Raw genomic sequence first — 113728 nt, forward strand, 5'->3', positions numbered from 1 at the left:
TGGGCGATACCCCGGCCATGCGCGCGTTGTTCCGGGCCATCGGGCGACTGGCGCAGGCGCCGTTGTCGGTGCTGATCAACGGTGAAACCGGCACCGGCAAGGAGCTGGTGGCGCATGCGCTGCACCACGAATCACCGCGCGCGCAGGGGCCGTTCGTGGCCCTCAACACGGCGGCCATTCCGTCCGAACTGCTGGAAAGCGAACTGTTCGGCCACGAGGCCGGCGCGTTCACCGGTGCCCAGCGCCGCCACGTGGGCCGCTTCGAGCAGGCCGATGGCGGCACGCTGTTCCTCGACGAGATCGGCGACATGCCGCTGCCGCTGCAGACCCGCCTGCTGCGCGTGCTGGCCGAAGGCGAGTTCTTCCGGGTGGGGGGGCGCGAGCTGATCCGCGTCGATGTGCGCGTGATCGCCGCCACCCACCAGGACCTGGAAACGCTGGTGGCGCAGGGCCGCTTCCGCGCCGACCTGCTGCACCGGCTGGACGTGGTGCGGCTGCGGCTGCCGCCGCTCCGCGAGCGCCGCGACGACGTCGCCCAGCTGGCCGATACCTTCCTGGCCGCCGCCGCGCGCAAGCTCGATACGCCGCCCAAGCGGATGACCGCAGCGGCACTGCAGGCGCTGCGCGAACACGACTGGCCGGGCAACGTGCGCGAACTGGAGAACGTGTGCTGGCGGATGGCCGCGCTGGCCGCGTCGGACACCATCGGCGTGGCTGACGTGGACAGCGCGCTGCATCGCGGCCCCGGTCCGCGCATGCGCGCGCACGGCGATCCCGGCCAGTGGGAAACCCTGCTGTCCGCCTGGGCGCGGCAACGCCTGGCCGAAGGCGCCGAAGGCCTGCACGCGCAGGTGCGTGAGCGGGTCGACCAGGCGTTGCTGGAGGCCGCGCTGCAGATCACCCATGGGCGCCGGGCCGAAGCGGCCGCGCGCCTGGGCATGGGCCGCAACACCCTGACCCGCAAGCTCGGCGCCGGGCGCCGGCGCGGCGGATGAATCCCCTGTCCACGCCGCGTGGGCACCGCGTCGCGGTGCCTTTCATGGTGCGTGGACGACCGTAACGTTAGTTTGCAGACAAGGAGTTTCCGATGCGTCGTTCCCAACTCGCCCTGCTGATGCCGTCCCTGCTGGTGCTTGCCGCCTGCGGCACTGCGCCGAAGCCGGCCCCCGCGCCGGCCCCCAGCGTGCCGGTGGTCAGCACCGCGAAGATGGCCGAAGCCAATCTGGCGCCGGCCTCGGCCAGCATCGTCAGCGGACGTCTGGCGCTGGTGCCCGATGCGCGCGGCGTGCACATCACCGGCACCATCGGCGGCCTGCAGCCACTGCAGACCGCCGCGTTCCATGTACACGAGCGGGGTGACTGCGGTGCCGTTGACGCCAGCAGCGCAGGGCCGCATTTCAATCCGGCCAACCAGCCACACGGCCGCAACAGCGCCGGTGCGCATCACGCCGGCGACATGGACAACCTGCGCGCCGACGCGCAGGGCCGCGTCAGCGTGGATGTGCGCCTGCCGGGCGTCACCCTCGGCGGTGGTGCGCCGACCGATATTGCCGGCCGCGCGCTGGTCGTCCACGCCAATGCGGACGACTACCGCAGCCAGCCCGCCGGCAACGCCGGCGCCCGTATTGCCTGCGGCGTGATCCGGGTCCTGCGCTGACCGCGCACCCGCTGACCGTCGCTTCTTCCATCGCACACTGCAAGGAGATCCACATGCGCCTGATCCATACCGCCCTGTTCGCGGCCATCGCCACCCTCGGCCTGACCGCCTGCAACAAGCCGGCCGACGCGCCAGCCGATGCCGCCACGGCCACCCCGCCCATCGCCGAAACCGCACGCACCACCGAGGCCCCGCCGGCCATGACCAGCGAAGCCCACGCCAACCACAGCGCCACGGCCGAGCTCGCGCCCACCCAGGGCAATGAGGTCAAGGGCAACGTGACCTTCAGCGTCGTCGACGGCAAGGTCCACGTGAAAGGCCAGGTCAGCGGCCTGAAGCCCAACAGCGAACACGGCTTCCATATCCATGAGAAGGGCGACTGCAGCGCGCCGAACGGTGACAGCGCCGGCGGCCACTTCAACCCGGCCAAGGAAGACCACGGCAACGTGGCCACCACCCCGCACCACGGTGGCGACATGCCCAACATCAAGGCGGACGCCCAGGGCAACGCCGTGGTCGATGCCGCCGTCTCCACCAACGTCAACATCGGCGAAGGCAACGATGCCGACATCGTCGGGCGTGGCCTGATCGTTCACGCCGACCCGGACGACTACAAGACCCAGCCGACCGGCAATGCCGGCGCGCGTCTGGCCTGCGCCGTGATCCAAGCCGCGCCCTGATCATCGTTCAGCCACGCAGGGCGTGGCGCTACGGTGGGTTCGCAGAATTAAGAACGCCGGCATCGCCGGCGTTTTTCATTCATCGGTAGAGCCACGCCCTGCGTGGCTGCGCGACGGCAGATCAGCGGGTCAACAATTCCCGCGCGTCCTGCCCGGCTTCGCAATGCACGAACAGCACCGGCAAGCCGTGGGCTTCCAGCACCGCGGCCATCTGCCGCTGGCGGATCAGGTACTGGTCGTAGATGCCCTGCAGGCGATCGCAGTCGCCGGTGCCGTGGTTGTAGAACGCGCACCAGCCGGCCGGGTCGAACAACGCCATACGCACTTCGCCGTCAGCGTATCGAAGCAGCGGCTCCGGCGCGGCGTCCAGCCATTGTTCCGTCTGCGGCGCCATCAGCGCCGTCTCGATCAACGGCCACAATGCGGCCAGGCCCTGGTTGTCGTACTGCATCGACATCATCGCGGCGAGGTCGTTCACCGTGAAATAGCGGGCGTGTTCGATCTGCGCGCCGAACGCATTCTGCGCCTGCAGGGCGGTATCGGCCTGGGCCATGCCCTGGGCCAGCAGCACCTCCTCCAGCGCCTCGGCGACGGCGGCGGTGGTGGCCACTTCGGTGCCGGTCAGCAGGAACGGCACTACCCGCAGGCCGCCGCCGGTCAGGCTGGCATCGGCCTGGAAGGGCAGGGGCACCTCGCCGTCCGCACCGGCGCCGAACGCCAGCAGGCGCGGCCCTTCATTGCGGCCCGGCGCACGCATCTGCAGTTCTTCCAGGCGGCGGTGGATCGGCCAGCCCGGGCGCAGCACTTCGGCCGGGTCGAAATGGGCGCCGGCGAACACGAAGTCCAGCCCGCTGACGCCGGGGACGAGTTTGGCCAGGTCGCGGCCAACGCGGTCGGCCAGTTCACCGGCCTGTTCGGACGACAGCGCCGCATGGCGCGGGGCGTCTCCTCCAGCCAGTTCCAATGCCAGTACGCCAAGGGCATTCATGCCGGGGTCGGGTTTGCTCATGGGTTCACGGTTGGCCCATCACAGGGCGGCAGCTACACTTGCCCCCATTATGCCTGCTCCTTCGTGCAGGCCATGTTGCAGACACCCCTCCCATGCCAGGTATCTCCATGCCCAACGCTCGTCCCGTCGCCATCCTCGGTGGCGTCCGCATCCCGTTCTGCCGCCAGAACACGGCCTATTCGGACGTCGGCAACCTCGGCATGTCGGTGCGCACGCTCGGCGCGCTGGTCGAACGCTTCGGCCTGCACGGCCAGCAGTTGGGCGAAGTGGCGATGGGGGCGGTGATCAAGCACTCCAGCGACTGGAACCTGGGCCGCGAAGCCACGCTGTCCTCGGGCCTGTCGCCGCTTACCCCGGGCATCACCATGCAGCGCGCCTGCGGCACCTCGCTGGATACGATCATCGCGGTGGCCAACAAGATCGCGCTGGGCCAGATCGAGTCCGGCATCGGCGGCGGTTCGGACACCACCTCCGACGTGCCGATCGTGTACGGCAAGAAGCTGCGTGCGCGCCTGCTGGCGGCCAATCGCGCCAAGACCACCGGCGACAAGATCAAGGCCATCCTCAGCGGTTTCAAACTGGGTGAGCTGAAGCCGGAATTCCCCGGCGTGGCCGAACCGCGTACCGGCAAGAGCATGGGCGACCATTGCGAGGACATGGCCAAGGAGTGGAACATCTCGCGCGACTCGCAGGACGAGTGGGCGGTGTCGTCGCACAAGAAGCTGGCCGCCGCCTATGAGCGCGGCTTCTTCAATGACCTGATCGCGCCGTTCCGCGGCGTCGAGCGCGACAACATCCTGCGCGCCGACACCTCTCTGGAGAAGCTGGCCACGTTGAAGCCGGCCTTCGACAAGGTGTCCGGTCGCGGCACGCTGACCGCCGCCAATTCCACCCCGCTTACCGACGGCGCCTCGGCGGTACTGCTGGCCAGCGAGGAATGGGCGCGCGCGCGCGGCCACGAGCCGCTGGCCTACCTGCGCGATTCGCAGGTGGCTGCCGTCGATTTCGTGCATGGCGAAGGCCTGCTGATGGCGCCGACCATCGCCGTGCCGGAAATGCTCAAGCGCAACGGCCTGACCCTGCAGGACTTCGACATCTACGAAATCCACGAGGCGTTCGCCGCGCAGGTGCTGTGCACGCTGCGGGCGTGGGAGAGCGAGGACTACTGCCGCAACCGCCTGGGCCTGGATGCACCGCTGGGCCGCATCGACCCCGCCAAAATCAACCTGGTGGGTTCGTCGCTGGCCACCGGCCATCCGTTCGCCGCCACCGGCGCGCGCGTGATCGCCACGGCGGCCAAGCAGCTGGCCGAACGCGGCGGTGGCCGTGCGCTGGTGTCGATCTGCACCGCCGGCGGCATGGGCGTGGTGGCCATCGTCGAGCGTTGACGGTCGGCATCGCGGATGAAAAAAAGGCCGCCCTTCGGGGCGGCCTTTTTCGTTCCGGGAGTGCGACCTCTGATAGGCGGCTTCGGTGGGGTCTGAACGTCGGTTGGATGATCGGGGCGGCGTTGCGTTACCGAAGCGGGTTGCCGAATTCATCGCGCGCTGGCAGGGGTTCGCTCATGAGCGACTGTTCCTCGACGGTGGCGCGTTCGGGCACTAACGCGGCCAACGGCGCCACCGGCGCGGCGGGATGCGCAAGCACCACGCTGTCTTCGCCGCGCTGGCGGCGCAGGGCATTGGTGTAGCACTGCGCGGCCAGGGCAGGTTCGCCGCGCGCCTGGAATACCTCGCCCAACGCTTCCCATGCTTCCGGACCTGCACCGGCGGCGATGGCGCGGTGCAGGTAATCCTCGGCCTGCACGTGCTCGCCCTGGCGTACCGCAATCCGGCCCAGCGCCAGCAGCAGTGCCGGGCTCGACGGTTGCTGGCCCAGCCAGCGCTGCAGGTTGGCATGTCGGGTGGCCAGCTTTTCCACCGGCATCTGCCCGTACAGCGTCACCAGCGATTCGTCCCAGCGCGTGTCCAGTGCCTGCTCCAGCGCCAGCAGCGCCGGTTCGTCCCAGTCCAGCGCCACGGCACGCAGTGCATAGGCAGACACCACGTCCGGGTCACTGCGCAGCGCCTTCGGCGTGGTCTCCCACTGTGCAGCCAGTGCGTTCACGTCGCCGGCTTCCAGCAGCGACTGCGCGGCCAAGCGGATTTCCAGTTCGGCCACGGCCTCATCCGGCAGCACCTTCTGCTTGCGCAGCGCACCCAGCTGCCCGTAGGCCTCATGGGCACGTTCGGCCCGTGCCAGCGCCTCGGTGCGCAGCCACAGGCCGCGCGGCGGCAGCGGCTGGATGCCGGGCGCGTCCAGCGCGTTGATCGCATCCACCGGCCGCTCCTGCTGCAGCAGCCGTTCGGCCTGCACCAGCGCGTGCGAGGTGGCATCCGCACCGGCCAGACGTTGCAGGTACTGATCCACCGCCGCCTGGTCGTCACGCGCCTGCGCGCTGCGCACGGCGGTGACATAGGCAACGGCGCTCACTTCCTCGTCTTCGGCGGCGGTGGTCAGCAGCTTTTCCGCGCGTTGCCAGTGGCCATACTCATGCGCCTGCAGGCCTTCGATCAGGCGTGCGCGGCCCTGCTTGCGGCGGTAGCGGCCCCAGGCCCGGAACGGCGACGCGGCCAGGCTCCACAGCAGCCACAGCACCAGCAGGCCCACCAGCGCCATCAGCGCCACCTGGGGCACGGTGGAACGGTAGTCGTTGCCGCCCGCGCGGTAGATCACCTCGCCGTATTGGCGCAGCGAATCGGCGCCCAGCCACTGCGCGGCGATTACGCCCAGCGCCACGGCCAGCAACAGCACCACCAAGGATTGAATCGGCTTCATCGGTTAACTCCCATCGCGCATCGCGCGCAGTTGCTGCAGGGTGCTGCCCAGTTCGGGCAGCGGCGGGCGCAGCACGCTGGTGCGCAGTTGGTGCAGTTCAGCACGCCGCTCGCGCAGAGCGGGTGAATCCGGCCACAGGCGCGGCAGCCAGATCGCCACGCGATCGAGCGCCTGCTCGAAACCCGCCTGGTCGCCGCGCTCCACCGCCGCGCGCGCCAGGGTCAGTTCCAGCTGCAGTGCGTTCCACGCGGTCAGTCGCTCGGCCTGGGTGAGCGGGCCCTGGGTGCGGGTAGGGGTGATGGTCACAAACGGGGCCAGCACCTGGTGCCACCACGGTGCGGCCGCTTGGCCCGGGGCCGTTTCCACCTGCTCGGGAAGCGCTGCAAGCGCCGTGGAGAAGGCGCCCAGGCGCTGGTTGACGCCCGCGCGTGCGCCGATGCCCAGCGTGTCCACCGCATTGCGCTCCTGCATCAGGGCCTGGCGCAGGTTGAGGAACTCGCCACCCTGCACGTCGTCCAGCGCCCCGGCCGCCAGCGCGTAGAGGCGCTTGGCCCCTTCCACGTCATCGGCGAACGCCAAGCGCTGCCCGGCCTGGCTGAGCAGCAGCTCGGCCTCCTCCAGCTGCAGGGCCTGCGCACCGTGGCGGGTACTGTCGGCCAGCCGGGAGAGGTTCTCTTCGAGCAGTGCGTTGCGCTGGCTCAGCCCCAGCATTTCATCGCGCAGCACCCGGTTGGTCGCGGCGGCGTCCTGGACCCGTTGCGAGGTGGAGCGCTGGTCGCGACGCAGCGACTCCACGCTGCTGGCCAGGCCCTGCACCAGCACGTCGGCGTCGGCCTGGCGCTGGGCGCTTCGCAGCTGTTGGGCCTGCCACTGGTTCCAGCCCCAGCCGGCACCGCCCACGATCACGACCACCGCAGCAAGCGGCACTATCCAGCGCAGCGGTCGGTGGGTCGGCGGGGGCGGGGCAACGTCGTTCATCCAGTCATCCTTGTCGATCGCGCCGGTGCATTCACGAGCTGGCGATCGATCAGGCGCACAGCATCGCCGCCGCCCGCGCGGCCTGCAAGGCCGGAAGCGACCCCTGTTCAGGAAGTTGTAGCGGTGGTGATCGCGGCGTGTGCGGCGTGGACCAGCTGAAGCGGCAACGGCCCCTCGGCCAGGCTTACGTGGAGGAACCCCGCCTCGGCCGCGAGCGCACCCAGACGGGCGCTGGCGGCGACCACGTGGGCTTGGCGCAGGCGCGCCAGCAGGTCCGCCGGCAGCTGCGCCAGCAACAGGTCAAGCGCCTCGGCGCTGCTCAGCGCCAGGACCCACGGTGGCGGCCGGTGGCGCAGCCGCTGCAGCTGGCGGGGCGGCAGGGTGAGGGCGACCCTGCGGTACACATCCACCCGCTGCAACTGCGCACCGCGCGCCTCCAGGGTGGTCGCGATGATGCCGCGGCCACCGGGCGCGGTGACCAGCGCCGCGCGCAGGCCCTGCAGCTGCGCAAGTTCCGGCAGGTCGAGCAGGCCTTCGCTGTCCATCCGGCGGGGTGACAGCACGCTGTCGGCGCCATGGCGGTGCAGTGCCGCTGCCGTGCCCGCGCCCACCGCCAGCCAGCGTCCGGCATGCGGCGCGTCCAGCGGCAGCAGGCGGGCCGCCGCATGCACCGCCGCCGGGCTGCTGAACACCACCCGGTCGGCGCGCAGCGCCTGCGCCAGCGCGGCGCGGGTGGCGTCATCGTCGCGGGCCACCAGCGCCCACGGCGACAGGGCCAGCACCTGCGCGCCGAGCGGCCGCGCCGCACGCCGCAGCGCGGCATGCTGGCCGCGTGGGCGCAGCGACACCAGGGTCCATTCCGGCACATGTGCGGAGCTGTTCATTGCGGGCATTATGCGAGGCCTTCGCCGCAACGTCGCCGTACCGATGTCCGATTCCGATTCCATGCCCGCGCACCTGGCTGCGCTCCAGCAGGTCCTTGAGCGCATGCCGCCGGTGGCCGCCATGCAGATCCGCGTGGATGGCCATGCCGACGGGGTGCTGCACCTGCGCGCGCCGCTGGCCGCCAACGTCAACGACAAGGGCAACGCCTTCGGCGGCAGCCTCGCCTCGGCGCTGACCCTGTCCGGTTGGGCGCTGGTCACCCTGCGTCTGCGCCTGGCGGGGTTCGACGCGGACGTGTACGTGGCCGACAGCCACGTGCGCTACCTGGCCCCGGTCTACGAGGACCTGCACGCCCAGGCCCAGGCCGCCGACGAGGCCGACTGGGCCACCTTCCTGGCCACCTTCGCCCAGCGCGGCAAGGCACGCATAGAAGTGGTGGCCCGCCAGCCCGGCGAGGCCGGCAAGCCGGCCGCTGAACTGACCGGACGTTTCGTCGCCTTCGCAAGACGGTAGGATGGGCGCCTTGCCGATTGGGGAATTCGCATGCGCCGTACGTTCCAGATCCTGCTGCTGACCTTGCTGGCGCTGACCAGCGTTACGGCTGTGGCCGCCGAAAAGATGTCGAAGAAGCAGCGCAAGCAGCTGGAGGAAACCCAGGTCAAGTACGACTCCACCATGCGTTGGGGCACCGTCGAAGACGCGCTGCCGTACCTGGACCCGGAGTACGCCAAGGAGCACCCGCTCACCGACCTGGAACTGCGCCGCTTCGAGCAGGTGAAGATCTCCAGCTACCGCGCCAGCGACAACGTGCCGATGCCCGATGGCCGCGTTGGCCGCAATGCCGAGGTACGCGTGATCAACAACAACACCCAGTCCGAGCGCTCGGTCCGGGTCAAGGAAATCTGGCGCTGGGATGCCGAGGGCAAGCGTTGGCTGCAGGCCAACGGCCTGCCGGACCTCTGGCAGGACCCCAACTGAGCCCCCACCGCCTCGCTGGACGCCGGTTCGCCTGCATGTGCGACAATCGGCGCCCGCTTATCGACCCGTGATCCAAGTGAATTACGAAGAGTTGCTGGCTTTTGCCGGCCGAAACCCGATGTTGTCGATGGCCTTCGTGGGCCTGACCGTAGCCATCATCGTCACCGAAGTGCGGCGCCTGCTGCGCGGCTACAGGTCGCTCAAGCCGGCAGAGCTCACCCAGCTGATGAATGCGGGGGGCGCGGTCGTGGTCGATCTGTCCTCCAGCAGCGACTTCGAAAAGGGCCACATTGCGGGCAGCCGCAACGTGCAGCCGGCCCAGTTCGGTCCGGAGCACAAGCTGGTGGTCAACGCCAAGCAGAGCCCGGTCGTGCTGGTGTGCCGCACCGGCACCGCCTCGGAAACCGCCGCCAAGGCGTTGAAGAAGGCCGGTTTCGAGCACGTCAACGTGCTCGACGGTGGCATTCCGGCCTGGCAGCAGGCCGAGCTGCCGCTGGTCAAGGGCCGCAACTGATTTTGCCCCGATTGCACGGTGCGCCTTGTGCGCGCCGCCACACGCCCCCATCGCAGGGCATGTAACAATCGTTTTTACAGCATTCATTGCATTCATTCTGGAGCAACAGGAAATGTCCGAAGAGAACACCAACGGCGCCATCGCGCCGGCCGACGCCGCCACCGGCCCCGCGTTCACCGTCGAGAAGATCTACGTCAAGGACGTTTCCTTCGAATCGCCGAACGCTCCGGCCGTGTTCAACGAAGCCGTGCAGCCCGAACTGCAGCTCAACCTCAACCAGCGCGTGCAGCGCCTGGGCGAGAGCGCGTTTGAAGTGGTGCTGGCCGTCACCCTGACCTGCAAGGCCGGTGACAAGACCGCCTACGTGGCCGAAGTGCAGCAGGCTGGCGTGTTCGGCCTGGTGGGCCTGGACCCGCAGTCAATCGACGTGCTGCTTGGCACCCAGTGCCCGAACATCCTGTTCCCGTACGTGCGTTCGCTGGTCAGCGAGCTGATCCAGGCCGGTGGCTTCCCGCCGTTCTTCCTGCAGCCGATCAACTTCGAAGGCCTGTACGCCGAAACCCTGCGCCAGCGCCAGGAACAGGGCGAGACCTCGCTCGCTGATTCCGAGCCGGCCGGCAACGCCTGATCGGCGCTGCAGTCGTACGGATGAGCAATAACGCAGACAAGATCGCCGTTCTCGGCGCCGGCTCCTGGGGCACGGCCCTGGCGAGCCTGCTTGCGCGGCACGGTCACCCGACCGTGCTGTGGGGCCGCGATGCGGCGATGGTGGACGCCATCGACCAGCGTCACGAGAACACCCGCTACCTGCCGGGCATTCCGCTGCCGGAGTCGCTGCGCGCCACCACCGACCTTGCCGCCGCCGTCAAGGACGCGCAGTGGATCCTGGTCGTGGTGCCATCGCACGCCTTCGGTGAAACCGTGCGGACGCTGGCACCGCTGCGCCCGGCCAATGCCGGCGTGGCATGGGCGACCAAGGGCTTCGAGCCCGGTTCCGGTCGTTTCCTGCATGAAGTGGCGCGCGAGGTCCTCGGCCCCGACGTGCCGCTGGCGGTGGTGACCGGTCCGTCGTTCGCCAAGGAAGTCACGCTGGGCCTGCCCACCGCGATCACCGTGCATGGCGACGACCCGGAGTTCGCCCAGCAGGTGGCCGAAGCGATGCACGGCCCCGCGTTCCGCGCCTATACCGGCGATGACATGGTGGGTGCCGAACTCGGCGGCGCGATGAAGAACGTGCTGGCCGTGGCCACCGGCGTGGCCGATGGCATGCAGCTGGGCCTCAACGCCCGTGCCGGCCTGATCACCCGCGGCCTCAACGAGATGCTGCGCCTGGCCGCTGCGATCGGGGCCAAGCCGGAAACGCTGATGGGCCTGGCGGGCCTGGGCGACCTGGTGCTGACCTGCACCGGCGACCTCTCGCGCAACCGTCGTCTCGGCCTTGCGCTGGGGCGTGGCCAGAGCCTGCAGGATGCGGTGAGAGAAATCGGCCAGGTGGTGGAATCGGTGCAGACCGCCGACGAAGTCATGCGCCAGGCACGCCGGCATGGTATCGACCTGCCCATCTCCGACCGCGTCCGCGCCGTGCTGCACGGCGAACAGACGCCGGAAGAAGGGCTGCGCGCGCTGCTCGCACGCGAGCAGAAGCCGGAATACCCGGACACGCTGTTCAAGTGACCCACGAAAAACCCCGGCACTGCCGGGGTTTTTTTGGCCGGTGGATCCGGTTGGGTGAACAACCGACTGGGTAGAGCCGACTGTTAGTCGGCTGCTCTCCGCGTCAGCCTCCAAAACGCAAAAACCCAGCCTGGGCTGGGTCTTTGCGTGGCACACCGACGAGGTGGGAGCCAGATAAGTGAAGCCCGGCCTGAGCCGGGCTTCATGGCGTGAGGGAGAGAGAGATCACGCCATCAAACAACGTACCTTGCAGCTACCGACTTACCAGGTGAAGCGCGGGCCGACGAACCATTCCTTGTCGCCACCCTTGGCCAGCTTCACTTCGCCGCTCAGGCCCCAGTTCGGGGTGAACTTGGCCTGGGCGCCGACACGGCCGTAGAACTCGCCGTCCGGGTTGATGCCGTGCTTCTTGCTGAAATCTTCGTAGCCAGCCAGCGCGTAGCCTTCGAACATCGGGGTGAACGCGGTGCGCACGCCCACTTCGGTCGAGTAGCCGTTGAAGTCCAGGCCGTGCTTCGGATCGAACTTCTGGTACGCGACGCGGGCCACCAGGTCGGTGGTCGGCGCGATGCCGTAGTTGTAGCCGACGCCCACGCGCCACTGGTCAACGTCGGCGTTGCCGCGCTTGGTTTCCTGCGAGTTGTAATCGCCAAAGATGTGGAAGTTCGGCGCCACGGCAACCGAGCCCTTCGCGGCCCAACCGTCAGCGTCGCCACCCTTGGCATCGGTGTTCACGTAGCCGCCTTCAACGTAGTTGTACGACAGGCCATCGGCGGCCGAAGCAGCAAACGGCAGCGCAGCGATCAGGCCCAGGGCAAGCAGGGAAGTCTTCATCATCGGGAACACACCTTTATTATTTTTGGTTTTGCCGACCGTCCCCCTTGGGGAGGGGAGAGAGAAGGACGGTCGACAGGTGTGAATTATCCGTTAGGCGTTCTAATCAACCCTGAATATTGAACTGACCGGTACATGAATGAAGCGCGCGTTCAGGGAACTACCGGACGGCCGCCGCGCAGCCTCCGGACCACCGCCTCACATGCCGCCTGCGGCGGAGCAAACGTGCCCGCGCCTCGCAGCCCCGGCTACGGTCAGCCTGCCTCAGCGACCTGTTCTACCCACGCATCCATGACGGAAGCCCATGAACGAGCAGACTGCCATTCCCGTATCGGTTGAGACCGACACCCACCGGGGCGAATTCTTCGTCATCACCTCCAGCTTCAAGCCGGGCGACAGAGTGGACATGGCATTGAACGACGCCACCGACGCCCGGGCCGCAGGCACCACGCTGCTGGTGATGCGCTCGGGGCAGGGGCGCCTCGCCAGACCCCGCGGCCAACCGGGCGCAGATGCCGACGCAGGAAGCCTTGGCCGCACCACCCGAACAGCAGTATGCGGTTGCCAACCAGAGCCGCGAATCACAGGAACAGCGCCGTGTGCAGGAACTGGCCCAGGCGCAGGAACCGCAGCGCGACACGCAGATGGTGCAGGGACCGAGGATGGCGTGGTGGCGGGTAGCGGCACCGCACACGAATGACCCGCGGTTGGGTTGAGGTGCTGCCTCACGTGTTCGATGCATCCGTCAGGCGCGCGAGTGCGTCTGCCCGACACGCATCGAGGATTTCGTCGGCCAGCGGCGCGTCGTCCGGGCAGGACCTGGACAACACCACGGCGCCCACCGCCATGGCCATCAAGGAAATCCGGCGCGCACGCGCCTCGGCGCTGGTGCTCTCATTCGGCTGGGCAGCGTCCGTGGCGGGGCGGCTCAGCTGCGCATCAATACCGGCTGCAAACGCCGCTTTGACGGAGTCTGGCTGACGCGCGGCGTCCGCGCACAGCGCAGCCATCGTGCAGCCCTGCCCGGGGTTGTCCCGATGCTCCCTCGACAGGTAATGGTCAAGAAAATCCGCCAACGAATGAGCTGCTGCGGCATCTGCCGACTGCGCCAGCCCGCAGGTGGAGGATTCAGCAATCAGGTCCGTCTTCGAGGCGAAATGCTTGTAGAAGCCGCCGTGTGTAAACCCCGCGGCTCCCATCAGGTCTGCAACACCCACGCCATCGTATCCCCGCTCCCGGAACAGCGCGGAGGCGGTTTCGACGATGTGCGCCCGGTTGGCCTGCGCTTGTGCCTTGGTGACCTTCATGACCGATGCCTTGCAACGCTGTGCTGCGGAAGTACGCCACCTTATCACACTTAGATTATATGCATCATCAAACCATTGACATTTAAGATTACGGTCATCATTATTGCGTCGCAGCAGCGGAAGACCGGGTTTCGGCCCCTCGGCAACAGTCCCCTCCACGATCACGACGCCCCGATACCCCATGACGAACACGACGCTCTTTCAGCCTTACCTGCTGGGGTCGCTGACCCTGGCCAACCGCATCGTGATGGCACCGCTGACGCGCAATCGTGCCGGCGCCGGCCTGGTGCCCGACCCCCTCGCGGCGACCTACTATGCCCAGCGCGCCTCGGCCGGCCTGATCATCACGGAGGCCACCCAGATCTCGGCCCAGGCTCAGGGCTATCAGGACACGCCGGGGCTTTACACGCAGGACCAGATCGACGGTTGGCGCCAGGTCACTGAGGCTGTGCATGCCCGCGGCGGGCGCATCTTCGTGCAGCTGTGGCACGTGGGCCGCATCTCGCACGTGGATCTTCAGCCGGGCAACGCCGCGCCTGTCTCGGCGTCGGCCATCCGTGCGCAAACCAAGACCTTCGTCAACAACGGCTTTGTCGATGTGTCCGAGCCGCGTGCCCTGGAGATCAACGAACTGCCCGCCATCGTCGATGATTTCCGCCAGGCAGCCGCCCATGCGATCGCGGCCGGGTTCGACGGCGTGGAGATTCACGGCGCCAACGGCTACCTGCTCGAACAGTTCATCAAGGACGGCGCCAACCAGCGCACGGACGCCTACGGCGGCTCGATCGAGAACCGCGCGCGGCTGTTGCTGGAGGTCACGGCGGCCGTGGCAGCCGAGATCGGCGCGGAACGCACTGGCGTGCGCATCTCGCCGGTATCGCCGGCCAACGCAATTGCCACGGTCAGCGACCCGCAGCCGCAGTACGACTACATCGTCGATCAGCTCAGCGCGCTGGGGATCGTCTATCTGCACGTGGTCAAAGGCGCAACCGGTGGCCCGCGTGACGTCGCGCCCTTCGACTTCGACGGGCTGCGCGGGCGTTTCAAGGGGACGTATCTGGCCAACAACGGGTACGACCTGGAACGGGCCAGCACACACCTCGCCGAGGGCAAGGCAGACATCTTCGCCTTCGGTCGCGCCTTCATCAGCAATCCCGATCTGGTCGAACGCCTGAAGACGGGCGCGCCCTTGAATGCATTGAACCCGGACACGTTGTACGGCGGCGGCGCGGAGGGCTACACCGACTACCCCGCGTTGACCGATACGACGCAGAAGTAACCCGTCCAATAGCGCCGCGCTGCACAGCCCCCAACTGACCTTCAAGAGAGACACCATGAGCCATCTCCCCACCGTACTCATCACCGGCGCCTCCAGCGGCATTGGCAGCGTCTACGCCGAACGTTTCGCCCGCCGTGGCCATGACCTGGTGCTGGTCGCGCGTGACAAGGCCCGGCTGGAGACGTTGGCCGCACGTCTGCGGGAGGACAGCGGAGTAACCGTTGACCTGCTGCCGGCCGACCTCACCCGGCCCGCCGACCTGGCCACTGTCGAAGCGCGCCTGCGCGACGACGCCCGCATCGGCATCCTGATCAACAACGCCGGCATTGCCCAGTCCGGCGGCTTTACCGAGCAATCGGCCGACAGCATCGACCCGTTGGTAACGCTGAACATCCTCGCCCTGACGCGCCTGGCCGCAGCCGTTGCGCCGCGACTGGCGAGCGCGGGCAATGGTGCGATCGTGAACATCGGCTCGGTGGTTGGGCTGGCGCCGGAGTTCGGCATGTCCGTGTATGGTGCGACCAAAGCCTACGTCCTGTTCCTGTCGCAGGGGCTAAGCCTGGAACTGTCGCCCAAGGGCGTCTACGTGCAGGCCGTGCTGCCCGCAGCCACGCGGACCGAGATCTGGGAGCGTGCCGGCATCGACATCAATACGTTGTCGGAGGTGATGGACGTCGGCGAGCTGGTCGATGCCGCCCTGGTCGGCTTTGATCGTCGCGAGACCGTGACCATACCGCCGCTGCATGTAGCCGAACGCTGGGACACGCTCGACGCCTCGCGTCAGGGTCTGCTCTCGGATATCCGCCAAGCGCGCGCTGCAGAACGCTATCGCAGCGCTGATTGACGCCGTGCCCGCCCAGGCACCCCCTCGTGATGCTCACTATTCAACCAGAGGCACACCGCCCATGAGAGCTTTCCTCATCGATCGTTATGGCAAGAAGGAGAGCGGCCGCATCGGCGACCTCCCGCAGCCCGCGCTGCGAGACGGCGATGTCCTTGTCCGTGTGCATGCTGCCAGCGTCAATGCGCTGGACAACAAGATCAGGACGGGCGAGTTCAAGATGATCCTGCCCTATCGCCTGCCGTTGATCCTTGGCAACGATATGGCGGGGACGGTGGTGAGCGTCGGGTCCGGGGTGAGCCGGTTCAAGCCGGGCGACGAAGTCTATGCACGCCCGGACGATGATCGCATCGGCACGTTCGCCGAGTTCATCGCCGTCAACGCGGGCTCCGTGGCGCTCAAGCCGAACAATCTGGACATGGTGGAGGCCGCCGCACTGCCCCTGGTTTCGCTGACGGCCTGGCAGGCCTTGGTGGAAACAGCGCAGTTGAAGCCGGGGCAGAAGGTCTTCATCCAGGCCGGCTCAGGCGGTGTTGGCACCATTGCCATCCAGCTCGCCAAACATCTGGGCGCGTTCGTTGCCACCACCACCAGCACAGCCAACGTCGCGTGGGTGAAGGCGCTGGGGGCGGATGTTGTCATCGACTACAAGCAGCAGGACTTCGCCGCCGCACTGCGCGATTACGACGTGGTGCTCAACAGCCAGGGCAACGACGAGCTGGAGCGCTCGCTGGCGATACTCAGGCCAGGTGGCCATCTCATCTCCATCTCCGGGCCGCCCACACCCGCGTTTGCCACCGCGCGCGGGCTCCGCTGGCCGCTGAAGCAGGTACTTCGTCTGCTCAGCCGTGGCATCCGGAGCCGCGCAAAGCGGATGGGGGTGACGTACACCTTCCTGTTCATGCGGGCAGAAGGGAAGCAGCTGAGCGACATCACCTCGCTGGTCGAAGCCGGCGCGATCCGCCCGGTCATCGACCGGGTCTTCCCGTTCCAGGACACCCACAGCGCGCTGGCGTATGTGGAGAGCGGCCGAGCGAAGGGCAAGGTGGTCGTCAAGATGGTGTAGGTTTCAGTCAGAGCATCCGCTCCCACCTGGTCTGCTACCGCCGCCCAGCGGGAACGTCGCTCGAGCCTTCCGACCCATGAGGTATCTGCGTGAATCAAGGAAGATCGCTACGCCAGCGCGTGGTGCAGGCGCTGCCAATGTTCGCGGTGCTCCTCGTTGCGGGTTGCACGGACATCGTGAAAAGCCGCTACGAGACACTCGCCGATGCACGTGCGGACGAGCTGTTCGGTCGGGGTTGGCTGCCGGATGTATTGCCGCCGTCAGCCGTCGACATCGTGACCATCAACAATCTGGACATCAATGAATCCCACGGTGAATTCTCGTTCGACCCGGATGAAGCACCCGCACTGTTCCGGCAGCTGCAACGCGGCGTGCCCGGCAAGCTTCGCCCGCATGTGTCTGATGAGGTGAGATCGGCGCAGGCGCGGAAAGGCAGTTCCATTTGGTGGCTGGAACAGAACGACAGCACGTGGGTATTCATGTGCACGGCCGCCAAGGGGCACTGCGAATACAGCATGTGGTCCGACTGGACCCCGCCCGGCGTTTGAGGAACCAACGGCACCGGCCAGTGCCAGCCGTCGCGCTATTCAGTCCGTGCATCAGCCACGTGCGGCGAGCGCTGTTGCGGCACCGTCACCACGAAGCATGCGCCAGCGCTGTCGGTGTCTGGCGCGAGCGCTATCTCCCAGCCGTGCGAGAGGCAGATTTCCAGGCAGATCGCCAACCCCAGTCCAGCCCCACCGCTGTCTCTGGCATTGCCGCGCCAGAAGCGCTTGAACAGATGGGGGCGGTCGGCGTCGGCGACGCCGCTGCCGGCATCACGGACGCTGAAGCCTTCGGCGCGCAGCTCCACGTGGACCACGCTGTCGGCGGGTGAGTGATGCAGCGCGTTCTCAAGCAGGTTTTTGACCAGCACGAAGACTGCCGCTGCATCGGCCTCCACCGGCGGATGTGCGGTGTTCGTGCTTTCCACCACCACGGTGACCGCGCGTTGGGTGGCCAGGCGGTCCAGGTAGTCGACCGCATCGAGTACCACCGCACCGAGCCGCACGGGTGCGAACGCGTAGTTGTGGCCTTCGCTCACTTCGGCCAGATGCAGCAGCTGGTGCACCTGGCGCGCCATCTGCGCGGTGTCGCGTAGCAGCAGCTCGGTGTTGGGCGCCCCGCTGAGTTCGATCTCCGCCTGCAACAATGCCAGCGGCGTCTTCAGTTCATGCGCGGCCGAGGCCAGAAACTCCTGCTGTACCCGGAAACCCTGTTCCAGGCGCGCCAGAGCGGCGTTGAACGCCTCGATCATCGGCACCACCTCCGACGGTAGCCCTTCGCTGCGCAGGCGCGACCCCAGATTGCGCGGCCCGATCCGCGACGCGACGCGCGAGGCCTGGCGCAGCGGTCGCAGCATGCGGTTGACGATGATGGCGATGACCGCCATGAACGTCAGCAGCGCCAGCACCGCAACGGCCGTACCGGCACGCAGGTACAGCCGGGAGGCATGTTCCTTGAGGGTGATCACCAGCCGGTCGCTGCGCGCGATGCGCAGGCCGTAGACCTGTCCGGCATGCTCAAGCCGCGCATGGGTGACCTGCAGGTGGATATCGCCCCCCGGGTTGGCAAGGGTCAGGGAGGTGGCATCGGCAGGCAGTGCCTGCAACGCCTCCAGCGCGGGGCTGGCCGGGCTGCTGGCCACGCGACCCCCGCGGCTGTCGGTGAGCAGGAAGGCCGCATCGCGGGGCATCGCGTCGTAGACGTTCCCCACCTCCGGTGGCAAGGAAAGCCGCACGGTGCCGGCCGCATCCACCTGCATGCCGGCGCGGAGTTCGGCCACTTCCTCCATCAGCTCCTCACGCACCATGTCATCGGGGGCCGCATGCCGGACCAGCAGCATGACCGCCGCCGCAGTGAGGGCGCCGGCCAGCAGCGCCAGCAGCGTGGCCAGCATCAAACGCGCGCTGAGACTACGCGGCAGCATCGGTGGGCCGCAGGGCGAAGCCAAGGTTGCGCATGTTGACCACCGACAACCCCGCATCGATGGCGGTCAGTTTTCGCCGCAACCGATGCAGCGCCACGTCCAGCGCATTGGGTGTCACGGCCTCACCCACCCCCCAGGCGGCACGCTCCAGTGCCCCCCGTCGCACTACCTGCCCCGCCGCGCGCACGAGCAGGATGATGATCTGCAGCTCGGCCGGGGCCAGGCTGACCTGTTCGTCGCCGCACTGCATGCAGCTGCTCTCGGCCAACACCTGCAGCCGATGGTGGACCAGCTGTGGGTCGCGCAGCGCTGCCGGGCGGCGCATCAGGGCGCGCACCCGCGCGCCCAGTTCCTCGATGGCGAACGGCTTGGGCAGGTAATCGTCCGCCCCCGCATCCAGTCCTTCGACGCGGTCGTGCAGCGCATCGCGCGCGGTCAGCATCAGGCACGGGATGCGGTTGCCAACCGCGCGCATGCGCCTTACCAGTTCAAGCCCATCGCCATCGGGCAGACCGCGGTCGATCACCGCCAGTGCATAGCCATGCCGGGTCAGCCCGTGCCAGGCGCTTTCCAGCGTGGCGAAGGTATCCACCGCGATGCCCGCCGCACCCAGCCCACGCTCGACCAGGCTGGCCAGTCGCGCATGGTCTTCGACCAGCGCGATCCGGTTGGGCAGGGCAGGGGGCGTTGTCTGGGACATGGCGAAGGCAGGAGTCGGTAGGGGTCAGAAGCCGCGGGTGATGCCGATGCGCAGCGCGGCCGACCCATCGGTATCGGGCTCGCTCAGCGGGCTGTCGGTGATCTCGTCGGGCAGGACGTCGTAGCTGATGCCGCCCAGCAATCGCCACTTCTCGCCCAGCGGGCGCGAGAAGGCGATGCTGACGTGCGGAACCACGGCGGCGCCGGGCTGGTAGCGCACTACGCCACGTGCAACTTCCTCGTCCAGCGTGCCATGGTAGTAGTTGACCATATCATCGGACATCCAGCGCACGCCGACGCCGGGCACCACGGTGGTGCGGCCCCACTGCAGGGCATAGGCATAGTCGGCCGAAAGCTCGTAGCCGCCGCTCGCATCGGTGACATCGGCCAGCGCGCTGAGCTTGAATTCGCCGGCCGCGCCGCTCCAGGTGGCGGCGATGCCGGCGTCCAGTGCGTCGTCGCGATCCTCCAGCAGGGCCGGATCCACGCCGTTGGCCAGCAGTTCGCGGCGGCCGAGATCCTTGATGTCCACGCCATCGAAGCGCCCGGCCAGCACCGCATCCAGGCTGAAGGTATCGCCCTGGACCAGGTGCACGCCGCCGGTGAGACCCCGCCAGAAGATGCGCTTGCCCTCGAACGTAAGCAGCGGAACCGGGCGCACGCGCGTTCCCTCGCCGGCATAGGGGCTTTGGCGCACGGACGCGGCCACACCGATCGACCAGCGGTCATCGTCGGCCTTGGCCAGCAGGTCGCCGGTGCTGGAGGGGCTCTGTGCCACGGCCAGCGCAGGCAGCAGGAAGGGAACGGAAACAACGTACTTGAGCATGGGGGACTTCCTTGAGAGGGCGCGGCGAGCATTGCGGGCGCGGACTTACAGGCGACTTACCGCCGGCCGATGCGTCGCCTGCCGTTCAGCCAGCGGCCGCGTTCGAGCCTCGCGGCATGCAGCGCCAGTAAGAAGCAGGTAACCCGTGCCGCCGCACACTCGGCACCGCCCCTGCCAGGCGCGGCCGTTGTCGTCGTTCCGGCAGCACCGCCCTACCTCTCCGAGCACCTGCATGGTCCCGCATCGTCCCCCGTCCTCTCGCAGCCGTCTTCTGGCCGCCTCGCTTCCCCCCATTCCTGCGCGCGCCAGCGGTCGCAGCAGCCTGTTGTTCAAGGCGGTGCTTACTGCGGTGGCGCTGCTGGTCGCCGGTCTGGTCACGCTGCTGGTCGCGCGGTCGGCGCGCAGCGGCGCCACCGCCGGCAATGATGTGGTCCAGGCACCGCCCGCGATGACCGTCACCACGGTGCAGGTAAAGCAGCAGGACTGGGACGAGGCCCTCACCGCCTCGGGCGCCATTGCCGCCTGGCAGGAGTCGGTGGTGGGTGCGCCGCTTGCGGGCCTGCGCCTGGTCAGCGTGGACGTCGACGTGGGGGCGGTGATCCGCAAGGGCCAGGTGCTGGCGCGTTTCGATGATGCTCTGCTGCAGGCCGACGCGCAGCGATTGCAGGCACTGTTGGCCCAGGCCGACGCCGAGTCGGCGCGCGCCCGCCGCGATGCGGAGCGGGCCCAGGCGCTGCGCCCGAGCGGGGCGCTGAGCGAGCAGTCGGTGCTGCTCACCCTGACCGAGGCAGAGAGTGCGGCTGCGGCCGTGCGCTCGGCGCGCGCGGCATTGAAGGCCAAGCAGGTGGAGATCGATTACGCGGTGGTACGGGCTGCCGATGACGGTGTCATCAGCGAACGCAGTGCAACCTTGGGTGCAGTGCCCGAGCGTGGCGAACCGCTCTTCAGGTTCATCCGGCAGCAGCGGCTGGAGTGGCGAGGTGAGCTGGGCGCGGCGCAGCTGGCCAAGGTCCGCGTCGGCCAGCGCGTGCGCCTGACGCTGCCGGACGGCAGCAGCGCCAACGCACAGCTCCGCCAGATCGCCCCGACGCTGGACGACGCTGCACGCATGGGACGGGTATACGCCGATCTTCCTGTCGGCAGCGCCGCGCGCGCAGGCATGTATGTCCAGGGAGAGATCGGCCTGGCACGCTCGCCCGCGCAGGTGGTACCGGAATCGGCACTGGTCGTCCGCGATGGCCGCAGCCTGGTGTTTACGGCAAACGCCGATGGGGGCGCCGGGCATGTCAGCGCACGCACGGTCACGGTGGCGCGCCGTCGCCAGCGCCAGGTTGACGTGGGCGGAAGTCTTGAACCGGGTGCTTGGGTCGTCGACCAGGGGGCCGGGTTCCTCGCCGAGGGTGACCGCGTCCAGATCGTCGCGGGGCGCGCCGCTACCGCGCCGGTCGCAGCAGGCACACGATGAACCTTGCGACCTGGTCCATCCGCAATCCCGCCCCCGTGCTTCTGCTGTTCGCCCTGCTGGTGGTCGCCGGCGCGATCGGTTTTGCTCGGCTGCCGATCCAGAACCTGCCCGAGATCGAATTGCCCACGGTCAACGTGGCGCTGGCCCAACCCGGTGTGGCGCCGGCGCAGCTGGAGACGGCCGTGGCCCGGCCGGTCGAGAATGCCATCGCGGCGGTGGTCGGTCTGCGTCACCTGCGCACGCAGGTGAGCAATGGGGTGGTTCACATCTCGGCCGAATTCGAGATCGGCACGCCGTTGTCCGATGCGCTGGATGACGTCAAGGCGGCCGTCGACAGCACCCGCGCGGCGCTGCCCGACGACGTACTGCCACCGGCGGTAAGCGCGGACGTGGTGGGCAGCAGCCCGATCCTGACCTACGCGGTGGAATCGGCGACGCTGGCACCCGAGCCGCTCTCGTGGTTCGTCGACGATACGTTGGACAAGGCCCTGCGCGGTGTTCCCGGCGTTGGACGCGTCGAGCGGCTCGGCGGCGTGCAGCGCGAGATCCGGGTAGAGGTGGAACCACTGCAACTGGACGCGCTGGCGGTGACCGCCAGCGATGTCTCACGGGCGTTGGGTGCCGTGCAACGCCAAGCGTCAGCCGCTGGTGTGCGGCTGGGCGGCGGCGAGCAGGCGCTGCGGACGCTGGCGACGGTGAACGAGTCCGCTGCGCTGGCCGATCTGATGCTGGCGCTGCCCGACGGGCGGCATCTGCGGCTGGGCGAGCTGGCTACGGTCACCGACGGGGTGCGTGATCGTGACCAGGCGGCGCTGCTGGACGGAACCGAGGTAGTGGGCTTCCACGTGTACCGCGCCCGCGGCAGCGACGAAACCCGCACCGCCGAGCAGGTGGCGGCGATGCTCGAAACCCTGGCCACGTCCCACCCGGGGCTGGTGTTCACCCCGGTGGCCAACCGGGTGGCCTACACCTTGGAGCAGTACCACGGTTCGATGCAGATGCTGTTGGAAGGCGCGGTGCTGGCGGTGCTGGTCGTGGCCTGGTTCCTGCGCGACTGGCGCGCGACCGCCGTGGCGGCAATGGCGTTGCCGCTGTCCATCCTGCCCACCTTCGCCGTGATGCCCTGGCTGGGCTTCTCGCTCAACACGCTGACGCTGCTGGCACTCGCGGTGGTCGCCGGCATCCTGGTGGACGATGCGATCGTGGAGATCGAGAACATCGAAACCCATCGGCGCCGAGGCAAATCGATCACGGTGGCCACCGCCGATGCGGTGAACGAGATTGCCTTGGCGGTCCTGGCCACCACGCTCACGCTGGTGGTGGTGTTCCTGCCGACGGCATTGATGCCGGGCATCGCGGGACTGCTGTTCGCCCAGTTCGGTTGGACGACGGTCATTGCCGTGCTGGCGTCGCTGCTCGTCGCGCGCCTGCTGACGCCGCTGCTGGCCGTGCACTGGCTGCGCGCGCTGCCGCCGCGCCCGCGCCCCGAGGGCCGGGTGATGCCGCGTTATCTAGCGGCCGTGCGCTGGGTTCTCAGCCACCGCCGGACCACGCTGGCCGGGGCGCTTGCCTTCCTGGTGGGGTCGTTCGCGCTGCTGCCGCTGCTGCCCACCGGCTTCATGCCCGCCGCCGACCTGGGCTACGTTGAGGTGGCACTGGAATTGCCGCCGGGTGTTGCGCTGGCCGACGCGGTGCAGGCGGCCGAGCAGGTGCGCCACGCGGTGGCCGGCACGCCGGGTGTGGCGCAGGTATTCACCCGCGTAGGCGAAGCGGGTGGCGAGGACGGAGCGTCACCGGAGGTGCGCCGCGCGCTGCTCACGTTGAGCCTGGCACCGCGCCGACAGCGGGCGTCTCAGCAGGCGATGGAAGCGAAGCTCCGCGAGCGCCTGGCGTCCGTGCCCGGCATGCGTTTCAGCGTGGGCGGCGGCAGCCTCGGCACCGCGCTCACGCTGATCCTCGCCGGGGACGATGCGCAGCTGCTGCAGGCTACGGCGCAGACCCTGGAACAGCAGATGCGGGGGATTCCGGGCCTGGCCAACGTCACCTCGACGGCCAGCCTGGAACAACCCGAACTGACCATTCGACCCGACGCGCACCGTGCCGCGGAACGCGGGGTGTCCACCACGGCGATCGCCGATACGCTGCGGATAGCACTCGGCGGCGATGTCGACGCGGACCTGCCGCGGCTGGACCTGGACACGCGCCAGTTATTGATCCGGGTGCAGGTGCCGCTGCGCGTCCGCGAGGATCTGGACGCCATCGGGCGCCTGCGCGTGCCGGCGCGCGACGGCACGGTGCCGCTGGCGAGCATCGCCCACCTGGGCATGGAAAGCGGACCGAGCCAGATCGACCGGTTCGACCGCCAGCGATACGTCACGCTGGGCGCTGGCCTGGCCGGCATGCCACTGGGCGATGCGGACGCAGCGGTTGCGGCACTGCCGATCAGCCGCGCCATGCCGGCAGGCGTAAGGCCCATCGAAGCGGGTGACTCGGAACTGGCGGCCGAGCTTGCCAGCGGCTTCCTGATCGCCATCGCAGCTGGGCTGGCCTGCATGTTCTGTGTGCTGGTCCTGCTGTTCAAGGACGCGTTCCAGCCGCTGACGATTCTGTCGGCCGTGCCGCTGTCGCTGGGCGGCGCGCTGCTGGCGCTGCTGGTGACCGGCAGTGCCTTGGATGTGCCGGCCATGATCGGGCTGGTGATGCTGATGGGCATCGTCACCAAGAACGCGATCCTGCTGGTGGACCACGCGGTCAAGGCGATGCGCCATGGCGGCCTGCTCCGCGACGCGGCGCTGGTGGAGGCGTGCAGCCACCGCGCACGACCGATCATCATGACCTCGTTGGCGATGGTGGCAGGGATGCTGCCGATCGCGCTGGGACTGGGCGCGGATGCCAGCTTCCGGCAACCGATGGCGATCACCGTCATCGGCGGCCTGGTCACCTCCACCCTGCTCAGCCTGCTGGTCGTGCCGGTGCTGTTTACCTGCATCGATGATGCGCGGGTCTGGCTGCAGCGCCGGGGCAACAGACGTGGCGAACCCGGATGAAACGGACGGGTCAGGACAGGTCCACGAACCGGCTGCGCAGTACACCGTCAACGCTCACGATGGCATCCAGCCGTAGCAGGCGCCCGTCGTCCAGCTGCATGTACTCCACCGCATCGCGCGCCTGCAGATCGGCAATACATGCAGAGACGGTCTCGTGCTGGCCGGCGCCGGTGTCGAACACGATGACGACGCGCCGGCCAACGGTGGCCGTTGCCTCCAGCACGTCATGGAACTCGCAGTTGATGGGAACGTAGGTTCGGTTCATGGCGCGGTCTCCTAAAGAATGGCGGGCGTGGCGCATCGCGAGGCGTTGAGCCTGATGTCGGATGTGGCGCGGATCGCCCATGGTTCGAGGGCTGATCCGCTCCCCACCCTGCCGATCACTTGTCCAGAAACGCTACCAGCGCAGGAATGGTCTGCTCCGGCGCTTCTTCCATCAGCCAGTGGCCGGAGCCCTTGACGATCACGCCCTGGACATTCGTATCCACCAGCTTCGCCTGGTCGATCAGGAACTGGCCACCGGCCTTCTCGCCGGAGAGCACCAGCATCGGCATGTGCAGCGGGGTCTTGGCGAAGCCGGCGAAATCCTTGGCGTCCTGCTCGAAGTTCTTGAAGTACTCGAAGCCCGCGCGCATGCCGCCGGGACGCGCATATTCGGACGCGTAGAACTGGCGGTCGGCCTCGGGCACCGAATGCGTGCGGTCGGCGGCGAAGTCGTTCCAGAAGTGTTCGAAATACGTCCGTTCGCGGCCATCGACCAGCTTCAACGGCGTTTCACCGTAGAAGTGGAAATGCCACAGGTCGCGCAGCAGCCACACATGGGTCCAGTCGCCCACGCCCGGCAGGAACGCGTCCATCAGCACGACGCTCTCCACCTCGTCCGGGTACTGCGCCGCGTAGGCATACGCCACCATCAGGCCGATGTCGTGGCCGACGATCTTCACCTTCGGGTAGCCAAGCGACTTCACCAGCGCGTGGATGTCCTGCGCCAAGGTCTTCTTGTCGTAGCCACCGACCGGCTTGGACGATTGGCCGGCGCCGCGCAGGTCCGGCGCGATCACGACGTGCTGCCCGACAAGCTGCGGCATCAGCGGCCGCCACATGTGGCTGGTTTCGGCATAGCCGTGCAACAGCACCACCGGCGATTCGGTGCCTTGCCCGGCTTTCAGGTAGTGCAGGGTCACACCATTCACATCGGCGGTGTGGCTCTGGATGGCAGTGGTGTCGGCTGCCTGGGCGGTGGCGTGCACCGCCAGCAGCACCAGCAGGGCGGCAACGGTACGGAAGGGTCGCGGCAGCAGCTTCATTGGAGTCTCCATGCGGTTACGGGGATGCAGCGTCGGCAGGAAGATGGCGCTCGATCCACCGCACGAAGTCGCCGACCACGCCTTCCCGCCCCGCATCATTGAGCAGGTCGTGGGCGTGATCCTTGTACAGCAGCAACGTCTTGTCGGCCGATCCCGCGTTGTCGTTGAACAGCTGGCTGCCGGCAGGCACGGTGACCTTGTCGGCCGTGCCATGCGCGATCAGGACCGGCAGCCGCAGGCTCGGAAACCCGCGCCGCAGCCGGTCGATGCCCACCAGCATCTGCGCGACGGTCAGCGCGGTCTGCTTCTCGCCGGCAATGAGCGGATCGGCATTGAGCGCGGCCACCACCTCGGGCAATCGCGAGAATTCCTTGTTGGGCAACTTCAGCACGCGCAGTTTCGGGAACGGGCCGCTGAGCCAGCGCACCAGCGCCAGCACCAGGGGTGGCGCCGGTACCTGGAACGCGTAGCTCTCGCAGATCAGCCCGGCCAGTTCGTCCTGGTGCGACAGGGTGTACGCCGAGGCGATCACGCCGCCCGCACTGTGCCCGAGCAGGAACACCGGCAGGCCCGGCTCGCGCGCACGCGCCACGTTCAACAGCGACTGTACGTCGGCCAGGTAGTCGTCGAAGTGCTCCACGTGGAAACGTTCGCCACTGGACTTGCCACGCCCGCGCAGGTCCACGGCATAGACGGCCAGGCCGATCGCCGTGAACTGGGCAGCAGCCCACTGGTAGTGACCGCTGTGCGAGTTGAAGCCGGGCACGATCGCCAGCACTGCGCGTACCTTGCCGGTGGGGCGCCAGCTGCGGATGAACAGCTCGCGCTCACCGCCGGTGATGAACTCTTCGCTGCGCGTCGGCCCGGTGTCGCGGGGGTCGGATGGCACGGCATGCAGGGCTGCAGGGGGAGCGTTCATGGCAGGTCCTCGGTAAGAAAACACGCGCCGACAACGCCGGCGCGGAAAAGTGCGCGGGGGAGGGCGCTCAGGGGGTGAGGAAGGCGAGCAGATCCTGGTTGAGCTGCTCCTTGGCGGTGTCGCCCAGGCTGTGGCCACCGCCGGGATAGATCTTCAGCTGCGCGCCTTTGACCAGCGTGGCCGAGCGCAGTGCCGCCGCCTTGATCGGCACGATCTGGTCGTCGTCGCCGTGGATGATCAGGGTGGGAACATCGATCCTGCCCAGGTCGGCAGTGAAGTCGGTTTCGGAAAACGCCTTGATGCAGTCGTACGCATTCTTGTGGCCGGACTGCATGCCCTGCGTCCACCACGCGCGGATCAATCCTTCGGAGACCTTCGCGCCGGGGCGGTTGAAACCAAAGAACGGTCCCGTTGCCACCTCCAGGAAGAACTGCGCACGGTCGGCCAGGTAGGCGCTGCGGAAGCCGTCGAACACCTCGATGGGCAGGCCGTCGGGGTTGTCGGCGGTCTTGAGCATGATCGGCGGCACCGCGCCCATCAGCACCACTTTCGAGACGCGCGCGGTGCCATGCCGACCGATGTAACGCGCCACTTCGCCGCCGCCGGTGGAGTGGCCGACCATCGCCACCTTGTCCACGCCCAAGTGGTTGAACAGCGCCGCCACGTCATCGGCATAGGTATCCATGTCGTTGCCGTGCCACGGCTGGCTGGAGCGGCCGTGCCCGCGGCGGTCGTGGGCGATGCAGCGGAAGCCCTTGCTGGCCAGGAAGAACATCTGCGCCTCCCACGCATCGGCGTTGAGCGGCCAGCCGTGGCTGAAAGACACAACCGGACCGCTGCCCCAGTCCTTGTAGTAGAGGGAGGTACCGTCGGCGGTGGTGAAGTAGCTCATGGCGGCCTCGATGCGGTGGGCGTGGGGAAGGGATGAGGGTGCAGCCTCACATGCAGGTGCGGCGTCGGCATCGGGCGTTCGGGCGCGCACGCGCTCCCCCATCCGGGGGCCGTTGTACCTGCCCGTCGGCATCCTGATCGCCAGTGACCCCCACATGGGGGTACTACGGATGCCCCGACCGGCAGCGGCCAACCGCGCGGCTGGGGTTACCCTTCGCCCAGCGCGCCATGCCGGCGTGCGTTCGGGAGAACGGCATGCTTGACCGGCTGGCGGTGCTCGACACGATCCTGCAGGACCATGCGCAGGCGCTTGGCCGGGATTACCACCCCTACCGCAACCACGCCTACCGCGTGGCCAACTTCGCCTGGTGCCTGCGGCCCGGCAGCGTGCACGACCTGTACGTGCTGTCGGTGGCGGTGGCCTTCCACGACCTCGGCATCTGGACCGCGGGCACCTTCGATTACCTGGCGCCGTCCGAAGCACTGGCGCGGCAGTACCTGCTGGACCAGCAACGTCCCGAGCTGGTGCCCGTGGTGCTGGCGATGATCAGTGAACACCATCGGGTGTCCCACGTGCCGGGCGACCAGGACCCCTGCATCGAGGCGTTCCGCCGTGCCGATTGGATCGACGTGTCACTCGGACTGCGCCGCTTCAACCTGCCTGGCGACGCGTTCACGCGGATCGTGAAGCAGTTCCCGCGCCTCGGCTTCCATCTGCGCCTGGTGCAGTTCTCGCTGCGCCACGGCCTGCGCCATCCGCTGCGGCCTCTGCCCATGCTGAAGCCCTAGCACCGCCGCGCGTCACCCCTCAAGGCGCACCAGCCCACGCCGCAGCGCGATGTGGATGGCCTCGGTCCGGGTGCGCGCGCCGACCTTCTCGAAGATGCGCGCCAGGTGCGATTTGACCGTCTCCGCCGAGATGCCCAGTGTGTTGGCGATGCGCTTGTTCTCCCAGCCATGGGCAAGCGCGGAGAGGATCGAGAGCTCACGTGCGGTCAGCGCCTCCTCGCCCACGTGCTGGGCGATCTCTTCGGAAATCTCCGCCGACAGGCAGCGCTTGCCCTGATCCACGCGGCGCAGTGCATCGATGAGCTCACCGCGCAGCGAGCTCTTCAGCAGGTAGCCGCAGGCACCGGCCGCCAGCGCATCACGCGCATTGGCATCGCCGCGGTAGGTGGTGAGGATCACCACGCGGGCCTGTGGGAACTCCGCGCGCAGGCGGCGGGTAAGTTCAATGCCACCCACGCCGGGCATCTGCAGGTCGACCAGTGCGATATCCGGGAGCAGGCGCCGGAACTGTTCCATGCCGCTGTGCGCATCGGCCGCTTCGCCCACGACGACCATGTCCGGCTCCACCTCCAGCATGGACGCGATGCCCTGGCGGATCAGCGGGTGATCGTCGATGGTCAGGATGCGGATGGTCATGGCTAGCCCCCGGGCAGGGCACCACCGTGCATCGTGGCGCGGCCCAACGCAAGCGTGGCGCGCGTGCTTGTCCGCCATGCGACCGACGGCGCCGCCGACGCCCCCGAATGGGGGGCGCCGACGTGGCCGGAACACGCCACGACAGCCGTATGGCGTGCGCCGACACTCTGCGTGAAGGGACGTCCCTCGGCCCGGGAGCCGCCGCACCATGAGCGCCAGCGCACCTGCCTATCCTGCGGGGCATACCGCCCTGCTGTTCGTCGACCCCTACAACGACTTCCTCGCCGACGGCGGCAAACTCTGGCCGGCAGTGGTCGAGGTGGCGACCGCCGTCGACCTGCATGCCAATCTGCGCCGCATCCGCGACGCGGTGCATTGCGCGCGCTGGCCACTGTTCATCGTGCCGCACCACCGGTCCACGCCGGACGATCTGCATGCGTGGCAGCACCCGACGCCGTATCAATGCGGCGCCTCCGAAGCGCAGGTGTTCGCGCGCGACGGTTGGGGTGGCGAGTGGCACCCCGACTTCGCGCCGGAGCCGCATGACATCATCGTCAAGGAGCACTGGGGCGGCAGCGGCTTCGCCAACACCGACCTGGACCTGCTGCTGAAGCAGCACGGCATCAGCCACGTGATCGTGGTTGGCCTGATCGCCAACACCTGCATCGAAACCACCGCGCGTTTCGCCAGCGAACTGGGCTACCACGTCACCCTGGTGCGCGATGCCACGGCCGCCTTCAGCCAGGCCGCCATGCATGCCGCGCACGAGATCAACGGCCCCACCTATGCCCACGCCATCGTGAGTACGCGCGAGCTGCTTGCCCGCATTCCCTTCAGTGCCGATCCCTGACCGCATCGCGGTCGTCGCCCGTCGAGTCAGCCCGGGTCGCTGCCGCGCGTGACCCGCCAGCGCGGCAGGCGCAGCCGTACCCGCGTGCCACCGTCGGGCCGCGGCTGCACCAGCAGCGTGCCGCCGCAGAGCGCGGCGCGCTCGCGCATGCCGGGCAGGCCCCAGTGCCCCTCGCTGCCGCCGTGCGCAAGCACGTCATCGCCGATACCGCAGCCGTCGTCCTCGATCTCGACGACCGTGCGCAGCAATGCGTAGGTGATGCGCACGGTAATGCGGGATGGGGTGGCGTGGCGGTGCGCATTGGCGACCGCCTCGCGCACGATCCGCTGCACTTCACCCAGTTCCGGGTGGCGCCAGCGCCGTGGTTTCCCGTGCACTTCGACCGCAAAGCCGGTCTCTGCCGGCAGCTCCAGCTGTGCCGGCAGTGCGCGCACGGCCGATTCGAGGTCGTCGAAACGACCCTCCTCGCGGCGCAGTGCGCGAATGCGGTCGCGGCCCTCCACCAGGCCCGACTCCGCCTCCTCCAATGCATGTGCCAGGCCCGCATCGGCCGCCGCCGTGTCGCCCGACGCCAGCCGACGGCGCGAGGATTCAATGCGCAGCATCAGCGCCTGCACCGACTGCAGCAGGGTGTCGTGCAGGTCGCGCGCGATGCGCTCGCGTTCGCCCACCCGCGCGCGGTAGACGCGCTGCACGCGTTGGCGCGCCACGGATACCCGCCAGCGCACGAACGCCCAGATCAATGCGGCTGCCGCGGCTACCAGCGCGAGCGCGAACCACGTGGTCTGCCAGAACGCGGGCAGTACCGTGACGTTGAACGACGCCTCCTGTGCCGACCACGCGCCGGTATCGTCGCTGGCGATCAGCCGGAACCGGTAACTGCCCGGGGCCAGACGGCTGTAGATCGCCTGCCGTTCTGTGCCGGCATCCATCCAATCGTCGTCCACGCCGTCGAGCCGATAGCGGAACCGCACCCGTTCGGGAATGCGCAGCGCCGGGGCCGTGTAGTCCACGCGCAGGTCACGGCTGCCGGCCGGCAGGCGCAGGTGCGGTGACAGCGGCACGGGTGCGTCGTCCACCTTGACCGCCAGCAGCGTCGGAGCGGGGGGCGCAGCGGCCGGGTTGCGGGTGATGTGGCGCGGGTCGATCCAGTGCACGCCGCGGTTGGTGGCGAACCAGATCCGGCCCTGCGCATCGCTCAGCACGGAGGGCACGCCGCCGGTCTGCTCCGACGTGCCGCGCAGGCCGTCGAGTACGCCGAACCGTTCGAATGCCACGGCATGGGTGGGATCGCGACGCCACTGCGCCATCTCCGCCGCGGGAATGCGGGCAAGCCCACCGCGCCCGCCCAGCCACAGTTCGCCATCGGGCAGCAGCACGATGCCGCTGGTGCGCTCGAAGGTCTCACCCGCACGCCCCAGCAGGCGGTGGAACGTTTCGTTGCTGCGCATCGCCACGCCCCTGGCGCCGCCGGCCCACAACGTGTCGCCGTAGTTCTGCAGCACCGCAATGCGGCCGATGCCCGGGCCGTCCTCCTTGAGGTCGCGGCGGCGTCCGTGTTCGAACACGCCGATGGTCTGCCCCGCATCAGTCCAGATCCGTCCGCGCGCATCCTCTGCCAGCGCCCGCGGGGTGACCCCCGGCTGCATGCCGTACTTGCTGTTCTGCACCTCCCATGCGCCGTTGTACAGGCGCAGCAGCCCGCCGTTGAGCCGGCTCACCCACAGCCCCCCGGCGCGATCACTGGCGATCATGTTGACCACGCCATCGCCTTCCAGGTCCGGCGGCAGTGCCACACGCTCCAGCCCATTGGCACCGACCCGCGACAGCGATCCGCGGCCGCTGCCCACCCACAACGTGCCGCCGGCGTCGCGATGCATGGCGCTGACGCCTTCCATCTCCAACCCGCCCAGTTCCTGCACGCGCCCGCCCCCTGACGCCGACGGGTCGGGGGTGACCCACAGCGGGCCGCGGTCCGGGTTGCCCACCAACAGGCGACCGTCCTTGCCGAGCGCCATCGAGAACGACTGGTCGCGACGCGGCAGGGTGACCGCCGCCAGTGCGTTGTCGCGGAACCTGTCCAAGCCGTTGGCCGTGCCGGTCCAGAGATTGCCCTCGCGATCCTCGAACAGCGTCCACACCACTTCCGAGGTCAGGCCCTGGGCGGGTCCGAAGTACTCCGGCTGCGGTGCCACCACGCCTCCCCCGGGCGCGCGCAACGCGTGGGCGTCACGCACGCGGGCGATACCGCCCGCCGTGCTGAGCCACATGCCGCCATCGCGGTCGAAGCGCAGGCCTGCGCCTTTGAACGCCGGGTCCAGCCAGCTCACGGTCGCCCGGTCATGGCGACGGTCGCGCTCGGCCCGTGCCAGCGGCCGCACCCCCCAATAGTCGGCCGCCCACAGCGTGCCGTCGGCGGCCTGGTCGAAGAACGGAATCTGGACCGGCGTGGGGGTGGGTTGGAAGCGCGATGCGCCCGGGGCGAGGTGCACGATGCCGAACGCCTCGTTCTCCGAGTACGCCACCCAGATTCCGCCCTGGCGGTCGGCGAAGATCCGCTCCGGGCGCCAGCCCGCGTCGAAGCCCATCGGCTGCGCGGTCTTCCAGGTATCGCTGGCCGGATCGAGCCAGACCAGCGATACCGGCGTGATCGCCCACAGCCGCTTGGCGGCATCGCGCGCAAAGCCCATCACCGAGCCCAGCGGCACGTCATCGCGCTGGTAGGCGTACTGGCCCGGGTGCGGTCCACCCAGCCGGCTCATGCCGCCGTTGAAGTAACCCACCCACAGTGAGCCGTCGGGCTCGGCCAACAGGCTCAGCACGTCTTCCTCGATCAGCGGGTCGTCGCCCATGCGGGTGATGCGCTCGAAGCGCACGCCGTCGAAGCGGTACAGGCCCTGCCTTGAGCCCAGCCAGAGCAGACCGTCGGTCGTCTGCGCGATGGAGAAGATCTGTGCCGGTGCGCCGTCATCGGGTGTCCAGCGGTCGTGGCGCAGCTGGGTCAGGGCGCGGTCGGGCGAGAGCGCATGCGCTGCTGGCACCGCACCCGCGCTGATCAGCAGACCGAGCAGCAACAGCCGGCAGAAACCGCCGAGGCTCCTGTTCGTGACGTGCGCGGATGCATGACGAACCGGAAGCCTGGGCATGGAGGCAGACCAATGGGGCAGGGTGCGCACTGCGCAGCCCGCGGCCGGGTGGGGTTTCGGCGGAGTATGCCATGCGTGGTGCGGTGCGCCGGGAGGCTTGGCAGGGGATGGGGCGCTGCGCGATCATGCGCGCCCACCCCGGTACACCTCACGGATGAGCAGATGCGATTCAACTTTTATGGGTTCGAGGTCGTTCCGCAAACGACGCGGGGTCGCTGGCTGATGTTCGGCGCGATCGTGTTGAGCGTGCTGATGCTTTATCCCGGCATCAAGAAGCGTGGCGAGCAGATCGCCAGGCAGACCGAACGCGTGGCGGGTTTCGACATGCCGGCCGGCATGAAGCCGGCCTGGACCGAACACCCCAAAGAGAACACCATCGAGCTGGACCCCCGCGGCAGCATCGAAGTGGGCAAGCCCCTGCGGCGCGGCTATCGCCTTGAACCAGCGCAGGCGCAGGCGCTCATGGAGAGCTGCACCGAACGCGGCGGACAGGTCATCGACGGCAACGACGCCGCCAAGGCGTATCCCCGCCTGATGGGGCGCCTCCACGGCAATGGCCCGATCTGCATGCGTACCGACAACGCGCCGAGGCGCGCCGTGTCATTGCTTCAAGGCGACACCCTGGTCATCCAGATCGCCAACTACTGAGCGCCGGCGCTGACGCCGGGCCCCGTCAGTAGCGCCACGCCCCTGCGTGGCTTCGCCGTGCCCGAACGAAGTGCAGCCACGCAGGGCGTGGCGCTACTTGCAGGGTGCAACCTAACACTGTTAGATTCGCCCCTAACAACGTTAGGTAGAAGCCCCCAGTGCGTCAACCCATCGCCCGGGACAACATCGTCGGTGCCGCCTTCAAGATCCTCGACGAGGCCGGCATGGAGGGCGTGACCCTGCGCAAGGTGGCCTGCACGCTGGGCATCCGCGCGCCGTCGCTCTACTGGCACTTCAAGAGCAAGCAGGCGCTGGTCGATGCCATGGCCGACGCCATGATCGTGGACGTGGCCCGGCACATCCCCGACGGCCAGCCCTGGCGGGAGACCCTGCTGCAGATCGCCCGCGAGTTCCGCACCGCGTTCAAGGCCCGCCGCGATGGCGCGCGGGTCTACGCGGGCACCTTCCTGGCCACCGAGAACGTGCTGCGGGTGGGCGAAGCCAGCATCGCCGCGCTGGTCGGGGCAGGCGCCTCGGTGCGCTTTGCCGCCACCGCCTCGATGGACCTGGTGTATTACGCGATGGGCTTCGTCATCGAAGAACAGTCGTGGCCCGGCGACGGCAGCATGGAGGCGCTGGGCGAGGTCTTCATGGCCCTGGCCGAGGCACGTTTTCCGCAATGCTGGGCGGCCCGCGATGTCTGGAGCGAGGTCGATTTCGACACGCGCTTCGAGCAGGGCCTGGGGCTGATGCTCGATGGCATCGCACTGCGCCTGGCCCGCGCGCCCTGATTCGTTTTCCCTTTCCTTTGTTCCCGCTGTTCCGACACGGAAGCTCATCCATGCGTGCACCCCTCCTCCGCAGCTCGCTGCTCCTGCTCACCCTCGCACTGCTCACCGCGTGCGGCGACAAAGACGACAAGGCCGCTGCCGACGCAGCCGCCACCTCGGCATTGCCTGTCTCCCTCGCCACCGCCCAGCAGCAGCCGATGGCGCGCACGGTGCTGGTCTCCGGCCCGGTCACCGCGTACGAGGAAATGCAGCTGGGCGTGGAGATCAGCGGCCAGCGCGTGACCGCGTTGCCGGTGGACGTGGGCCAGTGGGTCAAGCAGGGCCAGGTGCTGTTGCAGCTGGACCACCGCACGCTGGACAGCGAACTGGCCCAGGCCGACGCCTCGTTGCGGCAGGCACAGGCGTCGCAGGAACTGGCGCGCCTGAACTACGAACGCAGCGCCAAGCTGGCCGCCCAGCAGCTGATCAGCGAAAGCAGCCTGGATGAGCTGCGCGCGTCGCGCATCAACGCCGAGGCGCAGACCGCTACCGCCCGCGCCGCCCGCGACGCGGCCAAGCTGCGCCGCGATTTCGCCGACCTGCGCGCCCCGGCCGACGGCCTGATCTCCAAGCGGCTGGTGCAGCCGGGCCAGGTTGTCTCGGCCGGCACCGAACTGCTGCGCCTGATCCGCGACGGCCGCCTGGAATGGCGCGCCGAGCTGCCCGAAGACCAGCTCACCGGCGTGGCCGTGGGCAACACGGTGGAGCTGCCGCACGCCGATGCGGTGGTCAACGGCCGTATCCGCGCAGTGACCCCGGGCGTCGACGCGCAGACCCGCACCGGGACGATCTACGCCGACCTGCCGGAGCCGGGCACGCTCAAGCCCGGCATGTACATCGAAGGCCGCATCGTCACCGGCGAGGGCCCGGCGCTGACCATTCCGACCGCCGCGATCGTGCAGCGCGACGGCCACAGCTATGTGTTCACCGTGAACGACACGCAGCAGGCCGCGCGCCTGCGCGTGCGCACCGGCCAGGCCGTGCAGGGGCGCACCGCGATCCTGGAAGGCCTGAAGGTGGGCGACCGGGTGGTGGTGGAAGGTGCCGGCTTCCTGGGTGAGGGCGACCGCGTCCGCGTGGTGGCCGACGCCAAGGCGACCGCCAAATGAATATCTCCGCCTGGGCCATCAAGCGCCCGCTGCCGGCGCTGCTGATCTTCTTCGTGTTGTGCGTGGCCGGCTTGTGGGGCTTCTACCAGCTGCCCGTGGCGCGCTTCCCCGACATCGCCTTCCCGATGACCACCGTGACCGTCACCCAGCCGGGCGCCTCGCCCAGCCAGCTGGAGGCCGAGGTCACCCGCAAGGTCGAGGACTCGGTGGCGACGGTGAACAACGTCAAGCGCGTGATCTCCTCGGTCAGCGAAGGCGTCAGCACCACTACCATCGAATTCCAGCTGGAGGCCGACCTGGCCACCGCGCTGGATGACACCCGCGACGCGGTCACCCGCATCCGCACCGATCTGCCGCAGGACATCCAGGAACCGGTGATCTCCAAGGTGGACATCGGTGGCTCGCTGATGACCTACGCCCTGGTCGCGCCGCACATGACGCCCGACGAAGCCAGCTGGTTCGTCGACCGCGACATCTCGCGCGCCATGTATGGCGTATCGGGCGTGGCGCGGGTCACCCGCGTGGGCGGCGTGCAGCGCCAGGTGCGGGTTGACCTGGACCCCAATGCATTGATCGCGATGGGCATCACCGCTGGCGACGTATCGCAGCAGCTGGCGCGCATCCAGGTCGAGCGCGCCGGTGGCAAGGCCGAGATCGAAGGCGCACAGCAGACCATCCGTACCCTGGGCACCGTGGGGGACGCGCAGGCCCTGCGTGACTATTCCATCGCACTGCCGGACGGGCGTGCGGTGCGCCTGTCCACGCTGGCCACTGTCACCGATGGCGCCGCCGACCCGACCGAGGCGGCCCTGCTGGACGGCGAGAAGGTGGTGGCCTTCTCGATGTCGCGCACGCGTGGTTCCAGCGAGGTCAAGGTGGAAGCCGGCGTGCATGCCGCGCTGGACCAGCTCAAGGCCGCGCACCCGGGCATCGATTTCCGCCTGGTCACCACTGCCATCGACGAAACCCACCGCTCCTACGACTCGTCGATGACCATGCTCTGGGAGGGCGCGCTGCTGGCCCTGCTGGTGGTGTGGCTGTTCCTGCGTGACTGGCGGGCGACGTGGGTATCGGCGCTGGCGCTGCCGCTGTCGATCATTCCCACCTTCGCGGTGATGTACTTCTTCGGTTTCACGCTCAACATCATCACCCTGCTGGCGCTGTCGGTGGTGGTCGGCATCCTGGTGGATGACGCGATCGTGGAAATCGAGAACATCGTGCGCCACCTGCGCATGGGCAAGCCACCGCTGGAGGCCGCACGCGAAGCCGCCGGCGAAATCGGCAACGCGGTGATCGCCACCTCGCTGACCCTGGCCGCCGTGTTCGTGCCGGTGGCGTTCATGCCCGGCATCGCCGGCAAGTTCTTCCGCGAGTTCGGCTGGACCGCTGCAACTGCGGTGCTGTTCTCGTTGCTGGTGGCGCGCCTGCTCACCCCGATGATGGCCGCCTACCTGCTCAAGCCGCATGGTGAGGAGAAGCCCGAATCGAAGTTGATGGGCTGGTACCTGGGCTGGGTGGACAAAGCACTGCGCCACCGGGGCTGGACCCTGTGGCTGGCCTTCGCCATGTTCGTAGGGTCGCTGGCGCTGGTCCCGTTGATCCCGGCCACCTTCATTCCGCAGTCCGACCTGGGCCGCAGCAACCTCAATCTGGAGCTTCCACCGGGCACCCGCCTGCAGGAAACCGTGGCGGTGGCCGAACGTGCGCGTGCGCTGCTCAAGGACATGCCCGAGCTGAAGCAGGTCTACACCGCCGTCGGCGCCGTGCTCGACCTGGGCGACCCCAGCGCCACCGGCGTGGGCGAACCGCGCAAGGCGACGCTGATCCTGGATTGGGGCGTGGCCGATGACCGCGACCGCGACCAGCGCGCGCTGGAACGCGATGCGCGCGCACGCCTGGCCAACCTGCCCGGCGTGCGCGTGAGCTATGTCAGCTCCGAGCCGGGCAACCTGCTGCAGCTGGTGCTGTCCGGCGATGATCCGCAGCGCCTGCAGGAAGCGTCCACGGCGTTGGAGCGCGACCTGCGCGGCATCCAGGGGCTGGGCAGCGTGACCTCCACGGCCTCGCTGCTGCGCCCGGAAGTGCAGATCGTGCCGCATCCGGCGCGTGCGGCGGACCTTGGCGTGGCCACGCAGGACATCGCCGAAGCCGCCCGCATCGCCACCGCCGGCGATTACGAACAGCGCCTGGCCAAGCTCAACCTGCCCGACCGCCAGGTGCCGATCCGGGTCGGATTCGCCGAGGCCACGCTGGCCAACCCGGCGCTGATCGGCCAGCTGCGCGTACCGGGCCGCAACGGGCCGGTACCGCTCGCCGCCGTCGCCGATATCCAGCAGGGCAGCGGTCCCTCGCAGATCTCGCGCTACCAGCGCCAGCGCAACGTGACCCTCACCGCCGAGCTCAACGGTCGCCCACTGGGCGATGTGATGACCGAGGTACAGGCTCTGCCCAGCGTGAAGCAGCTGCCGCCGGGCGTGACCTTCCTCAATACCGGCGACGCGGAAGTGTTCGTGGAGCTGTTCATCGGCTTCATGCTGGCGATGGCCGCCGGTTTGATCTGCATCTACATGGTGCTGCTGCTGCTGTTCAACCACGCGCTGATGCCGGTCACCATCCTGGCGGCGGTGCCGCTGTGTGCGGGCGGTGCGTTCGGTGCGCTGCTGATCACCCAGAACATGCTTTCGCTGCCGGCGTTGATCGGGTTGCTGATGCTGATCGGCATCGCGACCAAGAACTCGATCCTGCTGGTGGACTACGCGGTGATGGCCGAAGACGAACATGGCATGAGCCAGCACGACGCGCTGATCGACGCCTGCCGCAAACGCGCCCAGCCGATCGTCATGACCACGCTGGCGATGGGGGCGGGCATGATGCCGATCGCGTTGGGCTTCGCGGGCGACTCCAGCTTCCGCGCACCGATGGCGATTGCCGTGATCGGCGGCCTGATCACCTCCACGCTGCTGAGCCTGATCGTGATCCCGGCCGCGTTCACGGTAATGGACGACCTGGGCGAGTGGATGTCGCGCAAGTTCCGCCGCCGTTCCACGCACGGCGCACATTGACCGAACGAGACGACGAACCAACACGACGAAAAAACACGACAAACCAACACGACGGGGTAGAGCGGACTGTTAGTCCGCTGCCCTACGCGACCACGTTCGTCATCGCGCGAACGGCAGCGGACTAACAGTCCGCTCTACCCCGTCGGGCGTCCCCGGCGCACCCGTCGGGCGACCGCAGCGTACCGCTCGCGTCGAAGCGATGTCATGGCGACGTAACCGCAGCTGCCAATACTGCCGGCCGACCCCACTGCCGCGCACATCACCGATGCCTACTGGCCGTTATCCCCGCGTCTCCCTGCTTGCCCTGATGCTCACCGCCACCGTACAGGCCATGGCCGCCGAACCGGCCCCGGCCGACGACGCGCGCACCCTGGACCAGGTACAGGTCATCGGCCAGGCCACCAGCTTCGCCAAGACCACCGTCAGCCAGGAAACGCTCAACCGCCAGCAGATCCTGGGCAGCGTCAACAACGCACTCAATGAACTGCCCGGCGTGGTGGTGAGTGAAGCCGACGCCACCGGTTCGTCGGTGTGGGGCACGCAGATCAGCATGCGCGGCTTCGTGACCAACCGCGATACGCAGCAGATCGGCACCACCATCGACGGCCTGCCCAATGGCGGTTCCGGCTATGGCGGCGGCTCGCTGGCCAACCGCTACATCGACACGCTGGACCTGGAGACCATCGAGGTCAGCCAGGGCACGGCCGATATTTCATCGCGCTCCAACGAAGCCCTCGGCGGCACGCTGAACTTCCTCACCAGCGACCCGCTGCTGGAACAGCGCCTGCGCATGGTGGTCGGCGGTGGCGACAACGATGCCCGCAAGTACTACGTGCGCTACGACACCGGCGTGCTGGGCGGCAACACCCGCGCATGGGTCAGCGCGTCGTCCGCGCGCGTCAACGACTGGATCGACGGCAGCGGCCATGTCAGCAACGACCACCTGGCGGCGAAGTTCGTCACCGAGCTGGACCGCTGGACGCTCAGCGGCTATGCCTCGTACAACGACGCCGACGAACCCGAGTACACCAGCGTCAGCCCCGAGGCGTTCGCCACCAACCCGGACCGCGACGGCCTCACCGGCACGCTTACCGGCATTCCGTACCTGGACCAGAACTTCCGCTCTGGCTCGCGGGCGCTGCGCGAGAACACCTTCGGCTACCTGCGCGGCGCGTTCGACAGCGGCAACGGCTTCAAGGCCTCGCTGACCGGCTACGCGCACAGGATGGAAGGCCGCGGCGACTGGCTGCCGCCCTACCTGGTGCAGGCACGCGCCGACGGCGTGGGCGCGCCGGAGTCGGAGTACCTCGGTGGCAGCACCGTGTACGGTGGCAGCGCGCTGGGCCAGTTCTACTTCGTCAACCCCGATGGCAGTGCCGCGCAGCTGCGTGCCGGCTGCGTGCCGCGCGCCGGCTTCAGTGCCGAGTACGATCCCAACTGCTACGCGCCGGGCGTACAGGGCGTGCAGTCCTACCGTCATTCGCACTACGACAACGACCGTGCCGGCGTCACCGCCGACGTGGAATGGAAGCAGACGCTGGGCGCAGTGGACAACACCGTGCGTGCAGGTGTGTGGCTGGAGACGTTCGACCGCAGCGTGCGCCGCGACTGGCACCGCCTGCTCAACGTCGGCACCGACATCAGCTTCGATCACCAGCCGTACTGGGTGCAGTTCGAGGATCGCTACACGACCGACGAGCAGATGTACTACGTCGAGGACGTGGCGCGCTTCGGTCCGTTCAGTGCCCGCCTGGGCGTCAAGCAGTTCTTCGTCGACCAGAAGCGCAACCGCGTGATCGGCAGCGCCGAGAACGTGCGCTCCGATTCCAGGTCCGACCCGTTGATTTCCGCCGGTGGCACCTGGACGCTGCCGGTGGAAGGCCTGGAACTGTTCGGCGGCTTCTCGCAGAACTTCGCTGCCATTCCGTCCGGCGTGCTCGGCGAGACCGATGCACAGCGCTTCTCGCGGGTGGAACCGGAAACCGCCGACAACATCGAACTCGGCCTGCGCATAAGCCGCTGGCCCTTGACCGGCTCGCTGACCCTGTACAACATCAAGTTCGACAATCGCATCGTCTACCTGCCCGCGCGGCTGGCCGATGGGATCGACTACCTGGACGAAACCGATGGCGTCTACGAAAACTTTGGTGGCGTGGAAAGCACCGGCCTGGAGGCCGCGCTCGGTTACGGCTGGGACAACGGCTGGCGCATCAACGGTGCTTACACCTACAACCGTTCAAAGTACCTGGGCAGCGGCAACCTCGCCCGCGACACCGAGCTGGGCATCGTCGATGGTGCCCAGGTGATCGGCCAGCCGAAGCACGTGCTGGTGGTATCAGCTGACTGGCAGGGCGACAGCTGGAACGCCGGCCTGTCCGCGCGCTACCTTGGCGAGCGCTATCTCGATGCCTCCAACGAGAACCGCCTGCCGTCGGCCACGGTGTTCAACGCCAACATCGGTATCGACCTGCAGGGGTTGTCGCCGAAGCTGAAGGGCGTGGGTGCCAACCTGGTGGTCAGCAACCTCACCGACCGCCGCTACCTGGCGGGCGTGGATGGCAGCGATTCGGCCTTCATCGGCGCGCCCCGCACGGTTGGCTTCTCGGTCCGGGTCGACCTGTGAGTGATGCCCGCCGGCCGATCGTGGATGGTGGCCGGCGACGGCTGCTCCAGGCCGGGCTGGCCGGTGGCATCAGCGCGCTGTTGCCCAGCATCGCGCGTGCGGCGTCGATCGCGCCGCACGCGCGCAGCCGCAGCCTGGAGGACCTGCAGCACATCGTGGTGTTCATGCAGGAGAACCGGTCGTTCGATCACTACTTCGGCACGTTGCCGGGCGTGCGGGGTTTCGGCGACCGCTTCGTGGTGCCGGCCGCGCCGCTGGCGGCCGGGCAACCGCGCCGTTCGGTGTGGCTGCAACCCAATGCGGCCGGCACGCACGGCATCGCGCCGTTCCCGCTGGATACCGCCGCGCACTTCGGCTACATGCGCGTCGAGGGCACCCCGCATACCTGGCCCGACGCGCAGCGTGCGTGGGACCACGGGCGCATGGGGCATTGGCCGGCGGCCAAGCAGGACCACGCGATGGGCTACTTCCGCCGCGATGACATGCCGTTCCAGTTCGCGCTGGCCGAGGCGTTCACCATCTGCGACGCCTACCACTGTGCGATGCAGGCCGGCACCAACCCCAACCGGCTGTTCCTGTGGACGGGGCACAACGATCCGCACGCGCGCGGCGGCGGCCCGGCCGTGGCCAACTCACACGACAATTTCCCCGAGCTGGGCGGCAACCCCGAGTCCTACACCTGGACCACCTACGTCGAACGCCTGCAGCAGGCGGGGATCGACTGGCGGATCTACCAGGACATGGCCGACAACTTCACCGACAACCCGCTGGCCGGCTTTGAACCGTTCCGTCAGGCATGGCGGAACGCACCTGGCCATGACCCCGCCCTGCGCGAGCGTGGCGTCAGCACGCGCGGCCTGGCGCAGCTGCGCGAGGACGTGTTGAAAGGGCAGCTGCCGCAGGTGAGTTTCATCATCGCCGACGCCGCCGGCAGCGAGCATCCCGGCCCGTCCAGTCCTGCGCAGGGGGCGGCCTACACGGCGCGCGTGCTGGATGCGCTGACCGCCGACCCGGCCGTCTGGCGCCGCACCGCGTTGCTGCTGATGTTCGATGAGAACGACGGCTTCTTCGATCACGTGCCACCCCCGGCCCCGCCCTCCGCCGACGCCGGCGCGCCCGGTGGCTGGGCCGGCGCATCGTCGGTGCGCACCGACGGCGAGTATCACCAACACCCCTCGCCGGGCAACGAGAAGGCCGATCCGCTCGACCTGCGTGGCCGTCCGTACGGCCTGGGTCCGCGCGTTCCGCTGTACGTGATTTCGCCGTGGAGCCGCGGCGGCTGGGTGGACTCGCAGGTGTACGACCACACCTCGGTGATCCGCCTGATCGAGCGCCGCTTCGGCGTGGCCGCGCCCGAACTCTCACCCTGGCGGCGCGCGGTGTGCGGCGACCTGACCAACGCATTCGATTTCGCCACGACCGATGCGCGGCCGTTCGTCGCCTCGCTGCCGGCCACCGCCGCCAGTGCGGCACGCGCGGCGGCGCTGCCCGGGCGTACGGTGCCGGTGCTGCCGGAAGGCCTGCTTCCCGCGCAACAGGAACCGGGCGTGCGCCCCGCACGCGCGCTGCCCTACCGGCCGCAGGTGGGTATCGAGGTGGATGATGCCAACGCCAGCGTGCGGCTGATGCTGGCCAGTGACGGCGCGGCGGCGGTGCTGCAGGTCTACGATCGCCTGCGCCTGCACGCGGTCCCGCGCCGCTACACGGTGGCACCGGATGCGCCGCTGCAGGACACCTGGGCGTTGGACAAGCAACACGGCTACGACCTGTGGCTGTTGGGCCCGAATGGCTTCCACCGCCACTACCGGGGCACCACCGACGCCGCGTCACCGGTGCAGGCCAGCGTGCGCGGCGCCGATGGCAGGCTGCACCTGCAGCTGCGCAACCACGGCGCGCTGCCGCAGGCGGTCAGCGTCCGTGCCGCCGCTTACGCAGGTCAGATGCCCGAACGCGAGCTGCAGCTCGAGGCCGGGCAGACGCTGGACATCGGCTGGGATGGCACCGCCACGGCAGGCTGGTACGACCTGGTCATCGAGCAGCCGGGTGCAAGCCAGCGCCTGGCCGGACGCATCGAAGACGGCCGACCGGGCAGTACCGACCCGGCGCTGGGCACCGAGGCGATGCGGTTCCTGCTGGATTGACCGTCGCTCAGGCACTTGCCCCGGCGCTGCGCTCGATCATCTTCCAGCCGTTGCCGGAAGGATCGCGGAAGCCGGCATCCACGGTGCCGTAGCCCGCCATCCGGTCCTTCGCCTGCAGCAGGCGGCGCAGCAGTTCGGGGGTCTGGCTCATCGCCGCAGCCTAGCGCGGTTTCAGTTCCGCCCCTGCATGGCCGGCGGCCGTCCACGCGCGCAGCCCCATCACCGCCATGCCGACGAACACCAGGTACAGGCCCGCGGTGACATCCAGCGACTTGGCCAGGTACATGGCCACGTACACCACATCGACCACGATCCACAGCCACCACGTGGCGACATGGCGCCTCGCCTGCCACCACTGCGCCACCAGGCTCAACGCCGCCAGCATCGCGTCCAGCCAGGGCAGGGCCGCGTTGGTCCAGGTGTGCATGGCCGCGCCGAGGGCGATGCCGAACACGATGCCCACCGCCAGGTCACGCAGCAGCTGGCGGCGCGGCAGCGGCGCAATGACGATCGCGCCGTCCTGTTCGGCATGCCGGTGCCAGCTCAGCCAGCCGTACAACAGGAAGCCGCCGAAGGCGACCTGCAGCAGGGTGTCCGAGTACAGCCTGGCCTCGATGAACACCACCGCGTACAGGCCCACCGCCAGCAGCCCCACCGGCCAGGCGAGCATGCGTCGGCGCGCCATCAGCCACACGCCCAGCAGGCTGGCCACCACCGCCGACCATTCGAGAACAGCCGGGTTCATAGCCCGACCGTGACCGACAGGCGCGCCTGGCGCGGCGCGCCGGCGAACAGGTAGTAATCGCCGTAGCTGCTGCCGGTGTCACGCCAGTAGAAACGGTCGAACACGTTGTCCACCGACAGGGTCCAGGTGACCGGATGCGTGCGCAGCGCGTGCCGGAAACGCACGCCGGCATCGAACACCGAGTAGGACGGTGCCTTTACGCTGCCATCCACGGTGGCGGCATTGGAGGAGGCGTAACGCCAGCCGCCGCTCACGTCCAGGCCCGGCGCGAAGGGCAGGGCGTAGTCCACATGCACGGCGGCCCGCACCTTGGGCACGTTGACCAGCTGCTGGCCGTCGTAGAACGCGGTGCCGGCATCGCGCGCGCGCGCCTGCAGCACGCTGGTGCTGGCGGTGAGCGCCAGGCGTTCGGTGAGCTGGCCGTTGGCGGTGAGTTCCAGCCCGGTGTGGGTCTGCTTGCCCTCCTGCACGAAGGTGTAGCCCGCGTCGCTGTCATCCGGCTTGGCGTACTGGAACGGCTGGGTGGTGCGGAACAGCGCCGCGCCCAGCGTGAGCGCATCGGCGGCGGCGTACTTCACGCCCACTTCGAGCTGGCGCGAGCGCATCGCCGGCAGGAAGGTGCTGCCGTTGCTGGTCCAGAACGGCGCTTCCTGGCCCAGCGACAGGCCCTCCACGTAGCTGGCGTAGACGTTGAGCTGGCCGGTGGCCGACCACACCAGCGCGGTCTGCGGCAGGAACCGGGACATGCGGCTGTGCCGTTCGGGCGTGCCGCGCTTGTCGTAGGCGCGTTCGTCCAGGCGCACGTAGCGGCCGCCGGCCAGCCACTGCCAGTCATCGCCAAACTGCATGCGGTCCAGCGCGAACAGCGCGCGCTGCCAGCTGTCCAGGCGGCGCGCGGACGGGCCCGGCTGCAGCGGCGAGGGGTCGAACACCGGCACCTGCGCATCGCCGATGTTGGACGTGCCCACGTATTCGTTGACGTTCTGGCGCTTGTCCACGGTGCGGTGGAACGCGCTCAGCCCGACAGAGAGTTGGTGCGTGACCGCGCCGGTGGCGAAGCGTCCGCGCAGCTCCGCGCGCAGCTCGTCGTTGCGGCGGGTGTCGTCGGGGCTTCGGTAGTCGTAGATGTCGTAATCGCCATTGGGCGCGAAGTAGTTGCCCGGCACGCTGCCATCGGCGCATTCGGCGGCGTAGTAGCAGCCGTAGGCGAACGCGACGTTGTCGTCGATCACCGAACGGCTGTGGCCGAGCGACACGCGCGACTGCCAGTCCGGGCTGAAATCGTAGGTGTGCAGTGCCGTGACGTTGGTGCTGTCGATGCCCACCGGCTGCTGCCATGGCTGGTGGCCGAGCATGCGGCTGCGGTCCACCCCGCGCGGCAGTGCGCTGCCGCCCAGCAGCTGGTAGCCGGACGCCGAGCGCTGCGCGCTGGTCTGGTAGTTGGCGTCCACTTCCAGCTTGCCGTGTTCGCCGATCAGCCAGTCAGCCGCCAGCGAATAGAAGTTGCGGCGGCCGTCGGCGTGGTCGATGTAGGACGCGCTGTCATCCCAGGCGGCATTGAAGCGCAGGCCGAACCGCGGCGTCAGCCAGCGGCCCACGTCCACCGCCGCATAGCGCGACCCTTCCGAGTCGGTGCCCAGGGTGACGGTGGTGACCTCGGCCGGGCGCTTGCCGACATAGTTGATGATCCCGCCGGGGGCCATCACGCCGGCGGCCAGGCCGGCTTCGCCCTTGAGGATTTCCACCTGCTGCACGTTCTCCAGCGCCAGCCGCTGTTCACCGGCGATGGACAGCCCGTTGAAACGGTAGCCGGTGGCCGGGTCCAGCGCGAAGCCGCGGATGGCGATGTTGTGGTAGTAGCCGACCGGTGCGTAGCTGTCGCCCAGCGACGCATCGTGGCGGGCCAGCTCCGACAGCGTGCGCACCTGCAGGCGGTCCAGGAAGGCGCTGTCCAGTACGTTCACCGAGGCCGGCGTGCTCTTCCAGTCACTGCTGCCGAAGCTGCTCGACGGCGGGATCGCGGCGGCGGGCTTGCGCGCCTGCACACGGACACCGGCCAGGTCGGTGGGCGAACGGTCGCCCGTGACGGGGTCGGCTTCACTGGCATGCAGCGGCAGCGCGGCGCAGAGGGCGGCGGTCAACAGCGAGAGGCGGTAGCAGCGGTTCATTCGATTCGTCATCAGCCAAAGGAGACGAAGCGAAGGCGCACGCGCGCACCAGGCCGGACGGGCGGTGCGTGCGCTGCTCAAAGCTCCCTACGCCGGTGCAAACCGGATCAGGTTCCAAGGGACTCTCTCAGCCTGGTCATCCAGGCACCCCCGCTTCAGCGCTCATGTTCCCACCAAACGGCCGCCGTTGCGAGCCTGGACCTCAAGCGGCGGCGTGCAGGGTGTCCAGCAGGGCCCGGCCAGGAGCGGTGCCGAACCAGTCGGCATGGCCGAGCAGGAAGGTGTGGTAGGCCACGTCGGCGTTGGCAGTTGAGCCGGTAACGCCCTGGAAATACTCCACTTCGGACAGGGCGAAATCCAGGTGGACCACCGGCAGCAGGTCCGCCAGCAGGTGCACCTGGGCCGCCGACAACGCCCGCTCCTGCCGGTAACCGACGAGCAGGGCCAGGGCGATGTCCGGGTGCGCGGCCGGGCCACCCGGGTCTGTTGCCAGCCAGGCGATGGCGTTGCGCTCGATGGCGGTGGCCAGGTCGAACAGTGCGCTGGCCGGCGAGGCCAGGCCGAAGTCGAAGATGGTGCCGATCGTGGCGTGCGGGTCCTGGCCGTTCCACAGCAGGTTGGAGGCATGCCAGTCGTTGTGGCCCCACAGCACCGGTTCGGCCTGCAGGCGTCCCGCCAGTGCGTCATGCCACGGCAGGACCGCGCGCTGCAGGTCCTGTTCCCAGTGCTGGCGCGACAGGTAGGCGGCCAGCCCGGGGCGGGTGGCCAGATCGCGGCGCAGCGCGTCCACGGGATCGGCGGCGCGGATCAGATCGTCGCGTGCCACCAGCAGGTGGGTGCCGCGCTGCGGTGCGTGATAGCTGGCGGACGCGTGGTGCAGGCGACCGAGCATCGCGCCGGCCGCGTGCGCCTGCGCGAGGTTGGCAAGCGGTGTCCACGACGGCAGGTCGCGGTACAGATCCTGGCCGTCGCCCTCGGCATGCAGCTCGTAGGTCCAGCCGTCGTGTTCAAGCGCCGTGGCGCCGTCATGCGCGTGCAGTACCTGCACCACCGGCAGGCCGGCACCGGCCAGGTGCGCGATGAAGCGATGCTCCTCCTCCAGCACGCCCGGCGTGCGCACGCGAACGCCATGACGCTTGACGAAGCAGCGTTGCGACCCACATTCCACCAGCGCCGCGGCGGAGAAGGGCCGCGGGCTGTGCCACAGCACCCGGCAGTCGCCGTCCAGCGCCGCGTAGCGTCCGCGCAGCCAGGCCAGCGCAGCGTCGCCGATGGCGGGCCAGTCGGCAGCCACCTCGTCGTTGTCGAGGCCCTGTACGCGGTGATCGTTCAAAGATGATCGTCGCGCAGGTAGTCGAACAGCTCGGCGTCGCCCTTGAGGCCGAGCTTGAGCATGGCATCGCCCTTCTGCCGGCTGATGGTGCTGACGCTTTTGTGCAGTTGCTGGGCAATCTGCTTGACGGTCAGCCCACGGCCGAGCAGGCGCAGCACTTCCACTTCCTTCGGCGACAGTTGCCGGGTGCGGTCGTCGTCCACCCCTTGTGTGCCGATTGCGTCAATGCGGTCCTTCAACGTGCGGCTCACATACGGCTGCCCGCGATGCACAGCCTGGATCGCCTGGGGCAGCTCATCCATCGACGATGCCTTGTCGACCAGCCCCAGCACGCCGGTGGACACCACCATGCGCAGGATGGCCAGATTGTTGGAGACGCTGAGCATCACCACCGGAAGGTCGGGGAAACGGCGCCGGATCATCCCGACCATGGCGAAACCGTCAGCCTGCTGGCTGCCCGGCATCGAGTAATCCGTCACCAGCACATCACACTCGTGCGCGGCCAATGCCTGGAAAAGCGCATCGGCGCTGCTGGCTTGGGCCACCACCTCGCCCACGCCACTGGCTTCGATCACGGCCTTGGTGCCGATCAGGACCACCGGGTGGTCGTCGGCGATGATTATGCGCAGTTTCATGGACTAGTATTGCCTGTGAGGCAGCGGCCCTTGCAGGCACGTTGCGGTGGGCGGTTCATTCCAGGGAGATCAGACAGCATGCGTACCTCCGTTGTCCGCTGGCTGGTCGTGCTGGGGCTGGCGATCATGCTGGTCACCTCGGCCAACGCGTCTCCTGCACCTGCGCCGTCGTTGTCACCGCGCCAGTCCGAGTGGATCGAGCGGAACCCTACCATCTTACTGGGCCTGTACGACAGCGGCTGGCCACCCTTCGAATTCATGCAGAACGGTCGACCGGATGGGCTCGGATACGACTATCTGACGCTGCTTACGCGGCAGCTGGGCGTGCAGGTCAAGGTTCGCATGTATCGCGATTGGGCCGACGTGCTCGATGCGGCCTGCCGTGGCGAGGTCGATGTGGTGATGAACATCACGCTCACTCCCGACCGCACGCGCTGCATGGTGTACACCGGCGCTTATGCCGATGCGCCGCTGGCCCTGGTCGGACGCGTCGGCGACAGCCGCACCTCGGCCGACCCCGAGCTTGTCGGATTGCGCGTGGTCACCGAGCGGGAATTCCTCACCAGCGGCCAGGTGCGCGCGCGGTACCCGGCCGCGCGCCAGGTGATGGCGGCCGACACCCGTGCGGCGCTGGCGATGGTGGCCGAGGACAAGGCCGACGTTTACATCGGCAACGCGCATGTGGCGAGTACGCTGATCCGCCAGCAGGACATGGACGGCCTTGCCCTGCTGCGTCCCAGCGACCTGCCGCCGGAGCGGCTGCACTTCGGCGTGCCCAATGCCCGCCAGCCGCTGGCCGAGGCGCTGGACAGCGCGCTGTCCACGCTGACCACGGCGCAGCGCGAGGCCGTGTCCAAACGCTGGCTGCCGCCGCTGAAGTGGTCGGCGCAGTCGCGCCTGATCCTGGGGGAAGCCGAACGCCGCATCCTGGCCACGCCACTGCGCATGGGCTATGCGCCCAATGGGGCGCCGCTGTCGTTCATCGATGCGGCCGGCGAGCCCAGCGGCGTGGCCGGCGACTACCTGCGCCAGCTGCGCATGGTCGGCGCGCAGCTCACGCGCGTGCCGGCGCATGACTGGTTCGAGGTGCGCGAGCAGATGCGCCGCGGTGACGTGGACGTGGTGATGGGCATGCCCAACGACGCCCACTATCTTGGTGACGAATGGGTCTTCAGCCAGCCCTTCATCAGCGTGCCCAATGTCATCGTCACCCCCAACAACAGCCGTTCGGTGCTGGGCCTGGGCGACCTGGACGGGCGCAGCATCCTGCTCTCCGATCCCGAGCGCCTGCGCGGCTATGTGCTGCAGTACGCGCCGCGTGCGCGCATCGTGCCCGCGCGTGGCGTGGAACAGGCGTTGGCACGCTTGGCCAACGGCGACGCCGACGCCTATGTCGGCAACCTCGCGATGGTCGACCGGGTCGTGCGCGAGCTGTACCCGGCCAAGCTGCATGTGGCGGCACCGGCCGGGTTCAACGACCAGCTGTCGCTTGCCGTGAAGCGCCAGTACGCACCGCTGGCGACTACCTTCGACCGGGTGCTGGCCAACCTCACCCCGCGCGAACATACGGCGATCCGCGGCGACTGGCTGCTGGCCGAATACCGCAGCGGGCTGGACTGGCGGTCGGTTGCGCGCTGGGCCGTGCCGCTGTCGCTGGTGCTGCTCACCGGCATCGTGGTGCACGGCTGGGGGTATTGGCGCCTGCGTCGCGAGGTGGGCATGCGCCGGCGCCTGGAGCAGCGCCTGGTGGAAGTCACCGACAACCTGCCGGCGATCGTCTACCAGGCCCGGCGTGACAGCGATGGGCGGGTGACCTTCCCGTACATCACCGGCGACCTGCAGGCCATGTTCGGGGTGAGTGCGGTCGAAGTGATGGCCGACCAGACCCGGCTGGCCGCACAGCTCGACCCGCGCGACCGCGACGCGGTGAGCCGCGCGATGGCCCAGGCGGCACGCGACTTCTCCGCGCTGGACATGGAATTCCGTACCAGCCCGCATGGCGTGGTGCGCTGGGTGCGGTCGCGCGCGCTGCCGTATGCCGCCGCCGATGGTGCCGTGATGTGGAGCGGGTACTGGGTCGATGTGACCGAGGCGCGCGCGCAGGCCGATGCGCTGGCCGCAGCCAAATCCGATGCCGAACGCGCCACCGCCGCGAAGTCCAACTTCCTGGCCACCATGAGCCACGAGATCCGCACGCCGATGAGCGGCGTACTGGGCATGGTGGAGGCGTTGTCGCATACGGGCCTCGACGGCGAGCAGCGGCGCATCATCGGGGTCATCGAGGACTCGGCACAGATGCTGCGCCAGATCCTCGATGACATCCTGGACTACTCACGCATCGAAGCGGGCGCGCTGCCGCTGGAACCGCAGCCGGTCGCGCTGCGCAGTCTGCTCGACAACGTGCAGCAGCTGCTCTCGCCACAGGCGTCAAGCAAGGGCCTGGCACTCAGCCTGGACGTGGATGCGGCGGTGGCACCGCAGCACCTGGTGGACGGCATGCGCCTGCGCCAGATCGTGTTCAACCTGCTCAGCAACGCCATCAAGTTCACCAACAGCGGCGCGGTCGGCATCACCCTGGCGGTGGACCGCGACGACGAGGCGGCACAGACCCTGCGCCTGACCGTCACCGATACCGGCATCGGCATTTCGCCCGAGCAGCGCGAACGCCTGTTCAAGCCGTTCGCGCAGGCCGATGTGGCCATCACCCGCCACTACGGTGGCACCGGGTTGGGCCTGAGCATCTGCCAGCGTCTGGTGGGGCTGATGCGCGGTCGGCTGGACATGCACAGCGTGCCGGGCGAAGGCACGCGCGTGGCGGTGGTGCTGACGCTGCCCCTGGTGCCGGGCGAAGAGGCCATCAGCGACGAACAGCGCCCTGGCACGGAGGTGGCACCGCTGCCACCCGGGCAGGCGCGGCGCCGCGTGCTCGTGGTCGAGGACCACCCCACCAACCAGGCGCTGATGCGCTGGCGGTTGCAGCAGCTGGGCCTGCAGCACGAGCTGGCGGTGGATGGCGAGGCGGCACTGGAACTGCTGAAGGCCCAGGCGTTCGACCTGGTCATCACCGATTGCCGCATGCCGGTGATGGATGGCTACACCTTGACGCGGCACATCCGCGAGGGCGAACGCGGCAGTGGAAAGCGACTCCCGGTGCTTGCATTGACCGCCAGCGCGCTGGCCGAAGACCGGCAACGCTGCCGCGAGGCCGGCATGGACGATCTGCTGGCCAAGCCGGTGGCGCTGGCCACCCTGCGCCAGGCGCTGCGGCGCTGGCTGCCGTCGGACGACGCGGACGACGAGCCGTTCGTCGCCGCCGCGGCACCGACGGATGCCAACGTGCCGGTGGCCGCGCCGACGCGCGCGGCGATCGTGCGTCGCTTCGGTTCCGAACACGTGGCCGCGGTGCTCATCGACAGCATGCGCCAGGCCACCGCGGATGACCTGCAACGCGGCCTGGAAGCGCGCGAGCAGGGCGACAGCAACACGGCGGTGGAGGTCCTGCACCGCATCGTGGGCGGGCTGGGCACGCTGGGTGCCGAAGCCCTGGCCGCGCAGGCGCGCGAGGTGATGCAGCAGATCCAGACCCAGGGCACCGCGGCCAGCGCGGCCGACATCACCGCGTTCGAGCATGCATTGCAGACCTACCTGGATACGCTGGACGCCTGACCGTCGTAGAGCGACGCCATGCGTCGCTGCACGTCGATCGGCGCCACGGCTTACATCGCCGGGTAGTTGGGACCGCCGCCGCCCTGCGGGGTGACCCACACGATGTTCTGGGTGGGATCCTTGATGTCGCAGGTCTTGCAGTGCACGCAGTTCTGCGCGTTGATCTGCAGCTGCTCGTGCCCTTCGGTGCCGACGAACTCGTACACGCCGGCCGGGCAGTAGCGCGCCTCCGGCCCGGCGTATTCGGCCAGGTTGACCCGCACCGGGATGCTGGCGTCCTTGAGCGTCAGGTGGCTGGGCTGGTCTTCTTCATGGTTGGTGCTGCTCAGGAACACCGAGCTGAGGCGGTCGAAGGTGAGCACGTTGTCCGGCTTGGGGTACACGATCTTCGTGTGCTGCGACGCCGGTTCCAGGCACTCGTGGTCGGCCTTGCTGTGGCGCAGCGTCCACGGCGGGTTGCGGATGCCCAGCTTGGGCAGCAGCCACTGCTCGATGCCGGTCATCAGCGTGGCGATGCTGCGGCCCTTCTTGAACCACTGCTTGAAATTCTTGGACTGCTTCAGCTCGTCGTGCAGCCAGCTGCTGTCGAAGGCGGCCGGATAGGCACTGAGCTCGTCGCGCTGGCGGTCCGCAGCCAGCGCATCGAACGCGGCGTCGGCGGCCAGCATGCCGGTCTTGATCGCCGCGTGGCTGCCCTTGATGCGGCTTGCGTTGAGGTAGCCGGCTTCGCAGCCGACCAGTGCGCCGCCCGGGAACACGGTCTTGGGCAGCGACAGCAGGCCGCCGGCGGTGATCGCGCGGGCGCCATAGGCGATGCGCTTGCCGCCTTCGAGGTGCTTGCGGATCGACGGATGCGTCTTGAAGCGCTGGAACTCCTCAAACGGGCTCATCCACGGGTTGCGGTAATCGAGCCCGACCACGAAGCCCACCGCGACCTTGCCGCCGTCGGCGTGGTACAGGAAGGAACCGCCGTAGGTGTCGCTGTCCAGAGGCCAGCCGGCGGTGTGTACCACCAGCCCCGGCTCATGCTTGGCCGGATCGATCTGCCACAGCTCCTTGATGCCGATGCCGTAGGCCTGCGGGTCCTTGCCCGCGTCCAGCTGGTAACGCGCGATCAGCTGGCGGCCGAGGTGGCCGCGCGAGCCTTCGGCGAAGATCGTGTACTTGGCATGCAGTTCCATGCCGCGTTCGAAGTTGGGGCCGTGCGAGCCATCCTTGCGGATGCCCATGTCGCCGGTGGCCACGCCCATCACCGCGCCGTTCTCGTCGTAGAGCACTTCGGCGGCGGCAAATCCGGGGAAGATCGACACTTCCAGCGCCTCGGCCTGCTGCGCCAGCCAGCGGGTGACCTCGCCCAGGCTGATGATGTAGTTGCCTTCGTTGTGGAAGCACTCCGGCAGCAGCGCATGCGGCGTGCTGCGCGCGCCCTCCGGGCTGAGGAACAGGAACTCGTCGCGGGTGACCTTCTGCTTCAGCGGCGCGCCACGCTCGGCCCAGTCCGGGAACAGTTCGGTCAGCGCGCGGGTGTCCATGATCGCGCCGGAGAGGATATGGGCACCGGGCTCGGAACCCTTCTCCAGCACGCACACCGACAGTTCGCGGCCCGCCTCGATGGCGCGCTGGCGCAGGCGGATCGCGGTGGCCAGGCCGGCGGGGCCGGCGCCGACGATCACCACGTCGAACTCCATGGCTTCACGCGGGGGCAGGGCAGTGGTCTCTTCGCTCATGTGCTGCGTAACTCTTGGGTAGTGCCGCCCGGCCGAGCCGGCGGCGGTTGCCTGGGAATCGCGCGCGACGTGTCACTGCGCAACGGCTGGATCAGTGCATCAGGGTACCGGCACCCGGCGTTTACGCCTAGTTCGCCGACGTTGGGCACCGGATGGTGCGGTGCATCAATCCAGCGCGGGTGGCCATGGTACGGGCATCCCCGAGAACACGGGGCCGCGTCGGCGCCGGCCATGCGGAACCCCACACGGTAGTGCCGGCCGCTGGCCGGCTCCTCATGTTGCCGGCACCATGCGCAGCCGGCCAGCGGCCGGCATTACCCGGATGCATCACAATGGGGGCTCCTGTTCCCGCCCGCGATGTCGCCGCCCATGGCCCTCAATCCCTACGATCTGTTCGATGTCCGCTCCCTGCTCAGCGAGGAGGAGCGCGCGGTGCAGGCCATCGTGGCGCGCTTCACCGACGAACGGGTGCTGCCGATCATCGGCGATGCATTCGACCAGGGCCGCTTCCCGGATGAACTGATCCCGGAAATCGCCTCGCTCGGCCTGCTCGGCTCCAGCCTGCCCGAGCAGTACGGCGGCGGCGGCCTCAACGCGGTCAGCTATGGGTTGATCTGCCAGGAGCTGGAACGCGGCGACTCCGGCCTGCGCAGCTTCGTTTCGGTGCAGAGTTCGCTGTGCATGTACCCGATCTTTGCCTACGGCAGCGAAGAGCAGCGCCAGCGCTGGCTGCCCGACATGGCGGCCGGGCGCGTGATCGGCTGTTTCGGCCTGACCGAGGCGCACGGCGGCTCGGACCCGGCGGCAATGAAGACACGTGCGGTACGCGACGGAACCGACTGGGTCATCAACGGCAGCAAGATGTGGATCACCAGCGGACCGGTCGCCGACATCGCGATCATCTGGGCGCACACCGACGATGGCATCCAGGGCTTCGTGCTCGAGAAGGGCATGGCCGGCTACACCACCCAGGAAATCAAGCACAAGATGAGCCTGCGCGCCTCGCTGACCGGCGCGCTGTTCTTCGACAACGTGCGCGTGCCCGACCGTAACCGCCTGCCCAACGTGCAGGGCCTGAAGGGTCCGCTGGGCTGCCTCAACCAGGCGCGCTACGGGATCAGCTGGGGCCCGATCGGCGCGGCGGTGGCCTGCCTGGACGAGGCGCTGGGCTACACCAAGGAACGCGTGCTGTTCGGGCGGCCGGTGGCGGCCACGCAGAGCGCGCAGATCAAGCTGGCCGACATGGCCCGGCGCATCACCACCGCGCAGCTGCTGTCGCTGCAGCTGGGGCGCCTGAAGGATGCCGGCCAGCTGCAGCCCCAGCAGGTGAGCCTGGCCAAGTGGAACAACTGCCGCATGGCCATCGACATCGCGCGCGAATGCCGCGACCTGCTCGGCGGCGCCGGCATCACCACCGAACACGTGGCGATCCGGCACGCGCTGAACCTGGAATCAGTGATTACCTACGAGGGAACCGAAACCGTGCACCAGCTGGTGATCGGGCGCGAGCTGACAGGCATCAACGCGTTCTAACGTCAGGCGCCGCCGGCAAAACCGGATTGGCGCCAGGCCTCGTACATCACCACCGCCACCGTGTTGGACAGGTTGAGGCTGCGGTTGTCGGGCTGCATCGGCAGGCGCAGGCGGCGGCCGTGCGGCAGTGAATCGAGCACGTCCTGGGGCAGGCCGCGGGTTTCCGGGCCGAACAGGAACGCATCGCCGTCTTCGAACTGCTGGGTGTCGTAGCGCACGCTGCCGCGGGTACTCAAGGCGAACAGGCGGTTGGGTGCAATGGCCTGCAGGGCGGTGTCCAGGTCTGGATGCACCTGCAGTCGAGCGTATTCGTGGTAATCCAGGCCGGCGCGCTTGAGCTGCTTGTCGCTCAGGTCAAAACCGAGCGGCTCGATCAGGTGCAGTCGCGCGCCGGTATTGGCGCAGAGCCGGATCACATTGCCGGTATTCGGGGGAATCTCCGGCTGGAACAACACAACATGGAACGTGGGCGTGGCGGTCATTCACGCAGTGTAACTGCGCCGGATGATGGTAGGTAACGCCCGTTGGTCGTTACGCCTCGATCAACGCGCTTACGGACGAACCAACACCGACGCGGTTTCCAGCGCCAGCGCCTGCAGGTCGTTCGGCGACGGGCGCACCTGCAGGGTCGGCAGGTTGATGATCACGTCGCGCGCCACGGCGGTGGCGGCCGCAGCCAGCGCACCAACGTAGTCGCGGTGATCGGCCTGCTCGGCGGCCAGCGCTTCACGCTGTTCGGCGGTCGGGCGGACTTCGACGGCGGCCAGCGTGGTCACGTGGCGGCTGTCGGACAGTTCGTTGCGGTACTCGGCGATCTGGCCGGCGCCCGGACGGACTTCAACCAGGGCCAGGGTGGGGATGGCGCTGCTGCGCTCGACGTCGGCCTGGGCGATCTGGTCGGCCGACGGGCGGACCTGCACGGTGTCCAAGGTGGTGATGGCGGAAGCGGCATGCACGTTCGAAACAAACGCGGAGCCGGCGACGAGGGCGATGGCGATTGCGAGGGTCTTGGTGTTCATGACGTGGCCTGTTTAGTGTGGGTGAGCAGTGGTGTGGTAGTAAGGTAGTACACCGAATCTGGGGATGCAAGAAGAATGTGCAGATTTCGGTTGTTGTTCAGCGATCAGTCATATTTGGTTTGATCGCCTTCCTTTCGCACCCAGTACCAAGCAGGTCCCGTGCCAACTCTTTGTTGTTGATTTACAAGGATTTCAGGGTCGATCGACAGTGTCCGCTGTCCGGACACCTGTCCGATTCGCCGGCGTAACACTGTCCGCAAGGCGATTCAGCCCGCGGCCATGCCGTTCGCGACAGGTGGCGCCTTGCCCGGAACGTTCCCCTACCTGCGCAGTGACTGTTGGCGGATGCCTTTTGCCGAGGTCCCGGGCTAGCATCTGTCTTCACTTTCATGACCAAGGAACCGGAATGACCGTCCAACTTCGACCGCGTGCCGCGCTGCTGGCTGTCGCGCTCTCCGCCGCCCTGGGCAGCCTTGCCCCGGCGCCGGCCATGGCCAAGCCGGCCCAGGTCGCCAAGGTCGACATTCCGTTCGAGGCGTTCACCCTGCCCAACGGCCTGCGCGTGGTGGTGCACACCGACCGCAAGGCGCCGATCGTGGCGGTGAACGTCTGGTACCACGTGGGCAGCAAGGACGAGCCGGCCGGCCGCACGGGCTTCGCCCACCTGTTTGAACACCTGATGTTCCAGGGCAGCGAGAACCACGCCGGCGAGTACTTCGAACCCTTCAAGCAGGTGGGTGTCACCGGCCAGAACGGCACCACCAACACCGACCGCACCAATTACTTCGAGAACGTGCCCACCACCGCGCTGGACATGGCGCTGTGGATGGAATCGGACCGCATGGGCCACCTGCTCGGCGCGATCGACCAGGCCGCGCTCGATGAGCAGCGCGGCGTGGTGCAGAACGAGAAGCGCCAGGGCGAGAACCAGCCCTATGGCCAGGTGTGGGACAAGCTCACCCGCTCCATGTATCCGGAAGGGCACCCGTACCACCACGGCGTCATCGGCTCGATGAACGACCTCAACGCCGCCTCGCTGGACGACGTCAAGAACTGGTTCCGCACCTGGTACGGTCCCAACAACGCGGTGCTGGTGCTGGCTGGCGACATCGACGTGGCCACCGCCAAAGAAAAGGTCGCCCGTTACTTCGGCGACATCCCGGCGGGCCCGAGCATGGCCCAGCCCAAGGTCAACGTGGCCAAGCGCGACACATCCACCCGCGAGACCATGACCGACAAGGTGCCGCAGGCGCGCATCTACCGGGTCTGGAACGTTGCCCAGACCGGTACCACCGATATCGACCAGCTGCAGCTGTTCGCCCAGGTCCTGGGCGGCGCCAAGTCGTCGCGCCTGGACCAGCGCCTGCTGCACCAGGACAAGCTGGTGGACAACATCAGCGCCGGTGCCTACACCTCGCAGCTGGGCTCGAACTTCGTGATCATGGCCACCGTGAAGCAGGGCGTGGACCCGTCCAGGGTGGAAGCGATCATCGACGAGGAAGTGCGCCGCCTGGTCAAGGATGGCCCCACCGCCGATGAACTGAGCCGTGGCAAGACCGCCTTCCGTGCCGGCTTCATCCGTGGCATCGAGCGCATCGGCGGGTTCGGCGGCAAGGCCGACGCACTGGCCGAATGCACCGTGTTCGAAGGCGACCCGGGCTGCTTCCGCCGTTCGCTGGCCACCATCGATGCGGCCAGCGCCGCCGATGTGCGCGCCGCCGGCGCCAAGTGGCTGGGTCCGGGCGACCACACCCTGGTGGTGGAGCCGGGCGCCCGCGTGGCGCTGCCGGAACTGCCGTCGGCCACGCCCAAGCCGTTCACCGTGCCCGCCGTGGACCCCACCTTCACCGCAACGGCCACCCAGGTGGACCGCAGCAGCGGTGTGCCGCAGACCAAGACCTTCCCCGAACTGAAATTCCCGCAGCTGCACCGGGCCACGCTGAAGAACGGCACCCAGGTGATCCTCGCCGAGCGCCACGACATTCCGGTGGTGCAGTTCAGCTATGAATTCCCGGGCGGCTTCACCGCCGACCAGGGCCGCAAGTCGGGCACCGCCAACTTCACCATGGACCTGATGGGCGAGGGCGCCGGCAAGCTCGGCGCGCTGCCCTTCGCCGACGCGGCCGATGCGCTCGGTGCCAACCTCGGGGCCTCGGCATCGCTGGACAGCGCCAGCGTGTACCTGTCGGCCCTGAAGGAAAACCTCGCCCCCTCGCTGGCCTTGTATGCGGACATGCTGCGCCAGCCGCGTTTCGACCAGGCCGAGATCGACCGGGTCAAGGCGAGCTGGATCGCCGGCATCCAGCAGGAGAAGGTCAACCCGAACGCCTCGGCGATGCGCGTGCTGCCCACCCTGCTGTACGGCGCGGGCCACCCCTATGCCATTCCTTTCACCGGCAGTGGCAATGAAGCCGACATCCAGTCGCTCACCCGCCAGGACCTGGTGGACTTCCACCGCGACTGGCTGCGTCCGGAGCAGGGCACCCTGATCGTGGTGGGTGACACCACCCTGAAGGAGATCGTGCCGCTGCTGGAGCGCCAGCTCGGCGACTGGAAGAGCAGCACCGCCGCACCGCAGGCCAAGGCCCCGGTCGACGTGGCCCGCCCGGCCAAGGCCCGCGTGTACCTCATCGACCAGCCGGGTGCCGTGCAGGCCAACCTGTTTGCCGGCCAGGTAGTGCCCTCCACCATGGATACCGGCGCCACCCGCTTCGACATCGCCAACGGCGTGCTGGGCGGCGACTTCACCTCGCGCCTCAACATGAACCTGCGCGAGGAAAAGCACTGGTCCTACGGTGCCCGCACCATGGCCAGCAGCACCCTGGGCCAGCGTCCCTGGATGGCCGTCGCGCCGGTGCAGATCGACAAGACCGCCGAGGCGATGAAGGAGATGCAGAAGGATATCGCCGACTTCGCTTCCGGCGCCGAAACGATCACCCCGGCCGAAGTCACGCGTATCCGCAACATCCAGAACCTGAGCCTGCCCGGCGCCTATGAGACCGCCAGCGCGGTCCTCGGCACCATCAGCGGTATCGTCCGCTACCAGCGTCCCGACGACTATGTGTTCAAGCGCAAGGACGAAATCGAGGCGATGACGCCGGCCCAGGTCCAGCAGGCGGCGGCCACCCTCGATCCCAAGACCCTCACCTGGGTCGTGGTGGGCGACCTCAAGCAGACCGAGGCCCCGGTGCGCGCGCTGAACCTGGGCGAGGTGATCGTGATCGACGCCGATGGGAAGCCGGTCAAATGATCGGACGGGTCGCCGGCCCATGGCCGGCGACCCATCCCTGTGCACCCGCGATTCAGCCTGTTCAGGCAGAATCGGACCCATGACCTTCACGAGCGTCCCCGCCATGCGCCTTCTGCTGCTTTCCGTTCTGACCCTCAGCGCCACCGCCTGCACCTGGGTGCCGATCGAGCCGGTGGGCAAGACCGTGCGGGTATTGCCGGGCGGGGCCGTGCCAGCCGCCTGCCAGAACAAGGGCGAGGTGGTGGTCACGGTCAAGAGCAAGGTGGCCTTCTACAACCGCAACCCCCTGCGCGTGCAGGAAGAACTGGAGACCCTGGCGCGCAACGAGGCCCCCAGCGCCGGTGCCAATGCGGTGCAGGCCGTGGGCCAGCCGGCCGACGGCAGCCAGCGTTTCCTGGCCTTCCAGTGCCCGCCGCGCTGAACCCTTCACGCCCCGGGCGACCATACGCCCGAAGCTGAATCCGTAAAGGTGCGGTGAACGGCCGTGGGGCTTACAATAGCGCCCCCTTTGCCTGAGCCTTGGCGCTAACTGATGCTCTTCAAGAATGTATCGATCGCCGGCCTGGCGCATATCGACGCGCCGCATACGCTGACGTCCAAGGAAATCAACGAACGTCTGCAGCCGACGCTGGATCGCCTGGGCATTCGCACCGACGTGCTCGGCGACATCGCGGGCATTCACGCCCGCCGCCTGTGGGACGCGGACATGCTCGCCTCCGACGCCGCTACCCTCGCCGCCCGCAAGGCGCTCGAAGATGCCGGCATCGGGGCCGACAAGATCGGCCTGCTCGTCAACACCTCGGTCAGCCGCGACTATCTGGAGCCATCCACGGCCAGCATCGTCTCGGGCAACCTGGGCGTCGGCGACCAGTGCATGACCTTCGACGTCGCCAACGCGTGCCTGGCCTTCATCAATGGCATGGACATCGCCGCACGCATGCTTGAGCGTGGCGAGATCGACTACGCGTTGATCGTCGACGGCGAAACCGCCAATCTGGTGTACGAGAAGACCCTGGAGCGCATGGCCCTGCCGGGCGTGACCGCCGATGACTTCCGCAACGAGATGGCGGCCCTGACCCTGGGCTGCGGCGCTGCGGCGATGGTCATGGCGCGCACCGAACTGGTGCCCGACGCGCCGCGTTACCGCGGTGGCGTCACCCGCTCGGCCACCGAGTGGAACCAGCTGTGCCGCGGCAACCTGGACCGCATGGTCACCGACACCCGCATGCTGCTGATCGAAGGCATCAAGCTGGCCCAGAAGACCTTCGTGGCCGCCCGCGAAGCGCTGGGCTGGGCGGTGGAGGAGCTGGACCAGTTCGTGATCCACCAGGTCAGCCAGCCGCACACCGCCGCCTTCATCAAGAACTTCGGCATCGACCCGAAGAAGGTGATGACCATCTTCGGCGAGCACGGCAACATCGGTCCGGCCTCGGTGCCGATCGTGCTGAGCAAGCTCAAGGAACTGGGCAGGCTGAAGAAGGGCGACCGCATCGCACTGCTCGGCATCGGCTCGGGCCTGAACTGCTCGATGGCCGAAGTGGTCTGGTAAACCGCAGCGGACCAGCCTCAGTGCACTGAGGTTGGTCCTTGGCGCGTTATTGACGAGGCCAAGTCGGGCTCGAACCCGTCAAGACGCGTCGTAGTCGCCCTCAAAGGTGCGCATTCATGTATTAATTTGATGCATGATTCGACATGTAAGAGGCATCATGACGATCATATCGACATGAACGCTCCTGCAAGCGCAAGCCAGTTCAGAGATCGAGAACATCGTCACGATGGCTGACGAGTTGTTTCGAATTGCTGACCATGAGGCTGCTGCCACTCCCGCGACACGGGAAGCGTTCCGCTACCGAAGCGCGCTGGCAAGGTGATCTACACGCCCCCGGTGGGCGAGACGCTGCTGCGTGAAAAGCTCGCCAACTGGGAGCGCTTCATCCATGAAGAGCGCGACGTCGATCCACTGATCAGAATGGCGGTCGCGCATTATCAGTTCGAAGCGATCCACCCCTTTACCGACGGCAATGGGCGCACTGGCCGGGTTCTGAATTTACTGATGCTGGTAGAGCAGGATTTGCTGGATCGGCCGGTCCTGTATCTGTCGCGGTACATCATCGAGCGCAAGGCCGAGTATTACCGATTGCTGCTTGGGGTCACTGTAGACGGCGCGTGGGCAGACTGGATTGCCTATATGCTTGAGGCTGTCGCCGATACCGCAAGATGGACCGGGGCCAAGATCGACGCCATTCGTGGATTGCACGAACAGGCGTGCGAATGGATTCGCGCGCAGCGACCCAAGACGTACAGCCGCGAACTGGTCGATGTGCTGTTCAGCCAGCCGTATACCCGCATCCAGAACATCGTTGATGCTGGCATAGCCAAGCGCGAAACCGCAGCCCGCTATCTGCGCGATCTCGTTGAAATCGGTGTGCTTGAAGAACAACGCATGGGCAAGGAAAAACTATTCCTGCACCCGGCGTACCTGAGATTGCTGTCCGACGACAGCCATGCCACCCAGCGTTACATGCTGCCGCCGACCACGTAGATAGCGCTCCCTCTATCCCCCATGGCGGTTGTGCCCGACAATGCGCACCAGTGCCCGGGACATCCCTGCGGGCAGCATGCAGCCCCATACGCGACCCAGATCAATGCCCAAGCTTCCCGGTTACCCCGCCCATCCCCAGCGTTTCGAGGTCCGCCCCGGCCTGTCGATGAGCTACCTCGACGAAGGCCCGCGCGATGGCGAGGTGGTGGTGATGGTCCACGGCAATCCGTCGTGGAGCTATTACTGGCGCACCCTGGTGGCCGGTTTGTCTGACCGTTACCGCTGCATCGTGCCGGACCATGTCGGCATGGGGCTGTCGGACAAGCCCGACGACGCGCACTACGAGTACACCCTGCAATCGCGCGTGGACGACCTGGATGCGCTGCTGGCGCACCTGGGCATCACCGGCCCGGTGACCCTGGCCGTACACGACTGGGGCGGCATGATCGGTTTTGGCTGGGCGCTGTCGCACCACGCGCAGGTCAAGCGGCTGGTGGTGCTCAACACCGCCGCCTTCCCGATGCCGGCCGCCAAGCAGATGCCGTGGCAGATCGCGCTGGGCCGCCATTGGAAGATCGGCGAGTGGATCATCCGCACCTTCAACGCGTTCTCCGCCGGTGCCTCGTGGCTGGGCGTCGAGCGGAAGATGCCGGCCGACGTGCGCCGCGCTTACGTGTCGCCGTACAACAGCTACGCCAACCGGATCAGCACCATCCGTTTCATGCAGGACATCCCGCTGAGCCCGGCCGACAAGGCCTGGTCGCTGCTGGAACGCGCCGGCCAGGCGCTGCCGTCGTTCGCCGACCGCCCGGCCTTCATCGGCTGGGGCCTGCGCGACTTCGTGTTCGACCACCACTTCCTGAAGGGTTTCCAGGCGGCGCTGCCGCAGGCGCAGGTGCATGCCTTCGAGGACGCCGGGCACTACGTGCTGGAAGACAAGCACGAGGTGCTGGTACCGGAAATCCGCGCGTTCCTGGACGCCAATCCGCTGTAACGGGTGTCACGACCGTTGGTCGTCACGCGCCCGCTCACGCGGCGCGATTGCCGCCGTCGCCCTCACCATCCCGCCAGGTCCAGCTTTCCAGGCTCAACGCCGGCAGCCCGTGGATCGCCCGCGCCTTGTCGCACTGCGGGCTGGCCTTGCCGTACTCCCACGACGCATCCACCTCGCGGCACACGCTGGGGCGGTTGGGGTGGATGCTGCAACGCGAATACACGCCGATCTCCGCATCCAGCGCCACGCAGCGCACCGGCGCGGAATGGGTGCCGCGCATGCACAGGCGGTGCGGGTCGAGCGGTTCGGTCAGCGGGTGCGGGACCCCGCCAGGGGTGACCTCGTCCGATTCCATCCAGTGGAAGGCCACACGGTACTGGGTGCAGCAGGCGCCACACGTCATGCAGGGATGGGACATGGGTACCGGCCGGAGGGGGGGTGATCCACGCCAGGCGCGGATACAGGAAGGGGGCGAATTTTCCACGCCAGCGGCCGCCGCGCAAGATTTTTCTGCAGCGGCGACAATGAACGGATGAACAGTCCGATCAACATCGCCGCGCGCCTGCCCGAACTGGCCCGCGAACGCCCCGACCAGATCGCCATCCGCTGCCCCGGACGGCCCGGTCCGGACGGCATGGCCCGCTATGACGTGACCCTGGATTACCGCACCCTGGACGCCCGCAGCGATGCGATGGCCGCCGGCCTGGCCGCGTACGGCATCGGCCGCGGGGTGCGTGCGGTGGTGATGGTGCGGCCCTCGCCCGAGTTCTTCCTGCTGATGTTCGCGTTGTTCAAGAACGGCGCGGTGCCGGTGCTGGTCGACCCCGGCATCGACAAGCGCGCGCTGAAGCAGTGCCTGGACGAGGCCCAGCCGCAGGCCTTCATCGGCATCGGCCTGGCCCACGTGGCGCGGCTGGCGCTGCGCTGGTGCCCGGGCGCGAAGACCCAGGTCACCGTCGGGCGTCGCTGGGGCTGGGGCGGCACCACCCTGGCCCGGCTGGAAGCCGACGGCGCCCGCCAGCCGCAGCCGATGGCCGCCACCGACGGTGACGACGTGGCCGCCCTGCTGTTCACCAGCGGCTCCACCGGCGTGCCCAAGGGCGTGGTCTACCGCCACCGCCATTTCGTCGGCCAGGTGGACCTGCTGCGCGCGGCGTTCGGCATGGAGGCCGGCGGCATCGACCTGCCCACCTTCCCGCCGTTCGCCCTGTTCGATCCGGCGCTGGGGTTGACCTCGGTGATCCCGGACATGGACCCCACCCGGCCGGCGAAGGCCGACCCACGCAAGCTGCACGACGCCATCGCGCGCTTCGGGGTCACCCAGTTGTTCGGCTCGCCCGCACTGATGCGGGTGCTGGCCGACCACGGCCAACCGTTGACCGGCGTGCGCCGGGTGACCTCGGCCGGCGCCCCGGTGCCGCCGGACGTGGTGGCACGCATCCGCCGCCTGCTGCCCGATGACGCGCAGTTCTGGACGCCCTACGGCGCCACCGAATGCCTGCCGGTCGCCGTCATCGAAGGCCGCGAACTGGAAAGCACGCGCGATGCGACCGAGGGCGGCGCGGGCACCTGCGTGGGCCGGGTGGTGCCGCCCAACGACGTGCGCATCATCGCCATCGACGACGCACCGCTGCCTGCGTGGTCGCAGGTGCGCGAGGTCGCGCCCGGCGTGGTCGGCGAGATCACCGTGGCCGGCCCGACCGCCACCGACAGCTACTTCAACCGCCCCCAGGCCACCGCCGCGGCCAAGATCCAGGAGACGCTGGCCGACGGCAGCACCCGGGTGGTGCACCGGATGGGCGACGTGGGCTATTTCGATGCGGACGGCCGGCTGTGGTTCTGCGGCCGCAAGACCCAGCGCCTGGAAACCGCGCAGGGCCCGCTGTACACCGAGCAGGTCGAGCCCGTGTTCAATGCGCTGGACGGCATCGCGCGTACCGCACTGGTCGGCGTGGGCCCGATGGGCCTGCAGGTGCCGGTGCTGTGCTACGAACTGCAACCGGGCACGGCCGATTCCCCCGCGCTGCGCGAGCGCCTGCGCCGCGAAGCAGGCGCGCATGCCGGCACTGCCCGCATCGCGCACTTCCTGCCGCACCCGGGCTTCCCCGTCGACATCCGCCACAACGCCAAGATCGGCCGCGAGAAACTCGCACCCTGGGCCGCAACCCGAATGGAACAACACGCATGAAGATCCTCGTCACCGGTGGCGGCGGTTTCCTCGGCCAGGCGCTGTGCCGCGGCCTGGTCGAACGCGGCCATGACGTACTGAGTTTCAACCGCGGCGATTACCCGCCGCTGGCCGCGCTGGGCGTGGGCCAGATCCGCGGTGACCTCGCCGACGCCGAGGCGGTGCGCCATGCGGTGGCCGGGGTGGATGCGGTCTTCCACAACGGCGCCAAGGCCGGCGCCTGGGGCAGCTACGACAGCTATCACCAGGCCAACGTGGTGGGCACCGACAACGTCATTGCCGCCTGCCGCCAGCATGGCGTGCGCACGCTGGTGTACACCTCCACCCCCAGCGTCACTCACCGGGCCACGCATCCGGTGGAAGGCCTGGGCGCGGACGAGGTGCCGTACGGCGAGAATTTCCAGGCACCGTATGCGGCCACCAAGACCATCGCCGAGCAGCGCGTGCTGGCCGCCAACGGTCCCGACCTGGCCACCGTGGCGCTGCGCCCGCGCCTGATCTGGGGGCCGGGCGACCAGCAGCTGGTGCCACGCCTGGCCGAACGCGCGCGCGCCGGCCGCCTGCGTTTCGTCGGCGACGGCAACAACCTGGTCGACACCACCTACATCGACAACGCCGCGCTGGCGCATTTCCTGGCACTTGAACACCTGGCACCGGGCGCGGCCTGCGCCGGCAAGGCGTACTTCATCTCCAACGGCGAACCGCTGCCGATGCGCGAGCTGCTCAACAAACTGATGGCGGCGGTGGGCGCGCCGGCGGTGGAGAAGTCGATCAGCTTCAAGACCGCGTATCGCATCGGTGCGGTGGCCGAACGCGTGTGGCCGCTGCTGCGCCTGCGCGGCGAGCCGCCGATGACCCGGTTCCTGGCCGAGCAGCTGTGCACGCCGCACTGGTACAGCATGGAACCGGCGCGGCGCGACTTCGGCTACGTCCCGCAGGTGAGCATTGACGAAGGGCTCACGAGGCTGAAGGCTTCATCGCGCGTCGAGAAATCCATCACTTCCTGAACACCGGGCGTTGGTGAAGATGGCAGCACGCCAATCCGGCACGCACTACGCGAGGATCGACATGCTGCACTACGCCGTAATCTTTTTCGTTATCGCCATCATTGCGGCGGTGCTCGGCTTCTCCGGCATCGCCGGTGCCGCCAGCAACATTGCCTGGATCCTGTTCGTGGTGTTCCTGATCCTGGCTGTGGTGTCGATGTTCCGTAAGCGAGGGTAGTGCGCGGGGTCATGCGCGCCCCCCTCTCTCCGGGAACGCATGACCCAGCGCAGTCTCCGACGGCCTGGCGCTCGCAGGAGCGCCAGGCCGTCGTTGCATCTGGCACCCGCGCAATTCCCCGCGTAGAGCCACGTCCTGCGTGGCTGGAACTGCCGACGGTGCGTCAGCCACGCAGGGCGTGGCTCTACCGGTCAGGACGGGGTCAACTCACGGCGGTGATCGAGCTGCGCAGCGCGCGATCGCTGGCATGCCGCTCCAGCGCCAGTTCCAGCAGCCGGGTGATCAGGGCCGTGTAATCCAGCCCGCTGGCTGCCCACAGCTTGGGGTACATGCTGATCCGGGTGAAGCCGGGCAGCGTGTTGATCTCGTTGATGACCACGCCACCGTCTGCGGCAAGGAACACGTCCACGCGTGCCAGTCCGGCGCAGTCCAGTGCCTGGTAGGCACGTACGGCAATCCCGCGGATACGCTGCTGGTCGACATCGCTGATGTCGGCCGGCACCACCACGTCCGCGCCGCTCTCGCTGATGTACTTGGTGTCGTACGAATAGAACTCGTCGTGCACCACCACCTCGCCGCAGACGCTGGCCTCGGGCGCGTCGTTGCCCAGCACCGCACACTCGATCTCGCGTCCGTCGATGGCCGACTCCACCAGCGCCTTGTGGTCGTAATCCAGCGCCAGTGCCAGCGCCTCCTGGAACGCCTGTGCGTTGCGCACCTTGCTCACGCCCACCGATGAGCCCTGGTTGGCCGGCTTGACGAACAACGGCGTACCCAGCTGCGCGACCAGCGTGGCGTAGTCTGCCGATCCGACCGTGGCCCGGCTGAAGCACGCGAACGGCGCAACGGCGAGACCGGCATCGCGCAGCAGGCGCTTGGCCACGTCCTTGTCCATCGCCACCGCCGAACCCAGTACGCCGGAGCCGACGAAGGGCAGGTTGGCCATGCGCAGCAGGCCCTGGAGCGAGCCGTCCTCGCCCAGCGTGCCGTGCACGATCGGGAACACCACGTCGATCTGCGCCAGCGCCGCGTCCGGTGTGGCCGGCACCAGTTGCCGCCGCTCGGCGCCGGGCAACACCGCCACGCCTCGGCCGGAACGGTTCAGCGCGATGCGCGACGGGTCGTCGGCGTGCAGCAGGAACCGCTCCGGGTCGCTCACATGCCACTGGCCCTGCTTGTCGATACCGATCAGGGTGGCCTCGAATCGCGACTTGTCCAGCGCATCCAGAATGTTCCTGGCCGACTGGAGTGAGACCTCGTGTTCAGCCGAACGGCCACCGAAGATGATGCCTACCCGGATCTTGCCCATGCCTGCTGCCGCTCCTGCCATGCGTGTGAGGATGCCCATCATGAAAGCATTTCCCCCGTAGAGCCACGCCCTGCGTGGCTGGAACTGCCGACGGTGCGTCAGCCACGCAGGGCGTGGCTCTACGGGGTAGCGCTGTAGAATGTCGCCATGGCCCGCTCCCTGCTCTCCTCCCTCAAGCCCCTGGCCGGCAATGCGTTGCAGCTCGCGCTCAACCGTACGCTGGCGCTGGACCCCGATACCCGCCGCGCGCTGGTCGCGCTGGATGGCCGCCACATTGCGCTGACCCTGGAGTCGCCGGCACTGGCCATGCGCATCGGGGTGGACGGTGAACGCTTGACGGTGGGCCCGGTGGACCCCCAGCAGGAGCCGGACCTGGCCGTGCGCAGCACGCTGGGCGGGGTGCTGGCGCAGCTGCCGTTCCTGGCCAACGCGCGCCGTGGTGGCGATGCCCCGGCGGGCCGGGTGAAGGTCTCCGGTGATGCCGAACTTGCGCGCCGCCTGCAGCAGCTGGCCAGCCGCTTCGATCCGGACTGGCAGCAGCCCTTCGTGCGCGTGTTCGGCGACGTGCTTGGCGTGCAGATCGCCAATGCACTGCGCTCGGCCCTGCAGCATGCGCGCCGTGGCGCGTCCGACCTGGCGCACAGCGCCGCTGATTTTGTCACCGAGGAGTCGCGCGACGTGGTAGCCCGAGCCGAACTGGATGCCTTCCATGACGACGTGGATGTGATCCGCGACGACGTCGAGCGCATCGCCGCCCGGGTACAGCGCCTGGCGCAGGTGCGCGCATGAAGGCGGTGTTCCGCGCCAGCCGCATTGGTCGGGTGATCCTGCGTTACCGTCTGGACGATCTGCTCGAGGGCACCCAGGTCGAGCGCTGGCTGCGCGTGGCCAAGCCGTTCGTGCCTCGCGCCTCGGCCGACATCGCGGCGCAGTCGCGCGGTGCCCGTCTGCGCCTGGCGCTGCAGGACCTGGGCCCCATCTTTGTCAAGTTCGGCCAGATCCTCTCCACCCGCCGCGACCTGATTCCGGCCGACATCGCCAACGAACTCACCCTGCTGCAGGACCGGGTCAAGCCGTTCGATGGCGCCGCCGCACAGCGCATCGTGGAAGAAGCGCTGGGCCGCCCGGTGAGCGAGGCATTCGCGACCTTCGACCTGCAGCCGCTGGCGTCGGCCTCGATCGCGCAGGTGCATGCCGCCACGCTCGCCGATGGTCGCCAGGTCGTGGTGAAGGTGCTGCGGCCGGACATCGAGAAGCAGATCGATGCAGACATCGCGCTGCTGAAGTCGGCCGCCGCGCTGGTCGAGCGCACCCATCCGCGCGCCGACAGGATCCGCCCGCGCGAAGTCGTGGCTGAAGTTGAAAACACCCTGGCCGCCGAGCTGGACCTGCAACGCGAAGGCGCCAATGCCAGCGTGCTGCGCCGCAACTGGGTGGATTCGGACGACCTGTATGTGCCCGAGGTGATCTGGAGCCACACCGCCGAACGCGCGCTGACGCTGGAGCGGGTGTGGGGCATTCCGTCGGACGACATCGCCGCGCTGGACAAGGCCGGCATCGACCGCAAGGCGCTGGCAGCCAAGGGCGTGCGCGTGTTCTACACGCAGGTGTTCCGCGATAACTTCTTCCATGCCGATGCGCACGCCGGCAACATCTGGGTCGACACCGATCCGATGCGCCGCGACAACCCGCGCTTCATCGCGCTGGACTTCGGCATCATGGGCCAGCTGTCCGAAGAAGATCAGTACTACCTGGCCGAGAATTTCATGGCCATCTTCAACAAGGACTACCGGCGCATGGCCGAGCTCCATGTCGAAGCCGGCTGGATGCCCAACAACGTGCGCATCGATGAGCTGGAAGCTGCCGCGCGTTCGGTGTGCGAACCGTACTTCACCCGCCCGCTGTCGCAGATCTCGCTGGCCGAGGTGCTGATCAAGCTGTTCCGCGTGGCCCAGCGTTACGAGCTCACGCTGCAGCCGCAGCTGATCCTGCTGCAGAAGACGCTGCTCAACATCGAAGGCGTCGGTCGCCAGCTCGACCCCGAGCTGGACATCTGGGCGGTGGCGCGGCCGGTGCTCGAGCGCATCCTGCGCGAGCGTTACAGCCCTCGCCGGGTGTTGAAGGAACTGCGCAAGCGCCTGCCGGAAATCATGACCCACACGCCCGACATGCCGCGCCTGGTGCACGCCTGGCTGCGCCAGCAGGTGGAAGGCGGGCACGAACTGTCGATGCGCTCGCAGGACCTGGTGGCACTCAACACCAACCTGCAGAAGCTGCAGAAGCGCGCCGTGGCGGCCATCGCCGGCGTGGGCCTGCTGATCGTCGCGGCGGTGCTCTACGGCATGCAGCCGGGCGGCTGGTACGTCGGTGATGCGCCGGTGTGGAGCTGGGTGAGCGGCGCGGCGGGCCTGTTCTCGCTGGCCAGTGCGTGGTGGCGGCGGTGAGCCATATCGATCTGCTCGACGAGGCCCTGGTTGAAGCGCCGGCGGCGCTCCCGCCCCTGCAGCTGCTGCACGTCGACGACCGCCTGGCGGTGGTGAACAAGCCGGCCGGGCTGATGGTCCACGACAGCAAGCTGGCCCGCGGCGAGGATGACTTCCTCGCCGACCGCCTGCGCGACCAGTTGGGCAAGCCCATATTCCTCGTGCACCGGTTGGACCGCGCCACCAGCGGCTGCCTGCTGCTCGCGTTCGACCGTGAGAGCGCCAGCGTGCTGGGCAAATCGCTGATGGGCGGCGATGTCACCAAGGACTACCTGGCGATCTGCCGCGGTTGGCCGGCCGAAGAGGCGTTCACGGTGGACCATGACCTGGACGGCGGACCCGGCAAGCCGGTCAAGAAGCAGGCCATCACCCATTTCCAGCGCGTGGCAGTGGGCGAGATCGCCGTGCCGGTGGGCGAGTTCGAGACGTCGCGCTATGCGCTGCTGCGCTGCCAGCCGCAGACCGGGCGCTTCCGCCAGATCCGTCGTCACCTCAAGCACCTGTCGCATCACCTGATCGGCGACACCAGCCATGGCGATGGCCGCCACAACCGCAGCTTCCGCATGCAGGGCATCCACCGCATGCTGCTGCACGCCGAGCGGCTGCGCTTCCCGCATCCAGACGGCACGCCGATGGATGTCAGCGCCCCGGTGGAAGGCGAGTTCCGCAAGGCGATGGATCTGTTGGGCTGGTGACAAAACCGTAGGGACACGCCATGCGTGTCCGCTGGACCCTGACCGGCTATGAACCCGGAAGGGCGGCTTCGGCGGGGCTACCACCCGGAGGGGGCCTCGGCACGGCACGGGCGTGTCTTCGGACGCTTGTGCCGCGCTTCGCGCGGTGGACACGCATGGCGTGTCACTACGAATGTTCACGTGCGCAGGACGATCGCGCCGCTATTACTTTGTCGGCGGTGCCTGTTCTTCATTCACGATCGCCTCCAGGTCCTTCTGCAGGTCCACGAACAGCGGCTGCATCTTGTCCTGGATGGCCACCATCACGTTCTGCATCAGCGCCGGGGTCTTGTCGAGCAGGCTCTGCCCGGCCGAGCTCTCGTAGAACTCGGCCATCGCCAGCACGTCTTCCTTGCTGAAGGTCTTCTTGTAGAGGTCCACGTACATCGGCCGCAGCTGCTGCCACGACAGCGCCTGGCGGATGGTCTGGTTGGTGCGCTGCTCGATCCGCTGCAGCTGCGCCTTCTGGGTGTCATCCAGCTTGCGCTGCTGGGCCACCTGCTGGAACTGCTGGCGCTGCATCGCCTCGATCTGCGGCAGCATGGTGTCCAGCATGCTCTGCGCGCGCGAGGCGGCCAGCAGGCGGTTGATGTCCGCGTCCGACGGCGGCGCGGCCAGGGCGGGGGCGATGGCCGCCAGTCCCAGCGCGAGGGTCAGGGCCAGGCGGGTCAGGCCACGGCGGGCCGGCGAAGGGGTCAACATCATCGGGCAGCATCCTGCGTTGCGTGAAAGCCAGAGCATACCTGCGATGCGGTGATGGGTCAGTGCCCGCACCTCCTGCTTTTATGCGCCTTATCGGCGCCATTGGCGTACGTTGTGGTCACCAATGGCGGCGTTACTGCCTTTACAATGCGCCCCATGGCAAACGGTCCTGTCACCATCACGGCACACCTGGCGATTCCGGACACGGAGATCGTCGAGCGTTTCGTGCGCGCCAGCGGCGCCGGCGGGCAGAACGTGAACAAGGTGTCCACCGCCGTTGAACTGCGCTTCGACGTGGCCGGCTCGCCGTCCCTGCCCGAGCCCTTGCGCGAGCGCCTGCTGGCGCGGCGCGACCGGCGCATGACCGGCGAAGGCGTGCTGGTCATCGATGCGCAGCGTTTCCGCACCCAGGACCGCAACCGCGAGGACGCACGCGATCGCCTGGCCGAATTCATCCAGGCCAGCCTCAGCGTGCCCAAGCCGCGTGTGGCCACCAAGCCATCGTACGGGGCCAAGCTGCGCCGGCTGGATGAAAAGAAAGGTCGCGCGCAGATCAAGCGCGGCCGCACCACACGCAATTGGGAGTGATTGCTTGAACAACCGAAGTCCGCTGTTGCCGCCTGTGCCGCCCAACATGCCGCAGGTCAAACCGAACCGCTTCCTCCGCTGGCTGGCCCGGTGCACGTTGCGTCTGGGCGGCTGGAAAGTGACCGGCACCTTCCCGGACGTGCCCAAGCTGGTCTTCATCGTCGCCCCGCACTCGTCCAACTGGGACGGCTTCTGGGGCATGGCGGCCAAGATCGCACTGGGCATGCAGGTGAAGGTGCTGGGCAAGGCCTCGCTGTTCTGGTGGCCGCTGTCGCCGCTGCTGCGCGCCCTGGGTGTGATCCCGCTGGACCGCAGCTCGCCGCAGGGCACGGTGGAGCAGGCGGTCAGCCTGCTCCGTGGTTCGGAGCGCATGTGGTATGCCATCACGCCCGAGGGAACCCGCAAGGCGGTGACCCACTGGAAGGCCGGGTTCCTGAAGATCGCGCGCATGGCCGACGTACCGGTGCTGGCCTGCTACTTCCATTACCCGGAAAAGACCATCGGCATTGGTCCGCTGTTCTATTCCACCGGCGACGACGTGGCCGACATGGCCACCATCCGCGAGTATTACCGGCCGTGGCACGGCAAGAACCGCGGCACGGTCTGAACGCCCGCGGGCGCGGCGCTGCCCCTGGCCGGCAAGGCCAGGCGCCACGTCCGGCACATGCCGGGCGGGGCCAATGGGAGTAGGGTTATCGGCTGCGGTTCTGAGCCGCTTTACCTCATTCCAGGAGCCCGTTTCATGTCGCGTACCGTAATCTTGGCCGCTGCCATCAGCCTGGCGCTGGCGGCCTGTTCCGGCAAGGAGTCCACCCCCGTGTCCGACACCCAGACCCCCGCCGCGCAGCAGCCGGCCGATGCCTCCACCAATCCCCTGTTGAGCGCCAGCACGCTGCCGTTCCAGGCGCCGCCGTTCGACCGCATCAAGGACAGTGACTACCTGCCGGCCTTCAACGAAGGCATGAAGCAGCACCTGGCCGAAGTGCGCAAGATCGCCGACAACGTCGAACCGGCGACGTTCGACAACACCATCGAAGCGCTCGAGCGCAGCGGCGAGACCCTGACCCGCGTCTCGCGCGTGTTCTTCGGCCTGGTCCAGGCCGACACCAACGACGCGCGTCAGAAGATCCAGGAAGAAGTCGCCCCGAAGCTGGCCGAGCACCAGGACGAGATCAACCTCGACCCGAAGCTGTTCGCCCGCGTGAAGAGCGTCTATGACCAGCGCGATGCGCTGGGCCTGGACCCGGTGCAGAAGCGCCTGGTCGAACGCGATTACCAGGAATTCGTGCGCGCCGGCGCGCAGCTGTCCGACGCTGACAAGGCCAGCCTGCGCAAGCTCAACGTGGAAGAAACCACGCTGGCCACGCAGTTCCACACCCGCCTGGTGGCTGCCACCGCCGCCGCCGCCGTGGTGGTGGACGACAAGGCCAACCTGGCCGGTCTGAGCGAGGAAGAGATCAACACGGCCGCGTCCGATGCCAAGGCGCGCAACCTGGAAGGCAAGTTCCTGCTGCCGCTGCAGAACACCACCCAGCAGCCGGTGCTGGCCTCGCTGAGCAACCGTGAGCAGCGTGCCGCCGTGCTCAAGGCCTCGGAAACCCGCGCCGAGCGCGGCGATGCCAACGACACCCGGCAGACCGTGCAGCGCCTGGCCCAGCTGCGTGCGCAGAAGGCCAAGCTGCTCGGCTTCGAGAACTACGCCGCGTACAGCCTGGCCGACCAGATGGCCAAGACCCCGGCCGCCGCGCTCAAGCTGCTCACCGACACCGTGCCGGCGGCCACCGCCAAGGCGCGTGGCGAGATCGGCGAAATGCAGAAGGTCATCGACGCCCAGAAGGGTGGCTTCCAGCTGGCCGCATCGGACTGGGACTTCTACGCCGAACAGGTGCGCAAGGCCCAGTACGACCTGGACGAGTCCCAGATCAAGCCGTACTTCGAGCTGGACAACGTGCTGCAGAATGGCGTCTTCTACGCCGCCACGCAGCTGTACGGCGTGACCTTCAAGCAGCGCACCGACATTCCGACCTACCACGCGGACATGAAGGTGTATGAAGTGTTCGACAAGGACGGCACCTCGCTGGCGCTGTTCTACACCGACTACTTCAAGCGCGACAGCAAGTCCGGCGGCGCGTGGATGGACGTGTTCGTCGAGCAGAACGGCCTCACTGGCGACAAGCCGGTGGTCTACAACGTCTGCAACTTCACCAAGCCCGCCGCCGGCCAGCCGGCGCTGCTGAGCTTCGATGACGTCACCACGATGTTCCATGAGTTCGGCCATGCGCTGCACGGCATGTTCTCGAACGTGAAGTACCCGTCCATCGCCGGCACCAGCACCTCGCGCGACTTCGTCGAGTTCCCGTCGCAGTTCAACGAGCATTGGGCGCTGGACCCGAAGGTCTTCGCCAACTACGCCAAGAACTACAAGACCGGCGAACCGATGCCGCAGGCGCTGGTGGACAAGATCCTCAAGGCGCGCACCTTCAACCAGGGCTACGCGACCACCGAGTATCTGTCGGCCGCACTGCTCGACCTGGCCTGGCACACCCAGCCGGCCGACGCCAAGCTGCAGGACGTGGCGCCGTTTGAAGCGGCCGCGCTGAAGAAGTTCAAGGTCGACCTGCCGCAGGTGCCGCCGCGCTACCGCACCACCTACTTCGACCACATCTGGGGTGGCGGTTATTCGTCCGGTTACTACGCCTACTTCTGGGCGGAGGTGCTCGACCATGACGCCTTCGAGTGGTTCAAGGAGCATGGTGGCCTGAACGCCGCGAACGGCCAGGAATTCCGCGACAAGATCCTCTCGCGCGGCAACAGCGTGGAGCTGGCCGATCTGTACCGCGAGTTCCGCGGCAAGGATCCGTCGGTGGAACCGCTGCTGGTGAATCGTGGGTTGAAGTGATGCCGCAGGCATCACGGTAGGTACCAACTGTTGGTTGGTACGTGACCGGGTTGAAGACGAACGGCAGGGGAAACCCTGCCGTTCGTGCGTCTACGTCCCCACGCGGCATCCCACCTCGCTGCATCCCAGGTGATCCAGCGCGATCTCCAATGCATGCATGTAACTCTGCGCGCAGTACCCATGCGCCACGCCGATGCGCTGGCCGACGTCGGCCGGCAGGCACGCTTCCGGTGCGCTGCTGTCATCGTCATGCACCTCCACGTACGCATTGTGCAGGTGCGGCAGCAGGCGCTGCAGGCGCGGGCTGTCCACGCAGGCGCCGGGGTCGAGCAGGGTGATCTCGCCACGGCTGTGATCGGCCACGCGCAGCGCATCCAGCAGCTCCTGTTCCGAGCCGCAGGCGCGGATCGCCACCGTGGTGCCCGCGTCGATCGCGCGGTGCACCAGCGCCTTCAGCACCGGCGCCGGCAACGGCTGCGCGGTGCGGATCAACAGGCCGCTCGCTTCGGGGCCACGAATGATGAAGATCGACATGGCTCAGGCGCTCCCTGCAGGCGTCTGCAGGCGTCGTGCGGCAATGGCCAATGACAGCCGGCAGGCGTCATCGCGCCCGCTGCTGCACACCACCCGTGCCGCCGGCGCGTGCAGCGGGTGCAGGTGCGCGTCCAGGCCGTCGTCATCGTTGGCGGCCATCTCGATGTACGGCGCCGGCAAGGCCTCCAGCGCCGCGCACAGGTCGCGGCCATGGGCGGCCCACTGCGCAGGGTCGGCGGCGGCCGTTTCGATCAGCACCCACGCCGGCTGGCTTTCCCGGGCCTGGCGCAGGCACTGCAGCAGCGCCGGCAGGCTGGCGCAGTCCTGGCAGTGCACGGCGTGGCCGGCCAGCTGGGCCGGCACCGGCAGCGGGTCCGGCGATGCCTGCCGGATCAACAGGATGGTCATGGAACACCTCGACAAAACGCCCGGGGGCGCGGTGTCGACACGATGCGCGCGGGGGGCATAAAGCAGCGATGACCCGCATACCGGAGACGCGTAAACAATGCGTAGCTTTTCCGTTGGTCGTCACTATGGGAACTCGGGGCGCACACCACCAGTCAGACCCAACTCATACCCGCAAGGATCGCCCACATGACCGCTGCCGCCGCCGAACCCCGCTCTCAAGGCGTGTTCCACTGGCTGAAGAAGGAGGCCCTGCCACTGCTGGTCATGCTCGGCCTGCTGGCCGCCGCGCGCGACAGCCTGGCCAACCACTACCAGGTGCCCAGCGGCTCCATGCAGCACACCCTGGAACCGGGCGACCGCGTGGTGGTGGACATGCGCGCCTATGGCCTGCGCCTGCCGTTCACCTCGGTGGAACTGCTGCACACCGGCGTGCCGCAGCGTGGCGAGGTGGCCGTGTTTGATTCCCCGCAGGACGGCACCCGCCTGATCAAGCGCATTGCCGCCGTGGGCGGGGACCGCGTGGAGCTGCATGCGGGCCACCTCAGCATCAACGGCCAGCCGCTGGCGCAGGCCGGCACCGATGAGGTGGAAGACTTCGGGCGCACCCTGGCCCAGCTCGACCTGGGGCAGGGCGGCGGCCCGGACATCACCGGCCTGACCGTACCGGCCGGCAAGGTGCTGATGCTCGGCGACCACCGCGGCAACAGCGCCGATGGCCGCTATTTCGGCCTGGTCGAGGCGAGCGCGCTGTATGGCAAAGCGGCGCGCGTGTACTACCGTCGCGGCGAAGGGTTCACCTGGCAGGCGCTGTGACGTTACCGGGAGCCGGCCAGCGGCCGGCACTACGTAGAGCCCGACCGGCAGGACCGGCCGTTCGTAGAGCGCGGCCGGCAGGGCCGGCCGTTCGTAGAGCCCGGCTGGTAGGACCGGCCGTTCGTAGAGCCCGGCCGGCAGGACCGGCCGTTCGTAGAGCGCGGTCGGCAGGACCGGCCGTTCGTAGAGCGCGGCCGGCAGGACCGGCCGTTCGTAGAGCGCGGCCGGCAGGACCGGCCGTTGGCCGGCCCCCGCAGTCCTTGATTGATATATGAAACATCTCAATCCAGACCGCTCAGGTTATGGATCGACCTGTACCCGCTGCCTATCCTGAGCGCTGACTCTTACGCACCGGCCCACCCCCACGGGCCCTGACGCAATGAACGGCGATACCGCAGCGCTGCCCGAGCGCAGTTCCACCAACCATCCGCCCACGCGTTCGCAGCACATCGAACAGGGCACCCCGGCCTTCCGGCGCACCGCCGTGGCGCTGTTCCTGGCCGGGTTCTCCACCTTCGGCCTGCTCTACACCGTGCAGCCGCTGCTGCCGGAATTCAGCCGTCACTTCGGGGTCTCGGCGGCCAACAGCGCGCTGGCGCTGTCGCTGAGCACGGGCCTGCTCGCCGTGTCCATGCTGGTGGCCGGGCTGATCTCCGACCGGGTCGGCCGCCGCGGCGTCATGATCACCGCGTTGCTGGCGTCCACGGTGTTGTCTGGCGCCAGCGCCATGGTCGATGACTGGACCACGCTGCTGGTGCTGCGCACCCTGCTGGGCATCGCATTGAGCGGCGTGCCGGCGGTGGCGATGACCTATCTGGTGGAAGAGATGGACAGCCGCGCGCTGGGCCTGGCCATGGGCCTGTACATCGGCGGCAACGCGGTCGGTGGCATGAGCGGGCGGCTGATCGCCGGCATCGTGGCCGACCACTGGGGCTGGCGCTGGGGCATCGGCGCCGTGTCGGCCATCGCGGTGCTGAGCACCGCGCTGCTGTGGGTGCAGCTGCCGCCGTCGCGACACTTCCAGAGCCGCCGTGGCGGCCTGCGCGAACTGCCCGCTCGCTGGCGCCAACTCTTCGCCGACCCGGGCCTGCCGTCGTTGTTCGCCACCGCCTTCGTGCTGATGGGCGTGTTCGTCACGCTCTACAACTACCTCGGCTACCACCTGCTGGCCCCGCCGTACCGGCTCAGCCAGACCGTGGTCGGGTTGATCTTCAGCGTGTACCTGGTGGGCACCTTCAGCTCGGCCTGGATGGGCCAGCAGGCCAACCGGCATGGACGCAGCCGCGTGCTGGGCATCTGCTACGGGTTGATCGGGCTGGGCATCGTGCTGCTCGCGCTCCCCTGGCTGGGCTGCATGGCGGTGGGTATCGCGCTGGTGACCTTCGGCTTCTTCGGCGGCCACTCGGTGGCCAGCAGCTGGGTCGGCAGCCGCGCCGGGGTGATGCGCGCAGAGGCGTCGGCGCTGTACCTGTTCGCCTACTACCTGGGTTCCAGCCTGGCCGGCGTGGCCGGCGGCATGTTCTACACCCGCTGGGACTGGTGGGGCGTGTGTGCATTCACCGCCGTGCTGACCCTGATCGGCGCGACCATCGCCTGGCGCCTGGGCCGCCGCGCGCAACCGGCGCCGGTCGCGCTTGCGCTTACCCGCTGACGCCCCCCTGCAGCAGGCGGGTAAAGTGCGTGATCAGCGGTGACGGGCCGCCACGCCGGTAGGCCACATGCACTTCCGAGCTGGCGGCGCGATCGCTCAACGCAACGAAGCGCGCCCCTTCCACATGGATATGGCTGCACGACGCAGGTAGCACCGTCACGCCCAGTCCAGAGGCGGCCAGGCTGATCAGCGTCGAGGCCTCGCCGGCTTCCTGGATGATGCGCGGAGTGAAGCCGGCGCTGCGGCACAGCGCGATGAAATGATCGTGGATACCCGCGCCCACCTCGCGCAGGAACCCCACGAACGGCTCGTGCGCGAACATGCGCAGTGCCACTGCTGCATCGGCCGGCAGGGAACGGATCAGCGGATGCTGGTCATGCACCACCAGCGCCAGCGGATCGCTGAACAGCTTGCGCGACATCAGCGGTGCCGGCAGCGCACGCTTGCGGATCAGGCCCACGTCCAGTTCGTTGGCCACCAGCGCATCGATCTGCTCCAGGGTGTTCATCTCGCGCAGCTTCAACTGCACCTGCGGGAACTGCTGGCGGTACGCGAAGATGGCGCGCGGAATCTGCGTGGACAGCGGCGTCGCGCGGGTCAGCCCGATGCGCAGCTCGCCGGTTTCGCCGCGCTGCGCACGCTGGGTGAGGTCGATGGCCTGCTCCACCCGCGCCAGCGCCTCGGTGGCCTGCGCCTGCAGCACGCGCCCGGCTTCGGTGAGTTCCACGCGGCGGTTGCTGCGCAGGAACAGCCGCGCGCCCAGCAGTGTTTCCAGTTGGCGGATCTGCTGGCTGAGCGGCGGCTGCGACATGCCCAGGCGTTCGGCGGCGCGCCCGAAGTGCAGGGTGTCGGCCACCGCTAAAAAGTACCGCAGGTGGCGCAGTTCGATCGACATGGCAGCGCGTCAGCGTTCGGAATGACCGCTTTCATCATAGCTGCGCGGACTGAACAGGTCCGGCTGGATCAGCTCGATGAAGGCGCGCGCCTGCGGCGACAGGAACCGCCCGCGGCGCACGATCACCCCGTAGCTGCGCTCGGGGAACCACGCGCTCATCGACCGCGTCACCAGCCGGTCGCGGTCGGCGTCGTTGAGGCACAGCGCCGGCACGATGGAAATGCCCATGCCCATCGCCACGTACTGCTTGATCACCTCCCAGCCGCCCACTTCCAGTGCCACCGTGTACGGCACGCGCTGGCGCTGGAACACCTGGTCCACCAGCCGGTAAGTGATCTGGCGCTTGGGGGGCAGCACCAGCGGGTAGGCCGAAATCGCCTGCAGGGTCAGCTCCGGCAGGGTGGCCAGCGGGTGGTCGGGCGGGGCGATCAGCACCTGCTCGAAGCGGTAGGCCGGCGCATAGCTCAGGTCGGCCGGCACCTCGGTCATCGAGCCCACCGCCAGGTCGGCGGCGTCGCTGCGCAGCAGGTCGGTGCCATCGGCGCTGATCGCGTTGTGCAGGGTCAGGCGTACGTCCGGGTGGCGCTGGCGGAAGCGCTCCACGATCCGCGGCAGCAGGTACAGGATGGTGGAGCTGTTGGCCGCGATGTTCAGCTCGCCCGCATCCAGCCCTTTGACCTTGTCGCGGAAGCGCGCCTCCAGCCCATCCAGGTTCTCCACCAGCGGCTGCGCCATTTCATACAGGAGCTGGCCCTCCCGGCTGGGCACCAGGCGCCGCCCACTGCGCTCGAACAAGCCCACCCCCAACTCGCGCTCCAGCGCCTGCAGCTGCTGGCTGATCGCCGGCTGGCTGACAAACAGCGCCTCAGCTGCCCGTGAGACTGAGCCCAGCCGGACCGTCTGGCAGAACGCCCGCAGCGGTTTGAGCCGGTCGGACTTGTAGGAAAAACGCGGACTTGGCGGTCGCGGTGTGGGCATGGCGTAACGAGTATAAGCACATCTTATGTAATGCATTGCGATAACTGTTTTGCCAAATACCACACCCCGGCGCACGGTGGAGTCCACCCGCACCGCAGGAGTTGGACATGTCCGCTGTCGCCGCTTTCGCCACCGCCCAGCCCACCCCGGCCGATGCCCCGGCCACGCCGGGGATCGCCCTGACCACCCAGCTCGCCGGGCAGTCGGCGCTGCTGCCGGCCGGGGTACTGGCGCTGCTGGTGTCGCTGCACCGCGCGGTGGAGCCCGAGCGCCAGCGTCGCCTGCAGGCCCGCCGTGAGCGCCAGGCGTTCTTCGACCGCGGCGGCCTGCCGGACTTCCGTGCAGACACCGCCACGATCCGCAGCGAGGACTGGCGCGTGGCGCCGATCCCGGAGGCGCTGCAGGACCGCCGTGTGGAGATCACCGGCCCGACCGATCCGAAGATGGTCATCAACGCGCTGAACTCCGGCGCCAAGGTGTTCATGGCCGACTTCGAGGATTCCACCGCGCCGGCCTGGCGCAACCTGCTGGCCGGCCAGCAGGCGCTGATCGGTGCGGTGCGCGGCGACCTGACCCACACCGCCCCGGACGTGGATGGCAAGCCGGGCAAGCAGTACGCGCTGCGCCCGTTGAACGAGCAGGCGGTGCTGATCGTGCGCCCGCGCGGCTGGCACCTGGACGAGAAGCACGTGCGCATCGACGGCCAGCCGCTGGCCGGCGGCCTGTTCGATGCGGCGGTGTTCGCCTTCCATAACGCCCGCACCCTGATGTGCCGCCAGCGCGGCCCGTACTTCTACCTGCCCAAACTGCAGTCGATGGAAGAGGCGGCGCTGTGGGAAACCGCGCTGTCGCACATCGAGGGCATGCTCGGCCTGCCGCACGGCCAGATCAAGGTCACCGTGCTGATCGAGACGCTGCCGGCGGTGTTCGAGATGGATGAGATCCTGCACGCGCTGCGCGACCGCATTGTCGGCCTGAACTGCGGCCGCTGGGACTACATCTTTTCGTACATCAGGACCTTCCGTGCGCATGCGGACAAGGTGCTGCCCGAGCGGGGCCAGGTCACCATGACCCAGCCGTTCCTGAAGGCGTATTCGGAACTGCTGATCCAGACCTGTCACCGCCGCGGTGCGCATGCGATGGGCGGCATGGCCGCGCAGATTCCGATCAACCACGACCCGGCCGCGAACGAGCAGGCCATGGCCCGCGTGCGCGCGGACAAGCTGCGCGAAGTCACCGCCGGCCACGACGGCACCTGGGTCGCGCACCCCGCGCTGATCCCGGTGGCGCAGGCGATCTTCGACGAACACATGCCCGGCCCGAACCAGCACGGCGTGCTGCGCCGTGATGTGCAGGCCGACCGTGATGCGCTCATCGCCGCCCCGACCGGCACCATCACCCGTGCCGGCTTCGAGGGCAACGTGGAGGTGTGCGTGCGCTACCTGGCCGCGTGGCTGGACGGCAACGGCTGCGTCCCCATCCATCACCTGATGGAAGACGCGGCCACTGCCGAGATCAGCCGCAGCCAGCTCTGGCAGTGGCTGCATGTTCCCGGCCAGCACCTGGACGACGGCACCGCGATCGACCTGCCGCTGCTCGACGCCACCCTGGCACGTCTGCCGGCGCGGCTCGGCGACCGCAGCACGCTGCCGGGTGGGGCGCGCATCGATGAGGCGATCGCGCTGCTGGGTGAGCTGAGCCGTCGCGACGCACTGACCGATTTCCTGACCCTGCCGGCCTACGACCGGATCGATTGACCCATCCTGGAGAAACGACATGACCAAGCTGCCGACCGCCGAACAGATCCAGCACGAATGGAACACCGACCCGCGCTGGGCCGGCATCGAGCGCAACTACAGCGCCGACGACGTGGTGCGCCTGCGCGGCACCGTGCACGTGGAGCATTCGCTGGCCCGGCTGGGCGCGGAGAAGCTGTGGACGTACCTGCATGAAAAGGACTTCGTCAACGCGCTGGGCGCGCTGACCGGCAACCAGGCCATGCAGCAGGTCAAGGCCGGCCTCAACGCCATCTACCTGTCCGGCTGGCAGGTCGCCGCCGACGCCAACCTGGCCGGCCAGATGTACCCCGACCAGTCGCTGTACCCGGCCGACTCGGTCCCCGCAGTGGTCAAGCGCATCAACAACACCCTGCTGCGTGCCGACCAGCTGCATCACGCCGAAGGCAAGGACGACATCGATTTCCTGCAGCCGATCGTGGCCGATGCCGAAGCCGGCTTCGGCGGCGTGCTCAATGCCTTCGAGCTGATGAAGGCGATGATCGAGGCCGGCGCCGCCGGCGTGCACTTCGAAGACCAGCTGGCGTCGGTGAAGAAGTGCGGCCACATGGGCGGCAAGGTGCTGGTGCCCACCCGCGAGGCGATCGAGAAGTTGAACGCCGCGCGCCTGGCCGCCGACGTACTGGGCGTGCCGACCCTGCTGGTGGCGCGCACCGACGCCGAGGCCGCCGACCTGCTGACCAGCGACATCGACGCCAACGACCAGCCGTTCGCCACCGGCGAGCGCACCGTGGAAGGCTTCTACAAGACCCGCAACGGCCTGGACCAGGCCATCAGCCGTGGCCTGGCCTATGCGCCGTATGCCGACCTGATCTGGTGCGAGACCGGCAAGCCGGACCTGGAGTTCGCGCGTAAATTTGCCGAAGCGATCCACGCGAAGTTCCCGGGCAAGCTGCTGGCCTACAACTGCTCGCCCAGCTTCAACTGGAAGAAGAACCTGGACGACGCCACCATCGCCACGTTCCAGAAGGAGATCGCGAAGTACGGCTACAAGTTCCAGTTCATCACCCTGGCTGGCTTCCATGCCCTGAACTACTCCATGTTCAACCTGGCCCACGGCTATGCCCGCCGCCAGATGAGTGCCTTCGTCGAGCTGCAGGAAGCCGAGTTCGCCGCCGCCGACCGTGGCTTCACGGCGGTCAAGCACCAGCGCGAGGTCGGCACCGGCTACTTCGACGCGGTCACCCAGGCCATCCAGCAGGGCCAGTCTTCGACCACCGCCCTGACCGGCTCGACCGAGGAAGAACAGTTCCGGGCCGCGTAATGCCGGCCGCTGCCCAGCTCCCCGGACATCCAACCCAAGCACAAGGCCGCCCTGTAGGGGCGGCCCTCCTTTTATATGCCACCGCCAAATGCTACGTTCCGCACCGGGGCACCATGCGGTAGGGAATGGCCGGTTCAACCCGGTTGCCGCGTAAGGGAGGAATGGGCCGGAGCGCCGGGCAATTTTTGGGCGTCCGGGAATGGAATTGTGATGAGGCGCACACTTTAAAGGAGTGCTATCCTCATCTGCTCACCGGGGGACGCTGGGAAGCGGGTGTTGTGATGACCGGCAAGTTTGCGACGAATGTGTGCGAACCAGAACCAGGCATCGCCCAGACCGCGATGGCTGACATTGTGCATGCCGTACTGAGCGCGGGTGAGTTCGCCCTGTTCGCCGAGTTCGGCCAGCAACGCCATCTGCATGCGGGGGAACACCTGTTCCTGCGCAACCAGGGTGGCGACACCATGTATGTCATCGTCAGTGGCGGCATCGAGCTCGACTTCGGCGAGGACCTGGTGGTCAAGTCGCTGGGGCCGCATGAATTCTTCGGTGAACTCGGCCTGCTGATCGGCGACCATCCGCGCAGCGCCGACGCACAGGCCACCACCGACAGCGTGGTGCTCGAGCTCAGCCATGGCGATTTCCAACGCCTGGTCGATCGTGACCCGGGCCTGGTGGCCTACTTCCTGCGGCGCACGATCATGCGCGTGGTCAGCAACGAACAGGTCCTGATCCGGCAGCTGCGCCGGCGCAACCATGACCTGGAAGCGGCGCTGGACAACCTTTACGTCACCACCCACCAGCTCACCCACACCCGCGAGCTGGTCGGTACCGACGAGCTGACCGGCCTGCACAACCGGCGGGGTCTCGCGCTGTACCTGCAGGAATGCCGCAGCCACCACGACGCGGCACCGCAGGGCCTGCTGCTGATCGACTGCGACCAGTTCAAGCAGGTCAACGACGAATACGGCCACCAGGCCGGCGACCGCGTGCTGCAGAGCGTGGCCAACATCCTGCGTTCGCTGGCCACCGAACAGGACCGCGCCTGCCGGCTGGGCGGGGACGAGTTCTGCCTGCTGCTGCGTGGCGCCGACCCGGACACCCTGCAGCATGCCGCCGAGTTCATCCTCAGCGCCGTGCATGGCCTGATGGGGCGTGCCACCGGCCAGCCCCACGTGTGCCCGGTCAGTATCGGCGTGTGCCTGCTGGACCCCCAAAGCGACTGGAGCGAGTGGTACGCTCGCGCCGACAATGCGCTGTACCAGGCCAAGCGCCTGGGCGGCAACCGGCTGCACTGGTCGCGTGCCGCGACCGCCAAGCCCTGACGGAACTCCCGCATGAATGGCGACATCGGAACGTCGACCCAGGCCCCCCAGCTGCGCGCGCTGCTGTTCACCGACCTGTGCGATTCGGTAGTGCTGGTCGAGCGCATCGGCGACACCGCCGCCGCCGAGCTGTTCCAGCAGCACGACCGGCTGGTGCTGACACTGCAGCAGCAGTGGAACGGCCACCAGATCGATCGCTCGGACGGGCTGTTCCTGTTGTTCGAACGCGCCATCGACGGGCTGGGTTTCGCCCTGGACTACCAGCGCGGCCTGCAGCAGCTCGGGCGGGAGCGCGGCGTTGAACTGCGCGCCCGCGCCGGCCTGCATGTGGGCGAAGTGCTGACGTGGGAAAACAGTGCCGAGGCCATCAAGGCCGGCGCCAAGTCGCTGGAGGTCGAGGGCCTGGCCAAGCCGATGGCCGCGCGCCTGATGACCCTGGCGCGGCCCGGGCAGATCCTGCTGTCGGCGGTGGCCGAATCGCTGACCCGGCGCGCCACCTCTGAACTGGGCGAGCGTGCCGACCGTCTTGTATGGAAGTCGCACGGCCGCTGGCGCTTCAAGGGGATTCCCACCACGCAGGAAGTGATCGAGGTCGGCGAGCCCGGCTTCGCCCCGCTGCGCATGCCGCGCGCCACGGCCAAGGCGCGCCGCGACCTGGCCCTGTGGCGGCGGCCTGCGGCGCTGGCCGCGGAAGTGGCGGTCGTGGCCATGCTCGCCGTGGGCGCGTGGGCGCTGCTGCGCCCCGAGCCGGCCATCGCCTTCGCCGAGCGCGACTGGGTGGTGATGGCCGACATGCAGAACCTGACGGGCAATCCTCTACTGGACGACTCGTTGCAGCAGGCGTTCCGGATCAGCCTGGAACAGTCGCGCTACGTCAATGTCGTCAGTGACATGAAGGTGCGCGACACCCTGACCCGCATGCGGGTGGCGAGCCGTGCGCGGGTGGACCGCAGCCTGGCCAGCGAGGTGGCCCTGCGCGACGGCGCACGCGCGGTGATTCTGCCCAGTGTCGCTGAAATCGGTGGGCGGCTGCGGATCAGCATCGAAGTGATCGATCCATCCAATCAAGGCACGGTCTACGTGCTGGCCCGCGACGCGCGCGGCGTTGACGGTCTGCTGGCCTCGGTGGACAACGTCGCCATTGGACTGCGCGACCGCCTCGGCGAATCGCAGGACGCCATCCGACAAGCCTCCGAGCCGCTTCCGGCGGTGACCACCGACGACCTGGATGCGCTGAAGATCTATGCGCTCGGCATAAAGGCCTACAACGAGGCACGGCTGGACGATGCACGTGCGTTCTTCCAGAAGGCTGTGGAAATCGACCCCGAATTCGCGCTGGCCTACGCGGGCATCATGCGTACTTATGTCACCCAGTCCGAAGCAGACCGCGGCGAACCTTACCTGCGCAAGGCCGCTGCGCTGCGCGCGCATCTGCCCACCCGCGACCGGCTGTACATCGACGCCTGGGCTGCGGAATTCGAGCCGCATCCCTCGCGCAACGCCCCGGAGAAATGGCGGGTGTTCTCCCAGATCTATCCCGACGTGGTCGGCGCCCAGCACAACTACGCGTGGGCCGAGTATGTGATGGGCAATCTGGACGCGTCCATGGCCGCCGCCGCCAAGGTTGCCGCGTCGAAGGATCCGCTGCGCTACATCGGGCGTGATCTGGTCGGCCGCATCCACCTCGCGCGTGGCCAGTTCCGGCAGGCAGCGGCGGCCTTCACCGAGGCCGAACACATCAGCGGCGCATTGCCCGGTAGGCGTCATGCCGCGGCATTGGCTGCGCAGGGCCAGACCGAGTCCGCGCTGGACATGCTGCAGAAGCGGGCGCAGAACGGTCCCCGGGATCCGCTGCTGCATATCGAATGGACCGCCACGTTGATGGATGCACGACGCGCCGACGCGGCGGTGCGGATCGCGCGGGAAGGGCTGGCCCTGACCGAGGACACCCGCAATGACGTCATCAATGGTCCGTTGCGGATCGGCATGCTGGCAGCCCGTTACGGTACGGCCAATGTGCCCTCCCGCAAGGAGCTGGATACCCTGACCGAACAGATGCTGCGCGCGGCCGAACAGGCCGGCGTCGGCGAGCGGGACGACCTGGTCGCCATCGCCCTGGCGACCGCGCGGCTGAGCCAGCGCTTCGCGCAGCAGCCGGTGCGGCCGGCGGCAATGGAACGTCTTGAAGCGCTTGTCGCCCGCTCAGGCCATCCCGGCAGTGCCGGGTTGCTGGTGGTTGTCCAGGCCGACCAGTGGCGCCTTGCCGGTCAACCGGCACGCGCCGTCGACCACCTGCGCCCGCTGGGCAGTGGTACCGAATCCGTCCAATGGCATGTCGCCATGCGCGACGCGCTGGGCGCAGCAGGCGATGCACGTGGTGCGGCGGAACAGGTCCGGTGGCTCTCCGCGCATCGCGGCAAAGCCTATGCCGACCCAACCGGCGCGCAGGCCTTCGTGGTCATGAATGTCGTGGACGTGCCGTTGGCCACAGCACCTGCTGCAGCCAACGGATGACGGCGTCAGGCCTTGTCGTCGAAGCAGAACACCACGGTGTGGGCCGCTTCGGAGGTCAGGCTGTGCATCAGTCGATCACGCGCCGCCGCAATGGCTTCCTTGCTTGCCAGCGTGCTCACCTGCAGGCAGGTCGGCCCGACCAGGGCGGCATCTGCCTGCTTTTCATCCAGGCCTGCCTTGATCAACGCCGCGCGCGGATCGGCAGCGAAGGCGTCGCGGAATGCGTCGTCCTTCGAGAGCAGGTCCAGCAGATGGTTGGCGATGGCGTCCGGCAATGGCGGATGGGCACCGTTTTCGTTGTTGGAGCTGTTCATTGGGATCCCCTGTTATCCACACTCCTGCGGGACGATCCCGCAGAAGCGGCGCCAAGCATAGCGCTGCGGAACTTCTTCCGTCATCGTGATGCGCGGCCTTTTCATCCCTGTTGAAAGCGCATGAACCTGAGACGCTGCTCCACCCTGTTCCTGGAACCCTGCGAAATTCCACGTCTCGACCTCGCCAACCTTCTCCAGGGCGGCGACGGCATGACGTTGCGTACGGAAATCCGTGCCTGGACCGGCCATCTTGACGGCTACCGGGTGGTGACGCCCGCGCAGGCGGCCTGGCTCCTGCAATGCAGCGCCGAACGGTGGCAGCCATTCCCGCAAGATGCCGACGGCGCGGCACTGGCCGCCGCGTTGCTGGCGCTGAGTCTTATCGTGGTCGACGTGCCGCCCGACGCGGACGCCGAGCAGAGCGAGCGCGAAGACCAGACCCTGCGACGCAGCTACTGGTGGCCACTGGCCGCCGTGCACCATCGGCAGTCGCGCTGGCAGGGCGTGGACAGCGTGGCCGACATGCAGCGCAACCAGATGGTGACGCCCGCCGATCTGCAGCGCACCCTGGGATCGGCACCCCCCGCCACCCTGGATGCGGTGGGGCTGGCTTCCGCCGTGCCGTTGCCGCCCCTGCCGGCCGACGAACTGCAGCAGCTGCTGGCGCGTCGCGTCACCTGCCGCAACTTCGACCGACAGCGCGCGCTGCCGCTGGCAGTCCTCTCCAGCGTACTGCAACAGACCCTGCAGGCGCAGGGAAGCGTCGAGCCCGTGCCGGGCCTCACGTTCCTGAAGAAGCATGTGCCCTCTGCAGGCAGCCTGCACCCGACCGAAGCGTACCTGCTGCTGCGCAACGTGGAGGGCGTGGCGCCGGGTCTCTACCACTATCACCCCGTGCGCCACGAGCTTCGCTGGATCGAGCCCCCCGGAGGCACACTGCCGCACGCCCAGGACCTGCTGGCCGGGCAACACTGGTTTGCCGACGCGCCGGCACTGGTGCTGCTGGTGTGCAGGTTCGAGCGCAGCCTGTGGAAGTACCGCAACCACAGCAAGGTGCACCGTGCCATGGTGCTTGATGCCGGGCACGTATCGCAGGCGCTGTACACCGCTGCGACCGCGCAGGGGCTGGGGGCTTTCGTCACCTCTGCGATCAATGAGCGCGACATCGAAGCGCTGCTGTCGCTGGACCCGATGCGCCAGGGACCCTTGGCGATCTGTGGGCTGGGCTGGCGCGACGCACGGAAGACGACGGCCGAACTCGACCCCAATGCCGCCGTCTGGCCCGTCGACGGATGAGCGCGAGGCCGGTGGGTCGGGTCCGGCGGGGGCGGGGATGGTGATACGCTCGGCGCGGCCACCGGCAGCAAGGGTCGCATGGCGCGACCGCCGGGCCCTGATGGAACTGCACGCATGAACGGCGACACCGTACCCTCAACCCGGCCTGCAGCGCACAGGCGACCTTTCTGGCGCCGGCCGGCGACGTTGGCTGCCGAGCTGGTCCTGCTCGCGGTGGTCGGCGTGGGCGCCTGGGTCCTGCTGCGGCCCGCACCGGCGATCGCCTTTGCCGAACGGGACTGGGTGGTGCTGGCCGACGTGGACAATGCAAGCGGCCAGCCGCTGTTCGACGAATCGCTGCAACGTGCGTTGTTGATGAGCCTGGAGCAGTCGACGTATGTCAATGTGCTGTCCGACAGCAAAGTGACCGAATCGCGCGAGCTGTTGCGCGTGTCACCCGAGCGGCCGCTGGATGTCGCGTTGGCGAGCGACGTCGCCGCGCGTGAAGGCGCGCGGATGGTGCTGGCCCCGAGCATTCGCCGTATGAGCGGACACTACGTCATCAGCGTGGACCTGTTCGACCCGGCAAGTCGCGCGGTGGTGGAAAGCTACCGGGCGCAGGCGGCCAGCGACAAGGGCGTCATGACGGCCGTGGATGACGTGGTGGGCCGGCTGCGGGCCGGGCTGGGTGAGTCGGTGGCGTCGGTACGGCAATCGGTACCGCTGCCACAGGCCTCCACCGCCAACCTGCAGGCGCTGAAATCCTTCGCACTTGCGGAAAGCGCGCTCGGCCGCCGGCGTTTCACCGAATCAGCCAAGCTCTACGAAGCGGCGCTGGATGCCGATCCCGACTTTGCCCTGGCGCACATGGGGCTGGCAAAACTGCTGGTGCGGGTGGAAAAGCGTGCCGAAGCCCAGCCGCACCTGGCGCGTGCGCTGGCGGTGCATCAACGTCTACCGCACCGCGAACGGCTGTACCTCAAGGCCTGGACCAACGAGCTGAGTGCCGACGCCTGGCCCCTGGACGATTGGCGGGTGCTGGCCGACATCTATCCGGACTCCTACGCCGGGCTGTCCAACACCTCCTGGTACCTGCTGCTGGACAACCGCTATGACGAGTCGGAGCGTTACGCGCGCGCCGCCGCCGTACCGCAGGACCCGATGCGTGCCTATCCGATCGCGCACCTGGGTTGGATCCAGTTGGCCACCAACCGTTACGACGAAGCGCTGCGCAGCTTCCAGCTGTCCGAGCAGTTGACCGGGCGGCAGGCCAGTGACCCCCAGGCGGACGTCCTGATCGCCATGCGTCGCTACAAGGACGCACAGCTGCTGCTGACGAAGCTGGCAAAGCCCCGCGATGAACTGCAGGCCCTGATGAATGTCCGGGTCCGGGTCCTGCTGGCCGCCGACCAGGATGACTGCACGGGCATGGTGGACGCGCTGTCGTCGGAACCGGCGCCCAGCTCGCCCGATTTCCGCGTGCATGCCGCGCTGATGCGGGCCGTGGTGGACACCGCGTGCCAGCAGGGCGAGGCCAGGGCGCTGGCCGACATCGCCATGCAGTTGCGGCCGCTGCTGGCCGAAACGACCCACCCGAGCATGCCCGACCGCGTGTTGCGGCTGCTGTCGCTGGTCTACCTCGCGCAGCGAGCGGGCGACCACCCGCTGGCTGACCGGCTGCTGGCCGAGTTCGACGCACAGGTGGTGACGCAGAAGAATCCAATGATCGGCAAGTGGCGCACGGTGGTGCTGGCCATGCAGCAGATTGGCCGTGACGCGCCGGCGCAGTCGGTGGCGCTGCTGCAGCCGCTGCTGGACGGCAGCGAACCGGTGCAGGCGCATGTCGCGCTGCGCGAGGCCTACCGCCGGCTTGGCGATGCCGCCGCGTTCCAGAAGCAGAACGAGTGGCTGTTCGAGAACCGGGGCAGGGCGATCGCCGAGATCGCCAATACGCAGCTCATGCAGCCGTTGAACGTGCATGACACGGTGTCGGACGCCACGTTGCGACAGTGAGCGCACGTCGTGATCCGGCGCTGCGATGACACCCATGGGGTGTCACTACGTTGATGCGTAGGGACACGCCATGCGTGTCCGCTCTTCGTTCCGGCAACGCGATTACGTGGCCTCGAAATCCACCAGCACCGCGCCGTCGCCCACCTGGTCGCCGGCCTTGACCCGGTAACCCTGCACCGTGCCGTCGGCCGGGGCCTGCAGGGTGTGCTCCATCTTCATCGCCTCCAGCACCAGCAGCGGCGTACCGCGTGCCACCCGGGTGCCCGGTGCCAGCAGCGTGGCGACGATGCGGCCCGGCATCGGCGCCACCAGGCTGCCGGCGTCGGCCACGCCCTGGTCGGCTTCGCTGACCGGGTCATGCAGGGTGAAGCGCTGCACGCCGTCGCTGCCGAACAGGTACAGCTCGCTGCCATCGCGGACGACGCGGGCGCGGTGCAGGGTCTGTCCTGCCTGCAACGCCAGCCGGTCGCCGGTCATCCGGCCCTGGGCTGCGACCGTGGTGCCGCCCACGTCGATCGACCAGGCCTCGCCGTGTCCTTCAATCGCCACGTCCTGCTGGCCGCCGCGATGCTCCAGCGTCAGCCGGCGCGCCGCGCGCTGGCCCAGCCGCCACCCATCGCGTGCCTGCCACGGGGAGTGCGGGTCGCGCGCATCCACCGCCGCCGCCGCATCCGTGGCTACCGCCGCTACCGCGGCCAGAGCCCACACGCCCGCGTCGGTCTCACCGTGATGCGGCGCCAGCGCGGCGTGTTCGCGTTCGATCAGCGCGGTATCCAGCTTCGCCTGCGCGAACGAATCGGTCATCACCAGCCGGCGCAGGAAGGCCGCGTTGGTGGTGACGCCCACCACCTCGCACTCGGCCAGCGCCTGCTGCATGCGGCGCAGCGCCGCATCGCGGTCCACGTCCCAGACGATCAGCTTGGCAATCATCGGGTCGTAGAACGGGGTGATCGCATCGCCCTCCTCGACACCCGCATCCACGCGCACGTGCGCGCTGGCGGCGGGCATGCGCAGGTGGCGCAGCGTGCCGGTGGAGGGCAGGAAGCCGCGGTCGGCGTCCTCGGCATACAGGCGTGCTTCCAGCGCGTGTCCGTTGATCTGCAGCTGCTCCTGCCGCAGCGGCAGCGGCTCGCCGCTGGCCACGCGCAGCTGCCACTCCACCAGGTCGGTGCCGGTGATGCATTCGGTCACCGGGTGCTCCACCTGCAGGCGGGTGTTCATTTCCATGAAGTAGAAATCGCCGTCGGGCCCGGCGATGAACTCCACCGTGCCGGCGCCCACGTAGTTCACCGCACGCGCCGCATCCACCGCCGCCTTGCCCATCGCGGCACGACGCTCGGGCGTCATGCCCGGGGCGGGCGCTTCTTCCAGCACCTTCTGGTGGCGGCGCTGTACCGAGCAGTCGCGCTCGAACAGGTACACCACGTTGCCGTGGCTGTCGCCGAACACCTGGATCTCGATGTGCCGCGGCCGCTCCACGTACTTCTCCACCAGCACGTGCGCATTGCCGAATGCCGACTGCGCCTCGCGCTGGCAGCTGGCCAGCGCCTCGGTGAACGCGGCGCTGTCCTCCACTTTGCGCATGCCCTTGCCGCCGCCGCCCGCGCTGGCCTTGATCAGCACCGGGTAGCCGATTCCATCGGCCTGGCCGCGCAGGAACGCCGGTTCCTGTGCATCGCCGTGGTAGCCCGGGGTCAACGGCACGCCGGCCTGCGCCATCAGTGCCTTGGCCGCGCTCTTGTCGCCCATCGCGCGGATCGCCGCAGCGGAGGGGCCGATGAAGACAATGCCGGCCTCGGCGCAGGCCTGCGCGAAGCCGGCGTTCTCGGACAGGAACCCGTAGCCCGGGTGGATCGCCTGCGCGCCGGTACGGCGTGCCGCGTCCAGGATGGCCTCCGCGCGCAGGTAGCTCTCGCGTGCCGGCGCCGGGCCGATGCCCACGGCTTCGTCGGCCAGCCGCACATGGCGCGCGTTGCGGTCCGCGTCGGAGTACACCGCCACGGTGGCAATGCCCAGCCGGCGGCAGGTGGCGATGATGCGGCAGGCGATTTCGCCACGGTTGGCGATCAGGATCTTGGTGAACATGGAAGTCTCGTTGCGCAGGCCAGGGGCGGCGGTGCCCTGCGGCACCGCCCGTGCGTTACATGCGGAACACGCCGAATCCGGTCTTCCGCGCCGGTGCGTTGAGGCTGGCCGACAACGCCAGGCCCAGCACGCGGCGCGTATCGGCCGGATCTATCACGCCGTCGTCCCACAGCCGCGCGCTGGCGTAATAGGGGTGGCCCTGTTGCTCGAACTGCTCGCGGATCGGCGCCTTGAAACCGTCTTCCTCGTCCGCAGACCACTGACCACCCTTGGCTTCGATGCCGTCGCGCTTGACCGTGGCCAGCACGCTGGCGGCCTGCTCGCCGCCCATCACGCCGATGCGCGCGTTCGGCCACATCCACAGGAAGTTGGGCGAGTAGGCGCGGCCGCACATGCCGTAGTTGCCGGCCCCGAACGAACCGCCGATCACCACGGTGAACTTGGGCACCTTCGCGCAGGCCACCGCCATCACCAGCTTGGCGCCGTCCTTGGCGATGCCGCCGTGTTCGTACTTGCGGCCCACCATGAACCCGGTGATGTTCTGCAGGAACACCAGCGGAATGCCGCGCTGCGTGCACAGTTCGATGAAGTGCGCGCCCTTCAGCGCCGACTCCGAGAACAGGATGCCGTTGTTGGCGATGATGCCCACCGGGTAGCCGTGCAGGTGTGCGAAGCCGGTGACCAGGGTATTGCCATAACGCGGCTTGAACTCGTCGAAGCGCGAATCGTCCACTACGCGCATGATCACTTCGCGCACGTCGTAGGGCTTGCGCGTATCGGCCGGGATCACCCCGTACAGGTCCTGCGCCGGGTAGCGCGGCTCGACCGGTGCCTGCACCGCAAGCGCCGGTTCGGGCTTGCGCCAGTTGAGCTGGGCGATGATCGCGCGGACCCGGGCCAGCGCCTGCAGGTCGTTGTCGGCCATGTGGTCGGCCACGCCGGAAATGCGCGTGTGCACGTCGGCACCGCCCAGTTCCTCGGCGGTGACCACTTCACCGGTGGCGGCCTTCACCAGCGGCGGGCCGCCCAGGAAGATGGTGCCCTGCTCGCGCACGATCACCGTTTCATCGCTCATCGCCGGCACGTACGCGCCACCGGCGGTGCACGAGCCCATCACGCAGGCGATCTGCGGAATGCCCTGCGCGGAGAGATTGGCCTGGTTGTAGAAGATCCGGCCGAAATGGTCGCGGTCCGGGAACACCTCGTCCTGCAGCGGCAGGAACGCGCCGCCGGAGTCGACCAGGTAGATGCACGGCAGCCGGTTCTGTTCGGCCACTTCCTGCGCACGCAGGTGCTTCTTCACCGTCATCGGGTAATAGGTGCCGCCCTTGACCGTGGCATCGTTGGCCACGATCACGCATTCCACGCCGGAAACGCGGCCGATCCCGGCCACCACGCCGGCGCTGGGAATCGGGTCGCCATACATGCCGTGCGCGGCCAGCGGCGCGATCTCCAGGAACGCGCTGCCCGGATCGAGCAGCGCATCGATGCGGTCACGCACCAGCAGCTTGCCGCGCGCCGTATGTTTCTGCCGCGCCGCCTCGCTGCCGCCCAGCGCGGTTTGCGCCAGGGTGGCGCGCAGGTCGTCCACCACCGCCTGCAGCGCCGCGCGGTTGGCTTCAAAGGTCTCGCTGCCCGGTTGCAGCTGCGTGCTCAATACCGTCATGGGGGTGGGCCCTTACTTGGTGCGCTGGAACAGTTCGCGACCGATCAGCATGCGGCGGATTTCCGAGGTGCCGGCGCCGATCTCATACAGCTTGGCGTCGCGCCACAGGCGTCCGGTCGGGTACTCGTTGATGTAGCCGTTGCCGCCCAGGATCTGGATGGCCTGGCCGGTGAGCCAGGTCGCCTTCTCGGCCGAATACAGGATCGCACCGGCCGCGTCCTGGCGGGTGGTACGGCCCTGGTCGCAGGCACGCGCCACCGCGTAGACGTACGCGCGGCAGGCATTGAGGCCCACGTACATGTCGGCCAGCTTGGCCTGGATCAGCTGGAACGTGCCGATCGCCTCGCCGAACTGCTTGCGCTCGTGCACGTAGGGCATCACCACGTCCATGCCCGCCGCCATCAGGCCCAGCGGGCCGCCGGACAGCACCACGCGTTCGTAGTCCAGCCCGGACATCAGCACCTTCACCCCGCCACCCACCGTGCCCAGCACGTTGGCCTCGGGCACTTCGCAGTCTTCGAACACCAGCTCGCAGGTGTTGGAGCCGCGCATGCCCAGCTTGTCCAGCTTCTGCGCGGTGGAGAAGCCCTTCATGCCTTTCTCCACCAGGAACGCGGTGATGCCCTTGGCGCCGGCGTCCGGGTCGGTCTTGGCGTACACCACCAGCACATCGGCGTCGGGGCCGTTGGTGATCCACATCTTGTTGCCGTTGAGCACATAGTGGTCGCCACGCTTGTCCGCGCGCAGCTTCATCGACACCACGTCCGAGCCTGCGCCCGGTTCGCTCATCGCCAGCGCGCCGACCTTTTCGCCGCTGCACAGGCCGGGCAGGAAGCGCTGCTTCTGTTCTTCGGTGCCGTTCTTGCGCAGCTGGTTCACGCACAGGTTCGAGTGTGCGCCGTACGACAGGCCGATGCCGCCCGACGCGCGCGAGATTTCCTCCATCGCCACCACATGGGCCAGGTAACCCATGCCGCTGCCGCCGTATTCTTCTTCCACGGTCAGGCCGAGCAGGCCCTGTTCGCCGAGCTTGCGCCACAGCGGGTGCGGGAACAGGTTCTCCTCGTCGGCCTTGGCGGCCAGCGGCGCGATCTCCACCGAGGCAAAATGGGCCACGCTCTGGCGCAGCATGTCGATCTCTTCGCCGAGGTCGAAGTTCATGGTGGGGACGTGCATGAGGCGGCTCCGCAACGGCTGGATGGGGTCGAATGCGCCCAGCCTAGCCCTCGCCGGGGCAAAAGTGAACACAAATTCAAAAATTGAACATAGAATCAACAAATGGCCTACAAACGCTCGCCCCTGATGGAAGAACGCCTGGCCGGAGCCCGTGAACGGATCCTGCTGGCCACCCGTGCCCTGGTGGCGGCGGGCGGCTACCGCAATGCGCCGGTGACCGCCGTGGCGGCCGAGGCGGGGGTCTCCACCGGGTTGATCTACCGGCACTTTCCGTCCAAGGCCGAGCTGTTCGTGGAGGTGCTCACCGCCGCGGTGGAGCACGAGCTGCGCATCTTCGAGGCCATTGCCGCCGAGCCGCTGCCCGCGCCCGAGCGCCTGCGCCGGGCCATCACCGCCTTCGTGCGCCGCGCCCTGGCCGGCCCCGGCCTGGCGTATGCCTTCATCGCCGAACCGGTGGACCCGGAAGTGGAAGCCGAGCGCATCCGCTGCCGCCGTCTGTTCGGCGAGGTGTTCCGGCGCATCGTCGCCGATGGCGTCGAGGCGGGCACCTTCCCGGCGCAGGACACCCATGTCGCTGCCGCCTGCATCGTTGGTGCGTTCACCGAGGCGCTGGTGGGGCCGACCGCCCCCAGCCGCGACGCGCACGGGGACGAAGATGCACTGGTTGAATCCATCTGCGTGTTCTGCCTGCGCGCCGCTGGCGGCTGACCGGCGACCGATGCTGCATTGCGGCAGCCGGCGGCGGCTTGCAGAGCGCCGCCGCCGCTGGTCATACTCGGCCGACAAGCCGTGGTCCAACGACTACCAGCCAGGGGTATAGAGAGTGCGGAATTACGACCTCGAGTTCCTGAAACGCTTCTCCATGGTCATCGCGCTGTTGATGGCCATAACGCTCGGATTGATCCTGTTCGCCGCGTACCTGCACACCCGCATTCCCCCTGAAATCTCGCCCCAGGCGGCCAAGCGCACCGAACTGCGCATTGCCCCCGCCGGCGCGGTCTATGCCGGCAGCACCGGTGCCGCCGACCAGGCGGCGGCCAAGGCGGCCGCCCTGGCCAAGGCCGCCTCGCAGGTGGCCTACGGTGGCACCACCGACGGCAAGGTGATCTTCGACAACCTGTGCACGGCCTGCCACACCACCGGTGTGGGCCAGGCGCCCACGCTGGACCACGCCCACTGGGATGAGCGCCTCGCCCAGGGCAAGGACACCCTCTACAAGCACGCCACCGAGGGTTACACCGGCCCCGACGGCGGGATCATGCCGCCCAAGGGCGGCAACCCGGCGCTGACCGAAGAGCAGATCCACGCCACCGTGGATTGGATGTTGGCGAACCTGAAATAACCCACGTAGAGCCACGCCCTGCGTGGCTGCGCGAACCCCGCCACGCCCGACATTCCACGTAGAGCCACGCCCTGCGTGGCTGGGCGAACCCCGCCACGCCCAACATTCCACGTAGAGCCACGCCCTGCGTGGCTGCGGCGAACCCCGCCACGCCCAACATTCCACGTAGAGCCACGCCCTGCGTGGCTGCGCGAACCCCGCCACGCCCGACATCTGCCACGCAGGGCGTGGCACTACGGGTCCGGGATCGCCCGATTTGCCGGGTCAGGCCAACCGCTTCGCCCACCACGCCACCGCCACAATTCCGCATTACCCTGTGCACCCGTTTCAGGAATCGCCGTCGATGCGCCGTCGCTCCCTCGCTCTTGCCCTGTCGCTGCTGCTGCCCGCCACCGCGTTCGCCCAGGCCCAGCCGCAGCCACACCCGACCGCATCGACCCCGGCGACCGCCGCCACCGTCACCCTCACCGCCGCGCCCGCCGACTGGCGCGCGCTGGACGGCCAGCACGTGCGCATCGCCGCGCCGCTCACCCTGGCCGGTACCGACGGCCTGACCCGCTTCGGCGAACTCACCGTGGCCTTCGAGGGCCGGCTCTGGCAGCCCAGCGAAGTGGCCGCCCCCGGCACCGACGCGCATGCCAAGGTGATCGCCGACAACCAGCGCCGCCGCCTGCTGCTCGATGACGGCAGCACCGCGCGCGATCCCGGCCCGGTGGCGTACCTGCCGGCCGGCGCCACCCTGCGTACCGGCACCGTGCTGCGCAATGTGGAAGGCATCGTGCACGTGGATGCCAAGGGCACCCCGCGCCTGCAGGTCACCACGCCGTTGACGCTGCCGGCGCTGGCACTCCCGGCCGCCCCGGCAGTGCCGGGCGCGCTCAAGGTGGCGGCCTTCAACCTGGAAAACTTCTTCAACGGCGACGGCCAGGGCGGCGGTTACCCGACCCTGCGCGGCGCCCGCACCCTGGCCGAACACCAGGCGCAGACCGCCAAGCTGGTGGCCACCATCAACGCCCTCGGCGCGGACGTGGCGGCGCTGATGGAGCTGGAGAACGACGGCTACGGCCCGCAGTCGGCCATCGCCGAATTCGTCGGCGCGCTCAACGACAACCGGGGCAAGGACGCGGACTGGCGCTTCATCGACGCCGGCAAGGGCCCGGGCGAGAATCCGATCCGGGTCGGCATCATCTACCGCGCCTCGCGCGTCACCCCGGTCGGCGCGCCGGCCGTGCTGGACACCGCGCCGTTCGGTCCGCACAGCCGCGTGCCGCTGGCGCAGGCGTTCCGGGCGGGCAAGGGCGCCCCGTTCGTGGTGGTCGCCAACCACTTCAAGTCCAAGGGCTGCTCCGAGGCCAGCGCTGCCGACGCCGACCAGAACGACGGCCAGGCCTGCTGGAACGCCACCCGCGTCGAATCGGCCCGCCTGCTCAACCAGTGGCTGGCCACCGACCCGACCCATGCCGGCACCGCGGACGCGATCCTGCTGGGCGACTTCAACGCCTATGCGATGGAAGCGCCGATCCGCACCCTGCACGACGCCGGCTGGCGCGATGCCTTCGCCGTGGCCAAGGTCGAGCGTCCCTACAGTTATGTCTACAACGGCATGACCGGCCGCCTCGACCATGCGCTGCTCAGCCCGGGCATGGCCAAGCGCCTGCGCGGCGCGGCCGAGTGGCATATCAATGCCGACGAAGCCGACGACGTGGGTTACCGCGACCGCAACGTGGCAGGCCCGTGGCGCAGTTCGGACCATGACCCGTTGATCCTGGGTTTCGACAAATAGCCGACCGGTGCCGCAGCCACGCAGGGCGTGGCTCTACGGCCCATGTGCGATACGAACACCGGTAGAGCCACGCCCTGCGTGGCTGCGCTCTACGCGCCCCATGTGCGATACGAACGCCGGTAGAGCCACGCCCTGCGTGGCTGCGCTCTACGCGGCCCATGTGCGATACGAACGCCGGTAGAGCCACGCCCTGCGTGGCTGCGCTCTACGCGGCCCATGTGCGATACGAACGCCGGTAGAGCCCCGCCCTGCGTGGCTGCGCTCTACGCGGCCCATGTGCGATACGAACGCCGGTAGAGCCACGCCCTGCGTGGCTGCGCTCTACGCGGCCCATGTGCGATACGAACGCCGGTAGAGCCACGCCCTGCGTGGCTGCCCGCGGTCTCACCCCCACGCAATAAACCCAATCGCCACCACCGCCAACGCCAACCCCGCGCGGTTCCACCGCGTGGTCGGCTCGCCGAACGCGAACACCCCCACCAGCGCCCCCAGCACCACCACGCCGATGTTCATCCCGGCAAACACCGTGGCGGGGCTGTCCGGCAGCGCCTGGTGCGCATGCACGTAAAACAGGATGTTGCCGCCATTGAGCAGGCCCAGCAGCGCACCCGCGCCCACGTTGCGAACCTCCAACCGGCTGCGCCCGCTCCCATGCCGCCACAGCTGCACCCCCAGCATCAGCACGAAGGCGATGCTGAAACAGGCCAGCAGCGCCGCCATCGACGGCGTACCCGACAGCGCCACCTGCTTGAGCAGCACGTCCACCAGCGCAAACCCCACCCACACCGCCAGCAGCCAGCGCCAGCTGCTGCCGTCGCCGCTCACCGCCGGCCCACGCGGGCGCAGGCTGATGCCCACCATCGCCACCAGCCCCAATCCCAACCCGAGCAGCTTCACTGGCGTGGCGTCCTGCCCAAAGAACAAAAACGCGGCCAACAACGACAACAGCAGCGACAACCGCTGCGCCACGTCGGTACGCACGATCCCGGCCACCGCCACCGCGCGGCCCAGCACCAGGAACAGCGAGGGCAGCACCACCGCCAGCAGCAGCAACGCCGGCCACGGCGCATGCGACGACTGCAGCGCGTCCAACGGCGGGCGCAGCACCAACGCCGTGAGTGCGGCGGCCACCAGGTAATTCCAAGTCACCATCTGCCCCACATCCAGGCGGCGGCGGGCGGCCAGCTTCAGCAGCACCGATACCAGCACGCTGCAGACCACGCTGAAAAGCAGATAGAACATGGGGTTCCAGGCAGGCGCGGCGGTCAAGCCCGCGGGGGAGCGGTATTATGACGCCATGCACAATCCCCCATTCCCAACTGAAAGCGGCACGCTGACGCTGGCCGGCCCGGTCGGCGCGCTGGAAGTGGTCGTCGACCTGCCCAAGGCGGGCGTGCCGGCCCAGCCGGTCGTGGCGATCGTCTGCCACCCGCTGTCCACCGAGGGCGGCACCCTGCACAACAAGGTGGTGACCATGGTCGCCACCACCCTGCGCGAGCTGGGCATCACCACCGTGCGCTTCAACTTCCGCAGCGTTGGCGCCTCGGAGGGCAGCTTCGACCACGGCGACGGCGAGCAGGACGACCTCAAGGCCGTGGCCGCCTGGGTGCGCGAACAACAGCCGCACGCCACCCTGTGGCTGGCCGGTTTCAGCTTCGGCGCCTTCGTCTCGCTGCGCGCCGCCGCCGACCTCCAGCCGGACGTGCTGGTCTCCATCGCGCCGCCGGCCGGGCGCTGGGACTTCGACGGCGTGCAACCGCCGGCCAACTGGCTGGTCATCCAGGGCGAAGACGACGAAATCGTCGACCCCCACGCGGTCTATCAATGGCTGGACAGCCTGCAGGCCCCGCACGAACTGGTCCGCATGCCCGAAACCAGTCACTTCTTCCACCGCAAGCTGATCGACCTGCGCGGCGCGCTCACCCACGGCGTCAAGCATTGGCTGCCCAACCCGGACAGCCGCACCGCATGAGCGATACCGCGATGACCCCGTCGCAGCGCTACGCCGACGGCGTGGCCCGGGGCGAATGGCAGAACGACCCGGCCCAGCACGCCGCCCTGGCCGAACTGGACCGGATCCACATCGCCCTGGTGGACAGTGCCCAGGACGGCTGGCTGGACCGCCTGTCGGCGTTCTGGAAGAAGCCCGAGCCAGTCAAGGGCCTGTATTTCTGGGGCGGGGTGGGGCGCGGCAAAACCTTCCTGGTGGATCTGTTCTACGACGGCCTGCCGATCGAACAGAAGTACCGCACCCACTTCCACCGGTTCATGCGCGGCATCCACGAGCGCCTGCGCGAGCACCAGGGCCAGAGCGACCCGCTCGCCCGGATCGCCCAGGAATGGCGCAACAAGCTGCGCGTGCTGGTGCTGGACGAGTTCTTCGTCACCGACATCGGCGACGCCATGCTGCTGGCACGCCTGCTCGAGCGCCTGTTCGCCGAGGGCGTCACCCTGGTCACCACCTCCAACACCGCCGTGGAGAACCTGTACCTGAACGGCCTGCAGCGCGACAGCTTCCTGCCGGCCATCGGGCTGCTGCAGACCTACTGCGTGGAGCTGTACGCCGAAGGCACCGAGGACTACCGCATGCGCGCGCTGACCCGCTCGCCGGTGTACCAGTCCCCGCGCGACGCCGGCAGCGATGCCTGGCTCGGCGAGCGCTGGGCCGCGCTGAGTGGCGGGCAGCCGGCCAAGCCGGGCAACATCGAGATCGAAGCGCGCAAGATTCCGGTGCGCGCGCGCGGCAAGAGCATCGTCTGGTTCGACTTCAAGGCCCTGTGCGAAGGCCCGCGCGGCCCGTCGGATTACATCGAGATCGCGCACGAGTTCAACACGCTGCTGCTCGGCGACGTACCGCATTTCGACCGTATGAACGAAGATGCCGCACGCCGCTTCGTGAACCTGATCGACGAGCTGTACGACCGCCACGTCAACCTGGTCTGCACCGCCACCGACCTGCCGGTTGCGCTCTATTCGGGCACCCGCCTGCAGGGCGCCTTCGAGCGCACCGCCTCGCGCCTCATAGAGATGCAGAGCGCCGAATACCTGGGCACGCCCCACAAGGCGTGATTGCGCCGCCGGAATCGAGGCACGCGCCTGTGGCGTGGCGTACGCCGCCTGCCGGCGGCCGGACATCACGCCCGAACCGGGGCACGCGTCCGTGGCGTGGCGTTACGCCGCCTCCTGACGCGTAGGGACACGCCATGCGTGTCCGCGCGGTGCCCGCCATCCCGCATTTGTTACGCCCACGTGATGCCCATCGTTCCGTTTTTCGCGCCCCTGCATCGCATCAAAAACAGGGCGCACCCGCTTGACTGCGCACTCCCTTTCGACGGGTCGCAACCGTTCGTCGGACGCCCCGCGCGCCGAATCCTTGCGCCACAAGGGATTGACCAGATTCACAAGATTTGGCGTTGACGGACCCCCATACCCCCACTATCTTGTGGCCGTCGGTCCCCTCGACCACAAGTCGAAGGGTCCAACGGGCCCAACGCCCACCGACAACCGCATGCCGTACAGGGTGCGGCGCTGGTAGCGCCAGTCTCCGGGGGGAGATGACCGGTGAAGCAAGGGGAAGCGTCCGCAGCGCCGTTGCGCTGGTCGCGTCCCATGCGACACCGTCAGTCCACCCTGAGACCCGAGTGCACCGGTCCCACGCCTGCCCCCCGCAGGCGACCCTGTACCACCCCAAATCACGCCCAGAGGAAAACGCCGTGAGCACCGAAACCAGCGCAGCCACCGACCAGGAAAGTGAATTCCTGTTGACCTCGCCGCCGACCGCGATGGCCATGAGCGTTACCAAGCGCAATGGCACCACGGAACTGGTGGATCTGAACAAGATCGTGCGCGCGGTGCAGCGTTCGGCGGAAGGCCTGCATTCGGTCGACCCGATGCGCGTGGCCACCCGCACCATTTCGGGCCTGTACAACGGCGCCACCACGCAGGAGCTGGACGAGCTGTCCATCCGCACCGCCGCCCTGCTGATCGGTGAAGAACCCGAGTACGGCCGCCTCGCCGCGCGCCTGCTGGCCAACTACATCGCCAAGGAAGTGTCGGGCCAGGAAATCCACGCCTTCTCGCAGTCGGTGGGCCGTGGCCACGAAGTGGGCCTGATCAACGACCGCCTGCTGAACTTCGTGCAGACCAACGCGCGCAAGCTCAACGATGCCATCGACATCGGGCTGGACCTGAACTTCGATTACTTCGGCCTGCGCACCCTGTACGACCGCTACCTGCTGCGCCATCCGCACACCCGCAAGGTGATCGAGACCCCGCAGCAGTTCTTCCTGCGCATCGCCAGCGCGCTGAGCGAAGACGTGCCGGAAACCCTGGCCCTGTACAAGCGCATGGGCAGCCTGGATTACCTGCCCTCCAGCCCGACCCTGTTCAACTCCGGCACCACCCACGAGCAGCTGTCCTCGTGCTTCCTGCTGGATTCGCCGCAGGACTCGCTGGAGTCGATCTATTCCAAGTACGGCGATATCGCCCAGCTGTCCAAGTTCAGCGGCGGCATCGGCGTCAGCTACACCCGCGTGCGTTCGCGTGGCTCGCTGATCAAGTCCACCAACGGTCATTCCAACGGCATCGTGCCGTGGCTGAAGACCATGGATTCGTCCGTGGCCGCAGTGAACCAGGGTGGCAAGCGCAAGGGCGCGGCCTGCGTGTACCTGGAAACCTGGCACGCCGACATCGAGGACTTCCTCGAGCTGCGTGACAACACCGGTGACGAATCGCGTCGTGCGCACAACCTGAACCTGGCCAACTGGATCCCGGACCTGTTCATGAAGCGCGTCGAAGCCGACCAGGAATGGTCGCTGTTCGATCCGCGCGTGGTGCCCGAATTCACCGACCTGTTCGGTGAGGCGTTCGAGCAGGCCTACCTGCAGGCCGAAGCACAGGGCAAGGCCAACCGCACCATCTCCGCGCGCAAGCTGTACTCGCGCATGATGCGTACCCTGGCCGAGACCGGCAACGGCTGGATGACCTTCAAGGACAAGTGCAACCGCGCCAGCAACCAGACGCTGCGTGCGGGCAACGTGATCCACCTGTCCAACCTGTGCACCGAAATCCTGGAAATCACCTCGGCCGAAGAAACCGCGGTGTGCAACCTGGGCTCGATCAACCTGGGCAACCATTTCGATGCCCATGGCGAGTTCGACTACGAGAAGCTGGCCGACACCGTGCGCCTGGCCATCCGCCAGCTCGACCGCGTCATCGACCTGAACTTCTACCCGATCGAATCGGCACGCCGCGGCAACCTGCGCTGGCGTCCGGTTGGCCTGGGCTGCATGGGCCTGCAGGACGTGTTCTTCCGCAAGCGCCTGGCCTTCGACAGTGCCGAAGCCCGCGCGCTGTCGAAGAAGATCGCCGAGACCATCTACTTCCACGCGCTGGAAACCTCGGTGGAACTGGCCCAGGAACGCGGCAAGCACCCGTCCTTCGCCGACACCCGTGCCGCCAGCGGCGAGCTGCAGTTCGACGCCTGGAACGTGGTGCCGGAAGACACCGCCCGTTGGGATGCCCTGCGTGAGCGCATCAAGGAACACGGCCTGCGCAACTCGCTGATGATCGCGATCGCCCCGACCGCGACCATCGCCTCCATCGCCGGCTGCTACGAGTGCGTCGAGCCGCAGGTGTCCAACCTGTTCAAGCGCGAAACGCTGTCGGGCGACTTCCTGCAGGTCAACCGTTACCTGGTCACCGAGCTGAAGAAGCTGGGTCACTGGACCCCGGAAATGCGCGACGCCATCAAGCTGGCCGAAGGCTCCATCCAGGGCATCGTCCAGATCCCGGAAACGCTGCGCAACGTGTACCGCACCGCATGGGAACTGCCGATGCGTTCGCTGATTGACATGGCCGCCGAGCGCGGTGCCTTCATCGACCAGTCCGCCTCGCTCAACCTGTTCATGGAAAGCCCGAACATCGGTGCCATGTCCTCCATGTACATGTACGCCTGGAAGCAGGGCATCAAGACCACCTACTACCTGCGTTCGCGTCCGGCCACCAAGATCGCCAAGACCACCGTCAGCAGCTACACCCCGGTGGAAGCCGTGGCCTGCTCGCTGGAAAACCCGGAAAGCTGCGAGGCGTGCCAATAAAAGGCGTGCCGGCCTTCACGGCCGGCGCCCGCCGGGTGCACCGACCAACGGTCGGTGCCTACCCGGTCGAACACCACATTCGGTAGGTACCGACCGTTGGTCGGCACAATATTCGGTAGGTACCGACTGTTAGTCGGTACAAATTCGGTAGGTACCGACTGTTAGTCGGTACGCCCCAGAAGGAAAGAAACACCATGGCCGACAAGCCGACCCAAATGCTGCTCGATCCCGGTTTTGAACTGACCCTGCGCCCCATGCGCTACCCGCAGTTCTACGACATGTATCGCAACGCGATCAAGAACACCTGGACCGTGGAAGAAATCAACTTCCAGATCGACATCAGCGACCTGCACGGCAAGATGTCGCCGGGCGAGCGCCACCTGATCCACCGCCTGGTTGCGTTCTTTGCCACCGGCGACTCGATCGTGTCCAACAACCTCGTGCTGAACCTGTACCAGCACTTGAACGCGCCCGAAGCGCGCATGTACCTCTCGCGCCAGCTGTACGAAGAAGCGCTGCACGTGCAGTTCTACCTGACCCTGCTCGACAACTACCTGCCCGATCCGGACGAGCGCGCCAAGGCGTTCGACGCCGTGGAGAACATCGACTCCATCAAGCAGAAGGCCGACTTCTGCTTCAAGTGGATCGACTCCATCCAGAACCTCAAGCGCATCGAAACCCGTGACGAGCGCCGCCAGTTCCTGCTCAACCAGATCTGCTTCGCCGCGTGCATCGAAGGCCTGTTCTTCTTCGCCGCCTTCGCCTACGTGTACTACTTCCGTTCGCGCGGCCTGCTCAACGGCCTGGCCTCGGGCACCAACTGGGTGTTCCGCGACGAGAGCGCGCACATGGAGTTCGCCTTCGAATGCGTGGACGTCATCCGTGAGGAAGAGCCGGACCTGTTCGACGACGCGATGAAGCAGCAGGTCTATGACATGCTGGCCGAAGCGATCGAATGCGAAGTGAAGTTCGCCGAAGACGTGCTGTCCGGCGGCGTGGCGGGCATTTCCACCCGGGACATGCGCCACTACCTGCAGCATTGCGCCGACAATCATTTCCACCGCCTCGGCATGGAAAAGAAGTACAACGTGCGCAACCCGCTGAGCTTCATGGAACTGCAGGACGTGCAGGAGCTGACCAACTTCTTCGAACGCCGCTCCTCGGCCTACCAGGTGGGCGTGAAGGGCGAAGTGTCGTTCGACATGTCGTTCTGATCCAGCCGCACCACGCGAAATGAAGAGCCCCGGCACTGCCGGGGCTTTTTCGTTTCCGTTCGCATCGCTGCCGTATCATCCCCGTCGACCCCCCACACCGGCCACCGCCATGACCGCCAGCCCCGACGTCGTCCCGCCCACCGAAGTGCGCATGGCCGAAATCGTCTTCCCCAATCACACCAACCACATGGGCACCCTGTTCGGTGGCCAGGCGCTGGCATGGATGGACAAGGCCGCCTTCCTCGCCGCCGCGCGCTACTCGCGCCGCACCGTAGTGACCGCCCGTTCGGACCAGGTGGATTTCAAGCTGCCGATCAGCATCGGCCAGATGGTGGAAACCGTGGGCCGCATCGTCGAAGTGGGCCGCAGCTCGATGAAGGTGGAAGTGGAACTCATCGCCGAAGACCTGCACACCGGCGAGCGCAAGCTGTGCACCCGCGGCCACTTCGTCATGATCGCGCTGGGTGACGACCACAAACCCACCGCCGTGCCCCCGCTGCCGGCCGATATCGCCGGCCCCTGAACGGACGGGGACGATTGCGTAGCCCGCAATCGCCCCCATCTTGCTGGCATGTCCACCCCTCTGGCCGACTTCATCGACCGCGCCCGCCGCCTGTTCGTCCTCACCGGCGCCGGCTGCAGCACCGACTCGGGCATTCCCGACTACCGCGATGCCGACGGCCAGTGGAAGCGCACCCCACCGGTGAACTACCAGGATTTCATGGGCGAGGCCGCCACCCGCCAGCGCTACTGGGCGCGCAGCCTGCTCGGCTGGCCCCGCTTCGGCCACGCCCGCCCCAACGCTACCCACGCCGCCCTGGCCGCCCTTGAAGCGCGTGGCCAGGTCGAAGTGCTGCTTACCCAGAACGTGGACTGCCTGCACCAGCGTGCCGGCAGCGTCGGCGTGATCGACCTGCACGGTCGGCTCGACCAGGTGCGCTGCATGGGCTGCGAAACCCGCAGCGGCCGCGAAGACTTCCAGCACGCCCTGCTGGCCGCCAACCCCGGCTGGGACCGCCTGGACGCCGCCATCGCCCCCGATGGCGATGCCGACCTCGACGGCGTGGACTTCAGCCGCTTCAACGTCCCGGCCTGCCCGCAGTGCGGCGGCATCCTCAAGCCGGACGTGGTGTTCTTCGGCGAAAACGTCCCGCGCGACCGCGTCGCCGCCGTGCACGACCACCTCGCCAACGCCGATGCCGTGCTGGTGGTCGGCTCCTCGCTGATGGTCTATTCCGGGTTCCGCTTCGTCCAGGCCGCCGCCAAGGCCGGCCTCCCCGTGGCCGCACTCAATCTGGGCCGCACCCGCGCCGACGACCTGCTCACCCTCAAAGTAGAGCAGTCCTGCGCAGAAGGCCTGTCATTCCTCCTACCAGCCACCGCGTAGAGCACGGCGCTTCGTTTCCCCGGCGCGTGGCGACGCGTTCCTTACAATGGTGGTCGGGTTTCAAATCGCCTGTACGCTGCCCTGGTAGAGCGAGGCCCTGCCTCGCCAGCCTCACCGTTCCACACATACGGTTGCCCGCAAACCCGCTTCGCGGTGCAATACCACCCCTGTTTCATCTCCCCCCGAGTCGCCCGCCCGTGAGCCAGCTTTTCTCCCCCGTTTCCTTCGGACCGCTGACGCTGTCCAACCGCATCGTCATCGCCCCGATGTGCCAGTACTCCTGCACCGACGGCCTGGCCAACGACTGGCACCGCCAGCACCTCGGGCAGCTCTCGCAGTCCGGCGCCGGCCTGCTGATCCTCGAAGCCACCGCCGTGCTGCCGGAAGGCCGCATCAGCTACGCCGACCTGGGCCTGTGGAACGACGCCACCGAAGCCGCGCTGACCTCGGTGGTCGCCTCGGTGAAGCAGTGGTCGCCCATGCCCGTCGGCGTGCAGTTGGCCCACGCCGGGCGCAAAGCCTCCTCGGCACGCCCGTGGGACGGCGGTGGCCCGCTGCCGCCCACCGACCCCAACGGCTGGACCGCGCTCGCCCCCTCCGCACTGCCGTTCGCGGCCAACGGCCCGGTTCCCGAGGCGCTGGATGAAGCCGGCATCGACGCCGTGGTCGAGGCCTTCGCCGTGGCCGCACGTCGCGCCGAGCGCGCCGGCCTGGACCTGATCGAACTGCACGCCGCGCACGGCTACCTGCTGCACCAGTTCCTGTCGCCGCTGAGCAACAAGCGCCAGGACCAGTACGGCGGCTCGCTGGAAAACCGCATGCGCCTGCTGGTGCGCGTGTTCGACGCCGTGCGCGAGGCCGTGTCCGACCGCATCAGCGTGGGCGTGCGCATCTCCGCCAGCGACTGGGTCGATGGCGGCTGGGATATCGAACAGAGCAGCACCCTGGCCCAGATCCTGGACATGCGCGGCTGCCAGTTCCTGCATGTGTCCAGCGGCGGCCTCGACGCACGCCAGAAGATCACCCTGGAGCCGGGCTACCAGGTGCCGTTCGCCGCCGCCATCAAGGCCAAGGTGAAGATGCCGGTGATCGCCGTCGGCCTGATCACCGACCCCTCGCAGGCCGAATCGATCCTGCGCCACAACCACGCCGATGCCGTGGCCCTGGCGCGCGGCATCCTCTACGACCCGCGCTGGCCGTGGCACGCCGCCGCCGCCCTGGGCGACTCCCTCGCTCCGGCGCCGCAGTACCTGCGCTGCGAACCGCGCGAAGCACGCGGCGTGTTCCTCGCACCCACGGCGTAACGTTGGCTTGGATGGAATCGGTAGCGCCCGACCGTTGGTCGGGCGTTGCCTGAAGTCAGGCAACATCCACCCGCCAAGCAGCAGGCAACCCCTCCACCACGTGCTGCATCAACGCCCGCACTTTCGGCGTCAGATCCCGCCGGTCGCTGACGCACAAGAACAACCGCATCGGCTCCGGCGACGTCCGCGCCCCATCGCCCGACGCGAACAACACCTGCAACTCCCCGCGCGCCAACCACGGCGCCGCCACGAACGCCGCCAACCGCGCGATCCCGCCCCCGGCCGCCGCCATCGCCGCAATGGCATCAATGTCATCGGACACCAGTGCCGGCCGCATCTCCGCATCGAAGCGGATCCCATCGCGAATGAACCCCCACGGCAGCAGCCGCCCCTCCACCGGGTAACGGAACACCAGGCAACGGTGCTCGCGCAGGTCCTCCGGCGTGGCCGGCACGCCAGCCTCCGCCAGGTACGCGGGCGCCGCACACACCTGGAACGGCACCTGCGCGATGGCACGCGCCACCAGGCCTTCCTCCAATTGCGGTTCGATCCGGAAGCTCACATCCACGTCTTCGTGCGCATGGTCCACGCTGCGGTCGGCTAGCAGCAGCTCGATCGCCAAGCGCGGGTAACGCGCCTGCAATGCCGGCAGCATCGGCGCCAGCACATGCCGCCCGAATGCCGAGGTGCTGGCAATCCGCAGCCGGCCCTGCGGCATCGCCTCCGGATCGGTCACCGCCGCCTGCGCCCGCTGCAGGTCGCGCTCGATGTGGCGCACCTCCGCCAGGTAACGCGCGCCGCGCTCGGTCAGCGCCAGCGTGCGCGTGGTGCGGTTGAACAGGCGCACCCCCAGATGCGTCTCCAGCCGCGCGATGTTCTGCCCCACCGCCGCCGGGCTGATCCCCAGCGTGCGCGCCGCCCCGGCCAAGCTGCCGGCGTCGGCGGTGCGGATGAAACTGCGGATTGACTGGAGAATGTTCATGATGGCGCCGATTCTGACCGGGCATTGCAAAGGTTTACTTTATAAAGAGCCAAGCCGACGCGGTCTACCGCCGTCGAAGGGGCCTGACTATCGTGCCGGTCCCGCAACCGCCGGTTGCCACCGAGTTGGATCCCCGATGTCGCAACAACCCGACACCCTCGCCGCACCCCGCTGGAAGCTCGGCGCCCGCACCACGCCGTACGTCTTCGCGTTCTTCATGGCCTCCATCATGGCCATGCTCATGTGCCTGGTGATCACCGCCGCCAACGCCGGCATCCACGCCGACTTCCCGGCCCGCGTCCTGGCCGCCTACCAACTGGCCATGCCCACCGCGTTCTGCTGCGTGCTGGCGGTCCGCCCGCTGGTGATGCGGCTGGTGGCGCTGACGGTGCATCCGGCGCGGTGATGCCGATGAGCATTGCAATGGAAGTGCAGATGAAGATTGATTGTCGATATACCGCAATTGCGCGCACAGATCGGAATCGGCGCGCACGTCACTCTCCCGGCGCGGCACATCCGCCGCGCTGGAAGGGAGAGGGCAATGCAAATCGCAGTGACAGGCGTAGTGATGCTGTTGGCGTTGTTGCCAGTACGCGTGGAGGCCTGCACGCCATCATTCACCGAAGACGCGCAGCGCTCGGCGCAGGAGGTGCGTGCCGCGCCGATCAACAGCGCGGCCACGCTGGCCACGTACATCGACGCATTGCCCTACGACTCGCCGCTGCTCGCCCTGAGTGAGCCGTCGCGGAAGCGCTTCATTGAATCGATGACCTTCAACGCCAGCGGCCTGACCGGCTTCTCCTACGCAGACATCGAGCGCGAGCTCAGCGTGAGTCAGGCGCACGCCCTGCTGGAAGTGATCGGCTCGCAACGGGTGCTTGTGCATCTGCACCAGCTGGCGACGCGAACGGACCTTGACCGCTCGATCCGCACCGTCATGGCCAAGCGATGTGCAGGGAAGGCGGCAGATACCTCCTTCTAAAGTTTCAGATGACAGCATCCCTGCAGGGCGCGGTGCCTGTCCTCTACACTTGACCCATGCGCCCTGATTCCATCCTCACCCTCTCATGCCCGGACCGTACCGGGATCGTCTATCGCGTCTCCGGCCTGCTGTTCGAGCAGGGCTGCAACATCCTTGATGCGCAGCAGTTCGGCGACGATGAAAGCGGTCGGTTCTTCCTGCGCGTGCATTTCAACCGCGACCCGGGCCAGCCCATCGAGACCATCCAGCACCGCATGGCCGGGCTGGCCGAAGACTTCCAGATGGACTGGCAGCTGCACGACGCCCGCCGCCGCGCGCGCCTGCTGGTGCTGGTGAGCAAGCAGGGCCACTGCCTGAACGACTTGCTGTTCCGCGCCCACAGCCGCCAGCTGCAGGTGGATATCGCCGCCGTCGCCTCCAATCATGAAGACTTCGCGGCGCTGGCCGGTTCCTACGGCATCCCGTTCCACCACCTGCCGGTGACCGCCGACAACCGCGCCGTGCAGGAGCAGCAGATCATCGACCTGGTCGAACGCGAGCAGATCGACCTGGTGGTGCTGGCGCGCTACATGCAGATCCTCTCGCCGCGCCTGTGCGAGGCACTCGCTGGCCGCGCCATCAACATCCACCACAGCTTCCTGCCCAGCTTCAAGGGTGCGCAGCCGTACCACCAGGCGCACGCGCGCGGTGTAAAGATCATTGGTGCCACCGCGCACTACGTCACCTCCGACCTGGACGAAGGCCCGATCATCGAACAGGACGTAGCGCGCGTGGATCACGCGATGACGCCGCGTGATCTGGTGCGGCTGGGCAGCGATACGGAATCGCAGGTGCTCGCCCGTGCGGTGCGCCGGCATGTGGAGCACCGCATCATCCTCAACGGGCACCGGACTGTGGTGTTCCGATAGCTGATTCCGTCAGCGGGATTGGCCATGCCAACACGCGCCAGCGCCGGCCGGCCGGCGCGTCATGGTTCCTACTGGTCAGCCGTTGCTATTCCTTCACACTCTCGATCCAGCGCGGAGTAAGATTGCCCCCATCTGGATGTATACGGAGCTTTGGGCGAAGGCCTGAAGTGTTCAGATGCCGCCACCGGTTACAGGCCTTGGCCGTTTGACGGGAGTGATCCCTAAGGGCATCCGCGAAACCCCCGCAAGGGGGTTTGTTTTTTTCTGGCTATCTGCCTCTTCCCGGAGGCCGACGAACGGGCTTTCCCCTCCCTCGGTTCAAAAGAAGGCGCCAGCCCTTGATACGGTCGTCTTTCTTGAACTTGTAAGGGTCATTGTCCGAATCCTCGTCGCGGACATAAGCGCTCTCCACAAAGACCAAGACCTTCAGATTGCCCTGTCGCTTCACATTGAAGTAGACCTCGTACTGAGCGCCGGCGGGATAGCCTGGAATGAGCTCGCGTAGCTCCATCGTCAGGAAGTTGGCTTGGTTAGTGAAGAGACAGGGGCGCTTAGCCAGCGTGCGAATGACCTCCGGCAACACCATGGATGCCGCATGCCGAACCTTCAGGAATTTGCGCCGGATGCGTCTTTCATCAATGACGAGAAAGCTATGACCGAGCTGGCTGAAGTCAAAGTGCTGGCCTTTACGCGGGCCTTTGCTTATGCAGTGAGAGCTGAATTCAACCGAGACCTGGACAGCCGTGGCCACATTGTTGGACTCCTCGATCTGGGCCACGTAAGCGAACGGCTTGAGATGCTCCAGCGAATGCCGCACGCCGCCGATTTCGATATAGCCGCGTGCCAAATGATCCGGCCAGTATTTCCCCTTCATGCCACAGCAATCCTCAAACGCTTCAGCAATGCGATCCGGCGGCAGGCTGCAGCAGCAGCCGGGCAGAGCGGCGCTCTACCCGGATTCGGCGTCACTTCCTACTGTTCCGAATGCGCCTCGCGTGAGCGCCCCTTCTTCGGCTCGTGTTTGCGATAGCGATAGGGCAACGCCACAGGCGTTTCGTCCAGCCTCAGCGTGATGCGCCCGGGCGCCACTTCCACAAACACACGGTGACCCGCCTTGAAGCCCAGCCTCTCCAGCCACATTCCGCACACCGACAGATGGGGAATGGCCACGCCCGGCGGCAAGATATTTCCGGCGGGGTGCTGAAGAGCGGAAATGCGTACGCTCTTGGGCGCATACCAGCCAAGGCCAACCTGATGATTAGGGGTGGCGGACGAATCCACTTTTGCTCTGCTCATGTGCTACTCCAGTTGATATCCGTTAGATCGACGGTTTGGCTTATCTCCCAGAGGGCGCTACGGGTCTTCGCCCTCTGGTCGGATAGAGTCGTGCCTCGACTGATCCAGTACGGGGATATCAAGCCCCAATCCACAGGATGCACAGCCACTCAACTGAGGGAAGTTCGTGCTCGCCCGTCAAACCGGTGGTTTTGATTGATGCATCGAATGGTGTGATGCGAGTGAGCCGAAACCCTTGCTTCAGCGATTCGATTCTGGAACGGGCGTCTCTAAGTCGTGGGCATACCCCCGTGCCAAGCGCATCTACTAATTGACCAGCGCGCGAAAGAAGAGGAGTCGCAAGCGACCCCGCATGCGCTGACTTTGATATGCGGGGCAGGTGCAACCCATAGCGCCCGCCGTTGGGGGGCGTGCAGACGTAGGGATAGTGGATACGGAAGATCTCCGACACTGCTGGGCCGGCATTCGGATGTGCGCCCGCCGCGAGTTTGTGTTCCCGTGACGTAACGC

At 68.0% G+C, this 113728-nt stretch carries 97 protein-coding genes, 2 pseudogenes and 1 riboswitch (1 of these 100 cut by a window edge); of the genes and pseudogenes, 61 read left to right on the top strand and 38 right to left on the bottom strand.

Going from position 1 to position 113728, the window contains the following annotated elements:
* The 3 genes from ntrC to AC3ITN_RS00685 all read left to right on the top strand — a co-directional run.
* Nucleotides 1–995, top strand: the 3' portion of a protein-coding gene (gene ntrC / locus AC3ITN_RS00675; RefSeq protein ID WP_313342290.1) for a nitrogen regulation protein NR(I). 454 nt of this gene lie to the left of the window's left edge; only the last 995 of its 1449 coding nucleotides appear in the window; its start codon lies off the left edge, out of view; its stop codon occupies nt 993–995.
* Between the two features lie 92 nt (nt 996–1087).
* Entirely contained in the window at nt 1088–1657 is a 570-nt protein-coding gene (locus AC3ITN_RS00680; RefSeq protein ID WP_313342288.1) for a superoxide dismutase family protein, read from the top strand.
* Nucleotides 1658–1710: 53 nt separating this feature from the next.
* Entirely contained in the window at nt 1711–2337 is a 627-nt protein-coding gene (locus AC3ITN_RS00685) for a superoxide dismutase family protein (protein ID WP_489391715.1), read from the top strand.
* Nucleotides 2338–2458: 121 nt separating this feature from the next.
* Here AC3ITN_RS00685 and AC3ITN_RS00690 read toward each other — a convergent pair whose 3' ends face one another.
* On the bottom strand, nt 2459–3346 hold the full coding sequence (locus AC3ITN_RS00690; protein ID WP_489391716.1) for a hypothetical protein: 888 nt from the start codon (nt 3344–3346) through the stop codon (nt 2459–2461).
* Nucleotides 3347–3438: 92 nt separating this feature from the next.
* Between AC3ITN_RS00690 and AC3ITN_RS00695 the strand changes: the two genes are divergently transcribed.
* Nucleotides 3439–4734 carry an acetyl-CoA C-acetyltransferase gene (locus AC3ITN_RS00695; protein ID WP_489391717.1) on the top strand — a complete coding sequence of 432 codons (1296 nt, stop codon included), beginning with the start codon at nt 3439–3441 and terminating at the stop codon, nt 4732–4734.
* A 127-nt stretch (nt 4735–4861) separates the two neighbouring features.
* Here AC3ITN_RS00695 and AC3ITN_RS00700 read toward each other — a convergent pair whose 3' ends face one another.
* The 3 genes from AC3ITN_RS00700 to AC3ITN_RS00710 all read right to left on the bottom strand — a co-directional run bounded on the left by AC3ITN_RS00700 (nt 4862) and on the right by AC3ITN_RS00710 (nt 8025).
* Nucleotides 4862–6163, bottom strand: coding sequence for a heme biosynthesis protein HemY (locus AC3ITN_RS00700; protein WP_489391718.1), 1302 nt, complete (start codon nt 6161–6163; stop codon nt 4862–4864).
* Nucleotides 6164–6166: 3 nt separating this feature from the next.
* Nucleotides 6167–7141, bottom strand: coding sequence for a uroporphyrinogen-III C-methyltransferase (locus AC3ITN_RS00705; RefSeq protein WP_313342273.1), 975 nt, complete (start codon nt 7139–7141; stop codon nt 6167–6169).
* 107 nt (nt 7142–7248) lie between these two features.
* On the bottom strand, nt 7249–8025 hold the full coding sequence (locus AC3ITN_RS00710) for a uroporphyrinogen-III synthase (RefSeq protein WP_489391719.1): 777 nt from the start codon (nt 8023–8025) through the stop codon (nt 7249–7251).
* A 43-nt stretch (nt 8026–8068) separates the two neighbouring features.
* Here AC3ITN_RS00710 and AC3ITN_RS00715 point away from each other — a divergent pair, with 43 nt between their 5' ends.
* The 5 genes from AC3ITN_RS00715 (at nt 8069) to AC3ITN_RS00735 (ending at nt 11192) form a co-directional block, all read left to right on the top strand.
* Nucleotides 8069–8539, top strand: a complete 471-nt coding sequence (locus tag AC3ITN_RS00715; RefSeq protein WP_313342267.1) for a YiiD C-terminal domain-containing protein — start codon at nt 8069–8071, stop codon at nt 8537–8539.
* A 30-nt stretch (nt 8540–8569) separates the two neighbouring features.
* Nucleotides 8570–9004, top strand: coding sequence for a hypothetical protein (locus AC3ITN_RS00720; protein ID WP_313342265.1), 435 nt, complete (start codon nt 8570–8572; stop codon nt 9002–9004).
* 76 nt (nt 9005–9080) lie between these two features.
* Nucleotides 9081–9518: a rhodanese-like domain-containing protein gene (locus tag AC3ITN_RS00725; protein ID WP_313342462.1), complete on the top strand. Its 438-nt coding sequence runs from the start codon at nt 9081–9083 to the stop codon at nt 9516–9518.
* Between the two features lie 112 nt (nt 9519–9630).
* A complete protein-coding gene (gene secB / locus AC3ITN_RS00730; RefSeq protein WP_313342263.1) occupies nt 9631–10146 on the top strand; it encodes a protein-export chaperone SecB in 516 nt (171 codons plus the stop codon).
* Between the two features lie 20 nt (nt 10147–10166).
* Nucleotides 10167–11192, top strand: coding sequence for an NAD(P)H-dependent glycerol-3-phosphate dehydrogenase (locus AC3ITN_RS00735; RefSeq protein WP_313342260.1), 1026 nt, complete (start codon nt 10167–10169; stop codon nt 11190–11192).
* 261 nt (nt 11193–11453) lie between these two features.
* On the opposite strand, the gene AC3ITN_RS00740 is transcribed toward AC3ITN_RS00735, so the two are convergent.
* On the bottom strand, nt 11454–12026 hold the full coding sequence (locus tag AC3ITN_RS00740; protein WP_313342459.1) for an OmpO family porin: 573 nt from the start codon (nt 12024–12026) through the stop codon (nt 11454–11456).
* A gap of 530 nt (nt 12027–12556) precedes the next feature.
* Between AC3ITN_RS00740 and AC3ITN_RS00745 the strand changes: the two genes are divergently transcribed.
* Nucleotides 12557–12742 carry a hypothetical protein gene (locus AC3ITN_RS00745; RefSeq protein ID WP_489391720.1) on the top strand — a complete coding sequence of 62 codons (186 nt, stop codon included), beginning with the start codon at nt 12557–12559 and terminating at the stop codon, nt 12740–12742.
* Nucleotides 12743–12751: 9 nt separating this feature from the next.
* Here the strand turns inward: AC3ITN_RS00745 and AC3ITN_RS00750 are convergent, their stop codons facing one another.
* Entirely contained in the window at nt 12752–13333 is a 582-nt protein-coding gene (locus tag AC3ITN_RS00750; protein ID WP_489391721.1) for a TetR/AcrR family transcriptional regulator, read from the bottom strand.
* A 181-nt stretch (nt 13334–13514) separates the two neighbouring features.
* Between AC3ITN_RS00750 and AC3ITN_RS00755 the strand changes: the two genes are divergently transcribed.
* The 4 genes from AC3ITN_RS00755 to AC3ITN_RS00770 all read left to right on the top strand — a co-directional run bounded on the left by AC3ITN_RS00755 (nt 13515) and on the right by AC3ITN_RS00770 (nt 17067).
* Nucleotides 13515–14612: an alkene reductase gene (locus AC3ITN_RS00755; RefSeq protein ID WP_489392974.1), complete on the top strand. Its 1098-nt coding sequence runs from the start codon at nt 13515–13517 to the stop codon at nt 14610–14612.
* Nucleotides 14613–14667: 55 nt separating this feature from the next.
* Nucleotides 14668–15456, top strand: coding sequence for an SDR family NAD(P)-dependent oxidoreductase (locus AC3ITN_RS00760; RefSeq protein ID WP_489391722.1), 789 nt, complete (start codon nt 14668–14670; stop codon nt 15454–15456).
* Nucleotides 15457–15517: 61 nt separating this feature from the next.
* Nucleotides 15518–16519 (top strand): NADP-dependent oxidoreductase, encoded by a 1002-nt coding sequence (locus AC3ITN_RS00765; protein WP_489392975.1) that lies wholly within the window; start codon nt 15518–15520, stop codon nt 16517–16519.
* A gap of 89 nt (nt 16520–16608) precedes the next feature.
* Nucleotides 16609–17067, top strand: coding sequence for a YbbD-related protein (locus AC3ITN_RS00770; protein ID WP_489391723.1), 459 nt, complete (start codon nt 16609–16611; stop codon nt 17065–17067).
* Between the two features lie 35 nt (nt 17068–17102).
* Here the strand turns inward: AC3ITN_RS00770 and AC3ITN_RS00775 are convergent, their stop codons facing one another.
* The 3 genes from AC3ITN_RS00775 to AC3ITN_RS00785 are packed head-to-tail and all read right to left on the bottom strand — an operon-like array spanning nt 17103 to nt 20013.
* Nucleotides 17103–18488, bottom strand: coding sequence for a sensor histidine kinase (locus AC3ITN_RS00775; RefSeq protein ID WP_489391724.1), 1386 nt, complete (start codon nt 18486–18488; stop codon nt 17103–17105).
* Nucleotides 18475–19188, bottom strand: coding sequence for a response regulator transcription factor (locus tag AC3ITN_RS00780; RefSeq protein WP_313342237.1), 714 nt, complete (start codon nt 19186–19188; stop codon nt 18475–18477). Before AC3ITN_RS00780 ends, AC3ITN_RS00775 begins: the two co-directional genes overlap by 14 nt.
* 24 nt (nt 19189–19212) lie before the next feature.
* Nucleotides 19213–20013 (bottom strand): MipA/OmpV family protein, encoded by an 801-nt coding sequence (locus AC3ITN_RS00785; RefSeq protein ID WP_489391725.1) that lies wholly within the window; start codon nt 20011–20013, stop codon nt 19213–19215.
* A 232-nt stretch (nt 20014–20245) separates the two neighbouring features.
* On the opposite strand from AC3ITN_RS00785, the gene AC3ITN_RS00790 reads away from it, so the two are divergent.
* Nucleotides 20246–21478, top strand: coding sequence for an efflux RND transporter periplasmic adaptor subunit (locus AC3ITN_RS00790; protein WP_489391726.1), 1233 nt, complete (start codon nt 20246–20248; stop codon nt 21476–21478).
* Nucleotides 21475–24525, top strand: coding sequence for an efflux RND transporter permease subunit (locus tag AC3ITN_RS00795; protein WP_489391727.1), 3051 nt, complete (start codon nt 21475–21477; stop codon nt 24523–24525). The genes AC3ITN_RS00790 and AC3ITN_RS00795 overlap by 4 nt, the downstream gene beginning before the upstream one ends.
* 10 nt (nt 24526–24535) lie before the next feature.
* Here the strand turns inward: AC3ITN_RS00795 and AC3ITN_RS00800 are convergent, their stop codons facing one another.
* From AC3ITN_RS00800 to AC3ITN_RS00815, 4 genes are all read right to left on the bottom strand, one after another.
* Nucleotides 24536–24790 carry a hypothetical protein gene (locus AC3ITN_RS00800; RefSeq protein WP_489391728.1) on the bottom strand — a complete coding sequence of 85 codons (255 nt, stop codon included), beginning with the start codon at nt 24788–24790 and terminating at the stop codon, nt 24536–24538.
* A gap of 115 nt (nt 24791–24905) precedes the next feature.
* The gene (locus AC3ITN_RS00805) at nt 24906–25832 is read right to left on the bottom strand and encodes an alpha/beta fold hydrolase (RefSeq protein WP_313342218.1); all 927 of its coding nucleotides are present in this window, start codon (nt 25830–25832) and stop codon (nt 24906–24908) included.
* Between the two features lie 16 nt (nt 25833–25848).
* Entirely contained in the window at nt 25849–26751 is a 903-nt protein-coding gene (locus tag AC3ITN_RS00810) for an alpha/beta hydrolase (protein ID WP_489391729.1), read from the bottom strand.
* 67 nt (nt 26752–26818) lie between these two features.
* Nucleotides 26819–27643 (bottom strand): alpha/beta fold hydrolase, encoded by an 825-nt coding sequence (locus AC3ITN_RS00815; protein ID WP_489391730.1) that lies wholly within the window; start codon nt 27641–27643, stop codon nt 26819–26821.
* A gap of 254 nt (nt 27644–27897) precedes the next feature.
* Between AC3ITN_RS00815 and AC3ITN_RS00820 the strand changes: the two genes are divergently transcribed.
* A complete protein-coding gene (locus tag AC3ITN_RS00820; protein ID WP_489391731.1) occupies nt 27898–28431 on the top strand; it encodes a hypothetical protein in 534 nt (177 codons plus the stop codon).
* 12 nt (nt 28432–28443) lie between these two features.
* On the opposite strand, the gene AC3ITN_RS00825 is transcribed toward AC3ITN_RS00820, so the two are convergent.
* Entirely contained in the window at nt 28444–29067 is a 624-nt protein-coding gene (locus tag AC3ITN_RS00825; RefSeq protein WP_489391732.1) for a response regulator, read from the bottom strand.
* 208 nt (nt 29068–29275) lie between these two features.
* Between AC3ITN_RS00825 and AC3ITN_RS00830 the strand changes: the two genes are divergently transcribed.
* The gene (locus AC3ITN_RS00830) at nt 29276–29917 is read left to right on the top strand and encodes a cysteine hydrolase family protein (protein WP_489391733.1); all 642 of its coding nucleotides are present in this window, start codon (nt 29276–29278) and stop codon (nt 29915–29917) included.
* Nucleotides 29918–29943: 26 nt separating this feature from the next.
* Here the strand turns inward: AC3ITN_RS00830 and AC3ITN_RS00835 are convergent, their stop codons facing one another.
* Nucleotides 29944–32991, bottom strand: a complete 3048-nt coding sequence (locus AC3ITN_RS00835; protein WP_489391734.1) for a sensor histidine kinase — start codon at nt 32989–32991, stop codon at nt 29944–29946.
* 234 nt (nt 32992–33225) lie between these two features.
* Between AC3ITN_RS00835 and AC3ITN_RS00840 the strand changes: the two genes are divergently transcribed.
* The 6 genes from AC3ITN_RS00840 (at nt 33226) to AC3ITN_RS00865 (ending at nt 43476) form a co-directional block, all read left to right on the top strand.
* Nucleotides 33226–33711, top strand: coding sequence for a hypothetical protein (locus AC3ITN_RS00840; protein WP_489391735.1), 486 nt, complete (start codon nt 33226–33228; stop codon nt 33709–33711).
* Nucleotides 33712–33869: 158 nt separating this feature from the next.
* Complete coding sequence (locus tag AC3ITN_RS00845; protein WP_313342200.1) at nt 33870–34502, top strand: TetR/AcrR family transcriptional regulator C-terminal domain-containing protein; 633 nt, start codon at nt 33870–33872, stop codon at nt 34500–34502.
* Nucleotides 34503–34552: 50 nt separating this feature from the next.
* Nucleotides 34553–35650, top strand: a complete 1098-nt coding sequence (locus AC3ITN_RS00850) for an efflux RND transporter periplasmic adaptor subunit (RefSeq protein ID WP_489391736.1) — start codon at nt 34553–34555, stop codon at nt 35648–35650.
* Nucleotides 35647–38712: an efflux RND transporter permease subunit gene (locus tag AC3ITN_RS00855; protein WP_313342195.1), complete on the top strand. Its 3066-nt coding sequence runs from the start codon at nt 35647–35649 to the stop codon at nt 38710–38712. Before AC3ITN_RS00850 ends, AC3ITN_RS00855 begins: the two co-directional genes overlap by 4 nt.
* 199 nt (nt 38713–38911) lie before the next feature.
* On the top strand, nt 38912–41335 hold the full coding sequence (locus tag AC3ITN_RS00860) for a TonB-dependent receptor (protein ID WP_489391737.1): 2424 nt from the start codon (nt 38912–38914) through the stop codon (nt 41333–41335).
* A gap of 17 nt (nt 41336–41352) precedes the next feature.
* The gene (locus AC3ITN_RS00865; RefSeq protein ID WP_489392976.1) at nt 41353–43476 is read left to right on the top strand and encodes a phosphocholine-specific phospholipase C; all 2124 of its coding nucleotides are present in this window, start codon (nt 41353–41355) and stop codon (nt 43474–43476) included.
* A 7-nt stretch (nt 43477–43483) separates the two neighbouring features.
* Here AC3ITN_RS00865 and AC3ITN_RS00870 read toward each other — a convergent pair.
* The 5 genes and pseudogenes from AC3ITN_RS00870 to AC3ITN_RS00890 all read right to left on the bottom strand — a co-directional run.
* A pseudogene (locus AC3ITN_RS00870) lies at nt 43484–43567 on the bottom strand (VOC family protein); the annotation flags it as partial.
* Between the two features lie 69 nt (nt 43568–43636).
* The gene (pnuC, locus tag AC3ITN_RS00875) at nt 43637–44221 is read right to left on the bottom strand and encodes a nicotinamide riboside transporter PnuC (RefSeq protein WP_489391738.1); all 585 of its coding nucleotides are present in this window, start codon (nt 44219–44221) and stop codon (nt 43637–43639) included.
* Complete coding sequence (locus tag AC3ITN_RS00880) at nt 44218–46389, bottom strand: TonB-dependent receptor (RefSeq protein WP_489391739.1); 2172 nt, start codon at nt 46387–46389, stop codon at nt 44218–44220. Before AC3ITN_RS00880 ends, pnuC begins: the two co-directional genes overlap by 4 nt.
* 67 nt (nt 46390–46456) lie before the next feature.
* Nucleotides 46457–46551: riboswitch (TPP riboswitch) on the bottom strand.
* 40 nt (nt 46552–46591) lie between these two features.
* Complete coding sequence (locus tag AC3ITN_RS00885; RefSeq protein ID WP_489391740.1) at nt 46592–47722, bottom strand: phosphotransferase enzyme family protein; 1131 nt, start codon at nt 47720–47722, stop codon at nt 46592–46594.
* Nucleotides 47719–48357: a response regulator gene (locus tag AC3ITN_RS00890; protein WP_313342183.1), complete on the bottom strand. Its 639-nt coding sequence runs from the start codon at nt 48355–48357 to the stop codon at nt 47719–47721. Before AC3ITN_RS00890 ends, AC3ITN_RS00885 begins: the two co-directional genes overlap by 4 nt.
* A gap of 78 nt (nt 48358–48435) precedes the next feature.
* Between AC3ITN_RS00890 and AC3ITN_RS00895 the strand changes: the two genes are divergently transcribed.
* A complete protein-coding gene (locus tag AC3ITN_RS00895) occupies nt 48436–52023 on the top strand; it encodes an ATP-binding protein (protein ID WP_489391741.1) in 3588 nt (1195 codons plus the stop codon).
* 50 nt (nt 52024–52073) lie between these two features.
* Here AC3ITN_RS00895 and AC3ITN_RS00900 read toward each other — a convergent pair whose 3' ends face one another.
* On the bottom strand, nt 52074–53750 hold the full coding sequence (locus tag AC3ITN_RS00900; RefSeq protein WP_489391742.1) for an electron transfer flavoprotein-ubiquinone oxidoreductase: 1677 nt from the start codon (nt 53748–53750) through the stop codon (nt 52074–52076).
* Between the two features lie 369 nt (nt 53751–54119).
* Between AC3ITN_RS00900 and AC3ITN_RS00905 the strand changes: the two genes are divergently transcribed.
* Nucleotides 54120–55283, top strand: a complete 1164-nt coding sequence (locus tag AC3ITN_RS00905) for an acyl-CoA dehydrogenase family protein (protein ID WP_489391743.1) — start codon at nt 54120–54122, stop codon at nt 55281–55283.
* A gap of 2 nt (nt 55284–55285) precedes the next feature.
* Here AC3ITN_RS00905 and trmL read toward each other — a convergent pair whose 3' ends face one another.
* Both trmL and AC3ITN_RS00915 read right to left on the bottom strand, forming a co-directional pair.
* Nucleotides 55286–55765 carry a tRNA (uridine(34)/cytosine(34)/5-carboxymethylaminomethyluridine(34)-2'-O)-methyltransferase TrmL gene (trmL, locus tag AC3ITN_RS00910; protein ID WP_313342172.1) on the bottom strand — a complete coding sequence of 160 codons (480 nt, stop codon included), beginning with the start codon at nt 55763–55765 and terminating at the stop codon, nt 55286–55288.
* 69 nt (nt 55766–55834) lie between these two features.
* Entirely contained in the window at nt 55835–56302 is a 468-nt protein-coding gene (locus AC3ITN_RS00915; RefSeq protein ID WP_489391744.1) for an XAC0231 family protein, read from the bottom strand.
* A gap of 406 nt (nt 56303–56708) precedes the next feature.
* Between AC3ITN_RS00915 and AC3ITN_RS00920 the strand changes: the two genes are divergently transcribed.
* From AC3ITN_RS00920 to AC3ITN_RS00940, 5 genes and pseudogenes are all read left to right on the top strand, one after another.
* Nucleotides 56709–59552: a M16 family metallopeptidase gene (locus AC3ITN_RS00920; protein ID WP_489391745.1), complete on the top strand. Its 2844-nt coding sequence runs from the start codon at nt 56709–56711 to the stop codon at nt 59550–59552.
* Between the two features lie 103 nt (nt 59553–59655).
* Nucleotides 59656–59973 (top strand): DUF4156 domain-containing protein, encoded by a 318-nt coding sequence (locus tag AC3ITN_RS00925; protein ID WP_313342162.1) that lies wholly within the window; start codon nt 59656–59658, stop codon nt 59971–59973.
* A 111-nt stretch (nt 59974–60084) separates the two neighbouring features.
* Entirely contained in the window at nt 60085–61101 is a 1017-nt protein-coding gene (locus AC3ITN_RS00930) for a 3-oxoacyl-ACP synthase III (protein ID WP_313342159.1), read from the top strand.
* A gap of 181 nt (nt 61102–61282) precedes the next feature.
* Nucleotides 61283–62094: pseudogene (locus AC3ITN_RS00935) on the top strand (Fic family protein); the annotation flags it as partial.
* Nucleotides 62095–62197: 103 nt separating this feature from the next.
* Nucleotides 62198–63088 carry an alpha/beta fold hydrolase gene (locus AC3ITN_RS00940; RefSeq protein WP_489391746.1) on the top strand — a complete coding sequence of 297 codons (891 nt, stop codon included), beginning with the start codon at nt 62198–62200 and terminating at the stop codon, nt 63086–63088.
* Between the two features lie 34 nt (nt 63089–63122).
* On the opposite strand, the gene AC3ITN_RS00945 is transcribed toward AC3ITN_RS00940, so the two are convergent.
* Nucleotides 63123–63506 (bottom strand): YkgJ family cysteine cluster protein, encoded by a 384-nt coding sequence (locus AC3ITN_RS00945; protein WP_313342153.1) that lies wholly within the window; start codon nt 63504–63506, stop codon nt 63123–63125.
* Nucleotides 63507–63620: 114 nt separating this feature from the next.
* Here AC3ITN_RS00945 and oleC point away from each other — a divergent pair, with 114 nt between their 5' ends.
* The 3 genes from oleC to AC3ITN_RS00960 all read left to right on the top strand — a co-directional run bounded on the left by oleC (nt 63621) and on the right by AC3ITN_RS00960 (nt 66500).
* Complete coding sequence (gene oleC / locus AC3ITN_RS00950; RefSeq protein WP_489391747.1) at nt 63621–65276, top strand: olefin beta-lactone synthetase; 1656 nt, start codon at nt 63621–63623, stop codon at nt 65274–65276.
* Nucleotides 65273–66283, top strand: a complete 1011-nt coding sequence (oleD, locus tag AC3ITN_RS00955) for a 2-alkyl-3-oxoalkanoate reductase (protein ID WP_489391748.1) — start codon at nt 65273–65275, stop codon at nt 66281–66283. Before oleC ends, oleD begins: the two co-directional genes overlap by 4 nt.
* 61 nt (nt 66284–66344) lie before the next feature.
* Entirely contained in the window at nt 66345–66500 is a 156-nt protein-coding gene (locus tag AC3ITN_RS00960) for a DUF1328 domain-containing protein (RefSeq protein ID WP_038691201.1), read from the top strand.
* A 202-nt stretch (nt 66501–66702) separates the two neighbouring features.
* Here AC3ITN_RS00960 and ddlA read toward each other — a convergent pair whose 3' ends face one another.
* On the bottom strand, nt 66703–67809 hold the full coding sequence (gene ddlA / locus AC3ITN_RS00965) for a D-alanine--D-alanine ligase (protein WP_489392852.1): 1107 nt from the start codon (nt 67807–67809) through the stop codon (nt 66703–66705).
* A gap of 147 nt (nt 67810–67956) precedes the next feature.
* Here ddlA and AC3ITN_RS00970 point away from each other — a divergent pair, with 147 nt between their 5' ends.
* The 3 genes from AC3ITN_RS00970 to AC3ITN_RS00980 are packed head-to-tail and all read left to right on the top strand — an operon-like array spanning nt 67957 to nt 70987.
* The gene (locus tag AC3ITN_RS00970) at nt 67957–68598 is read left to right on the top strand and encodes a ubiquinone biosynthesis accessory factor UbiJ (RefSeq protein WP_489391749.1); all 642 of its coding nucleotides are present in this window, start codon (nt 67957–67959) and stop codon (nt 68596–68598) included.
* Nucleotides 68595–70253, top strand: a complete 1659-nt coding sequence (gene ubiB, locus AC3ITN_RS00975; RefSeq protein ID WP_313342142.1) for a ubiquinone biosynthesis regulatory protein kinase UbiB — start codon at nt 68595–68597, stop codon at nt 70251–70253. Before AC3ITN_RS00970 ends, ubiB begins: the two co-directional genes overlap by 4 nt.
* A 5-nt stretch (nt 70254–70258) precedes the next feature.
* Nucleotides 70259–70987 carry a pseudouridine synthase gene (locus AC3ITN_RS00980; protein WP_489392853.1) on the top strand — a complete coding sequence of 243 codons (729 nt, stop codon included), beginning with the start codon at nt 70259–70261 and terminating at the stop codon, nt 70985–70987.
* A gap of 204 nt (nt 70988–71191) precedes the next feature.
* Here the strand turns inward: AC3ITN_RS00980 and AC3ITN_RS00985 are convergent, their stop codons facing one another.
* The gene (locus tag AC3ITN_RS00985) at nt 71192–71731 is read right to left on the bottom strand and encodes a DUF2059 domain-containing protein (RefSeq protein ID WP_489391750.1); all 540 of its coding nucleotides are present in this window, start codon (nt 71729–71731) and stop codon (nt 71192–71194) included.
* A gap of 153 nt (nt 71732–71884) precedes the next feature.
* Between AC3ITN_RS00985 and arfB the strand changes: the two genes are divergently transcribed.
* The 3 genes from arfB to dcp all read left to right on the top strand — a co-directional run bounded on the left by arfB (nt 71885) and on the right by dcp (nt 75215).
* Nucleotides 71885–72316, top strand: coding sequence for an alternative ribosome rescue aminoacyl-tRNA hydrolase ArfB (gene arfB / locus AC3ITN_RS00990; protein ID WP_313342123.1), 432 nt, complete (start codon nt 71885–71887; stop codon nt 72314–72316).
* Between the two features lie 46 nt (nt 72317–72362).
* Nucleotides 72363–72923 carry a lysophospholipid acyltransferase family protein gene (locus AC3ITN_RS00995; protein WP_313342449.1) on the top strand — a complete coding sequence of 187 codons (561 nt, stop codon included), beginning with the start codon at nt 72363–72365 and terminating at the stop codon, nt 72921–72923.
* Nucleotides 72924–73058: 135 nt separating this feature from the next.
* A complete protein-coding gene (gene dcp / locus AC3ITN_RS01000; RefSeq protein WP_489391751.1) occupies nt 73059–75215 on the top strand; it encodes a peptidyl-dipeptidase Dcp in 2157 nt (718 codons plus the stop codon).
* A 90-nt stretch (nt 75216–75305) separates the two neighbouring features.
* Here dcp and AC3ITN_RS01005 read toward each other — a convergent pair whose 3' ends face one another.
* Together AC3ITN_RS01005 and AC3ITN_RS01010 are read right to left on the bottom strand one after the other, a co-directional pair.
* The gene (locus AC3ITN_RS01005) at nt 75306–75749 is read right to left on the bottom strand and encodes a 3-dehydroquinate dehydratase (protein ID WP_489391752.1); all 444 of its coding nucleotides are present in this window, start codon (nt 75747–75749) and stop codon (nt 75306–75308) included.
* A gap of 3 nt (nt 75750–75752) precedes the next feature.
* Nucleotides 75753–76157: a hypothetical protein gene (locus tag AC3ITN_RS01010; RefSeq protein ID WP_489391753.1), complete on the bottom strand. Its 405-nt coding sequence runs from the start codon at nt 76155–76157 to the stop codon at nt 75753–75755.
* A gap of 186 nt (nt 76158–76343) precedes the next feature.
* On the opposite strand from AC3ITN_RS01010, the gene lepB reads away from it, so the two are divergent.
* Entirely contained in the window at nt 76344–76970 is a 627-nt protein-coding gene (gene lepB / locus AC3ITN_RS01015) for a signal peptidase I (protein ID WP_489391754.1), read from the top strand.
* Between the two features lie 379 nt (nt 76971–77349).
* Entirely contained in the window at nt 77350–78621 is a 1272-nt protein-coding gene (locus tag AC3ITN_RS01020; protein ID WP_489391755.1) for an MFS transporter, read from the top strand.
* Here the strand turns inward: AC3ITN_RS01020 and AC3ITN_RS01025 are convergent.
* Nucleotides 78611–79516 (bottom strand): LysR substrate-binding domain-containing protein, encoded by a 906-nt coding sequence (locus tag AC3ITN_RS01025; protein WP_489391756.1) that lies wholly within the window; start codon nt 79514–79516, stop codon nt 78611–78613. The two genes, AC3ITN_RS01020 and AC3ITN_RS01025, sit on opposite strands and share 11 nt — an antisense overlap.
* Nucleotides 79517–79525: 9 nt before the next feature.
* Nucleotides 79526–80494, bottom strand: coding sequence for a LysR family transcriptional regulator (locus tag AC3ITN_RS01030; protein ID WP_313342105.1), 969 nt, complete (start codon nt 80492–80494; stop codon nt 79526–79528).
* 107 nt (nt 80495–80601) lie between these two features.
* Here AC3ITN_RS01030 and aceB point away from each other — a divergent pair, with 107 nt between their 5' ends.
* From aceB to AC3ITN_RS01050, 4 genes are all read left to right on the top strand, one after another.
* Nucleotides 80602–82251, top strand: coding sequence for a malate synthase A (aceB, locus tag AC3ITN_RS01035; protein ID WP_489391757.1), 1650 nt, complete (start codon nt 80602–80604; stop codon nt 82249–82251).
* A gap of 19 nt (nt 82252–82270) precedes the next feature.
* Nucleotides 82271–83554 carry an isocitrate lyase gene (gene aceA, locus AC3ITN_RS01040; RefSeq protein WP_313342100.1) on the top strand — a complete coding sequence of 428 codons (1284 nt, stop codon included), beginning with the start codon at nt 82271–82273 and terminating at the stop codon, nt 83552–83554.
* A 281-nt stretch (nt 83555–83835) separates the two neighbouring features.
* The gene (locus tag AC3ITN_RS01045) at nt 83836–84879 is read left to right on the top strand and encodes a GGDEF domain-containing protein (protein ID WP_489391758.1); all 1044 of its coding nucleotides are present in this window, start codon (nt 83836–83838) and stop codon (nt 84877–84879) included.
* A gap of 12 nt (nt 84880–84891) precedes the next feature.
* Nucleotides 84892–87393 (top strand): putative peptide modification system cyclase, encoded by a 2502-nt coding sequence (locus tag AC3ITN_RS01050; RefSeq protein WP_489391759.1) that lies wholly within the window; start codon nt 84892–84894, stop codon nt 87391–87393.
* A 5-nt stretch (nt 87394–87398) separates the two neighbouring features.
* Here AC3ITN_RS01050 and AC3ITN_RS01055 read toward each other — a convergent pair whose 3' ends face one another.
* A complete protein-coding gene (locus AC3ITN_RS01055) occupies nt 87399–87707 on the bottom strand; it encodes an NHLP-related RiPP peptide (RefSeq protein ID WP_489391760.1) in 309 nt (102 codons plus the stop codon).
* A 120-nt stretch (nt 87708–87827) separates the two neighbouring features.
* Here AC3ITN_RS01055 and AC3ITN_RS01060 point away from each other — a divergent pair, with 120 nt between their 5' ends.
* Both AC3ITN_RS01060 and AC3ITN_RS01065 read left to right on the top strand, forming a co-directional pair.
* Entirely contained in the window at nt 87828–89003 is a 1176-nt protein-coding gene (locus AC3ITN_RS01060) for a putative peptide maturation dehydrogenase (RefSeq protein ID WP_489391761.1), read from the top strand.
* A gap of 114 nt (nt 89004–89117) precedes the next feature.
* Nucleotides 89118–90995 carry a putative peptide modification system cyclase gene (locus AC3ITN_RS01065; RefSeq protein WP_489391762.1) on the top strand — a complete coding sequence of 626 codons (1878 nt, stop codon included), beginning with the start codon at nt 89118–89120 and terminating at the stop codon, nt 90993–90995.
* A gap of 102 nt (nt 90996–91097) precedes the next feature.
* Here AC3ITN_RS01065 and AC3ITN_RS01070 read toward each other — a convergent pair whose 3' ends face one another.
* Genes AC3ITN_RS01070 through AC3ITN_RS01080 form a run of 3 tightly spaced genes read right to left on the bottom strand, consistent with a single transcriptional unit; the run spans nt 91098 to nt 95922 of the window.
* The gene (locus tag AC3ITN_RS01070) at nt 91098–93080 is read right to left on the bottom strand and encodes an acetyl/propionyl/methylcrotonyl-CoA carboxylase subunit alpha (RefSeq protein ID WP_489391763.1); all 1983 of its coding nucleotides are present in this window, start codon (nt 93078–93080) and stop codon (nt 91098–91100) included.
* Between the two features lie 55 nt (nt 93081–93135).
* Nucleotides 93136–94746, bottom strand: coding sequence for a carboxyl transferase domain-containing protein (locus AC3ITN_RS01075; RefSeq protein ID WP_489391764.1), 1611 nt, complete (start codon nt 94744–94746; stop codon nt 93136–93138).
* 12 nt (nt 94747–94758) lie between these two features.
* Entirely contained in the window at nt 94759–95922 is a 1164-nt protein-coding gene (locus AC3ITN_RS01080) for an isovaleryl-CoA dehydrogenase (RefSeq protein ID WP_313342078.1), read from the bottom strand.
* 102 nt (nt 95923–96024) lie between these two features.
* On the opposite strand from AC3ITN_RS01080, the gene AC3ITN_RS01085 reads away from it, so the two are divergent.
* From AC3ITN_RS01085 to AC3ITN_RS01095, 3 genes are all read left to right on the top strand, one after another.
* Nucleotides 96025–96630 carry a TetR/AcrR family transcriptional regulator gene (locus AC3ITN_RS01085; protein WP_313342075.1) on the top strand — a complete coding sequence of 202 codons (606 nt, stop codon included), beginning with the start codon at nt 96025–96027 and terminating at the stop codon, nt 96628–96630.
* A gap of 115 nt (nt 96631–96745) precedes the next feature.
* A complete protein-coding gene (locus tag AC3ITN_RS01090) occupies nt 96746–97264 on the top strand; it encodes a c-type cytochrome (RefSeq protein ID WP_313342072.1) in 519 nt (172 codons plus the stop codon).
* Between the two features lie 343 nt (nt 97265–97607).
* Nucleotides 97608–99047, top strand: a complete 1440-nt coding sequence (locus AC3ITN_RS01095) for an ExeM/NucH family extracellular endonuclease (RefSeq protein ID WP_489391765.1) — start codon at nt 97608–97610, stop codon at nt 99045–99047.
* A gap of 384 nt (nt 99048–99431) precedes the next feature.
* Here AC3ITN_RS01095 and AC3ITN_RS01100 read toward each other — a convergent pair whose 3' ends face one another.
* Entirely contained in the window at nt 99432–100289 is an 858-nt protein-coding gene (locus AC3ITN_RS01100; protein ID WP_489391766.1) for an EamA family transporter, read from the bottom strand.
* Nucleotides 100290–100344: 55 nt separating this feature from the next.
* Between AC3ITN_RS01100 and AC3ITN_RS01105 the strand changes: the two genes are divergently transcribed.
* The 7 genes from AC3ITN_RS01105 to AC3ITN_RS01135 all read left to right on the top strand — a co-directional run bounded on the left by AC3ITN_RS01105 (nt 100345) and on the right by AC3ITN_RS01135 (nt 109050).
* Entirely contained in the window at nt 100345–101019 is a 675-nt protein-coding gene (locus AC3ITN_RS01105) for an alpha/beta hydrolase (RefSeq protein WP_489391767.1), read from the top strand.
* A complete protein-coding gene (gene zapE / locus AC3ITN_RS01110) occupies nt 101016–102116 on the top strand; it encodes a cell division protein ZapE (protein ID WP_489391768.1) in 1101 nt (366 codons plus the stop codon). The genes AC3ITN_RS01105 and zapE overlap by 4 nt, the downstream gene beginning before the upstream one ends.
* A 644-nt stretch (nt 102117–102760) precedes the next feature.
* On the top strand, nt 102761–105145 hold the full coding sequence (locus tag AC3ITN_RS01115; RefSeq protein WP_489391769.1) for a ribonucleoside-diphosphate reductase subunit alpha: 2385 nt from the start codon (nt 102761–102763) through the stop codon (nt 105143–105145).
* A gap of 194 nt (nt 105146–105339) precedes the next feature.
* Nucleotides 105340–106359, top strand: coding sequence for a ribonucleotide-diphosphate reductase subunit beta (locus AC3ITN_RS01120; RefSeq protein WP_313342059.1), 1020 nt, complete (start codon nt 105340–105342; stop codon nt 106357–106359).
* Between the two features lie 109 nt (nt 106360–106468).
* Entirely contained in the window at nt 106469–106882 is a 414-nt protein-coding gene (locus AC3ITN_RS01125; RefSeq protein ID WP_489391770.1) for an acyl-CoA thioesterase, read from the top strand.
* A gap of 48 nt (nt 106883–106930) precedes the next feature.
* On the top strand, nt 106931–107746 hold the full coding sequence (locus AC3ITN_RS01130; protein WP_489391771.1) for an NAD-dependent protein deacetylase: 816 nt from the start codon (nt 106931–106933) through the stop codon (nt 107744–107746).
* Between the two features lie 197 nt (nt 107747–107943).
* Nucleotides 107944–109050 (top strand): NADH:flavin oxidoreductase/NADH oxidase, encoded by a 1107-nt coding sequence (locus tag AC3ITN_RS01135; protein WP_489391772.1) that lies wholly within the window; start codon nt 107944–107946, stop codon nt 109048–109050.
* Nucleotides 109051–109105: 55 nt separating this feature from the next.
* Here AC3ITN_RS01135 and AC3ITN_RS01140 read toward each other — a convergent pair whose 3' ends face one another.
* The gene (locus tag AC3ITN_RS01140) at nt 109106–110032 is read right to left on the bottom strand and encodes a LysR family transcriptional regulator (RefSeq protein WP_489391773.1); all 927 of its coding nucleotides are present in this window, start codon (nt 110030–110032) and stop codon (nt 109106–109108) included.
* A 136-nt stretch (nt 110033–110168) separates the two neighbouring features.
* On the opposite strand from AC3ITN_RS01140, the gene AC3ITN_RS01145 reads away from it, so the two are divergent.
* From AC3ITN_RS01145 to purU, 3 genes are all read left to right on the top strand, one after another.
* Nucleotides 110169–110438 carry a DUF2798 domain-containing protein gene (locus AC3ITN_RS01145; protein ID WP_313342045.1) on the top strand — a complete coding sequence of 90 codons (270 nt, stop codon included), beginning with the start codon at nt 110169–110171 and terminating at the stop codon, nt 110436–110438.
* Nucleotides 110439–110573: 135 nt separating this feature from the next.
* On the top strand, nt 110574–111014 hold the full coding sequence (locus tag AC3ITN_RS01150; RefSeq protein WP_489391774.1) for a hypothetical protein: 441 nt from the start codon (nt 110574–110576) through the stop codon (nt 111012–111014).
* A 56-nt stretch (nt 111015–111070) separates the two neighbouring features.
* A complete protein-coding gene (purU, locus tag AC3ITN_RS01155; RefSeq protein WP_489391775.1) occupies nt 111071–111922 on the top strand; it encodes a formyltetrahydrofolate deformylase in 852 nt (283 codons plus the stop codon).
* A 268-nt stretch (nt 111923–112190) separates the two neighbouring features.
* Here the strand turns inward: purU and AC3ITN_RS01160 are convergent, their stop codons facing one another.
* On the bottom strand, nt 112191–112796 hold the full coding sequence (locus AC3ITN_RS01160; RefSeq protein ID WP_489391776.1) for a hypothetical protein: 606 nt from the start codon (nt 112794–112796) through the stop codon (nt 112191–112193).
* A gap of 98 nt (nt 112797–112894) precedes the next feature.
* Nucleotides 112895–113218 carry a SymE family type I addiction module toxin gene (locus tag AC3ITN_RS01165; RefSeq protein ID WP_489391777.1) on the bottom strand — a complete coding sequence of 108 codons (324 nt, stop codon included), beginning with the start codon at nt 113216–113218 and terminating at the stop codon, nt 112895–112897.
* Between the last annotated feature and the right edge of the window lie 510 nt (nt 113219–113728).

It is taken from the genome of Stenotrophomonas sp. KH_036_B (genome assembly GCF_057839485.1).

Bases quoted from the DNA above. Each gene is read 5' to 3' on its own strand.
- AC3ITN_RS00680 (WP_313342288.1), top strand. From the start codon at position 1,088: ATGCGTCGTTCCCAACTCGCCCTGCTGATGCCGTCCCTGCTGGTGCTT.
- AC3ITN_RS00685 (WP_489391715.1), top strand. From the start codon at position 1,711: ATGCGCCTGATCCATACCGCCCTGTTCGCGGCCATCGCCACCCTCGGC.
- AC3ITN_RS00690 (WP_489391716.1), bottom strand. From the start codon at position 3,346: ATGAGCAAACCCGACCCCGGCATGAATGCCCTTGGCGTACTGGCATTG.
- AC3ITN_RS00695 (WP_489391717.1), top strand. From the start codon at position 3,439: ATGCCAGGTATCTCCATGCCCAACGCTCGTCCCGTCGCCATCCTCGGT.
- AC3ITN_RS00700 (WP_489391718.1), bottom strand. From the start codon at position 6,163: ATGAAGCCGATTCAATCCTTGGTGGTGCTGTTGCTGGCCGTGGCGCTG.
- AC3ITN_RS00705 (WP_313342273.1), bottom strand. From the start codon at position 7,141: ATGAACGACGTTGCCCCGCCCCCGCCGACCCACCGACCGCTGCGCTGG.
- AC3ITN_RS00710 (WP_489391719.1), bottom strand. From the start codon at position 8,025: ATGAACAGCTCCGCACATGTGCCGGAATGGACCCTGGTGTCGCTGCGC.
- AC3ITN_RS00715 (WP_313342267.1), top strand. From the start codon at position 8,069: ATGTCCGATTCCGATTCCATGCCCGCGCACCTGGCTGCGCTCCAGCAG.
- AC3ITN_RS00720 (WP_313342265.1), top strand. From the start codon at position 8,570: ATGCGCCGTACGTTCCAGATCCTGCTGCTGACCTTGCTGGCGCTGACC.
- secB (WP_313342263.1), top strand. From the start codon at position 9,631: ATGTCCGAAGAGAACACCAACGGCGCCATCGCGCCGGCCGACGCCGCC.
- AC3ITN_RS00735 (WP_313342260.1), top strand. From the start codon at position 10,167: ATGAGCAATAACGCAGACAAGATCGCCGTTCTCGGCGCCGGCTCCTGG.
- AC3ITN_RS00740 (WP_313342459.1), bottom strand. From the start codon at position 12,026: ATGAAGACTTCCCTGCTTGCCCTGGGCCTGATCGCTGCGCTGCCGTTT.
- AC3ITN_RS00750 (WP_489391721.1), bottom strand. From the start codon at position 13,333: ATGAAGGTCACCAAGGCACAAGCGCAGGCCAACCGGGCGCACATCGTC.
- AC3ITN_RS00755 (WP_489392974.1), top strand. From the start codon at position 13,515: ATGACGAACACGACGCTCTTTCAGCCTTACCTGCTGGGGTCGCTGACC.
- AC3ITN_RS00760 (WP_489391722.1), top strand. From the start codon at position 14,668: ATGAGCCATCTCCCCACCGTACTCATCACCGGCGCCTCCAGCGGCATT.
- AC3ITN_RS00765 (WP_489392975.1), top strand. From the start codon at position 15,518: ATGAGAGCTTTCCTCATCGATCGTTATGGCAAGAAGGAGAGCGGCCGC.
- AC3ITN_RS00775 (WP_489391724.1), bottom strand. From the start codon at position 18,488: ATGCTGCCGCGTAGTCTCAGCGCGCGTTTGATGCTGGCCACGCTGCTG.
- AC3ITN_RS00780 (WP_313342237.1), bottom strand. From the start codon at position 19,188: ATGTCCCAGACAACGCCCCCTGCCCTGCCCAACCGGATCGCGCTGGTC.
- AC3ITN_RS00785 (WP_489391725.1), bottom strand. From the start codon at position 20,013: ATGCTCAAGTACGTTGTTTCCGTTCCCTTCCTGCTGCCTGCGCTGGCC.
- AC3ITN_RS00790 (WP_489391726.1), top strand. From the start codon at position 20,246: ATGGTCCCGCATCGTCCCCCGTCCTCTCGCAGCCGTCTTCTGGCCGCC.
- AC3ITN_RS00795 (WP_489391727.1), top strand. From the start codon at position 21,475: ATGAACCTTGCGACCTGGTCCATCCGCAATCCCGCCCCCGTGCTTCTG.
- AC3ITN_RS00800 (WP_489391728.1), bottom strand. From the start codon at position 24,790: ATGAACCGAACCTACGTTCCCATCAACTGCGAGTTCCATGACGTGCTG.
- AC3ITN_RS00805 (WP_313342218.1), bottom strand. From the start codon at position 25,832: ATGAAGCTGCTGCCGCGACCCTTCCGTACCGTTGCCGCCCTGCTGGTG.
- AC3ITN_RS00810 (WP_489391729.1), bottom strand. From the start codon at position 26,751: ATGAACGCTCCCCCTGCAGCCCTGCATGCCGTGCCATCCGACCCCCGC.
- AC3ITN_RS00815 (WP_489391730.1), bottom strand. From the start codon at position 27,643: ATGAGCTACTTCACCACCGCCGACGGTACCTCCCTCTACTACAAGGAC.
- AC3ITN_RS00820 (WP_489391731.1), top strand. From the start codon at position 27,898: ATGCTTGACCGGCTGGCGGTGCTCGACACGATCCTGCAGGACCATGCG.
- AC3ITN_RS00825 (WP_489391732.1), bottom strand. From the start codon at position 29,067: ATGACCATCCGCATCCTGACCATCGACGATCACCCGCTGATCCGCCAG.
- AC3ITN_RS00830 (WP_489391733.1), top strand. From the start codon at position 29,276: ATGAGCGCCAGCGCACCTGCCTATCCTGCGGGGCATACCGCCCTGCTG.
- AC3ITN_RS00840 (WP_489391735.1), top strand. From the start codon at position 33,226: ATGCGATTCAACTTTTATGGGTTCGAGGTCGTTCCGCAAACGACGCGG.
- AC3ITN_RS00850 (WP_489391736.1), top strand. From the start codon at position 34,553: ATGCGTGCACCCCTCCTCCGCAGCTCGCTGCTCCTGCTCACCCTCGCA.
- AC3ITN_RS00855 (WP_313342195.1), top strand. From the start codon at position 35,647: ATGAATATCTCCGCCTGGGCCATCAAGCGCCCGCTGCCGGCGCTGCTG.
- AC3ITN_RS00860 (WP_489391737.1), top strand. From the start codon at position 38,912: ATGTCATGGCGACGTAACCGCAGCTGCCAATACTGCCGGCCGACCCCA.
- pnuC (WP_489391738.1), bottom strand. From the start codon at position 44,221: ATGAACCCGGCTGTTCTCGAATGGTCGGCGGTGGTGGCCAGCCTGCTG.
- AC3ITN_RS00880 (WP_489391739.1), bottom strand. From the start codon at position 46,389: ATGAACCGCTGCTACCGCCTCTCGCTGTTGACCGCCGCCCTCTGCGCC.
- AC3ITN_RS00890 (WP_313342183.1), bottom strand. From the start codon at position 48,357: ATGAAACTGCGCATAATCATCGCCGACGACCACCCGGTGGTCCTGATC.
- AC3ITN_RS00895 (WP_489391741.1), top strand. From the start codon at position 48,436: ATGCGTACCTCCGTTGTCCGCTGGCTGGTCGTGCTGGGGCTGGCGATC.
- AC3ITN_RS00900 (WP_489391742.1), bottom strand. From the start codon at position 53,750: ATGAGCGAAGAGACCACTGCCCTGCCCCCGCGTGAAGCCATGGAGTTC.
- AC3ITN_RS00905 (WP_489391743.1), top strand. From the start codon at position 54,120: ATGGCCCTCAATCCCTACGATCTGTTCGATGTCCGCTCCCTGCTCAGC.
- trmL (WP_313342172.1), bottom strand. From the start codon at position 55,765: ATGACCGCCACGCCCACGTTCCATGTTGTGTTGTTCCAGCCGGAGATT.
- AC3ITN_RS00915 (WP_489391744.1), bottom strand. From the start codon at position 56,302: ATGAACACCAAGACCCTCGCAATCGCCATCGCCCTCGTCGCCGGCTCC.
- AC3ITN_RS00920 (WP_489391745.1), top strand. From the start codon at position 56,709: ATGACCGTCCAACTTCGACCGCGTGCCGCGCTGCTGGCTGTCGCGCTC.
- AC3ITN_RS00925 (WP_313342162.1), top strand. From the start codon at position 59,656: ATGCGCCTTCTGCTGCTTTCCGTTCTGACCCTCAGCGCCACCGCCTGC.
- AC3ITN_RS00930 (WP_313342159.1), top strand. From the start codon at position 60,085: ATGCTCTTCAAGAATGTATCGATCGCCGGCCTGGCGCATATCGACGCG.
- AC3ITN_RS00940 (WP_489391746.1), top strand. From the start codon at position 62,198: ATGCCCAAGCTTCCCGGTTACCCCGCCCATCCCCAGCGTTTCGAGGTC.
- AC3ITN_RS00945 (WP_313342153.1), bottom strand. From the start codon at position 63,506: ATGTCCCATCCCTGCATGACGTGTGGCGCCTGCTGCACCCAGTACCGT.
- oleC (WP_489391747.1), top strand. From the start codon at position 63,621: ATGAACAGTCCGATCAACATCGCCGCGCGCCTGCCCGAACTGGCCCGC.
- oleD (WP_489391748.1), top strand. From the start codon at position 65,273: ATGAAGATCCTCGTCACCGGTGGCGGCGGTTTCCTCGGCCAGGCGCTG.
- AC3ITN_RS00960 (WP_038691201.1), top strand. From the start codon at position 66,345: ATGCTGCACTACGCCGTAATCTTTTTCGTTATCGCCATCATTGCGGCG.
- ddlA (WP_489392852.1), bottom strand. From the start codon at position 67,809: ATGGGCAAGATCCGGGTAGGCATCATCTTCGGTGGCCGTTCGGCTGAA.
- AC3ITN_RS00970 (WP_489391749.1), top strand. From the start codon at position 67,957: ATGGCCCGCTCCCTGCTCTCCTCCCTCAAGCCCCTGGCCGGCAATGCG.
- ubiB (WP_313342142.1), top strand. From the start codon at position 68,595: ATGAAGGCGGTGTTCCGCGCCAGCCGCATTGGTCGGGTGATCCTGCGT.
- AC3ITN_RS00985 (WP_489391750.1), bottom strand. From the start codon at position 71,731: ATGATGTTGACCCCTTCGCCGGCCCGCCGTGGCCTGACCCGCCTGGCC.
- arfB (WP_313342123.1), top strand. From the start codon at position 71,885: ATGGCAAACGGTCCTGTCACCATCACGGCACACCTGGCGATTCCGGAC.
- AC3ITN_RS00995 (WP_313342449.1), top strand. From the start codon at position 72,363: ATGCCGCAGGTCAAACCGAACCGCTTCCTCCGCTGGCTGGCCCGGTGC.
- dcp (WP_489391751.1), top strand. From the start codon at position 73,059: ATGTCGCGTACCGTAATCTTGGCCGCTGCCATCAGCCTGGCGCTGGCG.
- AC3ITN_RS01005 (WP_489391752.1), bottom strand. From the start codon at position 75,749: ATGTCGATCTTCATCATTCGTGGCCCCGAAGCGAGCGGCCTGTTGATC.
- AC3ITN_RS01010 (WP_489391753.1), bottom strand. From the start codon at position 76,157: ATGACCATCCTGTTGATCCGGCAGGCATCGCCGGACCCGCTGCCGGTG.
- lepB (WP_489391754.1), top strand. From the start codon at position 76,344: ATGACCGCTGCCGCCGCCGAACCCCGCTCTCAAGGCGTGTTCCACTGG.
- AC3ITN_RS01020 (WP_489391755.1), top strand. From the start codon at position 77,350: ATGAACGGCGATACCGCAGCGCTGCCCGAGCGCAGTTCCACCAACCAT.
- AC3ITN_RS01025 (WP_489391756.1), bottom strand. From the start codon at position 79,516: ATGTCGATCGAACTGCGCCACCTGCGGTACTTTTTAGCGGTGGCCGAC.
- AC3ITN_RS01030 (WP_313342105.1), bottom strand. From the start codon at position 80,494: ATGCCCACACCGCGACCGCCAAGTCCGCGTTTTTCCTACAAGTCCGAC.
- aceB (WP_489391757.1), top strand. From the start codon at position 80,602: ATGTCCGCTGTCGCCGCTTTCGCCACCGCCCAGCCCACCCCGGCCGAT.
- aceA (WP_313342100.1), top strand. From the start codon at position 82,271: ATGACCAAGCTGCCGACCGCCGAACAGATCCAGCACGAATGGAACACC.
- AC3ITN_RS01045 (WP_489391758.1), top strand. From the start codon at position 83,836: ATGACCGGCAAGTTTGCGACGAATGTGTGCGAACCAGAACCAGGCATC.
- AC3ITN_RS01050 (WP_489391759.1), top strand. From the start codon at position 84,892: ATGAATGGCGACATCGGAACGTCGACCCAGGCCCCCCAGCTGCGCGCG.
- AC3ITN_RS01055 (WP_489391760.1), bottom strand. From the start codon at position 87,707: ATGAACAGCTCCAACAACGAAAACGGTGCCCATCCGCCATTGCCGGAC.
- AC3ITN_RS01060 (WP_489391761.1), top strand. From the start codon at position 87,828: ATGAACCTGAGACGCTGCTCCACCCTGTTCCTGGAACCCTGCGAAATT.
- AC3ITN_RS01065 (WP_489391762.1), top strand. From the start codon at position 89,118: ATGAACGGCGACACCGTACCCTCAACCCGGCCTGCAGCGCACAGGCGA.
- AC3ITN_RS01070 (WP_489391763.1), bottom strand. From the start codon at position 93,080: ATGTTCACCAAGATCCTGATCGCCAACCGTGGCGAAATCGCCTGCCGC.
- AC3ITN_RS01075 (WP_489391764.1), bottom strand. From the start codon at position 94,746: ATGACGGTATTGAGCACGCAGCTGCAACCGGGCAGCGAGACCTTTGAA.
- AC3ITN_RS01080 (WP_313342078.1), bottom strand. From the start codon at position 95,922: ATGCACGTCCCCACCATGAACTTCGACCTCGGCGAAGAGATCGACATG.
- AC3ITN_RS01085 (WP_313342075.1), top strand. From the start codon at position 96,025: ATGGCCTACAAACGCTCGCCCCTGATGGAAGAACGCCTGGCCGGAGCC.
- AC3ITN_RS01095 (WP_489391765.1), top strand. From the start codon at position 97,608: ATGCGCCGTCGCTCCCTCGCTCTTGCCCTGTCGCTGCTGCTGCCCGCC.
- AC3ITN_RS01100 (WP_489391766.1), bottom strand. From the start codon at position 100,289: ATGTTCTATCTGCTTTTCAGCGTGGTCTGCAGCGTGCTGGTATCGGTG.
- AC3ITN_RS01105 (WP_489391767.1), top strand. From the start codon at position 100,345: ATGCACAATCCCCCATTCCCAACTGAAAGCGGCACGCTGACGCTGGCC.
- zapE (WP_489391768.1), top strand. From the start codon at position 101,016: ATGAGCGATACCGCGATGACCCCGTCGCAGCGCTACGCCGACGGCGTG.
- AC3ITN_RS01120 (WP_313342059.1), top strand. From the start codon at position 105,340: ATGGCCGACAAGCCGACCCAAATGCTGCTCGATCCCGGTTTTGAACTG.
- AC3ITN_RS01125 (WP_489391770.1), top strand. From the start codon at position 106,469: ATGACCGCCAGCCCCGACGTCGTCCCGCCCACCGAAGTGCGCATGGCC.
- AC3ITN_RS01130 (WP_489391771.1), top strand. From the start codon at position 106,931: ATGTCCACCCCTCTGGCCGACTTCATCGACCGCGCCCGCCGCCTGTTC.
- AC3ITN_RS01140 (WP_489391773.1), bottom strand. From the start codon at position 110,032: ATGAACATTCTCCAGTCAATCCGCAGTTTCATCCGCACCGCCGACGCC.
- AC3ITN_RS01145 (WP_313342045.1), top strand. From the start codon at position 110,169: ATGTCGCAACAACCCGACACCCTCGCCGCACCCCGCTGGAAGCTCGGC.
- AC3ITN_RS01150 (WP_489391774.1), top strand. From the start codon at position 110,574: ATGCAAATCGCAGTGACAGGCGTAGTGATGCTGTTGGCGTTGTTGCCA.
- purU (WP_489391775.1), top strand. From the start codon at position 111,071: ATGCGCCCTGATTCCATCCTCACCCTCTCATGCCCGGACCGTACCGGG.
- AC3ITN_RS01160 (WP_489391776.1), bottom strand. From the start codon at position 112,796: ATGAAGGGGAAATACTGGCCGGATCATTTGGCACGCGGCTATATCGAA.
- AC3ITN_RS01165 (WP_489391777.1), bottom strand. From the start codon at position 113,218: ATGAGCAGAGCAAAAGTGGATTCGTCCGCCACCCCTAATCATCAGGTT.